The following is a 114,714-nucleotide window of genomic DNA, read 5'->3' as shown; positions in this document are numbered from 1 at the left end:
TGCAGATCCGCAACTGGTACGGGCTGTGGGCGGTCCTGGTGAGCGGCGTGGCGCTCGTCGTCGTGACGCTGTGGGCGCCGGCGCAGCTGCAGACCGTGGTCGCGGCCGGGCTCACCTGGTTCTTCCTGCTCGGGGCGCCGCGCGCGGTGCTGGAGATGCAGCTGCAGCGTCGGCGCGTGCGGCGCCGCGGTGGCCGCGACGAGTCCGACGCGGGCCTGCTCGCGGGTCTCACGCACGTGCCGGCGATCGTCTGGGTGGGCGCGTTCCTCGTGCTCTGCGGCGCGCTGCTCGTGGTCGGCGGGGCGTGGCTGCTGGCGGCCTGGCCCGTGTCCTGAATCACTCACCCGCCTTGCCACGAAGTGCACCGTGTGCCCCGGTGTGCACCCCTGACCTGTAGGACCATGGCTTCCGGACAGGCGTTCAGGGTCTGCGATAGTGAAGCGGTGAGCACTACACCCGATGTCGAACCACGACCGGGCCGCAACGAATCGCTTTCCCTGCGCCGGGCACTCGCCCTGCTCGACGTCTGTGCGCTGGAGACCGACCCCTCCGGTCTGACAGCCGCGGAGATCGGCCGTCGGCTCGGCGTCCACAAGTCCACCGTGCTGCGCCTGGCCGCACCGCTGCTCGAGACCGAGCTGCTGCGCCGCGACACCACGAGCGGCCGCTTCCGCCTCGGGCCCGGCGCCCTGCGGCTGGGGCACGCCTACCTGTCCACCCTCGAGATCGAGGCCGTCGCGGCGAGCGCGCTCGACGAGCTCGCCCGCACGAGCGGCTGCACCTCGGTCCTCGCCGTCCCCGACGGCCTGCAGGTCCGCATCGCGGGGCACCGCGCGGCCCCCGGCAGCGGCGGGCGCGTCGCGACCCGGGTCCCCGAGAGCGTCCCGCTGCACTGCTCGGCGAGCGGCAAGGCGATCCTGTCGGTCTCCGGTGCCGCGCTGCTCGAGCGGGCCGTCGCAGGTGGGCTGCGGGCCGCCACCTCGCGGTCGATCACGGACCCCGGTGAGCTGCGGGCCGAGCTGCTGCGCACGCGCCGCCGCGGTTTCGCGGTCGACGACCGTGAGCGTGACCCCGACACCCGGGCCGTCGCCGCCCCCGTCCTGGACCACACCGGTGACGTCGTCGGCGCGTTGGCGCTGATCGCGCCCGCTGCGCGGATGCCCGCCGCCGCCGTGCAGGAGCACGCGCGCGCCGTCGTCCTCGCGGCCCGTGCCGTCACCCGCCGGCTCGGGGGTGCGGGCGGACCCCGTGGCGCCGTGGCCGGGACCACTGAGGACCTGCAGGCCCGCAAGGGCGCGTGACTCAGCCCGCGACGACGCACCTGTCGATCGCGCGCGTGAGCGCGTCGTGCTCCGCCTGCGTCACCCACAGGTCGTAGGCCGCCTTCACGACCGTCTGGCGCAGCGCGTACGCGCACCGGTACCCGCTGTTCGGCGGCAGCCAGGTCGCGGCGTCGCCCGCGCCCTTGCTCTGGTTGGCGCTGCCGTCGACGGCCAGGAGGTTGGCCGGGTCGTTGGCGAACAGCCTGCGCTTCTCGTCCGTCCAGCCCTGCGCGCCCTTCTGCCACGCGTCCGCGAGGGCGACGACATGGTCGATCTGGACCTCCGAGGAGCGTTCACCGCGCTCGAACGCGATGCTCTCACCGGTGTAGGGGTCGGCCAGCGTGCCGCGCAGGACGACGCACTCGCCCGTCCCCGGCTTGGCCACGAGGTCGACGAGGTCGCGGCGCAGGACGTCGTTGCGGGTGTCGCAGCCGTTGCGGTCCACGTCGGCCCACGCCTGGCCGAACTCGTCGCGGTCGTACCCCGTGCGCGGCGCGCGGCCCTTGACCGCGAGCGTGTCCAGCGCGGCACGTCCCGCCGCGAGGTCGGCCGCGGTGACGGGGTACTGCGCCGCGGCGCGGGCGTCGAGCACCACCGGCCCACCGAGCCCGGCGGCGAGACCCACGAGGACCAGGAGCACCCAGTGCCAGCGCGTGCGCGTCCGGCCGTGGCGTCGCGGGCTGCGCCGACGCACCCCGACCGAGCGTGCGGACGTCAGGAGGTCGGTCACGGGGGGCAGCGTGCCCTATTCGTCCCCCCTGTCGCCGGACGCCTCGCCGGTGGGCGTGCACGGCGCACCGCGCGAGGGGCTGTGGTCAGGTGGCGCTCAGACGGCGGGAGGGACGGGCGGCGAGGTGCCGGCTGCGGGTGGCCCGCCGCCTGCCGGCACGTCGGCCGGCAGTGCCTCGTGCCCCGGGCGGCCGTGCGTGCGCTCCCGCTCCTTGAGCCGTGCCTCGTACACGTGCCGTCGTCCGGCGACCAGCTCGTCGCGCACCCGGCGCTCCGCGTCGGCGAACGCGCGGTGGTACCCGTCGTCGAAGTCCTCGACGACCTGGAACGTCCACCGGCCCGCCAGCACGTTGCGCCCGACGACGTCCGCGCGCACCCGGTCGGCCAGCTCGCCGTGCCCGGCGGCCTCGAGGTCGTCGAGCGCCTCCTGCAGCTCGAGGTCGGCCCGCCCGATCAGCCGGTGGAACGCGTAGAGCATGCCGCGCGCGTGCTCGGCCACCTCGAAGGCCGCCGTCACCGCGCCCACCGCGGCGACCGTCGCGTCGTCGACGCCGTCGGGTGGCACGTGGCGGTCGTCGGGGCCGTCGTCGGCGGTCCGTCCGGTCGCTTCGTCCATGCGCCCACGATGCCGAGCGAGCACACGGCGCGCACGTCGGGCGTCGCCGTGGCGGAGCGTGCGCACCGGGACGAACGTCCGGTGGACCGGTACCCCGCCGCGCGTCATGCTCACGGAGGCCGATCGCAGGACACGGGAGGGGGAACCATGACGACACCAGACGCACGGCACGGGGACGCACCACGCGGGATCCTGCGACGCAGGTCCGTCGAGGCCTCGATGGCCGTGCTCGACGACCCGGACCGCCAGTTGCGGCGCACGCTCGGTGCCTGGGACCTCGCGGTCATGGGCGTCGCCGTCGCGGTCGGTGCGGGCATCTTCTCCGTCGGCGCCACGGCCGCTGCGAGCTACGCCGGCCCGGCGGTCATCGTCTCGTTCGTCATCGCCTCGATCGTCTGCGCGCTGGCGATCATGTGCTACGCCGAGTTCGCGTCGACGATGCCTGTGGCGGGCTCGGCGTACACGTACTCCTACACGACGATGGGTGAGTTCGTCGCCTGGATCATCGGCTGGGACCTCATCCTCGAGATGCTGCTGGCCAGCGCGGTGATCGCGAAGTTCTGGGGCGTGTACCTGTCGGACGCGTTCATGCTGTTCGGCATCGACGTGCCGGCCGTCCTCACGGTCGGCGGGGTCGACGTCGCGTGGGGCCCCGTCCTCATCGTCGCGGTCTTCACCGTGCTGCTCTCGGTCGGCACGCGGCTGAGCTCGCGCGTCAACAGCGTGTTCACGATCCTCAAGGTCGGCATCACGCTGTTCGTCATCGTCGCCGGGTTCTTCTACGTCAAGGCCGAGAACTGGACGCCGTTCGTGCCGCCGTCGCAGCCCGCGGAGGCGGGGACGTCCTCCCTGGAGCAGCCGCTCACCGGCTTCCTGCTCGGGATGGACCCCAGCATGTACGGCGTCATGGGGATCCTGTCCGGTGCGGCGCTCGTGTTCTTCGCGTTCATCGGCTTCGACGTCGTCGCGACCACGGCCGAGGAGACCAAGGACCCGCAGCGCGCGGTGCCGCGCGGCATCCTCGGCGGGCTCGCGCTGGTGACGGTGCTGTACATCCTCGTGACGGTCGTCGTCACGGGCATGGTCAGCTACACCGAGCTCGCCGCGTCCGACGCGCCGTCGCTCACCACGGCGTTCGTCCTGGTCGGCGCTGACTGGGCCGGTCGGGTGATCTCCGTGGGCATCCTCGTGGGCCTGACGAGCGTGCTGATGGTGCTGCTGCTCGGCCTGACGCGCGTCGTGTTCGCGATGAGCCGCGACGGGCTGCTGCCGCGCGGCATGTCCCGCACGTCCCAGCGCTTCGGCACGCCGCTGTGGCTGCAGGTCGGCGCAGGGGTGGTCGTCGCGCTCATCGCCGGGCTCTCGGAGGTCGAGCTGCTCGAGGAGATGATCAACATCGGCACGCTGTCGGCGTTCGTGCTGGTCAGCTTCGGCATCCCGCTGCTGCGCCGCTCGCGCCCCGACCTGCCCCGCGGCTTCCGGGTGCCGTTCTCGCCCGTCCTGCCGATCATCTCCGGTCTGGCGTGCATCTGGCTGATGCTCAACCTGACGACGCTGACGTGGCTGCGGTTCCTCGTGTGGCTGGCCGTCGGCACCGTCATCTACTTCGGGTACTCCTACCGGCACTCGCTGCTGGGACGTGGGGGGCCTGCGGCATACTGACGCGCACACCCACCGAAGGGACCCACGTCCGTGACCGTCTTCCTCGTCATCGGGGGCATCGGCCTCGTCCTGCTGCTCGCGTCGCTGGTCTTCGGCGACATCTTCGAGGCGTTCGACATCGGTGAGGGCGGGTTCTCCGGCATCGCCGCCGGCGTGGGGGCCGTCGTGTTCGGGGCGAGCGGGGTCATCGCGCAGTCGTCGGGCCTGCCGCTGGTGTGGGCGTACGTCATCGGCGTCGGCTTCGCGGTCGTCGCGTTCCTCGTCTCGCAGGCCGTCGTCAAGCGGCTCGCGGAGACCGAGGACGCGCCGCCGCCGCCGCTCGACGGCGCGTACGGCATGACGACCGCGACCACCGGCCCGTCCGGCGGGGAGGTCCGCCTGGAGGGCGTGCGCGACCTCGAGGCGCGGCTCGCCTGGGCCGAGGAGGAGATCGCCGCGGGCACGCGCGTGGTCGTCGTCACCGTCTCCGGGTCGCGCGTGCAGGTCCGTCCCGTCTGATCCGCACCCGCGGACGGGCACCACCCACGCAGGACCGAGAGGAAGGGGCCCGGCTCAGCCGGGACACCATGGTGGACGACATCCTTCAAGACGGCACGACGATCCTGGCCGTCGGCGCGCTCATCATCGCGTTCGTCGCCGTCATCGCGCTCATCACCAAGCGCATCCGGCGGGTGCCGCCCAACGAGGCACTGGTCATCGTGGGGCGCGGCGCCGGCCGCGGCGCGACCGCCGACGGTGGGCAGCGGGTCGTCGTGGGCGGGCGGGTGTTCGTCTGGCCCGTGCTGCAGCAGGGCTTCCCGATCTCGCTCGAGCAGCGGCAGATCGGCATCACGGTCGAGGGCGTCGACAAGAACCGCATCAAGCTCGCCATCAAGGCGTCCATCAACTTCAAGGTCCGCGGCGACGAGGAGGGCGTGCGGCGTGCCGCCCAGCGCTTCCTCTCGCAGCAGGCGACGCTGAACGACGTCATCAAGGAGTCCCTCGAGGGCTCGCTGCGCGCCATCATCGGCGACATGACGATCGAGCAGATCATCAGCGACCGCAAGTCCCTGCAGGACGCGGTCGTCAGCTCGACCAAGTCGGACCTCGCCGAGCAGGGTCTGCAGGTCGACCTGCTCAACATCTCCGACATCTCGACGCCGGGCTCGGACTACCTGGCCAACCTGGGCCGCGCCGAGGCCGCCCGCGCCCGTCAGGTCGCCGAGGTCAAGGAGGCCGAGGCGCAGCAGGTCTCCGAGTTCGCCAAGATCGTGGCGATGGAGGCGATCGCCGAGCGGCAGCGTGACCTCGCGCTGAAGCAGGCGACCATCAAGGCCGAGACGGACCGCGCGAACGCCGAGGCCAACGCCGCCGGCCAGCTGGCGCGGGCGGAGCAGGACAAGCTCGTCGCCCTGCAGGAGCGTGACGCGCTGGCCGAGAAGGCCAAGGTCACCGAGGAGCAGCTCGACATCGACATCCGCAAGCCGGCCGAGGCGTCCGCGTACGCCGCGGTCCAGCAGGCCAACGCCGAGCGTGACGCCGCCAACGCGGCCGCCGAGGCCGACGCGTACCGCCGCATGAAGGTCGCCGAGGCCAACAAGATCGCGACGGTCCAGGACGCGGAGGCCGCCGCCGAGGCGACGATCCGTGCGGGCAACGCCGAGCGGGACCGTCAGCTGGCCGAGGCCAAGGCGCTCGAGGCGCTGGGTCTGGCGCGTGCCGCCGCGGCGAAGGCCGAGGGCCTGGCGGCCGCCGAGGCGACGCGCGCCCAGGCGGAGGCCCTGCGCGAGCAGGGCCAGGCGGTCCTCGCGCAGCAGGTCATCGCGCTGCTGCCGGAGATCGTCCGGGCCGCGGCCGAGCCGATCGGCAGCATCGACCAGCTCACGGTCGTCTCGACCGACGGGGCGTCGGCGATCACGAAGACCGTCGGCCAGGTCCTCGGGGAGGGCCAGGAGGTCATCAAGTCCCTCACGGGGCTCGACCTCAACGACCTCATCGGGAGCATCGCCGGCAGGGCGGTCGACGGCAACGCGGTGACGAACCACCGCAGCTGACGCGCCGCCGGCCGACCGGCAGGCGAGCCCGCACGACCACGACGTGCCCGGCCCCCACCAGGGGACCGGGCACGTCGCGTGTCGGTCTCAGCCCTCGACGGGCGTGAGCACGAAGACGGGGATCTCGCGGTCCGTCCTCGTCTGGTACTCGTCGTACGCGGGCCACGTCGCGACGGCCCGCTGCCACCAGGCGGCGCGCTCGTCACCCGTGACCAGGCGCGCGTCGTAGTCCTTCTTCACGGCGCCGTCCTGCAGCTCGACGCGCGGGTTCGCCACGAGGTTGTGGAACCACGTGGGGTGCTCCGGCGCACCGCCCTTGGACGCGACGACCGCGTACTCGCCGTCGTGCTCGACGCGCATGAGGGGGGTCTTGCGCAGCTTGCCGCTCTTCGCGCCGAGCGTGGTCAGGACGATGACGGGGCGACCCTCGAGGGTCGTGCCCTGCGTGCCGCCGGACGACTCGTAGAGCTCGGCCTGCTGACGGGACCAGTCGCTGGGGCTCGGGGCGTACTCACCGGTGAGAGGCATGCACTGCACAACCCGGCCGGCGGCCCCGTCATTCCGGCGCGGGCACGGCGGGCCGGGCCCGGCGCACGAGCCACGTCGTGACGACGCCGCGGCGCGGCGCGAACAGGTGCACGGCCGCGAAGGCGACGCCCTGCGTCAGCACGATGGTCGCGCCGGAGGCCGTGTCCGCGAAGTAGCTGGTGTACAGCCCGACGACGCCGCACGTGGCGGCCAGGGCCGGGGCGATGACGAGCATCCGGGAGAACCGGTCGGTCAGCAGGTGGGCGGTCGCGCCGGGCACGACGAGCATCGCGACGACCAGCACGACGCCGACCGCCTGCAGCGCGACGACGGCGGTCACGGCGAGCAGACCCAGCAGCAGCGCGCCGAGCCGACGCGGGCTCAGGCCGATCGCGTGCGCGTGCGTGGGGTCGAACGCGTACAGGGTGAGGTCGCGCCACTTGACCAGCAGCACGACGAGGACGAGGGCCCCCAGCAGGCCGACCTGCACGAGCTCGCCGCGCGCGACGCCGAGGAGGTTGCCGAACACGATGTGGTTCAGGTCCGTGTGCGACGGCGTCACCGACACCAGGACCAGCCCGAGTGCGAACAGCGACGTGAACACGATGCCGATCGCGGCGTCCTCCTTGACGCGGCTCGTGTCCCGCACGAACCCGATGAGGACGACCGCCAGCAGACCGAACACCAGGGCACCGAGCGCGAACGGTGCGCCGACGACGTAGGCGAGCACGACGCCGGGCAGCACGGCGTGCGACACGGCGTCGCCCATGAGCGACCAGCCGACGAGCACCAGCCAGCACGAGAGCACGGCGCAGACCACGGACGCGACGAGGATCGTCACGAGCGCGCGCACCATGAAGTCGTACGTGAGCGGCTCGACGAGCAGGTCGACGACGCTCACCGGTTCACCGCCGGGGCCCCGACGCCGAACGCCAGCGCCAGGTTCTCGGGTCGCAGGACCTCCTGCGGCGTGCCGTGCACCAGGACGCGCCGGTGCAGGAGCGCGGCCTCGTCGGCGAGGGCCGGCAGCGCGTGCAGGTCGTGCGTCGAGACGAGGACGGCGGCGCCGTCGGCGGCGAGCTCGCGCAGCAGACGCGCGATCGTCGCCTCCGACGCCTTGTCGACGCCGGCGAACGGCTCGTCGAGCAGCAGCACCGTGGCGCCCTGCGCCAGCCCGCGGGCGACGAACGTGCGCTTGCGCTGGCCACCGGACAGACGGCCGATCTGGCGGTCCGCCAGGTCGCCCAGCCCGACGCGCGCCAGGGCGTCGTCGACGGCCGCGTGGTCCTCGCGCCGGGGCCGACGGGTTGGTCCGAGCCGGCCGTAGCGGCCCGTCATGACGACGTCGCGCACCGACAGCGGGAACGTCGGGTCGACGTCCTCGCTCTGGGGGACGTAGCCGACGGTGCCGCGTCGGCGGGCCGTGTCGGGGTCGGTGCCGTCGACCAGGACGCTGCCCGTCTCGGCGCGCACGACGCCCATGACGGCCTTGAAGAGCGTGGACTTGCCGGACCCGTTGACGCCCACGAGCCCGCACACCCGCCCGTGCGCGACGGTGAGGTCCACGCCGTCGAGCGCGCGCACGTCCCCGTAGCTCACGCGCAGGTCGCGGACCTCGAGCGCCGGGGTCACGACGCGCGACCGGTGAGGCCGTCGACGATCACGCGCACGTCGTGCCGCAGCAGGTCGAGGTAGGTGGGCACGGGGCCGTCCGGCTCGGACAGCGAGTCGACGTAGAGCGTGCCACCCAGGACGGCGTCGGTGGCCTCGGCGACCTGCCGCATGGGGGCGTCGGACACGGTGGACTCGCAGAACACGGCGGGCACGTCGTGCGCGCGCACGTGGTCGATGACGCCGGCGACCTGCCGGGGCGTGGCCTGCTGCTCGGCGTTGACGGGCCAGATGTACCGCTCGGTGAGGCCGGCGTCGCGTGCGAGGTAGGAGAACGCGCCCTCGCAGGTGACCAGCGCGCGCTGCGGCTCGGGGACCGTGGCCAGGGCGTCGAGCAGGTCCTGGTGGACCTCCTGCAGCTCGGCGGCGTAGGCGGCGGCGTTCGCGCGGTAGTCGTCGGCGTGCGCCGGGTCGAGCTCCGCGAAGGCGGCGGCGATGTTGGCGACGTACGTCTGCGCCTCGACCGGGCTCATCCACGCGTGGGGGTTGGGCCGCCCGGCGTAGGCGTCGCCGGTGATGTCGAGGACGTCGACGCCCTGCGAGACGACGACGTGGGGGGCGTCGAGGTCGTCGACGAACTGGGCGAACCACGTCTCGAGGCCCATGCCGTTGTCGAGGACCAGGTCGGCACGGCGGGCGCGGGCGACGTCCCCCGGCGTGGGGTCGTACCCGTGCACCTCGGCGCCCACCTGGGTGATCGACTCCACGCGCAGGTGCTCGCCGGCGACGTTGCCGGCGAGGTCGGCGAGCACCGTGAAGGTCGTCAGGACGACGGGCCGGTCGTCCGCCTCGGCGGCGCCCGGTGCGCAGGCGGCGAGCAGGACCGCGAGGGCGAGGGCGGCCGGCAGCGGCCGCGCGTGGCGTGTGGCGGAGCGGTGGGGCATGGCCGCAACATAGTTTCGGGTATCCGAACTCGCAAGATGGGGGCAGGGAAAAAGCCGCCCGGCCCGCCCGGTGTGCGGGCCGCCGCGCGTCCACCAAGGATGGACCGCATGCCCCTTCCGACACTGCCCACCCACCCGGTCGCCGACCCCGCCGCCGTCGTGCAGGGCGAGCACTACCGGATCACCGTCCTCACCGAGGGCCTGCTGCGCCTGGAGCACTCACCCGACGGCGTGTTCGAGGACCGGCCGTCGACGTTCGCGCTGCACCGCCGCCAGCCGGTCCCCGAGTTCCGGGTCGTCGACCGCGGCACGCACCTCGAGGTCGTGACGCGGCGGCTGCGGCTGACGTACGACAAGGGGCCGTTCACCACCAGCGGGCTGTCCGTCGCGGTGCTGGGCGCGGTGACCAGCTGGCACTCGGTGTGGCGCTACGGGCAGGACGACGACGGCCGCAACCTCGGCGGCACGGCGCGCACCCTCGACGAGGCGGACGGCGCGGTGCCGCTCGAGCCGGGCGTCGCGGGGCGCAACGGCTACGCGGTGATCGACGACTCGACGTCGCTGCTGCTCACCGACGACGGCTGGGTCGCCCCGCGCGACGACGCCCGCACCGACCTGTACGTCTTCGCCTACGGCCACGACCACGCCGAGGCCGTCCGCGCGCTGTACGCCGTGTCGGGTGCGCAGCCGGTCGTCCCGCGCTGGGCGCTCGGCAACTGGTGGAGCCGGTACCACCGCTACACGGCCGACGAGTACCGCGCCCTGCTGACCCGGTTCCGCGCCGCGGGCGTGCCGTTCTCGGTCGCGGTGCTCGACATGGACTGGCACGTCACGGACGTCGACCCGGCGATCGGCAGCGGGTGGACCGGCTACACGTGGGACCGCGACCTGTTCCCCGACCCGGCCGCGTTCCTCGCCGACGTGCACGCGCGCGGGCTGCGCGTGACGCTCAACGTGCACCCCGCGGACGGCGTCGGCCCGCACGAGGAGGCGTACGCGGCGATGTGCGCGGCGCTCGGCCTGGACCCCTCGACGCGCGACCCGATCGCGTTCGACGTCACCGACGAGGCCTTCCTCACCGCGTACCTCGACGTGCTGCACCGCGACCTGGAGGCCGACGGTGTCGACTTCTGGTGGATCGACTGGCAGCAGGGCGCCCACTCGCGCGTCGCGGGCATCGACCCGCTGTGGATGCTCAACCACTTCCACTTCCTCGACAACGCGCGCGACGGGCGCCGCCCGCTGACCTTCTCGCGGTACGCCGGGCCCGGGTCGCACCGGTACCCGGTGGGGTTCTCGGGCGACGCGGTCATCTCGTGGGCGTCGCTGGCGTTCCAGCCCCACTTCACGGCGGCGGCCGCCAACATCGGCTACGGCTGGTGGAGCCACGACGTCGGCGGGCACATGTTCGGCGCCAAGGACGACGAGCTCGCGACCCGGTGGGTGCAGCTCGGCACGTTCTCTCCCGTGCTGCGGCTGCACTCGTCGCACAACCCGTTCCTGACGAAGGAGCCGTGGTCGTACGGGCCGGAGCACGCGGCCGTGCAGACCGACTTCCTGCGGCTGCGGCACCGCCTCGTGCCGTACCTGCACACCATGAACCACCGCGCCGCGCGCGAGGGCGTGCCGCTCGTGACGCCGATGTACCACCGGTGGTCGCGGCACCCGGAGGCGTACCGCGTGCCGGGGCAGCTCGCGTTCGGGTCGCAGCTGCTGGTCGCGCCGGTGACGGCGCCGCGCGACCCCGCGTCGGTGACCGCGGCCGTGCGCGCGTGGCTGCCGGACGGGACGTGGGTCGACGTGCTCACCGGGCTGGTCTACGACGGCGGCCGCGAGGTCGTCCTGCACCGCGACCTGACCTCGGTCCCCGTCCTGGCCCCGGCGGGTGCGCTCGTGCCGCTCGACGCGGCCGACGTGCCCGGCGACGACCCGGTCGAGCCGGAGGCGCTCGAGGTGCTCGTCGTGGTCGGGGCCGACGGCGCGTTCACGCTCGTGGAGGACGACGGCACGGGCGACGGCCTCGACGAGTCGCGCGTCGCCCGCACCCCGCTCGTCTGGGACCAGGCCGCGGGGGTCCTGACGGTCGGGCCGGTCCGCGGTGCGCACGGCTTCCTCCCGGCCACGCGGACGTGGACGGTGACGTTCCTGTCGGTGGCCGACGACGTCCGGCCCGTGGCGACCGTCGAGGGCGGGACGGTCGACCCCGTCGTCGCGCGCGCCGCCGACGGCCGCCTGCGGGTGACGGTGGCCGACGTGCCCGTCGACGCCACGCTGCGCGTCGGGCTGGGTGCGGAGCCCGCGCTGCGGCCCAACGACGTCGCGGGGCGCCTGCACCGGGTCCTGGACGCCGCGCAGGTCGGGTACGAGCTCAAGAGCCGCGTGCTCGACGTGCTGACGTCGCCGCGTCCGCTGCACGTGCGGCTCGCGCACCTCGCGGCCCTCGACGTGCCGCCGGCCCTGCGCGCGGCGGTCGAGGAGGTTGTGCTGGCGCGCGCGGAGGGTGACGGGCGCACGGCGCGCTCGTAGGGTCGCGGTGTGGACGAGTACGCGATGACCGGCTTCCGGGTGCGCGAGCACCGCGTCGAGGTGCCGGTGGACCGGGCGGACCCGCAGCGGTTCGGCACGCTCGAGGTGTTCGCGCGCGAGGTCGTCGACCCCGCGCGCGACGGCGAGGACCTGCCGCTCCTGCTGTTCCTGCAGGGCGGGCCCGGCGGCATGGGGCCGCGCCCGATGCCCGGCGGCGGCTGGTGGGCCACCGCGCTGCGCACGCACCGCGTCGTGCTGCTCGACCAGCGGGGGACGGGTCGCTCGTCGCGCGTCGACGGCGCCGACGTCGCGGCGTTCGACGACGCCCGCACGGCCGCCGACTACCTGGCGTGCTTCCGCGCCGACGCGATCGTCGAGGACGCCGAGCACCTGCGCCGCACCGTGTACGGCGGGCGACGCTGGACGACGCTCGGCCAGTCGTACGGCGGGTTCCTCACGCTGACGTACCTGTCGCGGCACCCCGAGGCGCTCGACGCCTGCTGGGTCACCGGCGGCCTGCCGCCCGTGGGGGCGACCGCCGAGGACGTCTACGCCGCCACCTACCCGCGGCAGGCGGCACGCAACCGCGCGCTGGCCCGCGCGTTCCCCGACGACGTCGACCTGCTGGGCCGCCTCGCGGACCGCGTCGCCGCCGGGGACGTCGTGCTGCCCACGGGCGAGGTGCTGAGCGTCGAGCGGCTGCAGACCCTGGGGATGGATCTCGGGATGAGCACGGGCGCCGACGGCCTGCACTGGCTGCTCGACACCGCGCTCGACCGTCGCGGCGAGCCCGCGCCCGGGTTCCTCGCCCAGGTCGCGACGCGCACCGGGTTCGCGACCAACCCGCTGTACCTGGTGCTGCAGGAGGTCATCTACCACTCCGGCCACCGCGAGCCCGGCTGGGCGGCGGCGGACGAGCACGCCCGGCACCCGCAGTTCGCGACGGACGCCCGGCCGCTGCAGCTCACCGGCGAGGCCGTGTACCCGTGGATGTACCAGCAGGTCGCGGCGCTGCGGCCGTTCGCCGCCGTCGCCGACGAGCTCGCGTCGCGCACCGAGTGGCCCGGGCTGTACGACGTCGACCGGCTCGCCGCCACCGACGTGCCCGTCGCCGCCGTGCAGTACTACGACGACCCGTACGTCGACCTGGACCTGGCGCTGCGCACCGCGGACGGCCTGGGCAACGCGCAGGTGTGGATCACCAACGAGTACCTGCACGACGGCCTGCGCGTCGCGGGGGACACGATCCTGCCGCGGCTGGCGGACCTGACGTCGGGGCGGTGGGCGGTCACCACCCGCTGAACGGGTGAACCCGTGGACGGCGAACCGCGCGATCCGGGCGTCTCCCGGCGCGTCAGGTCAGCAGCGGGTGGATCGCGTACACCAGCCCCACGACGACGCCCAGGACGATCGCCGCACCCGTCCACACCAGCAGCCGGGCGATCCGGCGGGTGCGTCGTTCGTGGTCCTGCGGCTCGTCGCTCGCGCGTCCGGTCACGTCGGGCCTCCCGGGTCGGCGGACGTCCCGGTCCACTGTGCCGCCGCGCCGCGGGACGCGCACCCTCGGGCCGGGTGCAGGCCGGGTTCGGGAGCCGTCGCGGCGGTCAGGCCGCGGGCCGCCCGTCCGCGTGCCGCTCGGCCAGGGCCGCGTCGAGGTCGCGCAGGATCCGCTCGCACTCCTCGACGTCCCAGGGCGTGCCCGCGAGCTCGAACTCGAACAGCACGGGCCGGCCGGACCGCTGCGCGACCTCCCGGGCCGCCTTCTGGTAGTACTGCCCGAAGTTCCGGTTGCCCGACCCCATGACGCCGACGAGCAGCCGCCGGTTGTGGGGCGAGGCCAGGAACCGTCGCACCGCCTCGGGGATCGTGTCGTTCGCGTCGTTGCCGGTCTTGTACGACGGGGTCAGCAGCACCCACGGCCCGTCGACCTCGCTGCGCCGGTGCTCGCGCTCCGCGAGGTTGCGCACCGGGCGGTCGAGCCGCTCGGCGAAGGTGCGGACCAGCCCGCTCGAGGACGAGTAGTAGTAGACGGGCGTGCGGCGCATCCCACCAGCCCACCCCGTCGGGGCGGCGGGCGGCGCGGACGTAGGTCCCGGACACCGGCCGGCGCCCCCCGCGCCTTCGCCCGCGCGAGAGCAGCCGGTCGTCCTGGATCGCTCTCTCACGCGAGGAGGGGAGGGGGTGTACGCCGGACGGGTGAGGCTCTGGACGGCGAAAGGCCTGATCCGGACGTCTCGGGCATCATGGCGGCACCCCTCGTCCGTCTGGAGACCCTCGTGCCTGCTGCCCGATGCCGCCGCCCCGCGCGCGCCGTCCTCGCCGTCGCGCTGGGTCTCGCACTCGTCGCGTGCACCGGCGGTGACCCGTCGCCCGGTCCCGGCACCCCGACGCCGACCGTCGACCCGGGCCCCCAGCCGGACGACGTCGTCGCGACCGCGGTGATCCCCGAGGGCGGCGTGGACCTCGAGGTGCGCGTGCACCCGCTGGTGCGCGCCGGTGAGCACGTGGTCCTGACGCTCGACGTCGTCCCGCTCGAGGAGCTCGACGAGGACGTCCGCATCGGCGGCTTCGACGTGACGTCCTTCATCGCGGAGGGGAAGCCGCCGGCCAACGTCCGTCTCTTCGACCTCGCCGCCGACGTGGCCTACCACGTCGGCGCCGACACCGCGGGGGAGCCCGTCGTCGCACCCGAGCGCTGGCACCGCATCGGGGCGGCCCACGGCACGCGTCTCCAGATGCCCTTCGCCGCACCGGCGCAGGACGTCACGGCGCTGTCCCTGCTGGTGCCCGGCGCCCCGCTGTTCGCCGAGGTGCCGGTCATCGAGGGCGACGTCCCCCCGGCCGCGCACCCGGACGACGTGGTCGCGGCCGCGGACGCCGCCGCGACGGCGGCCGCCCTGGCCTCCGCGAGCCCGTCGGCCACCCCCGACGCGGAGGAGGTCGAGCCGCCCGAGGAGCTCGACCTCGACGCCGTCGTCAGCGCTCCGACGTTCCCGCTGGAGTCGACGAGCGCCGAGCTCCACGGTGCCGTGCGGACCATCGAGTCCACCGAGCGGGTCGAGGTCACGCTCGGGTCCGACGTGCTGTTCGCGTTCGACTCGGCCGACCTGACGCCGGAGTCCGCCCAGGCCGTCGCGCTGGTCGCGCAGCGGCTCGCCGAGCGTGAGAAGGGCACCGTCGACGTCGTCGGCCACACCGACGACCAGGCCGACGACGCGTACAACCGGGACCTGTCCCGGCGACGCGCGCAGGCCGTCGCGGACGCGCTCGCCGCCCACGCCGGCGGTGCCGGGCACCGCATGCGGGTCGACGGCCGCGGGGAGTCCGAGCCGGTCGCGGACAACACGTCGGACGAGGGGCGGGCGCTCAACCGGCGCGTGACGGTGTCGCTCACGTCGAAGGTCGTCACGCGCACCGACGTCACGACGGAGGGTGAGCTCCCCGAGTTCGGGGCGCACGTCGGAACCGCGGGGACGCCGCTGCGCGTGGAGACGGTGGCCCGCACGTGGGAGGTCGACGCGACGGCCCGCCGCGTGCACGGCCACGTGGTCGTCGACCTGACCGTGCACGCCGCGGACGACAAGGACGGACTGGGCTGGGCGGTGGGCTTCCTGCGCGGGTTCGCCTCCCACCGCCCCGGCGACACCGTCACGCCGCACGACATCACCGCCCGCGGCACGGTCCTGCAGGGCGCGTCCCGGCTGTTCCCGCTGGACTACCGCGTCGGGGAGAACGAGACGTGGCCGGACGGCGAGTGGTTCACCGCGTCGGACCTGGACGCCAGCTCGTGGATCGACGGCGGCCAGACCCGGACGTTCTCGTTCGTGTACCCGCGTCTCGACGTCGACACCGTGGTGTTCCAGGCCGGGACGGGCGTCGCGTTCGACGACGACTTCCGCCTCGTCGACATCCCGGTCGCACCCGAGGTCGCCGCGACTGCCACCCCGAGCGCGCCCACGGACGACGCGACCTCCTGAGCGGCGGCCCCGCGCGCCGACTGCCCTCCTGCGGCCCCGGACGGCGCGTGCCATGATCCGATGATGGGCGCAGGGGGACGGCGCACGATCCTGGTGACCGGTGCCGCCGGTCCGGCAGGGCGCGCGCTGGGCGCCCAGCTCGTCGGGCGTGCCCCGGAGCTGCGGGCCGTCGGGGCGGACCTGAACCCCGTGCCCGTCACGGGGTTCGAGACGGTCGAGGCGGTCCCGGCCGCCGGTGACCCGCGCTACGAGCCGGCGATGCTCGACCTGATCGCGCGCGTGAATCCGGACCTGGTGGTCCCGACCGTCTCCGAGGAGCTGCCGCGCATCGCGGTCCTCGGGCGAGCCGCGGGGCTCGGCAGCGCGCTCGTCGGGTCGACGGCCTCGGCGGCGGCGGTCGCGGGGGACAAGCTCCTGACGATGTGGACGCTCGCACGCGCGGACGTCGCGGTCCCGGCGTTCGCCCCGGCCGACGCGTTCGCGTCCGCGGCGGACGCGCTCGCCTGGGCCGGTGGTCCGGTCGTCGTCAAGCCGCGGGTCGCCCGCGGCGGTCGCGGCGTGCACGTGGTCGACCGGCCGGACGACCCGGTGTGGGACAAGGTCGACGCGTCCTGGGTGGTCCAGGTGTTCGCCCCCGCCGTGGAGTACAGCCCGCAGGTGTACCGCTCGCCCGACACGGGGCGCACCGTCGTCGTGGTGCTGCAGAAGGCGGCGCTCGAGCACGGCCGGATCGGCAACGCGACGGCCGTCGAGCGTCTTCCGGACGGGGACGCCCCGGACGTCGCCGCCCTCGCCGCGCGCACGGTCGAGGCCCTGGACCTGGTCGGGCCGGTCGACATGGACGTGCGCCGCCTGGCCGACGGGGTGCCCGTGGTCCTCGAGGTCAACGCCCGGTTCGGGGCCGTGTCGGCGTCGGCGCCGCAGATCCTGGACACGGTCCTCGACGACTGGCCGGGCTGACCCGATGTCCGTGGTCCTCGCGCTGCTGACGTCGCTCGTGGTCGTCGTCGGCGCGTCGCTGCTGGTCGTGGGCCTCATCCGCCTCGCCTTCGTCCCCGCGGCCGTCGTCTTCGAGGTCCGGCAGCGGCGCGCGACGCCCGGGCCGGCCGGCTACGGGCCGCTCTTCACCGAGCCCCCGTCGGTCAGCGTGGTCGTCCCCGCCTACGAGGAGGCGCTGCTCATCGGCAACTGCATCGAGTCGATCCTGCGCAGCGACCACCCCCGGCTCGAGGTCGTGTGCGTCGACGACGGGTCGTCCGACGGCACGTACGCCCGGATGCGCGAGCTGGCCGCCGCGGATCGGCGGGTGCGTGCCCTCCACCAGCAGAACGCCGGCAAGGGAGCCGCGCTCAACACCGGCATCGCGGCCGCGCAGGGCGAGGTCCTCGTGCTGGTGGACGCCGACGGGCTGTTCCGCCCCGACACGCTCACCCGCCTGCTCCGGGGATTCCGCGACGAGCGCGTCGGCGCGGTGTGCGGCAACGACCGGCCCGTCAACCTCGACCGGGTCCTGACCCGGCTGCTCTCGCTCATCAGCCACGTCGGCACCGGTCTGATGCGGCGCGCCCTCGACGTGCTGGGGTGCATGCCCGTGGTGTCGGGCAACGTCGGGGCCTTCCGGCGTGACGTCCTCGAGCAGGTGGGGCCGGTCCGGACCGACACCCTCGGCGAGGACCTCGAGCTGACGTGGCGGGTGCACCGCGCCGGGTACGGCGTGACGTTCGCTCCCGACGCGCTGGTCTTCGCCGAGTCGCCGTCGACCCTGCGCGGCCTGTGGCGCCAGCGCGTGCGGTGGGCCCGCGGGCTGCTGCAGGCGACGGGGCTGCACCGCAGCATGATCGGCAACCCGCGGTACGGGGCCTTCGGGGTGTACCTGCTGTACAACACGCTGGCGCAGGTCGTCGCGCCGTTCCTGCAGGTGCTCGCCGCCCTCGTGCTCGTCGTGCTGGTCCTGGTCGAGGGCACGAGCTGGCTGCCGAGCTCGCTGTGGCAGTGGCTGCTGCTGGTCGGTCTGCCGCTGTCGTGCGTCCTGCTGGTCGTCGCCGTGCTCCTGGACCGGGCTCCTCGGGACCTGCGCTACCTGTGGACCGTCGGGCTGTGGCCCGTCTACTCGGCGCTCATGACCGTCGTCGTGCTCGATGCCGCACGGCTCGAGCTGGGGAACGCGGAGAACAGATGGAACAAGCTGGAACGCAGCGGGACGGTGTCGGTGAGCGGGCTGGTCGAGGATCACGGTCCTGGCTCGTGATCGTCCTCTCCTCGCTCCTGGTCGTGGTCGTGGTCGCGGTCGTCGTGGCCCGCCCCTGGCAGGACGTGCCGCCGCCGCTGCGGGCGCCGTCGTCGTCGCAGCCGCAGTCGCTGCGCTCGGTGAGCGTGGACTTCGGCATCGTGACCGACCCCGCGACGGACTGGGCGGCCCTCGACGCCCACCTCGACGAGGTCGGTGCCACGGGCGTCGACCTCAACGCCGGGCGCGTCGAGTTCACGGCGTTCGACTGGGCCGCGTACCCCGACGCGGCCGCCGAGCCCGGGGCCGACCACATCGCGCGCGCCGCGCGGGCGCTGCGGCTGACGGGCGACGGCAGGCAGCGGGAGATCGGGCTCGTCGTCGACGCGTACGTCCCGGAGTGGATCGTGCAGGACCCGTCGATCGCCGGGAGGTCGGCCGACGGCACGCCGGCGACCTACACGGCGTCGGCCGCGCAGCTCGCCCGGGGCCCGGTGGGCGACCGCCTGGTGGAGTACGTGGCGGCGCTGGGTGAACGCTACGAGCCGAGCCAGATCGCGATCACCGAGCTCTTCCTCGACATCAACTCGTTCGGGGACGACGACCTCGCGCTGTTCCGCGAGATGACCGGTGCGACGGACTGGCCGCGCACCGCCGACGGCCTGCCGGACGACTACGCCGACTCCGTGGCGGCGTGGCGCGCGGACGTCCTGGCCGGGCTCCTGGCGCGCATGCGGTCCGCACTCGACGCGGTGGACGGCGGCCGCGGCGCGGGGATCGTCCTGGCGATGGACGCGCGGGTCGACTTCGACGACCCGGCGAAGGGCTCCCCGGTCTCGGGTCAGCTGTACGACGTCCTGCTGCGCTCCGCCGACCGTCTCGTGCTGTGGGCCTACCTGTTCGGTCAGCGCCCGCCCACCGACATCTCCCGCGTGACCGCCGGCCTCGAGGAGGCCGGGTACGACATGTCCCGCTTCACCGTGTCGGTGGGCATGTGGGCGCCGTTCTCGGTCGACCCGCCGGGGGTGCTCTCCGCCGACGTCCTGACGCAGGCGGTCGAGGAGGCCGCGACGAACGGCGTCACCCACGTCAACGTGACCCCCGCGAGCCTGCTGACGGACGAGGACTGGGCGGCCCTGGCCGCGGTGTGGAACCCGACGTCGCCGAGCTGACGTCCGGGGCCGCGCCGCCCACGGTCCGCTCACCGCCGACGCGCGGCTCGTCACGGTCCCGGCGTCGTCGCCTCCGTGAGGTCGGGCAGCAGCACCTCGACCCGCGTGCCTTTCCCGAGCTCGCTGTCGATCGTGAGCCGTCCGCCGTGCTCGTCGACGATCGCCTGGACCAGGGAGAGCCCCAGGCCGACCCCGCGCACCCGGCGGCGCTTGGTGTCGCGCGTGCGGTAGAAGCGCTCGGTGAGGCGCGACAGCTCGTCGGGCGCGATGCCCGCACCCTCGTCCACCACGCGGATCAGGGCCGTGCGCGCCCCTTCCGGCGCGGTGCCGGGGAGCACCTCGACGACGACCCGGTCGCCCGCGAGGCTGTGCTTCACGGCGTTGCTCACCAGGTTGTCCACGATCTGGGTCAGTCGTTGCGGGTCCGACAGCAGCGGCACGGGCCCGTCCGCCTGGACGTCGACCTGCACGCCGGCGGCGCGCGAGATGGGGGCCTGGCTGGTCACCGCGCCGCGGACGACGTCCCCGACGTCGAGCTCCTGGCCCGACACGGGCGCACCCACGACGACCTGGGCGCTCGCGAGCAGCTCGTCCACCAGCGAGCGCAACCGGTTCGCGTTGCGCTCGACGACGTCCAGGTACCTGCTCTGCTCCTCGTCGAGCACGTGGTCGCCGGACCGGATCAGCTCGAGGTACCCGAGGATCGAGGCGAGCGGCGTGCGCAGCTCGTGGCTGACGAGGCCGATGAACTCGTCCTGCTGACGCTGCTCGTCGCGCCGGGGGGTGACGTCGGTGCCGACGAACAGGTAGCCGGCGGGCAGCGTCGGGCCGGCGTCGTCGAGCCCGGGCCGCAGGGTCGCGACGAGCTCCAGGAAGCGGGTGGTGCCGTCGGGCAGGACGGCCCGCCACTCCTCGACGTGCGTCCCACCCTCCCTCGCCAGGCCGACGAGCCGGCTGAGCGGCACGCCCAGGTGGACGTCCTGCGGGGCACCCGGGCGCAGGTCGTCCACGAGGTCGCCGATCTCGCGGCCGACGAGCTCGTGCACCCCCCGTCCCAGGATGCGCTCGGCGCCGGAGTTGGCGGACAGGACGACCCCGTGGACGTCCGTCGCGATGATGGCCTGCTCGGTGGCGGCCTCGATGATGCTGCTCAGGGTGTCGCGCGACGCGCGCAGCTGCTCGGCGCGCACGTCGAGCGCGTCCCGGGCGCGCTGGAGCTCGAGCGCCTGCACCCGCGAGGCCTGCACGATGCCGTAGGCGCCGACCACCGTCGGGACGACGACGAGGAGCGTGACGACCGCGTGCAGCAGCGGCTGCCTGCGGTCGACGTCGACGATCGCCGGGGCCAGCAGCACGACCGTGCACATCGCGAGCGCGAGCGCCGGTCCCCAGCGCTCGGGCCGCAGCGCGAGCATGCCCATCGGCAGGATCAGCAGGATGTCGAACTCCGCCATCTGCAGGCCCGTGCCGATGTCCAGGAGACCGATCGCGGCCATCTGGGCGAGCGGCATGGTCGCGCGCCAGACGGGTCGCAGGTACCGCCAGGGCACGAAGAGGCCCGCGAGCTGGGCGAGCCCGACGAGGGCCGCCGCGGCGGCCAGCAGGCCGGGACGCTCGGGCGCGACGGTGGACTCGACGACGACCAACGAGACCAGGATGGCGACCGTCGCCGGTGCCTGCCGCAGCGCGACCGCGTCCGGTGCGAGCCAGCCGACAGCGACGCGCTCGAGCAGGGCGCGGGTCACGGGGTCCGTCTCGTCGGTGCCCGACCACGCCGGCCACGTGCGGCGCGCGGCGCCCGTCACTCGCCCGGGCCGTCCTCGCCGGTCTGCGTCCACTCGACGGCCAGGGCGCCGCGCACGTGCGACGCGACCGTCTCGGTGGCGCGGACGGTCTCGAGCGGCTCGACGTCGTCGGCCCTGCTGAACCGTGCCCAGTAGCGCGTCGTCGCGCGGACCATGTCGGGTCGCATGTAGTCGCGGTGGGACTGCGACTCGTAGGCCGCGAGCATCTGGAGCTTGGTGTCCACGAACCCCTCGACGTCGACGAACCGGGTGGGCGCGAAGGCGACGGTCGACGACGGGCTCTGGAAGCACCACACGTTGGGCACCTGGCGTGCCGCGATCTCCACGGCCTCGTGCACCGCGCGGTGGTCCTGGTGGCGGTCGTGCGCGCTGTGCGTGTAGATCCGGTCGGGCTGGACCTCGTCGATGACCCGCTCGATCGCGGTGATGATGCCCTCGGCGGGCACCAGGTGGGTGTCCGGGAAGTCGAGGTGGACGAGGCGGGCGCCCACGACGGCCGCGGCGGCTGCGGCCTCCGCCTGCCGGACGGTCGTGCTGCCGCCCACGGCTCCGCCGGACAGCGTGAGGATCACCAGGTCGTCGCCGGCTGCGCTGTGCGCCGCGAGCGTGGCCCCGGCCCCGATCTCGACGTCGTCGGGGTGGGCCCCCACGGCGAGGATGCGCTGCCGGTGGCCGGCCCGGCGCTCGCGGGCGACCTTCGCGAGCTCGGTGGCCCGCCGCACGACCTCCGCGGACGACACGGGCTTGACGAGGAACTCGTCGGCGGCCTCCCGCAGCGCCTCGATGGCGTGGTCGAACGTCGGGTACGCCGTGACGATCATGACCGTGAGCGCGGGGTCGAGGCGACGCGCCTCGGGGAGGATCTCCAGCCCGGAGCGCCCGGGCAGCTGGATGTCGGTCACGAGCACGTCGAACGTGCTGCGGCTCAGCGCGGACAGCGCGCTCTCCGCGGTGGTCGCGACGACGACGACCATCCCCTCACGCTCGAGCGCGATCCGCAGGAGCTCTGCCGCGTCCGGATCGTCCTCGAGGACGAGTGCGCGGTACCGGTCGTCGGCTGGCATGGTCCCCCCGGGCCTCGACGTGTACGGCCCACTGTAGGAAGCGGCGCGCGGCACCGCCCGGTGAGCGTGGGACCGTGCACCCCGTGCCCGTCCGGTGCCCGCTCCGCCGTCTCAAGTCGTGGGATGTCGTGACATCTCGGGCGTGATCGTTCACCGTGGGGCGAGACGTCGTCCGGGCATCCCGCGGGCGGCGTCGCCCCACGGCCGACCAGCCGCGGGTCCCGCGACGAAGGGACACCACAGTGACAGCTCGACGCACCACCACGCTCGCCGGAGCGCTCGCCGTGCTCGTGCTCGGGACGAGCGCTCTGCTCGCACCGCCCGCCACGGCCCACGGGCCGGGCGGGAAGCCAGGTCCGGGGCGCGGACCGGGGCACACCATCAACGCCGAGAGGTTCGCCCGCCAGGTCACGACGCGTGGCGTGTGGCGTCACCTCGAGGAGTTCCAGCGCATCGCGGACCGGAACGACGGCAACCGCGCCGCGCTCACCGCGGGGTACGAGGCGAGCGCGCGGTACGTCGAGCGCACGCTGCAGCGCGCCGGGTACACGACCACGCGTGACCCGTTCACCTTCGGCCTCGAGGTGGTCGACGCCGCGAGCCTGACGCTCGGCACCGGCGAGACGTACGTGGTCGACCAGATGCAGTACGCACCGAACTCGCCCGAGGGCGGCGTCACGGCGCCGGGCTCGACGCCGACCGACACCACCGGCTGCACGGCGGAGTCGTGGGCCGGGGTCGAGGTGGCCGGGACGATCGCGGTCGTGAGCCGCGGGGTGTGCGCGTTCGGCGAGAAGGCGGTGGTGGCCGAGGCTGCCGGCGCGGTCGGCGTCGTCGTCTACAACAACGTCGAGGAGATGCTCAACGGGACGCTCGGCGAGGGGACCGTCGTGACCGTGCCCGTCGCGGGCATGGGCCAGGCCGACGGGCTCGCCGTGGTCGAGGCGGTGGCGGCGGGTGTGCCGATCACCCTCGACACCCGGTTCCACACCGAGGAGAACGAGAGCTTCAACGTCATCGCCGAGACGCGCGCGGGTCGTGACGACAACGTCGTCATGCTCGGTGCGCACCTCGACGGCGTCGAGGAGGGCCCGGGGATCAACGACAACGGCAGCGGCTCAGCCGTGCTGCTGGAGGTCGCCGTGCAGCTCGCGAAGCAGAAGAAGCTCAACAACACCGTGCGGTTCGCGTGGTGGGGCGCCGAGGAGCTCGGGCTCATCGGCTCCACGGAGTACGTCGAGGAGCTCGCGGGCCAGGAGGGTGAGCTGGACCGCATCGCGACGTACCTGAACTTCGACATGGTGGGGTCGCCCAACTACATCATCGGCGTGTACGACGCCGACCAGTCCACGTACGAGGCCCCGGTCGAGGTGCCGGAGGGCTCGGCCGAGACCGAGGCCGTCCTGACGGGGTGGTTCGACCGCACGGGCCAGCCGTGGGTCGACACGGAGTTCTCGGGCCGGTCCGACTACCAGGCGTTCATCGCGAACGGCGTCCCGGCCTCGGGCCTGTTCACCGGCGCCGACGACATCAAGACCGAGGAGGAGGTCGCGCTGTTCGGCGGCACGGCGGGTATCCGTCACGACCCGAACTACCACACGGCCGGAGACGACCTGGCGAACGTGAGCCGGGAGGCGATCCGCATCATGGCGCCCGCGGTCGCGTTCGCGACGGCCAGCCTCGCGACCGACACGTCGGCGATCAACGGGGTGTCGGGCCCCGGGGACCAGGGGCACCACCACGGGCCGTGGAAGCCCGGCAAGGGCAAGGGGCACCGGCACGGTCAGGAGCACGGCACGTTGCAGCGGGCGTCCTGACGACGTCGGCGTAGCGCCTCCAGGCGCGGATGACCGGTGGCCCGGTGCCCTTCGGGGGCCGGGCCACCGCCGTCCGGTGACCCTCGGGGGAGCGTCCCGGCGCGGCGGGTGACGTGGTGCGTCGTCCTTGGCGTGGCCGCCCAGCCCCGCAGGAGACGAGCGACATCTTGCTCCTCCACCCGGGTCTTGCCAACCCCTGACGTGACCTTTTCTTGACCCTTGGACACCGGGAGGTCAAGACGGGGGTCGGGGGCGGCTGTCGAATCGCCCCTTTTGTGATGAAGATGTGAAGATTCTCACCCGCGCGAGACATGACGGACGGTCACGGAGCAGTATCCGAGGAGGCCGCCCAGCCTCGCGCCCAACCCGGCGCACCGCCATCCGCTGACGCCGTCATCCGCCGATGCGGGGGAACGGGTCGAGCGAGAACGCGACCTCGACCGGCACGTCGAAGAACGCCGCGATGCGCAGCGCGAGGTGCAGCGACGGGCTGTACTCGCCCCGCTCCAGGTAGCCGACCGTCTGGTAGTGCACGCCCAGCGCCTCCGCGAGCTCGCGCCGGCTGACCCCCCGCTCGGCTCGCAGCACCGCGATGCGGTTGTGGACGGACTCGCCGCCCTGCGGACGTCGCCGCTCCTCGTCCGCCACGTCAGCCGCGGACCAGCGCCTGCAGGCGCTCCGCGAGAGCGCTCGCGGTCTGCCGCGCGGTGGACCGACGCAGCACCACCGGCGCGACGGCCAGCCCGACGACCGCCCACGCGAGCAGCACGAGCGCCGCGATCTCGGGGTGCCACGCGCCGGCGAGCTCGAGGCCCTCGGCACCCGCGGGCAGGGTCGTGGCCCGCAGCCCGTGCGCGAGCCAGTAGAGCGGGAACGCCTGCACCGGTCCGGCCGCCCAGGGCGGGATGGTCTGGGGGCCGAAGACCCCGGAGAGGAACGCCAGCGCGACCACGGGTGCCATGACGAAGAGCATGACGCGCGTGGGACGTCCGGCGAGGGCGCCGCCCACGATGCCGATCGGCAGCGTCGCGAGGGTTCCCAGGAGCAGCCAGCCGACGACGGCGACCCAGCCGCCCGGCCCCTGGTGCATGGGGTCGCCCAGCAGGAACGGCCACGGGGCCAGGACGAGCACGAGCATGGGGACGGCGCCGAGCACCTGCCCGACGACCATCCCGACGGTGTACGTCGTGGTCCCGCGGGGCGTGGTGCGCAGCCGCAGCACCGTGCCCTCCTCGACCTCGGTGGACAGCGCGAACGCGGGCCCCATCACCATGCCGAACAGGATGGTCGCGGCCAGGATCCCGGGCAGCGCGAGGTCGGGCAGCGTGAGGCCGCCGCTGCCGGGGATCACCGAGTCCCGCTGGGTGACCAGGTAGACGAGGATCCCGACGCCGATGACGACGTTCCACCCGATGTCCTCGGGGCTGCGCAGCATGTGCCGGAACTCGGTGAGGCCGCGGCGCAGACCGAGGCGGGCCGCCCAGGCGAGCGGCGGCCGTGCGGCGTCGTCGGGCGTGCTCATCGTGCGGCCTCCATCTCGGCGCGGGCGTCGGTCTCGTGACGGCGGACGATCTCGAGGTAGGCGTCCTCGAGGCTGGCGCGCACGACCTCCAGGTCGTCGACGTCGCCGGTCGCCAGCAGGTCGCGCGTGAACGCGACGGGGTCGTGCGTGCTGTGCACGTGGCGCATCCCGTCGGCGGTCCAGCGGACCTCCGACGGCCCGGCGACCTCGCGCGCGACGGCCTCGGGGCTACCGGTAGCCACGATGTGCCCACCCGCGAGCAGGAGGATGCGGTCGGCGACGGTCTCGGCCTCGGCGAGGTCGTGCGTCGTGAGCAGCACCACCGTGCCGTCGCGGTCGACCACCTCGTGGACCAGCTCGTGGAACTCGCGGCGCGCGGCCGGGTCCAGGCCCGCGGTCGGTTCGTCGAGGACGAGGAGGTCGGGCCGGCCGACGAGCCCGACGGCGACGTCGAACCGACGTCGCTGACCACCGGACAGGGTGGACATGCGCTGGTGGGCCGCGTCGGTGAGCCCGACGCGCGCGAGGAGGTCGTCGACGTCGCGCGGACGCGGCGTCCCGGGCGTCGAGTAGGGCCGGTAGGCGTCGCCGAGCTGTCCGAGCAGCTCGCGGACGCGCCAGCGACGGTGGTCGCGCCACGACTGCAGGACGACGCCGATCCGGGCCCGCCACGCGTCGTCACCGCGCTCCGGGTCCACGCCCAGCACCCGGACGTCGCCCGCGTCGCGGCGGCGGAAGCCCTCGACGATCTCGACGGTCGTCGTCTTCCCGGCGCCGTTGGGCCCCAGCAGGGCGACGACCTCGCCGGGTGCGACGTCGAACGCGACACCGTCGAGGACGGTGCGCTCGCCGTACGCCATGCGGAGCCCGTCGACGTGCACTGCGGCGTTCTCGGACGCGTCCATATAGCAGGTGTACTACATCACGTTGCAGTCCCGCTATGGTTACGGGCGATTTCGCCCGGTCTCAGGGGAGGGGCGAGCTGATCACCCACCGGTGGCCGAAGGGGTCGACGAGCCACCCTCGCCGCTCGTCGCCCTGGTCCCCGGGCTCCCGGTCGGCGGTCGCGCCCGCGGTCACGGCCCGGACGTACGTCGCGTCGACGTCCGCCACGGCCAGCGCGACCGCCGCCGTCGCGTGCCCCACGCTGCTCGGCGCCCACGCGCCGTACTCGTGCGCTCGTCGGACAGGTAGAGAGGCGCCCCGTCGATCGTGAGCATCGCGAACCCGATGCGACCGTCCTCCTCGTGCCGCTCCCCGGTCTCGATCGCACCGAACGCCGCCGCGTAGAACTCGAGCGCCGCGCGGCCGTCGTGGACGGTCAGGTAGGGCGTGATCGTCGTCATCAGGCGTCCTCAACCCTGGCCCGGACCCGCGACGTTGACCATCCAGCCCACGCCGAACCTGTCGGTGCACATGCCGAACTCGTCGCCCCACGGCGCGACCTCCATCGGGACACCCGGGGTGCCGCCCTCCGAGAGCCGCGCGAACACCGTCCGCAGCGCCGCGGCGTCCTGGGCGTCGCCGAACAGCGCGACGGACGCCGACGACTCCTCGGGCACCGGCATGCCCGCCGGCGTGTCCGAGGCCATGAGGACGCCGCCGCCCGCGGGCAGCTCCAGCTGCGAGTGCATGATCTTGCCTCCGTCGGCGGGGTCGTCCGCCATGCCGAACTCCTCGAACGTGCTGAACGTCGGCTGCGCCCCGAAGACCTCGGCGTAGAACTCCATGGCCGCGCGGGCCTCGTCACGGAAGTTGAGGTACGGGCTGATGCGTGCGGTCATGGCTCCTCCTGGGGCCTGCTGCGGCTGTCAGGACGTACCGACCGATCGCGCCGCGCAGGCTCATCGGGCAGTCGGCGTCCCGCGACCAGAGTGAGCGTGACGTGCGCAGGTGCCGGACGCGCAGTGGTGCACGGGCGAGGTGTCGACGCAGGTCCCTGTCGCCTGGGGGTGATAGGACGGAGCCATGACCACACCACCTCCCGGCGGCGACACCCCGGCCGCCACACCTTTCCACGACCTCGACGCCTACATCGCGCTGCCACGGCTGTCCGGCCTGGTGCTGTCGCCCGACGGCACGCGCCTCGTCACGGCCGTGCAGACCCTCGACCGCAAGCGCACCGCGTACGTCACGGCGCTGTGGGAGGTCGACCCCACCGGTGAGCGCCCGGCGCGCCGCCTGACGCGGTCGGCCAAGAGCGAGGCGTCGGCGGCGTTCACGCCCGCAGGCGACCTGCTCTTCACGAGCGCCCGCCCCGACCCCGACGCGCAGGAGCCCGACGACGAGCCGGCGCCCGCGCTGTGGCTGCTCCCGGCCGACGGGGCCGAGGCCCGCGTCGTCGCGGACCGCGGCGCCGGTGTCGGGGGAGTCCAGGTCGCGACCGACGCGCCCACGGTCCTCGTCGTGTCCGACGTCCTGCCGTCGGCGAGCGACCCGGCGGACGACGACCGCCGCCGCAAGGAGCGCAAGGACGCCAAGGTCTCCGCGATCCTGCACACCGGCTACCCGGTGCGGTACTGGGACCACGACCTGGGTCCCGGCTCGCCGCACCTGTTCGTCGCCCCGGTCTCCGCCGACGTCGCGGCGCCCCGTGCCGGTGAGCGGGACCCGCGACTCGACCTGGCGGACGTCACGCCCGACGCGCGGATCGAGCTGGTCGAGCAGTCGCCGGCGCTCAGCCCGGACGGCCGCACCGTCGTCGCGCCGTGGAACCGGGCGGGCGCGCGCGGCGAGCTGCGCACCTACCTGGTCGCGATCGACGTCGCGAGCGGTGAGCGCCGGGTCCTCGTCGACGACGAGGCCGCGGACATCGGCCACCCGGTCGTCTCGCCCGACGGGCAGTGGGTCGCCTACGCGCGCGAGACGCTGTCGACGCCGCACGTCGCGCCCGCCGTCGAGCTGTGGGTCGTGCCGCTGGCCGGCGGCGAGCCGCAGCGCCTCGCCACCGGGTGGGACCGCTGGCCGACCAGCCCGGTGTGGCTGCCCACGTCCGACGCCCTGCTGGTCGTCGCCGACGACGACGGCCGCGCCCCGGTGTTCCACGTGGAACTGAACGGCACCACCGTCACGCGGGTGACCAGCGACGACGCGGCGTTCTCCGACGTGCGGGTCAGCCCCGACGGGCGGACCGCGTACGCGCTGCGCGCGTCGTACGAGGCGCCGGCGCACCCGGTCCGGATCGACCTCGCGGCCGCGCTCGCAGGGGGACCCGTCGCAGCCGAGCCGCTGCCGTCCCCGGCCGCCGACGTCCCGCTGCCCGGCCGGCTGGAGGAGGTCGTCACGACGGCCCCCGACGGCACCCGCGTGCGCGCCTGGCTGGCGCTGCCCGACGGCGCCGGGCCGGACGCCAAGGCACCGCTGCTGCTGTGGATCCACGGCGGTCCGCTCGGGTCCTGGAACGCGTGGTCCTGGCGCTGGAACCCGTGGCTGCTGGTCGCGCAGGGCTACGCCGTCCTGCTGCCCGACCCTGCGCTGTCGACCGGTTACGGGCAGGAGTTCGTCCAGCGCGGCTGGGGTGCGTGGGGCGCCGCGCCCTACACGGACCTCCTGGCCGCGACCGACGCCGCGCTCGAGCGCGACGACGTGGACCCCGAGCGCACGGCTGCGATGGGCGGGTCGTTCGGTGGCTACATGGCCAACTGGGTCGCCGGGCACACGGACCGGTTCCGCGCGATCGTCACGCACGCGAGCCTGTGGGCCCTCGACCAGTTCGGTCCCACGACGGATGCGTCGTACTACTGGCAGCGCGAGATGACGCCCGAGATGGCGCTGGAGAACTCGCCGCACCGGTTCGTCGGCGACATCGTCACGCCGATGCTCGTGATCCACGGGGACAAGGACTACCGCGTGCCGATCGGCGAGGGCCTGCGCCTGTGGTACGAGCTGCTGTCCGCCTCCGGCCTGCCCGCCGACGAGCACGGCCGCAGCCCGCACCGGTTCCTCTACTACCCGGACGAGAACCACTGGGTGCTCCAGCCGCAGCACGCGAAGGTCTGGTACGGCGCGGTCGAGGCGTTCCTCGCCGAGCACGTCCTGGGCCGCACGGGCGACGACGCGGTCCCGTACCCGGAGGTCCTGGGCTGACACCTGCTCTCACGTGCGACGGCCGGCCCCCGATCGGGGGCCGGCCGTGGCACGTCACGGTCCCGCGGGACCTCAGAGGTCGGCCGGGTCCACCAGGAAGTCGGCCTCGTCGGCCACCTCGCCGCCGGTCACCGCCTGCAGCGCCTTGGTCACCGTCGCGATGAGCGGGGCGGACCGGCTGCGGGCGACGCGGTGCTCGAACGACGGCCGCTCCTGCTCGATCTGCTCGATCTCGAACGGCTCCCAGCGCACGCGGTACGCCACGACGCCGGCCTTGGTCCAGGGCAGGTCCTCCATGAGCGGCGGCAGCTGCTCGCAGGCGGCGACCTCGACAGCCAGCATGCCGTCGACGCCCAGGTCGACGAGCACCCCGAAGGCCTCGGCGGGCGGTGGGTCGGCGAGCATGAGCGCGTCGTACGCGTCGGCCTCCGCCATGAGCCGCCGCCGGTCGTCGGGGTCCAGGACGCCGTGCTCCTCGAGCGCCGCGCGCAGACCGGAGCCACCGGACTCGGGAGCGCCGCCCATCGCGCCGCGCGACCCGCGCCCCGCCAGGACGGTCGGGCCCTGCCATGTGCCCGGGGTCGCGACGGAGAGGTACGCGCGCGGCTGGACGCGCTGGACGACGGCGAGCACCTGCTCGGGCTCCAGCCACCGGTCCGTCAGGACGGTGAGGTCGGTGGCGGCGTCGGGGTCGGGCGTCAGGACGACACCGGTCTGCGTGCGCACGGCGCCACCGAGCCGTCGCGCAGCGGCGACGAGCCACTGCAGCACCCGCCCCTCCTCCCGGACGGGCAGGCCGTCGGGGAACGCGCGCTTGAACCCGTCGCGGTCGCCGCCCGGCCAGGGCTTCTCACCGCGCTCGCGCGGTGCCTCGAGCACCCAGACCATCACGGTCGTGGCGGGCAGGCCGAGGGCGAGCGCGTCGTGCCCGCCGACGCTGTACGGACCGGCGAGCGACGAGAGCCGCGCGAGCCGCAGCACGCGGGACGGCCGCGGCGTGCGGCGCGCGACGGAGCGCATGCCGAACGCCGCGGTCACCGCGGGCAGCATGCCCGTGCGGGTCGGGGTCTCCGGTGCGCGGGCGTCCTCCCACCGCACGCTGCGGAACCGGCTGGCGGCGAGCACCTCGATCTCCTCGGGCTCGACGCCCTCGGGGAGCGCGAGCAGGTGCCGCTCGGCCAGCATCGGGTCGTCGACCACGAGCGGCGGGTGCGTGGCCATCAGACGTCCGTCCGGTGGAACCCCTGCCAGGACCGCGACGCGGTCGGCCCGCGCTGACCCTGGTACCGCGAGCCGTACGCCGCGGACCCGTAGGGGTTCTCGGTGGGTGACGTCAGCCGGAAGAAGCAGAGCTGGCCGATCTTCATGCCGGGCCACAGCAGGATCGGCAGCGTCGCCATGTTCGACAGCTCGAGCGTCACGTGCCCCGTGAAGCCCGGGTCGATGAACCCTGCGGTCGAGTGCGTCAGCAGCCCGAGCCGGCCGAGCGACGACTTGCCCTCGAGGCGCGCGGCGACGTCGTCCGGGAGCGTGACCTGCTCGTACGTCGAGCCGAGCACGAACTCGCCCGGGTGGAGCACGAAGGGTTCGCCGCGTTCGACCTCGACCAGGCGCGTGAGGTCGGGCTGCTCGGCGGCCGGGTCGATGAACGGGTACTTGTGGTTGTCGAACAGCCGAAAGTACCGGTCGAGGCGCACGTCGACGCTCGACGGCTGGACCATGGCGGGTTCGTACGGGTCGAGCGCCACCCTGCCGGACTCGAGCTCGGCACGGATGTCGCGGTCGGAGAGCAGCACGGTGACACCGTAGTGCCGAACCGGGGGGAATCGGCCCGCGCAAGGGCACCGGGCACACCTTCCTCACACGGACGGCGGGTGCGCGGGGCGGCGGCGACGGGTGCTCCCGTGCGACTTATCCGCCTGTGAAAGGTCACGGGCCGTTCCGGGGGTCTCGGCCTTCGGGATATGCTGTGCCCGCTCACACTGTGGGAGCGCTCTCGCCGCGGTCCGGCGAGGCGCTTCGACGGCGCGGGCACGCGGCTCCGTCCGCGATGTAGTTCCGTAGGACGACCAGGCACCTGAGCAGGGTCGCTGGCACCTGGCGTGCACCTCACGGTGACGCCTCGGTCGTCGGCCGTGCGACGAGGCACGAGAGGCATGCGATGCGGTTCGGCCACTTCGACGACGAGGCGCGCGAGTACGTCGTCACGACGCCCCACACCCCCTACCCGTGGATCAACTACCTCGGGTCGGAGCGGTTCTTCTCACTGCTCTCGCACCAGGCCGGTGGGTACTCGTTCTACCGGGACGCCAAGATGCGGCGCCTCACGCGGTACCGCTACAACAACATCCCCGCCGACACCGGCGGCCGGTACCTGTACGTCAACGACGGCGGCGACGTGTGGACCCCGTCGTGGCTGCCCGTCAAGGCGGACCTCGACCACTTCGAGGCGCGGCACGGTCTGGGCTACTCCCGCATCACGGGTGAGCGCGGCGGCCTGCGGGTCGCGACGACGTTCTTCGTGCCGCTGGGCGAGGACGCCGAGGTGCAGCGGGTCGCCGTCACCAACACGTCCGACGCCGAGAAGACGGTCACCCTCTTCTCCTTCGTCGAGTTCTGCCTGTGGAACGCGCAGGACGACCAGACGAACTACCAGCGCAACCTCTCGATCGGCGAGGTCGAGGTCGAGCAGGACGGCCCGCACGGGTCCGCGATCTTCCACAAGACCGAGTACCGCGAGCGCCGCGACCACTACGCGGTGTTCGGCGTGAACACCCGCGCGGACGGCTTCGACACCGACCGCGACACGTTCGTCGGCGCGTACAACTCCCTGGGCGAGGCGGCCGTGCCGCGTGCCGGGGTCTCGGCCGACTCGGTCGCGTCGGGCTGGTACCCGATCGGCTCGCACTCGGTCCGCGTGACCCTCGCGCCGGGCGAGACGCGCGACCTCGTGTACGTCCTGGGCTACCTGGAGAACGCGCAGGACGAGAAGTGGGCCGACGACGCCCACCAGGTCGTCAACAAGGAGAAGGCGCACGCGCTGCTGGGACGCTTCGCGACGGCCGAGCAGGCCGACGCCGCGGTCGAGGCGCTCCAGACCTACTGGACCGAGCTGCTCTCGACGTACTCGGTGCGGTCGGACGACGAGAAGCTCGACCGGATGGTCAACATCTGGAACCAGTACCAGTGCATGGTCACGTTCAACATGTCGCGCTCGGCGTCGTACTTCGAGACGGGCATCGGCCGTGGCATGGGCTTCCGCGACTCCAACCAGGACCTGCTGGGCTTCGTGCACCTGGTCCCCGAGCGCGCGCGCGAGCGGATCATCGACATCGCGTCCACACAGTTCGAGGACGGGTCGGCGTACCACCAGTACCAGCCGCTGACGAAGCGCGGGAACAACGACATCGGCTCGGGCTTCAACGACGACCCGCTGTGGCTCATCGCCGGCGTCGCGGGCTACGTCAAGGAGACCGGGGACTTCTCGATCCTCGACGAGCCCGTGCCGTTCGACAACGAGCCCGGCTCCGAGGTGCCGCTGTTCGAGCACCTCACGCGGTCGTTCGACTTCACGGTCAACAACCGCGGGCCCCACGGGCTGCCGCTCATCGGTCGCGCCGACTGGAACGACTGCCTCAACCTCAACTGCTTCTCGACCGAGCCGGGCGAGTCGTTCCAGACCACCGAGAACCAGGCCGGCGGGCACGCCGAGTCGGTGTTCATCGCGGCGCAGTTCGTCCTCTACGGCGAGCAGTACGCCGAGCTGGCGGAGCGCCGCGGCCTCACCGAGGTCGCCTCGCAGGCCCGCAAGGTCGTCGGCGAGGTCCGCGAGGCCGTGATGGAGCACGCGTGGGACGGCCGCTGGTTCCTGCGGGCGTACGACTTCTACGGCAACCCCGTCGGCACCGACGCCAAGCCCGAGGGCAAGATCTGGATCGAGCCGCAGGGCTTCGCCGTCATGGCCGGTATCGGTGTGGGTGAGGGGCCCGACGACGTCGAGGCGCCCGCGATCCAGGCGCTCGACGCGGTCGACGAGATGCTCGGCACCCCGCACGGCCTGGTGCTGCAGTACCCGGCGTACACCACGTACCAGATCGAGCTCGGCGAGGTCTCCACGTACCCGCCCGGGTACAAGGAGAACGGTGGCATCTTCTGCCACAACAACCCGTGGGTGATCATCGCCGAGACCGTCGTCGGCCGCGGTGACAAGGCGTTCGACTACTACAAGCGCATCACCCCGGCGTACCGCGAGGACATCAGCGACGTCCACAAGCTCGAGCCGTACGTCTACGCGCAGATGATCGCCGGCAAGCAGGCGCCGCGTGCGGGCGAGGCGAAGAACTCGTGGCTCACCGGCACGGCGGCGTGGAACTTCGTCGCCGTCTCGCAGTACCTGCTGGGTGTCCGGCCCGACTACGACGGCCTGGTGGTCGACCCGCAGATCGGTCCGGACGTCCCGTCGTTCACCGTCACGCGCGTGGCGCGGGGCGCGACGTACGAGATCACGGTCACCAACTCGGGTGCCCGTGGCTCGCGCGGTGCGCTCGTCGTCGACGGGACCCCTGTCGAGGGCAACCACGTGCCGTACGCCCCCGCGGGCAGCACCGTCCGCGTCGAGGTCACGCTCTGACCGGGGCCGCTGCGCGCCCGGCGCCGACAGCAGGGGGCTGCCGCCGATGACGATCACCGCACAGATCACCGAGCCCGCGCCCACCCCGGTCACCACGACCGGGGTGGCGCCTCCGGGCGCCGTCACGCTGCGCAACGACCGCTGGGAGCTCGACGTGCTGCCCGGCACGGGCGCCGCGCTCGGCGGGGGGCGGATCCGCACGGCCGACGGCGTGTGGCGTGATCTGCTGCGCCCGACCCGGCGGGCGTCGTCGGGGAACCCGGAGAAGTGCGCGAGCTTCCCGATGGTGCCGTGGTCCAACCGCATCCGTGACGGCGTGCTGCCGTTCGCGGGGCGACGCTGGCAGCTGCAGCGCAACGCCGCCGACGGCACGGCGATCCACGGTGCCGTGCGGTACGCCCACTGGGACGTCGTCGAGCAGTCGGCGACCGCCGTGACTCTGGCGGTGGACACGGCCGAGCAGATCGGCATCAACTTCCCGTGGCAGTTCGGCGCGACCGTGCGGTACGCGGTCGACGGTGACGACCTCGTCGTGACGACGTCGGTGCGCAACACCGACGTCGAGCCGTTCCCCGCGGGGTTCGGCCACCACCCGTACCTCAGCCGCGCGCTGCTGCCCGTCGGTGCGCCCGTCCGCGAGTACCCGCCGACCGCCGGCCCGCTCCTGCACGTCCCGGCCGAGGCGGGGTACCGGCTGTCCGGTGCGATCCCCGACGGCCCCGCCGGCCCGGTGCCGCCGCGCGCGGACTTCCGGTCGCGACGTCCGCTGGGCTCGGGGTTCGTCGACGACGTGCTGACCGCGCTCGACCCGACCGAGCCGGTGCGCGTCGAGTACGCCGACGAGGGCGTCACCGTCGACCTGACCGTCGACCCGGTGTACCGGCACCTGGTCCTGTACGCCCCGCGCCGCCGCTGCTACTTCGCGCTCGAGCCCGCCACCAACGTCAACGACGGCTTCACGCTGCACGACCAGGGCGTCCCGGGGACGGGCGTGTTCGTGCTGGATCCCGGCCAGGAGCGCTCAGGCACCTTCCGCCTCTCCGTCACGGTCTGACCGAGCCGCCCACCCCGCAGGTGGTGAGAGTGCGATCCGGCCACCCCCGCAGGTGGTGAGAGTGCAATCCAGCCACCCCCCAGGTGGTGAGAGTGCGATCCGGCCACCCCCGCAGGTGGTGTGACCACGGCGACCACCGTCATCAGCGGGTCGCGAGAACCAGGCCGCTCGCCGCGAGCATGCACACGATCTCCTCTGCGAACGCACCGCTCGTCACGGTGACCAGCTGCGGCTGGTCGTCGAGCTCGAGCAGCAGGGACGCACCCGTTTACGCGAACGCGAACGTGTAGCCCGGCGGCGCGATGGGGTCGCGACCGATGCGCATGCCGCGCGTCGTGAGCGTCCGCCACGATGCCGACGGGCCCGAGCAGCGTCCTGACTAGGGCCGTCGTGGTCCGCAGCGGCACCCCGTGGGCCAGGTAGGGGGGTGGTGCTGGATTGCTCTCTCACGACCTGGGGGGTGACTGGATTGCTCTCTCACGACCTGGGGGGGGTGGCTGGATTGCTCTCTCACGACCTGGGGGGGGGTGGCTGGATTGCACTCTCACGGCCCTGGGGGGTGCTGGATTGCACTCTCACGAGCTGGTGAGAGAGCGATCCAGCGTCGCGGTGGGTCAGGGGCCTCGGGCGGGTCTGGCGTGGCGATGGCCGTCTCGTCGGGGACGACGTCGAGGGTCGCGGTGCGGAACGGCTCACCGGTGAGGACGCCGCCGTCGGAGGTGACGGCGACGCGGGCGACGTGCCGCTCAGTCCAGGTCGAGCACCATCCGATGGCCCCACTCGAACGTCTCGTCGCGCCGGAACCCGAGGTGCTCGTAGAACGCGACCGCCCGCGTGTTGCGTCCGTCGACGCCCAGGTGCACGCCGGGCACCCCCCGCGATCGCAGCGCGTCCGCCACGCCCTCGATGAGCCGGCGGCCCCACCCCTGGCCCTGGAGCCGCGGCAGCAGGTCGATGTGCAGGTGCGCGGGCGCCGACGCGGGCACGGGCGCGGGCGCCGGGTCGTGGACGAGCGCGCGCAGGACGTGGTCCTCCGTCCCGTCACGCGGGTCGACGAGCCGCGGGTAGCGCGCCCGCAGCACCGGCCACCACGCCCGCTCGCACCACGCCGTGAAGGCCTCGGTGTCGGCCGTCGCGACGACGTACCCGCCCACGCCCTGGTCGTCGACGACCACGGACGTCAGCCCCGGGTCTGCCACCGGGTACGGCCCGCAGTACACGTGGCCCAGCAGGTCCGGGTCCCGGTACAGCGGCGTGGCGTCCTGGCCCGCCGCGCCCGTGAGCAGGCAGACGCGGTACATGCCGGGCAGGTCCGACGGGTGGAACGGGCGCATCGACGCGGTCACCGGCCTGACCCTGCCACCACGGGCCCGCGGGGGCCAGAGCCGGCGCGACGGCGTCACGTCCGGGGTTGAAGGACCACGCCGGGTACCGGGTAGGATCGTTGGCGCAGGGCTCGCGAGAGCGCCGCGCGGGTGTAGTTCAGTGGTAGAACTTCAGCTTCCCAAGCTGATAGCGCGAGTTCGATTCTCGTCACCCGCTCCATCGTTTCCGCAGTTCACGACGCGACGCACACCGGGCTCCCCGGGGCCGTCGCCCGGTCCGTCCGAGGCTGCCTTCCCGGCGCTGGAGTTCACTCCTGCGAGCCGGCTCCCGCCAGAGCGAGCAGGGCGGCCGGGTTGTCGATCGTCAGGCGGTCGACGACCTCGTTCCCGACCCGCCGGGCGAGCCGCGGCAGGAAGCGGGCCGGCAGGTACTCCAGGCCCGGGAGGCCGCCGTACGCGCGGTAGCGGCTGCGGCGCGCGACGTCGCCGCCGAGCACGACCCGGGACGCGTCGCCCGCGGCGAGCGTCGCCTCGAGGCAGTCGAGGATCGCCGCGTCCGGGGCCTCGCGGTGCCGGGCCATCCCGTCGTAGCCGAGGTACGCGCCGGCGTGGGTGAGCTCTGCGTGCAGCCCGGGGTCGAGGTTGCGGTCCACGTGCGCGAGTACCACGCGGTCCGCGGGCAGGCCCTCGCGCGCCAGCGCGGCGAGCACCTCCCACGCGGCCGACCCGTGCTCGAGGTGGACCATGACGGCGACCCCGGTCGTGCTCGCCGCCTCGGCGACGGCGGCGAGCACGCGCCGCTCGAACGCCGAGATCCGCCAGTACCCGATCCCCGCCTTGAGGATGCCCGCCCGGACGGGCTCGCCCGACGGGCCCACGGCGACGTCCCCGCGGTCGGCGGTGTCGCGCGCCGGTAGGCCGTGACGCACGTCCGCCGTGAAGCGCTCGACGAGGTCGGCGGTGCCGCTGGCGCGCAGCCAGTGGTCGGCCGCGTAGTGCTCCTCGCGGTGTGCACCGCTCGCGTGCACGACGGCGAGCCGCGTGCGCGCGCTGATCCGGGCGACGGCCGCGGGGTCGCGGCCCAGGCCGGTCGGCGTCGCCTCGACCATCGCGCCCATCCCGGCCGCGACGAGGAGCGCCGCCTCGTCCCCGCTCGCCGCCTCGTCATCGAGCTCGTCCCCCCTGAGCAGTGGGGAGACCTGGAAGAGGTGCTCGTGGTAGTCGCACCGGCCGAGCGACTCCGTCGGCCTGTCGCCGAGCACCGTTCGCACGGTGGGGCTCCCAGGCGGGGGCAGGGCGGCCGCGGCGGCGCGTGTGTTGGCCATAGATGTAGTAGTACCACCAGAAAGCGCGCTCTGCGACGCGCCAGGGCGCGTCGTGCCGCGTGAACTTGCGTTCACAGCGGAGCCATGTTGTAGCCTTACGACATCGCTCAGCGGAGAGGGAGACATGACAACCGACCTGGCGTGGCCGATCGCCCTGACCATCGGAGTCGACGGCGTGATGGCCGGCGCGACCGGCGCGTACGACAAGTTCCTGGGCGACCTCGACGGGGTGTACCTGGACGACGGCGCCTTCGCCGAGGCGGTCGCGGCGCAGGGCCCCGACCGCCTCGCCTACCACGTCGACGAGCACCGGTACGGGTCGGCCCCGGGGGCGCTCATCGTCGGGACGAGCACGCTGCTGCCGGGTCGCGTCGGAGACGAGTTCGCGATGACGCGCGGCCACCTGCACGCGCGCGCCGACCGTGCCGAGCTCTACCACTGCCTCAGCGGCCGCGGCGTCATGCTCATGGACACCGTCGACGGGCGCAGCCAGGCGGTCCCCATGACCCCCGGCGTCGCCGTGCACGTGCCGGGGCACTGGGTGCACCGGACGGTCAACGTGGGCGACGAGCCGTTCGTCACGCTCTTCTGCTACGCCGCCGACGCCGGCCAGGACTACGACCTGATCTCCGACGCGGGAGGCATGTCCCAGCTCGTCGTGACCGACGGCGCTGACGGCTGGATCACCCGCGCGAACCCCCGCCACACCGGCTACGGGAGCGCGGCGTGAACGCGGCGTCGTCGGTCGTCCTGCCGGCGCCCGCGCGGGTCCCCACCCTCTACTTCATCGGCGTGACCACCGGGAAGTCGTCCATCCAGACGGTCTTCCCGCGCTGGGCGGCCGAGCTCGGTCTCGGCGACGTGCGGCTCCAGGGCATCGACCTGCCTCTGCACGCCCCGCGTGAGAGCTACCGCCGGGTCGTGGAGTTCATCGCCGGCGACCCGCTCAGCGTCGGCGCCCTCGTCACGACGCACAAGATCGACCTCTACGCCGCGTGCGTCGACCTGTTCGACGAGGTCGACGAGCTCGCCCGGCTCATGGGCGAGACGAGCTGCCTGTCCAAGCGCGACGGCAGGCTCGTCTGCCACGCCAAGGACCCGATCTCCTCCGGCCTCGCGATCGACGCGTTCCTGCCGGCCGGTTACTGGCAGGAGACGGGTGCCGAGGTCTTCCTCATGGGCGCCGGCGGCTCCGCCATCGCCATCAGCTGGTTCCTCAGCCGGCCCCACCGCGGCGCCGACCGCCCGTCCCGCATCGTCGTGTCCAACCGCAGCACGGCCCGGCTCGAGCACGTCCGCGCCGTCCACGCCGAGCTGGGCACCGACGTGCCGGTCGAGCTCGTCCACGCCCCCCAGCCGACCGACAACGACGACGTCCTCGCGGGCCTCGCGGCCGGGTCGCTCGTCGTCAACGCGACGGGCCTCGGCAAGGACGGACCGGGCTCGCCGCTGACCGACGCGGCCCGGTTCCCCGACGGCGCCGTCGCCTGGGACCTCAACTACCGCGGCGACCTCGTCTTCCTCGACCAGGCCCGGCGCGCGGGCGTCCGGGTCGAGGACGGGTGGGTGTACTTCCTCCACGGCTGGACGCAGGTGATCGCCGAGGTCTTCGCGCTCGACATGCCGACGTCGGGCCCCCGCTTCGACGCCCTCGGCGAGATCGCGGCGGGGAACCGGCGATGAGCACCGCCCGGCGTGTCCTCGTGACGCCGCGGTCCCTGACCGCGGCGGGTCTGGCCGACGTCCCCGAGCTCGAGCCGCTGCGCGAGCGCGGCTACGAGCTCGTCGGCCCGCAGCCGGGACGCATGCCGACCGCCGAGGACCTCCGGGACCTCCTCCCGGGCTGCGTCGGGTGGCTCGCAGGCGTCGAGCCGATCACCGCCGAGCTCCTCGCGCACGCCCCGGACCTGCGCGTCATCAGCCGCAACGGCGCCGGGACGGACGCGATCGACCTCGACGCCGCGGCGCGCGCCGGCGTGGCCGTGGTGCGCGCTGTCGGCGCCAACGCCCAGGGCGTCGCCGAGCTCGTGCTGGCCCTGACCATGAGCGCGCTGCGGCACGTCGTCGTCACGTCGACGGTGCTGCGCGGCGGGCGGTGGGAGCGCCCGCAGGGGGCTGAGCTCACCGAGCGCCGCGTCGGACTCGTGGGCCTGGGCGAGGTGGGGCGGCGCGCGGCCGCCATGTTCGGCGCCCTCGGCGTCCCCGTCGTGGCGTACGACCCCTACGTCACCGGGGGCGAGGTCCCGGTCGTGCCGCTCGACGAGCTGCTGCGCACGTGCGACGTCGTCAGCCTCAGCTGCCCGCCACCCGCCGGGGGGCGTCCTCTCCTCGGGGCGGACGAGGTCGCCACGATGGTGCCGGGGACGGTCCTGGTCAACACCGCCCGGTCCGCGCTCGTCGACGACGACGCCATCCTCGCCGCCCTCGAGGAGGGCCGGCTGAGCGCGTACGCCGTCGACGCCTTCGACACCGAGCCGCCCGCTCCGTCGCCGCTCCTTGCACACCGGCGCGTGATCGCGACGCCTCATCTCGGCGGGTACACCGGGCCCAGCGTGCGCCGTGCCACCACTATGGCAGTCACCAACCTCGTCGGTGCCCTGGAGGAATGATGACCGTGACCGCCGATGATGCTGCCCCCCTGATGGAGCGCCTGCTCCACGCCGACGAGCGGCTGCGCCCGTCGGAGCGCAAGGTCGCCGCCGTGGTCCTCGAGGACCCCGCCGCGGCCGTCCACCTGAGCATGGCGACGCTCGCCGCCCGGGCGGGCGTGAGCGAACCGACCGTCATGCGCTTCTGCACCGGCCTCGGGTTCGAGGGGTTCCACTCCTTCCGCATCGCGCTCGCCGAGGCACTCGCGATCGGCCTGCCGGTGACGCACTCGGCGATCAGCCCGGACGACGCCGTCGAGGCCATCGCGATCAAGATCTTCGACCACACCGTCAGCAGCCTCGACCGCGCCCGGCGCTCGCTCGACACCGCTGCCGTCGCGGCCGCCGTCGAGCACCTCCTCGCGGCCGAGGAGGTCCTGTTCGTCGGGCTCGGCGCGTCCGGGATCATCGCCCAGGACGCACTGCAGCAGTCCATGCTGCTCGGCGTCGCGTGCAGCGCCCCCATCGACCTGCACCAGCAGTTCATGGCCGCGTCCATGCTGCGGCCGGGCAGCGTCGTCGTCGCCATCTCCAACACCGGCCGCTCGCGGTCGATCATCGACATCGCGGCGCAGGGCAAGAGCAAGGGCGCGACGGTCATCGCCGTGGTCGGCGCGCCGAGCCCGCTCCTGGAGCTCAGCGACGTCGGAGTGGTCCTGCGCACGTTCGAGGACACCGACATCTACACGCCGACCGTCAGCCGGCTGGCGGGGCTCGTCCTCATCGACATCCTCGCGACGGCCGTGGCGGTACGCCGCGGGCCGGAGCACCTCCAGCGGCTCCAGGAGATGAAGGAGGCGCTGTCGACGTTCCGAGGGAGCGCCGCGCCCGACGACCCGCACGTGTCCACCGAGGTGGCCGATGAGGCGGACTGACGCCGTCCTCGGGATCGACCTCGGCACGAGCGTCGTCAAGGCGGGGGTCTACACGGCCGACGGCGTCGAGCGCGCCGCGGGGTCCTGCCCCGTCACGCTGCGCCGGCTCGGCGGGGGCCACGTCGAGCAGGACCTGGACGAGTTCTACGCCGCAGCAGCCGCCGCCACGCGCGCGGCGCTCGCGGACTCGGGGTTCGACCCCGCCCGCATCGGCGCGGTCGCCGTCGCCGGTCAGATGGCCGGGGTCGGCCTGGTCGACGCGGACCACCGGCCGCTCGCGCCGTTCGACTCGTGGCTGGACTCGCGCTGCGGGCCGGTCGTCGACGAGCTCGCGGCGCGGCACGGCGAGCGGATCGCCGCCACGTCCGGCTGCGCCCCCACGCTGAGCATCGGCCCGAAGATGCTGTGGTGGCAGCGGACCCACCCGGCGCTCTGCGCCGAGGCCGCCTCCTTCGTCACCGCCGCCGGTTACGTCGCCGGGCGGGCCGCCGGCCTCGCGGGCCACGAGGCGTTCATCGACCACTCGCACCTGCACTTCACCGCGGTGGCCGACGTCGGCGCCGGCACGTGGGACGACGCGCTCGTCGCGGACCTGGGGCTCGACCCGCGGCTCCTGCCCCGCATCACCCAGAGCACCGACGTCGTCGGCGTCCTCACCGCCGAGGCCGCCGACGACTTCGGGTTACCGCCCGGGGTGCCCGTCGCCGCCGGGTGCGGCGACACCGCCGCCGGGGCGCTCGGCGCGGGCGTCACCGAGCCGGAGCACGCGTTCGACGTCGCCGGGACGGCCGCGGTCTTCGGCGTGTGCCTTCCCGCGTTCGCCCCCGACACGGGCGGCGCGCTGCTGACGATGCGCGCGGCCCTGCCGGGCCGGTGGTACTCCCTCGCCTACGTCGGCGGCGCCGGCCAGGTCCTGGAGTGGGTCGGCCGTGAGGTGCTCGGGAGCGCCACGATGGACTCCGGCGCCTACGACGACCTCGCAGCCGTGGCCGCCTCGGTCCCGCCCGGCAGCGACGGCGTCGTGCTCGTGCCGCACTTCTCGGGCCGGATCGCGCCCGTCGCCCCCGCGACCCGCGGCGCGGTCGTCGGCCTCGGCACCGAGCACCACCGTGGCCACCTCGCGCGCGCCGTCCTCGAGGGCATCGCCTTCGAGTACCGCGGCTACGCCGACGCCGCCCGGGCCGCGGTGCCCGGGCTGACGCTGCGGTCGGTGACCGGCTCGGGCGGCGGTAGCCGCAGCGCCGTGTGGAACCGCATCAAGGCGAACGTGCTCGGTGTGGCGTACGCCCCGGTGCGGGGGATCGAGGCGGGCACCCGCGGTGCGGCGATCGTCGGGCTCGTCGCGCTGGGCCACGACGTCCCGCCGCTGGACGCGTCGGCCGTCGGCGAGGTCGAGCTGCCGGACCCGGCGAGCACGGCGGCGTACGAGGCCGCGTACGAGGGCTACCGCTGGTGGACGGAGCGCCTGGTCCAGGGCTACCGCCTGCGCGCGGAGGACATCAGCGAACGACGAGGTGGGGAGGACGCGTGAGCGTCAGCAAGCGGATCTGCATGGTGGGGGCCGGACGGGTGGGCCGGCTCCACACCCGCAGCATCATGGAGCGGCTCGGCCACCGGGCCCGGGTCACGGCGATCGTGGACCCGAGCCGCGAGGTCGCCGAGGAGCTGGCGCGTGACTACGGCGTCGAGGTCGTCTGCTCCTCGCTGGAGGAGGCGCTCGAGCGGGGCGTGTACGACGGCGTCGTCATCACCACTCCGACGTTCACCCACCACGCGCTCGCCCTGACCGCGCTCGCGGCCGGGCTGCACGTCCACCTCGAGAAGCCGATGGCGATGAACGTCGTGGAGTGCCGGGAGATCACCGCGGCGGCCGAGCGCGCCGGGGTGGCACTGCAGCTCGGCTACATGCGGCGCTTCGACCGCAACTTCGTCGACGCGGCCGAGCTGCTGCGCAGCGGCGAGATCGGCGACCCGATGATCATCAAGTCGCTCACGCACGGCCCGGGGCTGCCGCCCGCGTGGGCGAACGACATCCGGACGTCCAACGGCATGCTCGCCGAGGTCAACAGCCACGACCTCGACACCATCAGCTGGTTCGCGGCGTCCGAGCCCGTGGAGATCCACGCCACCGTCGCGAACCACAAGGGTGCCGACCGCGGCGTGACGAGCGAGCACTTCTACGACACCCTGCTCGCGACGGTGACGTTCGAGTCCGGGGCGCTCGCGAGCGTCGCGGGCGTCTGCCCTGCCGACTACGGCTACGACGCGCGCGTCGAGGTCACGTGCACGGGCGGCATGGTGCAGGTCGGCGACACGGGTCCGGGCGGGCTGTCCGTCCTCCCGGCCGGGAACCACCAGCACTCCCGTCCCGTCTTCCGGTCCTGGCGGGACCGGTTCGCCGACGCCTACGTCGAGGAGATGCTCGCGCTGCTGGACGTCATGGACGGCGCGCCCGTGCGGGTGGGCGCCGCCGACGGCACGCGCGCCGTCGCGCTCGTCCTCGCCGGGACCCTGTCGATCCTCGACGGCCGGCCGGTGCGCGTGGCCGAGGTGACGGGCCCCGACTTCGTGCCGTCGTGGCAGGCCGCGGCGGCGGGGGCGCGGTCATGAGGGCCGTCGTGTACCGGGGCCCGCACGACCTGGTCGTCGAGGAGCGGGCCGAGGCGCCTCTGGCGGCGGGGGAGGTCCGCGTCGCCGTCGAGAGCGTCGGCGTCTGCGGGACCGACGTGCGCATCGTCAAGGGCGAGCACTCCGCCTACGCCGGAGTGGTGGGGCGCGTGCCCGGCCACGAGGTCGTCGGCCGCGTCGCGGAGATCGCCCCCGCGACCGACGCGGGCTGCGCGGTGGGCGACCTCGTCTTCGTCGCGCCGAATCTCGGCTGCGGCGAGTGCGCCTTCTGCGCCACGGGCGACGAGAACCTGTGCCCCGCGACCGACGGCATCGGGATCACGCTCGACGGCGGCTTCGCCGAGTCGCTCGTCGTGCCCGCCCGCGCGGTCGCCGCCGGCAACCTCATCCGCCTCGCGGAGGGCAGCAGCCCTGACGCGGCGGTCCTCATCGAGCCCCTCGCGTGCGTGCTGCGCGGGCAGGACAAGGTGGGCGTCCGGGAGGGTGACACCGTGCTCGTCGCGGGCGGCGGGCCGGTCGGCCTGCTGCACGTCGCGCTCGCCGTCAGCCGCGGGGCGCGCCTCGTGATCTGCTCCGAGCCCTCGCCCGAGCGCCGCGCGGCCGCGCGCCGGGCCGGCGCTGCCGTCGTCGTGGACCCGACGGCCGAGGACCTGCACGCCGCGGTGGCGCACGCGCTCGGCGGCCGCGGGCCGGACGTCGTCGTCACGGCCGCGCCGGTCCATGCCCTGCAGCGGCAGGCGCTCGAGATCGCCGCCGTCGGCGGGCGCGTGCTGCTGTTCGGTGGCCTGCCGAAGAGCCGCCCGACCGTGGAGATGGACACCAACCTCATCCACTACAAGGAGCTCGTCGTCGCCGGGACGACGGCGTCCAACCTCACCGACTGCCGGCGCGCCGCCGAGCTCGTGAGCGGGGGTGCCGTGGACCTGGACTGGATGGTCTCCCACGTCTGCGCCCTGGAGGACGCCGACCGCGCGGTCGCGCAGGTCCAGGACGCGTCCGCCCTCAAGGTCATCCTCAAGCCACGTCCGGAGAGGTCCTCCTCATGATCAGCAAGCCTGTCCTGCTCCCGGTGCACCTCGACCCCGAGCCGGCCGAGGCCTTCACCGTCCAGCTCGGGCACCTGCGCCGGCTGACGGAGCATCTCGTCGACTGGGCCCCGCCCGCGCACATCGACCGACCCGTGCCGGAGGGGATCAGCGCTGTCGTCGTGCCCGACCTCAATGGGCGGGCCTACCGGATGGTCGACTCGTTCCGCCGCATCACCGTGCCGATCCTGCTCATCACCTCGGAGTTCGGCACCGTCTCGATGTGGGACTGGGAGATCCGGGACCACCTGCGCCGGCGCGGGGTCACGACCGTGGCCCCGACGTCGCTGCAGGAGTGCGAGGACGTGTGCCGTGCGCTGGCGACGGCCAAGGTGCTCGCGAGCTCGACGATGCTCGCCTACCAGGACGACCTGGGTGCGGGCATGCAGCCCGACATCTTCAAGCGGTTCTACTGGTGGGAGGACGAGTGCGTCCGCGACATGGAGCGCCAGTTCGGCGTGAAGGTCGAGCGGCGCAGCTACCGCGAGCTCGTGGCCCGCGCGAACGCCGTGCCGGACGCGCGGGTCCAGGAGACCCGACGCCGGATCGCCGGCAGCGTGCCCATGGCCGGGCTGAGCCCGTGCGCGCAGTCCGACGCCCTGCGGCTCTACCTCGCGCTGAGCGACGAGGTGGACGAGACGGGTGACGTCGTCGCCACCGGGATCAACTGCCTCAACGAGTCGGCGACATCGACGACGACGCCGTGCCTCGCCTTCGACCTGCTGTTCGAGGAGCGCGGCCTGCTGTGGGGCTGCGAGGCGGACCTGACCTCGATGCTCACGGAGACGATCGTGCACCGGTCGCTGGGCGTGCCGGTCATGATGACCAACCTCTACCCGTTCCTCATGGGCCGGGCTGCGCTCGAGCACGAGGGCATCCCGTACTTCCCCGAGGTCGAGGGCAGGCCCGAGGACCACGTGCTCGTGGCGCACTGCGGCTACTTCGGCGAGGTGCCGCAGTCGTGCGCCTCGGAGTGGGCCTGCCGCCCGCCCGTGCTCGCGATCGTCGACGAGAACGCGCACGCCATCGACGCGCGGCTGCCCGAGGGCCCGACGACGCTCGTGAAGATCGCGAGCGACATGCGGACCCTCACGGTCGCCTCTGCCGAGCTCACCGGCTACGTCCAGTACGAGAACTCCGACTGCCTCAACGGCGGCGTGCTGCGCGTCGAGGACGGCTACCGGTTCGTGGAGTCGATCCCGTCCCACCACACGGTGCTCGCCACGGGCGACCTGGCCCGCCGCACCGAGCTCGTGGCCGGGGTCATGGGCCTCGCCGTCGAGCACATCTAGACCCGGGCCGCCCTCCCCGGCGGCGCCCCTCCGGGAACGTGAGGTGGCACCGTCCGCCGTCCTGCGAGACGGCGTGCGGTGCTCAGATGATCCAATTTTAGAAAGTAATGTAAGAACTTGCCAGGTGTTTGGTGCGGATGTAGTCTCACTACCAAGGCAGGTCGGCGGGCGAAGGTGCGCGCCGGAGCAGTCGGTCTGACGAGGCGGTCGGACCTGGATCTCGAAGTACCCACCACAACGATGTGACGGAAGGAACGACCAGTGGCTACGTCCAGGTACACGAAGGCCGCGGCGGCCGCCGCGGTGATGACGCTTTGCCTCGCCGCGTGCAGCGGCGGCGGAGACGCGCAGGAGGAGGGTGGGGCGGCAGCCGTCGAGGCCGCCGAGTCCGGGACGGTGACGTGGTGGGGCTGGACTCCTGACACCCCCGTCGCGGAGCGGTACATCGAGGAGTTCAACAAGGAGTACCCCGACATCGAGGTCACCTACCGGAACTTCGAGAACGTCGACTTCCGCACCACGCTCGCGCCGGCGCTCGACTCCGGTGAGGGCCCCGACATCTTCAACCTCTCGCCCGCCGGCGGCTCGCCCGACACGTGGGGCGGCTACGCGCTCGACCTCGAGCCCATCGCGCAGGACGTCCTGGGCGACGACTACGAGTCGGCGTTCGGCGGCGGCTACCTCGACCAGCTCCGCGACTCCGAGGGCCGCCTGGTCTCCATGCCGCTCGGCGGCATGGCGGCGGGCTTCCTCTGGTACAACGCGGACATCTTCGAGGAGGCCGGGGCCGAGGTCCCGACCGACTACGACTCCTGGGTGAAGGCCTGCGAGGACATCGCGGCCATCGGCAAGGGCTGCTTCACGATGGGTGCCGGCGGGTCGGACACGTTCCCGTCGGAGATGTACCACTCGATCGCGAACTCGGTGGACCCGGAGTGGTTCATCAAGGCCGCCACGGGTCAGGCCAAGTGGGACGACCCGCAGGGCATCGAGGTCCTCCAGATCATCAGTGACATGCGCGACGACGGCATCATCGCCTCCAACGTGCTCGACTCGACCCAGTACCCGCTCGCCAACGAGGAGTTCATGCGCGGCGATGCCGCCATGGTCCAGATGGGCTTCTGGTACACCCAGTACGCCGGCGCCGAGTCCTGCGTCGCCGCGATGGAGGCTGCGGCCGTCAGCAACCCGGAGTGCTTCGTGCAGCTCCCGGCGCCGTTCCCGGACGTCGCGGGCAAGGGCAACGGCTCCGTGTACTTCGGTGAGGTCGACTACGGCCTGGCGATCAACGCGGACTCCCCGAACATCGCCGCGGCCAAGACCTTCCTCACGTGGATGACGATGACCAAGACCGGCCAGCAGAACGTCGTCAACGCGATCGACCTGCTGCCCGCCCTCCAGGGCGTCACCCCCGACTGGGACGCCATCGAGCTCGTCGACAACGAGGTGCAGCGCCCCGCGATCGAGCAGCTCATGAAGGACAGCACCGAGACGACGCAGTCGCGGCAGTGGCAGACGACCGAGTCCGCGCTCGACGCGATCATCCTGGCGATCCAGCAGGTCCTCGACCCGACCGTGGACCGGTCGCTGGAGGACATCGCCGCCGACATGGAGGCGACCGCCGAGGACAGCACGGTCGGCGTCGAGGACTGACGGCAGAGCACCCGAGCGAGGCGAGAGGTTTCACGATGGTCACGACCACGGGCCCGGTCACCGTCGGTTCCGAAGGCGCTCCTCGGGCACCGCGGCGGGGCGGGAGGCGCGCACGCGCCCCCCGCCTCGTCCCGGGCGGCCTGCGGTGGATCCTTCCGGGCTTCATCCTGTCCGTCGGGCTGATCTACTACAGCATCATCTACTCCGGCTACCTGTCGTTCTTCGACTGGGGCGGCGGTCGGCGGCCGATGATCCCGGCGGGTTTCGACAACTACGTCGAGGCGTTCTCCGACCCGGTGTTCTGGACGGCGCTGCGCAACACGCTGGTGTACTTCGTCGTCGTGTTCACGGTCCAGGTCGTCGGCGCGGTGCTCTTCGCCGCGGTGATGCACTCGAAGATCTTCCTGGCCAACGTCTACAAGGTCATCGTCGTCACGCCGGTGTTCGTCGCCCCGGCCGTCCTCGCCCCGGCCCACATCGAGGTGTGGCAGACGAACGGGACGGTCAACGCGATCCTGGACGCGCTCGGCCTGGACTCCCTCATGCAGGGCTGGCTCGGGCAGTCGACGACGTCGTTGCTCGTCATCATCCTCGTCGGCTGCTGGGGCTCGATCGGGTTCGGCTTCATCCTCTACTACGCGGGAATGGCCCAGATCGAACCCGAGATGGTCGAGGCGGCGCGGATCGACGGCGCCGGCAACATCCGGCTGCTGTTCTCGGTCGTCCTGCCGAACCTCAAGGGGACGACGGTCTCGCTCGCCATCCTCAACTTCATCACCGCGCTGAAGCTGTTCGACAGCGTCTGGCTGATCACGCAGGGCGGGCCGTCGCACTCGTCGGAGTTCCTCGGGACGATGATCTACGCCGAGACGGCGGGATCCTCCCGCAACCTCGGATACGCCGCGGCGTTGTCCGTCATCCTCCTGGTCATCGCGGTGACGGTGTCGGTCGTCATCCAGCTGCGCAGCCGCGAGCGCACGCCCGTCGTTGGGAAGAAGGCCCCCCGTGTTTGAGACCCGCACGCTGCGGTCGAGGCTGACCCTGCAGCTCCTCGTCACGATCGCGGTCATCCCGTTCCTCATCCCGTTGTACGCGATGGTCTCGCGCTCGTTCTCCGGGGCGGGGTGGGGGAACTACACCGCTGTCCTGTCGGTCCCGGGATTCGCGCGGTTCTTCATGAACTCGGCGATCGTGGCCGGCGGCTCGATGGTGATCATCTACCTGGCGACCCTCATGGCCGCGTTCGGCTTCTCGAAGCTGCACGTGCGGAACAAGGAGGTCTACTTCTGGATGATGATGGTGGCGCTCACGCTGCCCGAGGTGGTCCTCATCGCCCCGCTGTACGCGACGGCGGTCAACCTCGGACTGCTGGGCACCTTCTGGTCCGTGATCCTGCCGATCGCGGCGCTGCAGATCCCCTTCACGGTGCTCATCGCCCGCGGATTCGTCGACGGCATCCCGGACTCGCTGTTCGAGGCCGCGCGTCTCGACGGCGCGAACACGTGGCGGATGTTCTGGCACATCCTCGTGCCGCTCGCCCGCCCGATCGCCGTGGCGCTCGTCGTCCTCGTGCTCATCCACGCCTGGAACGCCTACCTGCTGCCCAAGGTCTTCCTCATCGACGAGGGCATGGGTGTGGTGACGATGCTGCCGGAGTTCTTCCGCCGTCAGTACAACGACGACACCCCGAAGATTCTGGCCGCTGCCGTCGTCACGGCGCTGCCGACGATCATCGCGTATATATCTCTGCAGAAGCACTTCGAACGCGGCATGGCCGCGGGTGCCATCAAGTAACGTTCGGCCCCGCCGCCCCACGGGGGGCGGCGGGCCGGGCGGTCCGAGCGGGACGGTGGAGGAGCGCAGATGAGGGAGACGACGTGAGTGCCGTGGGCCTCGCCGTTCCGGCGCGCATCTCGGAGGACCATTTCGTGACCGCGCTGGTGGGAGCGCTCGCAGGCCGGCTCATCGAGGAGGGCACCTCGCTCATGACGCGCGTCGTGCGCGACGACGAGGCGGAGGAGCGGCTCTACCGACACTGGGCCAGCATCGGCGGGATCTCCGGGGTCGCGCTCCTGGGGGTGCGGACGGACGACCCGCGCCTGCCCGTACTGGCGGAGCTGGGCCTGCCCGTGGCGGCGGTCGCCGACGCGAGCCACGGCGACGGCTTCCCCGCCGTCGTCGTCGATGTCGAGGGGTCGGTCGCGGCGCTGCGGACCTTCCTCGCCGGCCGCGCCCAGCGCCGGACGGTCTACGTCGTCGCCGAGGACGACCGCGACGACGCCCCCTGGCACGCGGTCGTCGAGGACGCGGCGGTGCTCGAGGACGGCGAGGTGGACGACTCGTTCGAGGTCGTCCACGCCGGTCGGGGCGGCGAGGCGGTCGTCACGGCGGCCACGGCTGCCCTCGCCGCGGGCCCGGCGACGCTGGTGTTCCACAGCGACGTCCACGCGGCGGCGGCGCTCGCCGCGTTCCGCGAGCGCGGCCTGCGCGTCCCGGAGGACGTGGCCATCGTGTCCTGGACGTACTCGACGCTGTGCCAGAGCACGACGCCGTCGATCACCGCGCTCAACCGCCGCGGCGTGGAGATCGGTGCCATGCTCGGCGACCGCATGCTCGGCGCGCTGGCGGGGGACCGGACGACGCAGGACCGGGCGCCGGCGCCGTTCGTCGTCCTCGGGGAGACGACATGAGGGCGGTGCGATCGCTGGGTCCGTCCGCCGCGCGGACGCGCAGCGCGATCCTCGACATGGTGCGCTCGAGCGGCACGGTGAGCCGGATCGAGCTCGCGGAGATGTCCGGCCTGACGGCGGCCTCCATCACCCGGTTCGTCAAGTCGCTCCTCGACGACCGGCTTCTCGTGGAGACCGGCTACGGCGACCCGACCGGGGGCAAGCGGCGCAGCCTGCTCGAGCTCAACCCGCGGGCGCGCTACGCGGTGGGCCTCTCGCTCGACGTCGCCCGCCTCAGCTACGTGGTCGTGGACCTCGGGGGCGACGTCGTCGGCCAGCTCGTCTCCCCGGGGATCGGCCAGTCCACCCCGAGCGTCACGGTCCCGCGCATCGCCGACGAGCTCGAGATGCTCTTCCGCCAGGTCGACCTGCCCGTCGAGGACATCGTCGGCGTCGGGGTGGCGGGCGCGGGCCTGGACCTCGGGACCGGCGTCGACGGCTGGTCGGCGACGACCGACGAGTGGGACTCCTTCGCCGTCCAGGAGGCGCTGCAGAAGCGGTTGGGCCTGCCGGTCGTCCGGGACAACGACGCTGCGTGCGCCGCCCTCGGGCAGTACTGGACCGGCCGGATCCCGGCGACGCAGGACTTCGCGACGCTCTACATGTCGCTGGGGTTCGGGATGGGGCTGATGGTCGGCGGCGGCGTGAGCCGAGGGGCCTCCTCGAACGTGGGGGAGCTCGGGCACATGGTCGTCGACATCGACGGGCCCGAGTGCTGGTGCGGGTCCCGCGGCTGCCTGGAGATGCTCGCCGCCCCCCGCGCGGTCGTGCGGCGCGCGCTCGCGTCCCCGGGGCTCGCCGCCGAGCTCGGTCTGTCCGGGGACGAGGCGCACGTCCGGCAGGACTTCGACGCCGTCGCGCGCGCGGCCGCGGAGGGACGTGAGCGCCCGCGTGAGCTCGTCGAGGACTCGGCGCGCTACGTCGCGGCGGCAGTGCTGTCCGTCGTCAACCTGCTCGACCTCGACCTGCTCTACCTCGCCGGACCAGGGTTCGTCGACGCCGGCGCCATCTACGTCCGCCACATCCGGGAGCGCGTCGCGCAGGTCGCCCGCACCCGCGCGATCCACCCGGTGACGGTCGAGCTGTCCACGCCCGGGGCCGACGCCGCCGCCTCCGGGGCGGCGACCCTGGCGCTCCAGCACGTGCTCATGCCGCACGCCCGCGTACGCCGGGAACCGGCCCGCTCCTAGCACCGCCCCGTGTCGCACGGCACCACCACCGTCGTCATTAATATCTAAATTAAGTATCGTTAGTAATCGCCGCGCGACGTCGCGCGGCCGTGTCAGAGAGGACCACGCCGTGGCCATCCGATCCATCCTGATCAACGTCACCGACGTCCGCCGCTCGGTGGACTTCTACAGGCGCCACCTGGGCGTCGAGGTGCTCGAGCAGTCCGACGAGGCGGCCGTCCTCGACGCCGTCACCGCGACGCTGCGCCTCGAGCGGCTCGACCCCGCGCGCGCCGAGGAGTCGACCTTCGTGTCGGACGACCTGCAGCGCGGGTTCCGCCACATCGGCTTCAAGGTCGCCGACATCGACGCCCGCGCCGCCGCGCTCCGCGAGGCGGACGTGCCGTTCCACCTCGAGCCGCTGAACGCCGAGGGCGACGTCCGGCTCACCTTCTTCTACGACCCCGACGGCACGATGGTCGAGCTGGTCGAGGGCCCGCTGCAGTACCACGAGGTCTACGACCGCGAGCTGGTCGACGCCGACTGGGCTCTCGGCACGCCGTCGCGCCCGCGCTTCGACCACGTCGGGGAGACGGTCGCCGACCTCGGCGTCACCCAGGAGTACTACGGCGCGCTCGGGTACCGTCTCATGGCCGGGATCCACCAGCCGGGTGACTCCCGGGGCTTCGAGATCGCCTTCCTGCGCGACGGCGACAGCTCGCTCGAGATCTTCACGTTCGAGCGCGGTGAGAAGACGACGCGCGAGCCGCAGCTCGGCGGCCCGGGCTTCGCCGCCGTCGTGCTCGACGGCGACGCCGCCCCCGTGGGCGCCACGCCCGTCGGCACCGCCTTCGGCACCGCGCTCGTCGCCGACCCCGACGGCCTCGTCCACGGGGTGGTGCAGGCGTGAGCGCCCCGGTCATGAACCCGCTGGGCTCGACCGGGCTGACGGTCAGCCACGTCACGCTCGGGGGCGGCCCGCTCGGCAGCATGCCCGAGAACTTCGGCTACGAGGTGGCCGAGCGGGACGCCGTCGACCTGGTGGCGGCGGTCCTCGACAGCCCCATCCGCACCATCGACACGTCCAACGGTTACTCGGGCGGTCGCAGCGAGGAGCGGATCGGGCGCGCGATCGCCGAGTACGGCGGCCTGCCCGACGACGTCGTCGTCATCACCAAGGTGGACCCGCGCGGCTCGGACTACAGCGGGGACCGCGTGCGCGCCTCGCTCGCCGAGAGCCGCGAGCGGCTCGGCATCGACCCGCTGCCGCTCGTGCACCTGCACGACCCGGAGTTCCACGACTTCGACGCCATGACGGCGCCGGGCGGCGCGGTGCACGCGCTCGTGACGGCGCGCGAGCGCGGCGAGGTCGGGCACATCGGGCTCGCCGGCGGCGACGTGCGGCAGATGGCCCGCTACGTCGAGCTGGGCGTGTTCGAGGTGCTCCTCGTGCACAACCGTTGGACGCTCGTGGACCGCAGCGCGGGGGACCTCATCGCCCGCGCGCAGGAGCGCGGCATGGCCGTGGTCAACGCCGCGGTGCTCGGGGGCGGCATCCTCGCCGACCCGACGGGCACGAACACCACCTACGGGTACCGGCCGGCACGCCCCGCGACGCTCGCCGCCGTCGCCGCGCTGCGGGACCTGTGCCGGGAGTTCGGCACCGACCTCGCGACGGCGGCCATCCGGTTCTCCACGCGTGACCCGCGCGTGGCGACCACCATCGTCGGGATCAGCAAGCGCCACCGGATCGCCTCCACGCTCGCGGCGGCGTCGGCCGACCTGCCCGAGGAGTTCTGGGCTCGGGTGGAGGAGCTCGTGCCCTCTCCCGAGAACTGGCTCGACGCCGACGACCCCAGCAACGCCTGAGCCGACGTTCCGACCACCGAAGAGACCGAGGAAAGCCATGCCGCTCGTCCGTGTCGACCTGCACGACCACCATGCCGACCTGCGCCCCGCGATGAGCGAGGCCATCCACAGCGCCCTCGTCGAGGGCTGGGGGATGCCGGCGGACGACCTGTTCCACGTCTTCCGGCTGCATGCGCCGGGCGACCTGTTCTTCAGCCGGACGTACCCCGACGCCGATCGGAGCGACGTCGTCATCATCCAGATCCTCGCGTACAACGGGTACACCCCCGAGGCGAAGCAGCGCGGCGCCGCGCTCGTGGTCGACCGCCTCGCGGCCCTCGGCATCCCGCGCGACCACGTCCTCATCGCGATCACCGAGAACGGCGACGGCGACTGGCTCGCGCCCGCCAAGGAGGCGTGAGCGTGCGCCACCCGGTGCCCTTGACGGGGTTCATCCAGGTCGCTGTCGTCGTCGAGGACATCGAGGCGGCGCTCGACGCCTGGTGCGAGCTGCTCGACCTGCCCCGGCCGGAGGTCCGCGAGACCGGCCCGACGCCAAACCCGAACGAGACCTACCGCGGCCAGACCGCGGCCTACGGGCTCAAGCTGGCCGTCCTCGACTGCCCGGAGCGGGGCTTCGTCATCGAGCTCCACGAGCCCGACGCGAACCCGTCGACGTTCCGGGAGTTCCTCGACCGGCACGGCAACGGCGTGCACCACCTGGGCTTCCAGGTCGGCGAGGCGCGCGACGCCGTCGTCGGCGAGCTGGAGGCCACGGGTCACGCCCTGCGGACCGTCGGCGTCTACGACGACGGCAGCTGGACCATCGTCGACACCGAGGACGTGCTCGGCGTCAACCTCAACATCAAGCCGCACGCCTGACCACCCAGGCGCACAGACCACCCACCGCAAGCGAAGGACGTGTGACCACCGTGACCGCCGACCGCAGCCGCTTCCCCCAGGACTTCGCCTGGGGCACCGCCACCGCCTCCTACCAGGTCGAGGGGGCGACCGACGTCGACGGGCGGGGGCCGAGCATCTGGGACACCTTCAGCCGGGTGCCCGGGGCGATCGCCGACGGGCGGACCGGGGACCTGGCCGACGACCACTACCGGCGCTTCCGTGAGGACGTCGCGATGCTGGCGGACCTCGGCACGAACGCCTACCGGTTCTCGATCGCGTGGCCGCGCATCCAGGCGGACGGCACGGGCCCGGCCAACCCCGCCGGCCTGCGGTTCTACCGCGAGCTCAGCGAGGCGCTGCTCGAGCGCGGCATCACCCCGTGGGTCACGCTCTACCACTGGGACCTGCCGCAGGCGCTCGAGGACCGCGGCGGCTGGCTCGAGCGCGACACCGCCCAGCGGTTCGGCGAGTACGCGAGCCTCGTGGTCGACGAGCTGGGCGACGTCATCGACCACTGGGCGACGCTCAACGAGCCGTGGTGCTCGGCCTTCCTCGGGTACGCCGGCGGCGTGCACGCGCCGGGCCGGCGGGTCGGGTCGCAGGCGGCCCGCGCGGCCCACCACCTGCTGCTCGGTCACGGGCTCGGGATGCAGGCGATCCGGGCCGCGCGCCCGGAGGCGACGGCCGGTGTCGTGCTCAACCTGTACTCGGTGCGCGCGGCGAGCGAGAGCGCGGCCGACCAGGACGCGGCACGCCGGGTCGACGGCCTGCAGAACCGCTTCTTCCTCGAGCCCCTGCTGGGGGACGGGTACCCGGCGGACGTGCTCGAGGACCTCGGCGAGACCGAGTGGTTCGCGCAGAACGAGGCCGACGCCGAGCTCATCGCGGCGCCGATCGACTTCCTCGGCATCAACTACTACAGCCGCCACGTCGTCGCGGCCCCGCCGCTCGGCGTCGCGCTCCCCGGGGCCGCCGCGGGCCTCGCGTGGCCCGGCAGCGAGAGCGTGCAGATGGTCGACACCGGTGCGCCGCGCACGCAGATGGGCTGGCCGATCCACCCCGAGGGCATGGTCGACGTGCTCGAGATGGCGCACCGTCGCCGGCCCGAGCTGCCGCTGTACATCACGGAGAACGGCTCGGCGTACCCCGACGAGGTCGTCGACGGCGAGATCGAGGACGAGGGGCGGCGGCGCTACCTCGAGCAGCACGTCCTCGCGTGCTCGGCGGCGCTGCAGCAGGGGCTGCCCCTCAAGGGCTACTTCGCCTGGACGTCCATGGACAACTTCGAGTGGGCCTGGGGCTACTCACGGCGGTTCGGGCTCGTCCACGTCGACTACGAGACCCAGAAGCGGACCGTGAAGCGCAGCGGCAAGTGGTTCGCCCGCTTCCTCGGCGGCGCGGCCGGCGACGCCTGACCGTCCCGCACCACCTGCACCACCTGCACCACCTGCACGACCCGGACACCCTCCACCTCCCCGCCCGACCGAACCGGAGACGACCATGCCCCCTCGCGCCCTGCGCGCCGGCCAGCGAGCCGAGCTGCACGTGATCGACGTCGTCACCGGGGAGGACCGGCTGGTGCACGAGTCCTCGAGCCTGCTGTTCGAGGCGCCCAACTGGTCGCCGGACGGGCGGTGGCTCGTCGTCAACGGCGGCGGGCGGCTGTTCCGGCTGCCGGCCGACGGCGGGGAGCTGGAGGAGGTGCCGCTCGGTGACGTGCCGGAGATCAACAACGACCACGTGCTCAGCCCCGACGGCGCGACGGTCTACGTGTCGGCCGAGGACGGCCACCTGTACGCGGTGCCGTTCGAGGGTGGCGGCGCGCCGCGGCGCGTCTCCAACGACCGCGGGGCGTTCCGCCACTACCTGCACGGCATCTCGCCCGACGGTGCGACGCTCGCCTACATCGGCCTGGTCCAGCACGCCGACGGCACCGCCACGACGAACGTCTGGACCATCCCGGCCGCGGGCGGCCCGGACGTCCAGCTCACCGACGACGAGTTCCCCGACGACGGCGCCGAGTTCAGCCCTGACGGTCGGTGGGTCCTGTTCAACTCCGAGCGGGCACGGACCGAGCCGGGCCACGCGCAGCTGTTCCGGATGCGCACGGACGGCTCGTCGGTCGAGCAGCTCACGTTCGACGAGCGGGTCAACTGGTTCCCGCACGTCTCCCCGGACGGGAGCCGGCTCGCCTACATCAGCTTCCCGCGGGGGACGCTCGGGCACCCGGCCGACCTCGACGTCGTCCTGCGTCTCCTCGAGCCCTACGACGCCGACGGCGCGCCGGGGACCGTGCGGGACCTGGTCGTGCTCTTCGGGGGCCAGGGGACGATCAACGTCCCGAGCTGGGCCTCGGACAGCCGCCGGCTGGCCTACGTCGCCTACCCGATGTCCTGAGACCGCGCCGCCGGCGACACCCCGACCCTCCTGCCCGACAGACAGCGAGAAGCCGCGCAGTCAGCACGTGATCCTTCGAGCGGACCTCTCACAGGACCCTCGGACGGCCGGCTCGAGACCTCGGCCGCCCTCGCCGCCCAGGTCTCGAACCGCACAAGGCCAGGTCACGGCGCGGCCACGCGGGGGCCTTCCCGGACACGGAAGGCCATCGTTCGCGTCACGAGCCGGCAACTCCCACCCCGCGCCACGGGCCTCGGCCCTAGCGTCGGCGCCCACACGACGGGCGACGACGAGACGGGGCAGCGATGAGGACGAACCACGGTAGGACGACCGGGCTGGCCGGCGCTGCGCTCGTCGTCGCGGTGGCCCTGGGCGGCTGCAGCGCGGGCGACGGCTACTCGGACGCGAGCGGCGTCTCCGAGCCGGGCTACGACGTGGCCGTGCCCCCGGACCCGGAGCCGGGACCCTCGGTGCCCGCACCCGGCTTCGAGATGACCGACCCCGGGCAGGACGCCCTGTCGACGTTCGCGCTCGACATCGACACCGGCTCGTACACGCGGTTCCGCGACGCCGTCTCCCAGGGCATGGCGGTCGACCCGCGCGAGGTCCGCACCGAGGAGTTCGTCAACTACTTCGACCAGGACTACCGCACCCCGGAGAGTGGCCTGGGGGTCAGCATCGACGCCACGACGCTGCCGTTCCGACCCGAGCACCGGCTCGTGCGCGTGGGCATCAGCAGCACTCCGACGTCGAGCGCGTCCCGCGTCGACGCGGACCTCGCGCTCGTCGTCGACTGCTCGGGCTCGATGGGCGACGCCGGCAAGATGGGGACGACCAAGGCGGCGCTGCGCACGCTGGTGTCCGCGCTGCGGCCCACCGACCGGGTGGCCATGGTCTGCTACTCCACCGAGGCCGACCTGGTCCTGGAGCCCACCCGGGTGTCGGAGCGCGAGAGCGTCCTGGCGGCCGTCGAGGAGCTGACGCCCCAGGAGTCGACGAACGCGGCCGCCGGCCTCGCGCTCGGCTACGACGTCGCCATGTCGATGCGCACCGAGGGTCGGATGACGCGCGTGGTGCTCATCAGCGACGGGGTCGCGAACGTCGGCGAGACCGACCCCGACGGGATCCTGGCGCGCATCAGCACCGAGGCGAAGTCGGGGATCAACCTCATCTCGGTCGGCGTGGGCATCACGACCTACGACGACCACCTGCTCGAGCAGCTGGCGGACCAGGGCGACGGGTGGCACGTCTACATCGACGGCGAGGCCGAGGCCGAGCGGGTGTTCGCCACCGGCCTCACCGGCTCGCTCGTCGTGGCCGCGAAGGACGCGAAGGCGCAGGTCCAGTTCGACCCGGCCCGGGTCTCCGGCTACCGGCTGCTGGGGTACGAGAACCGGGCGGTCGCCGACGCGGACTTCCGCAACGACGCCATCGACGGCGGCGAGGTCTTCGCGGGCCACGCGACCACCGCGCTGTACGAGGTCGCGGTCCGCGAGGGTCGGTCGGCGGAGCCGTTCGTCACGGCGACGGTGCGCTACCTCGACGCCGGCGGCGAGGCGGTCGAGCGCTCGGCGAGCCTGGCCGGGTCCGGGGGCGACACGTCACTGCGCGAGGCGTCACCGCGCCTCCAGCAGGACCTCGTCGTCGCGCTGCTGACGGACCGTCTGCTCGGGGGGCCGTGGTCGGACGTCGTGAGCGGCGCCGACCTGCGCGCCCAGGCCCAGGGGCTGCTCCGGGTCCTCGACGGCGACGCCGACGTGGCCCAGCTCGTCGAGCTGGTCGACCAGGTGACCGGCTGAGCGGGCCACCGAGGCGACCGATTCGTCCCATCACCTGGACGGTCTGTGAAGATCCTGTGACGACGGGACCGCGACGTGTCACCCGGCCGGCCCAGCGGGACGGCGTCACAGAGGGTGGCCCGACTGTGTCGGGCCAGGTCACGAGACTTTCGCGCCGTCTCGTGCGGCCCCCGGGCGGCCGGACGCGCGATGCTACGTTGACGACGGCCCAGGGGGAGATCGACGCCGGCACGTGTCGTGCCCCCCGCACCGCCGCGCCGGGTCGTGGTCGCGTCGCGCTTCGCGCGTCGTCCGGTGCGCGGGTACTCGTGCGTCGGCCCGGCTGCGTCCGGTGCGCCGACCCGAGGAGCACCTGTGACCAGCTCGACACCCGTCCGCCGCCGCCGCACGATCGTCGTGGCCGTCGCCGCGGCAGCCCTGCTCGCCGCAGCGGGCTGCACGTCCACCGCCAGCGCGGGCAGCAGCGCCGAGCCCGCCGAGGTCACCACCTACGCCGGTGGGCAGACGACCTTCGAGGAGTCGTTCGCGTACGACAACGGCCTGGTCGTCGAGGTCGGGAAGCCGTCCGCCTTCGTCCCCTCGCAGTCCGCCGACGGCGTCGAGGGTGTCGACGGCAAGCCCGTGAAGGTCCGCGTCTACATCGTCAACGGCACCAGCCGCGACTACGTCCCCAACACCCTCGAGGTCACCGTCGTGTCCGACGGTGAGGACGCCGCGCAGATCCTCGACCCCGCCTCGCGCATCGAGCTCACCGGCCCGGGCCTGTCCCTGGCTCCCGGGGACGTCGCGGCGTTCGACCTCGCGTTCGTCGTGCAGGACCCGGCCGACGTCACGGTGACGCTCATCCCGTCGATCGCGGGCTACGAGCCGCTGGTCTTCACCGCGGCCTGACCTCCACCCGGCGCCTGCGCAGGCGCGCACCACGCAGGGGCGGCACCGGCAGCGGTGCCGCCCCTGCGTGCCTGTGAGCGCGGAGACGGCCTCACCGAGCACGGCGGCGCCCACCATCCCCGGCGGCTGGTGAGAGGGTGATGTGAGTCCCGACGGCCGAAGCGTTTAAGGCGTTGTTTCGGAGATACCGGGCGCTACTTTCGGCCCGTCGACGACGCACGCGGAGCGTCTCGGCCCCCTCCGACCGTCACGGGATGCACAGCCATGCCTGCCGCGACTCGCCCGGAGGGCCCGTCATGACAGCGCGCCGGACCGCCCGGCAGCGCCGTCGCCGCCGAGCCAGGGAGACGACGCGTGACCACCGAACGTCCGGACGCCAGGGGTGCCCGACCTCGCACGCTGAACGCCGTCCCCACCCCCCGCTCCGGGGTGCCGACCGTCGGGTTCGGCATCTCGGCCATCGCGACGCCGCCCCCGGCAGCCACGTCCCTCGCCGACGAGCCCGAGGGACGCAGTCGCGCCGTGCTCGTCGCGGGCGCCCTGCTCGCCGTCGTCGCCGTGGCCGCGGCGCTCGTCGCCTTCCGGATCATCGTGCCCTCCACCCCCACGGCCAGCGCCGGGGAGGGCGCCGCCGACCGGACCACCACCGAGATCCGCGAGCAGCCCGGAACGGTCGTGCGCTACGGAGACCCGCACTCCTACGGCGACGGCCTCGAGGTCGCCGTGAACGCGCCGCAGAGGTACACGCCCAGCGACAACGCGACCGGCGTCGACGCGGGCGTCCCCGTCAGGATGCAGGTCGTCGTCACCAACCGCACCGACGGGGACTTCCGCCCCAACACGCTGCAGGTCAGCGCGACGTCGGGCGGCCACGCGGCCCCCGCGGTCTGGGACCCCGACCAGGGGATCGCCCTGACAGGCCCGGACATCACGGTCCCCTCCGGCGCGAGCATCCACTTCAACGTCGCCTTCGCGGTGGCCGACCCCGGCGACGTGGTCCTCGAGGTCACGCCCGCGCTGTTCGGCTACGGCGCCGTGGTCGTGCAGCCGTCCTGACGACGAACGACAGCGGGTGCCGGGCGTGACGCCCGGCACCCGCTGTCGTCATCCCCGCGTGATGATCACGCGACGCGACGACGCCACGCGACGAGCGCGGCACCGAGCAGCAGCCAGACGACGGCGAGCGTCGCGACCGGCAGGGTGCCGTCCGTCCCCGTCGCGGCCAGGCCGGCCGCGCGGACGAGCGCGCTGTCGCCGATCCGCACGAGCCGGCCGGCGGCGTCGACCGCGAAGGTCAGCTCGGCGGAGACGGCGACGCCGTCGAGCCCGACGCCCGCGGCGACGAGCCGGTGGTCGCCGGCCTCGAGACCGGTGGGCAGGACGACCGTCGCGCTCGCGGTGCCGTCGGCGCCCACCGTCACGCGGGCCAGCTCACGCGGGGTCGAGTAGACCGTGACGACGAGCTCGGACCCGGGGAGCATGCCGACCACCCGGACGGTGGCCGACGCGCCGGCCGCCAGTGCGCCGAGCCCGGCGTCGAGCTGCAGCGAGGCCGACGTGCCGGTCCCCATGACGCGGATCGTCGTCGAGGCCGTGGCCGGCAGCGTGTGCGCGTCCCCGGCCTGCTCGGCCGTGATCGTGCACTCGCCCGACGCGATGGTGCGCAGGGCGCCGTCGACGACGACGCAGGCGCCCTCGCCCACGAGCGTGACCGGCAGGCCGAGCGACGACGAGGCGGTGAGCGCGACGGGGCCGACAGCGAACAGCAGGTCGGCGATCGGCGCGAGCGTGACCACCTGCGGACGACGCCCGACCTCGGTGGTCAGCGTGACGGGCGTGGCCGCGGCGACGTCGTCCGTCCCCGCCTGCGTGGCGGTCACGGTGCACGGGCCCACGTCGGTCGCGGTGAGGTCGCCGTCGGTCAGGACGCACGCGCCGGACGCCGTGAGGTCCACGGGCAGGTCGAGCGAGGACGACACGACGACCGGCGCCGTCTCGTCGTACACCAGCGCCGGGAGCTCGAGGGAGATGCTCTGCGGCTGCTGCGCGACGGTCACCGTGCGCACCGCGGTCGCGGGGTGGATCTCGGTGGTGCCGGCCTGGGCGGCGGTGACGGTGCAGTCGCCGGCGGCCACGACCGTCAGGGTCGTCCCGTCGACGGTGCAGGCGCCGGTGCCGGTGAAGGTCAGCGCGCCGCCGGAGGTGGCGGTGCCCGTCACGGTGACCGGCACGTCGCCGTACGTCAGGGAGCCGATGGGGTCGAGGGTGACGGTCTGTGCCGCACGGTCGACGACGAGCGACCCGCTCGCCGCGGCCGCGGTGCGGTCGTCCGCCGCCGGCAGGTTCACCGACACGGGCCAGGTGCCCGCGGGCGCCTCGAGGCCAACGATCCCTGCGGTCCCGTCCTCGACGGCGACGCTGCGGGTCGCGTCGCCGATGGAGAAGGTCGCCGTGCCGGTGACCGGGACGCCGTCGGAGCGGGTGAACGTCGCTACGACGTCGAACGGCTCACCGCTCACCAGGGACACGGGAACGGTCGACAGCGTCACGTCCGTGGTCGCGCGCGGGGTGGCGGACACCGGCGTGCTGCCCTGACCTGCCCCGAGGGAGTTCCGGCCGACGATCGTGAGGTCGTACGCGGTGCCGTTGGTCAGGCCCGTGATCGTCGTCGACGTGCTGGCGGCGCCTGTGGTGCCGCAGAGCGCTGCCGCGGCACCCGACGCCGCGCAGTAGACGTCCCACCCCGCGACGATCGACTGCGGTGCCGTCCACGTGACGTCCACCTGACGGTCGCCGGGTGTCACCACGACGTCGGTCGGCGCCGAGGGGACGGCGGCGGGGCGGATCGTCACTGTGCCGGCGCCCGTGTATCCGCTGGCCAGCCCCGCGAACGCGAACCGGTAGGCCGTGCCCGCGGTGAGGCCCACGGTCAGGCTCGCGTTCGGGTAACCGGCACCGTCGTCGTCGGTGCCGACGAACCGGCCGTCCGCCGTCCAGACCTCGAGCGCGTTGTCGAAGGCGCTGCCGAGCGTGATCACCACGGAGGTGGTGGCGGGCGCGACGAACTCGTACCACCGGCCGTTGGAGTAGTACGGCGGTGGACCGGTCCCCGTGCCACCACCCACCGTGGTGAGGCCGACGTTCGAGGCGTCGAAGGTCCCGTCGAGGACGTCCAGCGGCAGCGGCAGCGGGCTCGAGAACGAGCTGCCGTCAGCGGTCGGGGCGTCACCGACGGGCTCGCCCTGCGCGGGCGTCAGCCCGACCAGCAGGAACGCCGCGGCGAGCAGCGTCGTCAGGGCGCGGCGCGCGTGGGGCCGCGCCGCTCGGGGACGTGGCGGGGAGGCGTGAGGGGACGTCGGGCGCACAGGGGACTCCAGGTGGGGGGAGGACGGTCGGTCGGCGCTGCCCCCGCCTGGCCGTCATCGTGGCCGTGCCGGTCCGGGACGTTGGTCCCTGCTCGGCGCGGGCGTGCGGTGCACCACGGTGGGCCACGAAACGACCGTTCCGGGTGACGAGTCACGGGTGACGGGCGTGGCGAACGGGCGACGGGCCCGGGTGCCGCTGGCCGACACCGCTGGTCAGCCGGGGCGCGGTGACGGTCCGGTGCGTCAGACTGCCGGGGTGACCGACCTGCTCTCGTCGCCGCGCCCGCTGGGCGACGGGACGATCGCGCACCGGCCGGACTGGACGTGGCTCCCGGCCGGGGCCGTGCCGACCGACGACGACCTGGTGCGCGCCGCGCGCCAGGCCGAGCAGCTGCTCGCCGAGCACGGCGTCACGTACGGCGCCGACCACACGGACGGCGACCAGCAGTGGCGCCTCGACCCGCAGCCCGTCGTCGTCGACGAGCCCGAGTGGGCCCGCCTCGACGCCGCGCTCGTCCAGCGCGCCGAGCTGCTCGACGCCGTCCTGCACGACCTGTACGGCGCGCGCCGCCTGCTCGACGACCGGATCCTGCCGCCGACGACCGTCCTGGCGCACCCCGGGTTCCTGCGGGCCGTCGACGGCCTGCGCCTGCCGGGCGGGCGCGAGCTCGTCCTCACGGCGACCGACCTCGTGCGGGACGCGTCGGGCGGCTGGTGCGTCGTCGCGGACCGCACGCAGGCGCCGTCGGGCGCCGGGTACGCGATGGAGGATCGGCGCGTCACCGCGCAGGTCCTGGCCCCCGTGTACCGCCAGGCGTCGATCGCGCGGCTCGGGCCGTTCTTCCACGCCCTGCGCAAGGCCCTGCGCGAGGTCGCGCCGCCCACCGCGGGCGAGGACCCGCGCGCGGTGCTGCTGTCCCCCGGCCCGGGCAGCGAGACGGCGTTCGACCAGGCGTACCTCGCCTCGATGCTCGGCCTGCCGCTCGTCGAGGGCAGCGACCTGGTGGTCCGCGCGGGGCGCCTGTACCTGCAGGGCATCGACGGCCTCGAGCCCGTGGACGTGGTGCTGCGGCGTGTCGACGGCGAGTGGTGCGACCCGCTGGACCTGCGCGCCGGGTCACGGCTGGGGGTCCCCGGGCTGGTCCACGCCGTCCGGCAGGGGTCGGTGAGCGTCGTCAACCCGCTCGGGGCGTCCGTGCTGGAGAACCCCGCGCTGCTCGGCTACCTGCCGCGCCTCGCGCGGGTTGTGCTCGACCAGGACCTCACGCTCGCGTCCGTGCCCACGTGGTGGTGCGGCGAGGAGCGGGCCCTGCGGCACGTCCTCGCGCGTCTCGACCACCTCGTGCTCAAGCCCGTCGTCCACGGGCCCCGCAGCACGACGGTGCTCGGGTGGCGGCTGACGGCCGCGGAGCGCGAGCAGCTCGCGGCGCGGATCGCGGCCGAACCGTGGCGGTGGGTCGGGCAGGAGCACGTGGGGCCGAGCGCCGAGTCGCCGGACGCCGCCGTGGGGGTGGCGACGGACCGGCCGGGCGTCTCCGGCGTCGGACCCGCCGACCTCGGGCCGCGTGCCGCGGTCATGCGGACGTTCGCCGTCGCGCACGCGGGCTCCTACACCGTCATGGCCGGGGGCCTGGCGCGCGTCGCCGACGACCACGTCGTGTCGTCATCGGCCGCCGGCGCGCACGCCAAGGACGTGTGGGTGCTCACGTCGCAGCCGACGGCGGCCGTCGGGGCGCTGCGGGAGGACGTCGACGCGGGAGTCGGACGCACCGTCGCCTACGGCATCTCGCCCCGCGCGGCCGAGAACCTGTACTGGATGGGCCGGTACGCCGAGCGCGCCGAGGACGGGGTCCGCATGCTGCGGGCCGTCGCCGACCGCTGGGACGACTACCACCGGACGCCCGACACCGCGGGTGGTCAGGCGCTCGCGGTGCTGCTGCAGACCCTGACGCCCGGGGCCCTGCCCGACGGCGGTCAGGCGGCGGCCGCCCGGTCCGACGTGGAGCACGTCGGCCCCCGCGTGCCGGCCCTGCGCGACATGCTGCTGGACCACCGGACGCCGGGGTCGGTGGCGCGGGCCGTCCGCCGCCTGGGGTCCGCAGCCGCGACGGTGCGCGACCAGCTGTCCACCGACACGTTCGGGCCCCTCGCGCGCATCGAGCGCACCCTGCGCGACGAGCGCACCCGGGTCCGGGCGCGGCAGCACAGCGGCGACGTCCTCGACGTCGGACCGGTGCCGCCGGGCTCGGTGACCGCCGGCCTGCGCCCGACGCTCGACCGGGTCCTGGAGAGCCTGCTCGCGATCTCCGGCATCGCCGCGGAGGGGCTGACGCGGGACGTCGGCTGGCACCTGCTCGACGCGGGCCGCCGCCTGGAGCGCGCGCAGCGCCTCGTCGCCCTGCTGCGGGCGACCCTGGTCGAGCACAGGTCCGCCGAGGTGGAGGACCTGCTGCTGGAGTCGGCACTGCTGGCCACCGAGTCCGCGATCACCTACCGCCGCCGCCACCAGTCCCGCACGGACGTCGCCAGCGTCCTGGACCTGCTCGTCCACGACCGCACCAACCCGCGCTCCCTCGCATTCGCGCTGGACCGGCTGCTGGTCGACCTGGAGTCGGTCCCGGCGCCGCGCTCCGCTGCGCAGCGCGACCACCTGCTGAACGGCGTCGCGGGCCTCGTGGCCGAGCTCGACACGGTCGTCGTCGGCAACGAGGTGTCCGACGACGGGCGGCGCGTGCGGCTCGCCGACGCGCTGGAGTCCATGCTGTGGCGGCTGCGCGAGGCGTCGGACGAGATCGAGCGCGCGCACTTCGTGCGGCCCGCGCCCAGCCGGGCCCTCGACGACCTGTGGGGGTCCGGCTACGGCGAGCCGGACGACGGGGGTGCGCGATGACCGGCCGGGCCTACGACCTGGTGCACCGCACCACCTACGAGTACGCGCAGCCGGTCACCGACTCCTACGGGCGCACGACGCTGACGCCGCGGGACCTGCCCGACCAGCGCGTGCTGGCGGCGTCCCTGACGATCGACCCCGAGCCGGCGGACACGGGCCGGCACGTCGACTGGTTCGGCAACACCACGACCTACTTCGGGGTGACGCGGCCGCACACGCGGCTGGTCGTGACGGCGCGCTCCACGCTGGAGGTCAGCCGGGTGGCCCCGGCCCGCGCGGACCTGCCGGACACGGGCTGGCGGGCCGTGGCGCGGGGTGTCACCGCCGCGGACCTGGGGGTCCTGCGGACGGACGCCGCGGGCGTCGTCGCCCTGCGGGAGGCGGTGCTGCCGTCGGCGCACGTCACGTTCGTCGACGAGGTGCGCCGGTGGGCGGCGCCGTCGTTCGTCGACGAGCGTCCGCTGGCCGACGTCGTGACCGACCTGGTGCACCGGATCCGCACGGAGCTGACGTACCGGTCCGGGTCGACCACGGTGCACACGACCCAGGCACAGCTGCTCGCGCAGGGTGCCGGCGTGTGCCAGGACTTCGCGCACCTCATGATCGCGGCGCTGCGGCTGCACGGCGTGCCCGCCCGGTACGCGTCGGGGTACATCGAGACGCGGCCGCTGCCGGGGCGTCCCAAGCTGCGCGGCGCCGACGCGTCGCACGCCTGGGTGTCGGTGTGGCTCCCGGGGCACGGCTGGCTCGACGCTGACCCCACCAACGACCAGCTCGTCGACGACCGGTACGTCGTGCTCGGCTGGGGGCGGGACTACCACGACGTGCCGCCGTTGCGCGGGGTCATCTTCACGGAGGGCGGCGGTGCGACACCGCGCGTCGAGGTCGACCTGGTGCCGGCCGGCTCGGAGCCGTTCGTCTGACCGCTCGGAGCCCGGGGTGCTGCCGGCGCAGGCTCAGCGTGGCCGCGCCCGGGCGTCGACCTCCTCGTGCGGGACGACGAACCCGCCTGCGTCGACAACCGTGCCGCCGACCGTGCGCCACAGGGTCGCCACGACGCGCGCGATGCTCGGTGCGACGCGCTGGCGCGCGATGACATGCAGCGGGGAGGGCTGCGGGACCTCGAGCTCGAGCGGGTCCGGCGGGTGCCACGTCACGTGGTAGCCCCAGGGCCCGTGCTCGCGCCAGTCCAGCGTGGACAGCACGACCGGCACCTCGCGCGAGCGGGCGCAGCGCACCTCGACCTGGCCGTCGTACTCGTACGTCGCGACCAGCGCGAAGCCCTCGGGGGCCCCACCGGCGGGCGGCGCGGGCGGGGCCAGCCGGCTGCCGGACAGGGCGGGCCGCACCAGGGGGAGCGCGTCGTCGGGACGCAGCGGCACGGCGGACCACAGCGTGAGGTCGACGACCGCGGCCGGGTCGGGGACGAGCGCGCGGTCCCGCGGGGCGGGCAGGATGCCGCCGCCGGTGCGCCGCGCGACGGCCGTCGCCCAGCCCGTGACCAGGCCCGGCGACACCGTCGCACCGGCGACGGGCGCGGCGGGCAGCCCGTACAGGTCGCTGTCCTGCGCGGGCAGGGCGAGCGCTCGCGCGTCGGCCGCGTCCACGACGTACGGCCCGACGACCTCCACGACGCCGTCCAGGCTCAGCACGCCCGCCGGGTCCGGCGGGGCGACCGCGATACCCCGGAACCGGGCGCCGGTCATGGGACGCGCGGCCGCGGCCTGCGCCGCCGTCGCCGGCTCGCGTGACCACGCGGCCGTCGGGAACCAGGCGCGGGCGAGCGGGAGGAGCGGGGTGCCGCGTGGGACGGCCAGCACGTGGCTGCCGTCGAGCGCGGCGGGGGCCGCCGACGGTCCGGTCATGGCCGGAACGTACACAGCGTTTGCTGCGCGCATGTTTCGGGGTCGGGCGCTGTCCGCCGGTCCCCGGCGCGCCGCGCAGGGCGCGCCGGGGACCTGTCCGAGGGGTGGACACGCGGGGTGCGCCGGAGGTCAGCCCCGGATGTCGTGCAGGTGGTGGACGACGTCGTGCAGGAAGTACTGACCGAGCGTGCGGACGGTGAACACCGAGCCGTTGCTGCGACGCCCGGTGCGGTCCCACTGCCCGGGCGCGACGGCGTCGAAGCGGTCGGCGGTCGCAGCGGCCGCGAGCGCCAGCTCGTCGGCGACGACGGCGGGGTCCTGCAGGTCGTACCGCTCGGTCAGGGCCGTGGCGTCCTGGTCCCAGTTGGCGAACAGGGGGTCGTCCTGCTCGACCATGAGCCGGACGCGCTCGTCGAAGACGCGCATGACGTCCCGCACGTGGGCGCCGTACTCGAGCGTCGACCACACGTGCGGCTCCGGGCGCTCGCGGACGTCGGGGCGGTGCAGCGCCGCGACCCAGCGGGGGACGAGGTCGCGCACGGTGCCACCGATGCCCCGGGGGTCGACGTCCGAGGCGGCGAACCCGCACTCGGGGCAGCGGGCCTCGAGGACCCACGTCCAGTCCTTGCCGTCCGGCTCGATGGCGGGCGCAGGCCGGGGGTCGGTGTCCACGGCGCCACGCTAGCGGGCGTGACCGTGCGGGGGAACCGGGCGCCGGGCGCGTGGCCCGTGCGGCACGAGGAGCGGTGGCCGGGCGACGCGCCCCCTCCCGCGCGCCGCCCGACCGGGCACCCAGGGCGACGGACTCCCACGAGAGGCGTCGCCGTCGATGCCACCGGTGCCGACGGTAGTCCGCGGACCGTTGCACGACCGTTGCACGACGGGATCGGTCGTCGGGCCGCCGCGGAGGTCAGCGCAGGGTGCGGTCGAGCTGGGCGAGCCGCGTGTGTGCGCGCAGGTGGGCGGCCGATCCGATGGGTGCGACGCGCGCGAGGGTCTGCCACGCCTGCCAGTCGTCGGCACCCTGGTCGCTCGCGGTCCAGCGGGCCACGAGCTCCGGGTCTCCGGATGCCAGCGCGGCGGCCCGGACCTCGTCCTGCACGGTCGCCCGCACGCGGGCCACCCCCGGGGCGGCCGAGCGCGGCAGCACCGACCCGGCGTACGCGTTGAGCGCACCGGCGACGTCACCGACGGCGAGCGCCCCGCGCACGGTGTCGACGTCGGTCTGCAGCGGCGCCGTGAGCCGGTACGGCCGCGACTCGGACAGCAGCGGCCCGACGAGCCGCCGCAGGCGGGAGATCTCGGCACGGACGGTGACCTCGGACAGCTCGGACTCCGAGAGCAGGACCGCGAGCTCGTCGCCGCGCAGCCCGGCCGGGTGCTCCGCGAGGAGCAGGAGGATCTCGGCGTGGCGGCAGGTCAGGCGGCGTCGGCCGGCCGGTGTGTGCAGCGTGCCGCCGTGGGTGCCGAGCACGGAGAGCCGTGCCGCGGGCGGGCTGTCGACCGTGGAGGTGATGGTCGCCTCGATCGCGGCGACGGTCGCGCGGACCAGCGCGAGGGCCATCCACGACGCGGCGTCGTCGCGGCCCGTGACGTCGAGGACCCCCAGCAGCCGCCCGTGGGGGTCGTGGACCGGCACGGCAGCGCAGTTCCACGGGTGCACGACACGCGCCCAGTGCTCGGTGCCCATCACCTGCAGCGGGCGCCGCGTCGCGAGCGCCGTGCCGAGCGCGTTGGTGCCGACGGCGTCCTCGCGCCAGGCGGCGCCCTCGACGAAGCCGACGTCGTCGAGCGGACGTCGCAGGTCGTGGTCGCCGTCGACCCACAGCAGCCGGCCGGCCTCGTCGCTGAGGGCCGCGACCCACCCCGCCTGCGGCTCGACCAGCAGCCGGCGGACGATGGGCACGGCGCCGGACAGCGGGTGCGAGCTGCGCAGCGCCGCCAGGTCCGAGCCGCCGATGTCGACCGGCGGCGTCGGCAGCTCGGGGTCGACGCCCACGCGCCGGCTGCGCCGCCACGAGTCGGCCACGATGGGCCGCACCTGGCGGCCGGGGTCGTCCCCGGAGATGACGAAGCGCTCGTGTGCTGCGCGCACGAGCGCCGTCGGCCACGCCCCGGACTCGTCGGCGCGCCAGTCGCCCGGCCGGGAGGCCGGGATGGGGCCGGGCACGCTGGCGACGCGGGCGACGCCTGCTGAGGCCCCGTCCTGCGCCGCGTGGGCGTGTCGGCTCATGCGTTCGTACTTCCGTCGTGAGGGCGTACAGGATCCGTCGTCGTATTGTAGGCGAAAGCGACGAACCCACCGTGATTAATGTCACACTTCTCATCACCGCGGGCGACCGGGCGCCCGGGTTTCCTGACATCCTGTGCAAAGATGTCAGCATGCCAAAGATCATCGGGGCGTCGTTGCACGAGCACCGCGAGCAGACCCGCCGCCGTCTGTTCGACGCCCTGGCCACGCTCATGAACGAGCGGGGCTTCGATGTGATCACCCTCGCCGACATCGCCGCCGCCGCGGGCGTCGGGCGCACCGCCGTGTACAACCACTTCTCCGACAAGGAGTCGCTGCTCCTCGGATTCATCACGCACGAGACGGACGAGTACGCGGCCCGGCTCCAGGCGTCGCTCGACGACATCGACGACCCGGTCGAGCAGCTGCGCGCGTACGTCCGCGCGCAGGCCTCGCTCACGAGCGTCTACCACGTCGCCCCGGGCCCCGAGCTGCGCACGGTGCTCTCGCGCGGCGCCCAGCGGCGGATCCGCGAGCACGTGGGTGTCGTGGAGCAGGTCCTGCGCCGCATCCTCGACGCCGGCATCGCCTCGGGTGCGTTCCCGCAGCAGGACCTCGCCACCACGGTCCCCCTCGTCAACGCCTGCCTCACCGGTCGGGGACTGCCCGACGACGGCGCGGACCGCGAGCACGCGATCGAGCAGACCGAGGCGTTCGTGCTGCGCGCCGTCGGTGCACGGGTCCCGGTGACGGCCTGAGCACGCAGGGCGGCCGGCCCGGTCCGGCCCGCGGCAGTGGTGACCGCCGCGCCGTGTCGAGCAGGGCGTGGCGCGACCGTCAGACCGGCCGTCGGGCGGGGGCCCGCGACGGGCAGCGCCGGTCGGCGCCCGCACGCGTCCCGTCCACGCCGGTCGAGCTGACCTACCTCCCTGGCCTCCGCGACGTCCTCGCCGACGAGGTCGCGCAGCTGCTGCCGGACGCCCGGGGCGTGCGCGACGTGCCCGGCCGCGACGACGCGCTCACGCTCACGCTCCCCGGGCCGCTCGCCGCGGTCACCGCTCTGCGCACCGCCGTCGCCGCGTGGGTCGTGGTGCACCTGGACGTGCCGCGGCCCAAGTCGTTCGCCAGCCCGGAGCACATGGGCCGGATCGTCGACGCGGCGTACGCCTCGTTGCGCGTCGGCGGCTCCTCGACGTTCCGGTTCGAGGCGGCCGGTGCCGACTCCGCGGTGTTCACGCGGCTCGCCGGCATGCTGCACGAGGCGACGGGCCTGCAGCACGACCCCGACGCGGGCGACCTCGTCATCCGGGTGCGACGCGGCACGCGGACCGCCGGGGCGCGGGACGACGCGGGTCGCGGGAGTCGCCGCGGACCGGCGCCCGGCGACGTCGACCCGGGCTGGGACGTGCTCGTGCGCGTGGGGCCGCGCCCGCTGTCGGCGCGCACGTGGCGCGTCGCGGACTTCCCCGGCGCGGCGAACGCGACGATCGCCGCGGCCGTCGCCCGGCTGGCGGGCCTGCGAGCCGACGATCGCGTGCTCAACCTCATGGGGGGGTCGGGCACGCTGCTCGTCGAGCGCCTGCTCGCGGCGCCCGCAGCCGCAGCGGTCGGCGTCGACCTCGACGCGTCCGCGCTCGACGCCGCCCGGGCCAACCTCGAGGCCGCACGGCTGCTCGCCCGCCCTCCGCGGCCCGTGCTGCTGCGGGCGGACGCGACGGACGCCGACGCGCTGCGGGCCGCGGTCACCGAGCCGCTGGGCGGGCTCGCGGACGTCGTGCTCGCCGACCCGCCGTGGGGCACGCTGCACGGCTCGCACGCCGACGCGCCGCGGCTGCACGCCGGTCTGCTGCGCGCAGCGCACGCCGTGAGCGCCCCGGGTGCGCGGCTCGTCGTGCTGACGCACGAGGTGAAGGTGATGGAGCGCGTCCTGCGGGCCGCGTCGGACCAGTGGGAGCAGCGGTCCGTGACCCGCGTGTACGCCAAGGGCCACCACCCGCGGATCCACGTCCTCGACCGCCGCTGAGGGGGGTCGCGGGGGTCACCCGGGCGTTCGTCGGTCACGGCGGCGCCCGGGACGGACGTCCCTGCTGAAACGGTTAGCACCCTCGCGCGCCAGATGCCCAGGCCGCACGGTGGGTCACGCCTTCGTGCTCACCGTCGCCCGTCGATCGCATCGATGCGACCGACGGGCGTGCGCGGACGGGAGCCGTTCGTCACCGACCCCCAGGAGACCTGCATGTCCACACGCACCAGCAGTCGGCTGGGCCGCCTCGCCAGGCTCGCCCTCGCCATCCCGCTTGCGCTCGCGGCCACCGGCCTCGTCGCCACCTCGGCGTCCGCCCACGGGTCCGTCACCGACCCGCCGTCCCGCAACTACGGCTGCTGGGAGCGCGAGGGCGGCACCCACCAGGACCCCGCCATGGCTCAGCGTGACCCCATGTGCTGGCAGGCGTTCCAGGCCAACCCCAACACCATGTGGAACTGGAACGGCCTGTACCGGGAGAACGTCGGCGGACGTCACGAGGCCGTGATCCCCAACGGCCAGCTCTGCTCCGGCGGCAGGACGCAGAACGGCCTGTACGCCTCGCTCGACACCCCCGGCCCGTGGACCATGAAGACGGTCCCCTCGTCGTTCAAGCTGACGCTCACCGACGGCGCCAAGCACGGCGCCGACTACATGCGGATCTACGTCTCCAAGGCCGGGTTCGACCCGACCACCGAGGCGCTCGGGTGGGACGACATCGACCTCGTCAAGGAGACCGGCCGCTACGGCACCACGGGCCTGTACGAGACCGACGTGAACCTCTCGGGCCGCTCGGGCCGCGCCGTCCTGTTCACCATCTGGCAGGCCAGCCACCTCGACCAGCCGTACTACATCTGCTCGGACATCAACATCAACGGCACGGCGCCCACCCCGACGCCGGGACCGACGACGCCGGCGCCCACGACGCCTGCACCGACCACTCCCGCGCCCACGACGCCTGCGCCCACGACGCCTGCGCCCACGACGCCGGCGCCGACCACCCCGGGCCCGCAGCCCGGCAACGGTGCCTGCAGCGCGACGGTGAAGGCCACCAACACGTGGGGCGGCGGCTGGCAGGGTGAGGTCGTCGTCACGGCCGGTTCCAGCGCGATCAACGGCTGGAAGGTCTCCGTCGGCGGCGCGACCATCACGCAGGCGTGGAGCGGCTCGTACAGCGGCGGCACGCTGACCAACGCGGAATGGAACGGCAAGCTCGGTGCCGGTGCCAGCACCACGGCCGGCTTCATCGCCTCGGGCACGCCCGGGTCGCTGACGGCCACCTGCACGGCGTCCTGACGCACCCCCTGACCCGTCGGCCCCCGCCGGCGGTGCACGACCCCCGTGGGGGCACGACCCACGGGTAGCACGGCTCGACGGCCGGGCACAGCCACCCCTTCGGCTGTGCCCGGCCGTCAGCGCGTCCCCCTGTGCGGACCCTGCGCCGAGCGCGGGGGACAGCACCCGAGCGCGGGCGAAACGACACCCGCGCTCGGCGTCCTTCCACCGCGTTCGACGAGACGTTCCCAGCTGGTGGCCCGCGCGGGGGAGCATGCGGCGCGTCGGAGAGAATGTGCCGCGTGACGTCTACCGCCGCCCCGCGCCTGCCCCGTGTCCGCGCGTCCGAGCTGGTCGGACGCGGCTGGCTCAACACCGGGGGCAAGGACGTGACCCTCGCCGACCTGCGCGGGAAGGTCGTCGTCCTGGACTTCTGGACCTTCTGCTGCATCAACTGCCTGCACGTCCTGGACGAGCTGCGGGAGATCGAGGAGCGGCACCGCGACGTCCTGGTCATCGTCGGCGTGCACTCGCCCAAGTTCGTCCACGAGGCGGACCCGGTGGCGCTCGCTGCGGCCGTCGAGCGCTACGAGGTGCACCACCCGGTGCTCGACGACCCGGACCTGGTGACGTGGCAGGCGTTCACCGCGCGCGCCTGGCCGACGCTCGTCGTCATCGACCCCGAGGGGTACGTCGTCGCGCAGATGGCGGGCGAGGGGCACGCGCACGCGGTCGAGACGCTGGTGAACGAGCTCGTCGCCGAGCATGAGGCCAAGGGCACGCTGCACCGCGGCGACGGCCCGTACGTCGCCCCGACGCCGCAGCCGACGACCCTGCGGTTCCCCGCCAAGGCGGTCGAGCTGCCGGGTGGCACGTTCCTCGTCGCCGACGCCGGGCACCACGCGCTCACCGAGGTGGCGGCCGACGGCGAGACGCTCGTGCGGCGCATCGGGTCGGGCGAGCGCGGGCTGGTCGACGGGGGTCCGGACGAGGCCCGGTTCAGCGAGCCGAACGGCCTGTGCCTCGTGCCGGACGACCTGCGCGAGCGCCTCGGGTACGACGTGCTCGTCGCCGACACGGTCAACCACGCGCTGCGCGGTGTGCGCCTGGCCGACGGGCACGTCACGACCGTCGCGGGCACGGGCGAGCAGTACATGGTCGGCGCCGTGGACAACGTCACCCCGGCCGCGGGCGGCACGTCGAGCCCCGTCGAGGCCGGCGTCGGCGACCGGTGGCCGGCGCGGCAGGTCAAGCTGTCCTCGCCCTGGGACGTCGCGTGGTCGCCGCAGCTCGCCGCGTTCGTCGTCGCCATGGCGGGCAACCACACGCTGTGGACGTTCGACGCTGAGCAGGGCTCGGTCACCCACCTCGCGGGGACCATGAACGAGGGCCTCGTGGACGGTGGACCGGAGCAGTCGTGGTTCGCGCAGCCGTCGGGGCTGTCGGTCGACGCCGCCGGGCAGGTCTGGCTGGCCGACGCCGAGACCTCGGCCCTGCGTCGGCTCGACCCGGCCGACGCGCACGTGCACAGCGTCGCGGGGACGGGCCTCTTCGACTTCGGCCACCGCGACGGGGCAGCGGACCAGGCCCTGTTCCAGCACCCGCTGGGCGTCGCGGCGCTGCCTGACGGCTCGGTGCTCGTCGCCGACACCTACAACGGTGCGCTGCGCCGCTGGGTCCCGGGGGACGACGGCGGCACGGTCTCGACGCTCGCGACGGACCTCGCCGAGCCCAGCGGGCTCGTCCTGCCGGCGGGCGACGCCGACCACGTGCTGGTCGTCGAGTCCGCCGCGCACCGGCTCACCCGCGTGCCGCTGCCGGCCGGCGCGGGCACCCAGGTCGACGGCGGTGCGCACCGCACGCAGCGGCCCGTCACCGAGATCGGTGCCGACGTCGCGCTCGAGGTCGTGTTCCACCCGGCGGCCGGGCAGAAGCTCGACGACCGGTGGGGCCCGTCGACGTCGCTGCAGGTGTCGGCCACGCCGCCCGGGCTGATCCTCGACGGTGCGGGTGACGACGTCGCGCTCACCCGCACGCTGCGGCTGGACCCGAGCGTCGGCGAGGGCGTCCTGCACGTGACCGCCCGCGCCGCGAGCTGCGACGCCGACCCGGCGATCGAGCACCCGGCCTGCCACCTGGCCGCCCAGGACTGGGGTGTCCCGGTGCGCGTCGTGGCCGACGCCCCGGCGGTGCTCGTCCTGCCGCTGCACGGCTGACGGCGTCAGGGCGCGCGAGGGCGTGAGGGGTCGCGCTTCGGCGGGACGTGCTCAGGGCGTCCCGACGTCGAGGACCGCGATCGCGACCAGCGCGCTCAGGGCCGTCTGCACCTGACGGCCCGTCGAGGCCGCCGCGGCCACGGCGATCTCCACGACCCACTCGTCGCGCTCGACCGTGAGCAGCCGCGTCTCGGAGACGTCGGCCGGGCTGCCGCCGCGGGCGACCGTCGTGAACGTCTCGGACCCGGGCATGCGCTCGCGGACCGCCCACGAGTCGCCACCGAGCGTCTCGGTCGCCGCGGCGGCGAACGCGCACAGCCGCGGCACGACCGCGGGCGCGGCTGCACCGATCGCGACGGCACCGCTCGCCGTGAGTCGCTCGACGGCCTGCAGCGGGTCGGCGATCGGCGGGGTGGTGCGCGCGCGGGCGCGGGCCCGGCGCCGCTTCGCCTGGTACTGGGCCTGGTCGGCACGGCGGAACAGGTGCCGGGCCTCCACCGACCCCATGACGGCGGTCGACGCGATGCCGTAGGAGATCGCGGCGCCGTGCGGCAGCGGGAACTTGGCGACCGTCGTCGCCATCGTCGTCGCGACGACCTCCCGCGGCTGGTCGGTCGTGACCAGGCAGAACTCGTCGCCGCCGATGCGGGCCGCCGTGGCGCCCGGGATGGCGTCGGCCGCGCGGCGCAGGACGTCCGCGACCGCGCGCAGCAGGTCGTCACCGGCGTCGTGGCCCAGCTCGTCGTTGACGCGCTTGAGGCCGTCGACGTCGCACATCACGACGCACGTCTCGCGGCCCGACGCCAGCGCGACCTCCGCGGCCTGGTCGGCGGTCCGCCGGTTCGCCAGGCCCGTGAGGGGGTCGTCCGCGATGATGTGCCGCATCTGCTGCTCGAGGTCGACGCGCGCGATGGCACCGGCGGCGAGCGCGGCGAGCACCTCGGCCGTCGCGACGTCGTCGGCGTGGAACAGCGGGGCGTCGAAGTCGCGCACCACGGTGATCTGGCCCCACACCGCGTCGTTGACGACGACGGGCGACGTCAGCGCGGAGGCCGCCCCGACCTCACGCAGCAGCTCGACCTCGACGCGGTCGCCCGCGGACGTGTCGCCGGGGCGCACGGACCGGCCCTGGGCGTCGAACGCGTGCGCGACCCAGCTCTCGCGGTTGCGCAGCAGCGCGCGCAGGGCGGGACGCTCGTCCGCGCGGTACGTGGTGCTGAGGAACTGGTGCCAGCGGGGGTCGTTGCTCGGCGGCTCGAGGTGCACGACCCGGCACGTCTCCTGCGTGATCCGGGCCACCGCGCACGCGTCGGCGCCGAGGACGTCGACCGCCGTCTGGGCCGCCGCGGCGACCACCTCCTCGACGTGCCGGCAGGCGTCGAACCGGTGCGCCGCGACCGCGAGTCCGCGCACGCCACCGAGGTCCGCAGCCGAGAGACCACCTCGGTGCGCACCCTTGGCGGTCGTGCCCCTGCGCGTCACGCTGCCCATCATCGGGCCTCGACCCCCGATCCGCCGAGTGCGGGAAGTGAGAGGTCCGTGAGATCACTCGTCCGCGTGGCGCCGCGACCGCCTCCCGTGCGGGGCGTCCCAGGTGCTGGAAACGTTTAGCCGGGTTGTTCGGACCTGGCGCGGTCCCCACCCTGGGGCCACACCGCACCAGCTGGTGCCCTGCCCCCTGCGGCCCGACGGCCGCTCGCGCGAGAGGGAACCCCCGCATGCCCCGACCGAGATCCACCCGCCGCACGCTGGGCGGTGTCGCCGCCACAGCGCTGGTCGCGACCGCCCTCATCGCCATCCCCACCGCAGCGCAGGCGCACGGCGGCCTCACCAACCCGCCCACCCGCACGTGGGTCTGCTACCAGGACGGCCTGGCAGGCGGCCAGGCCGCCGGCGAGGCCGGCAACATGCGGCCGACCAACGCGGCCTGCCAGAACGCCTTCGCCGACAACAGCTACGGGTTCTACAACTGGTTCGGCGACCTGCTCGGCACCATCAACGGCCGCCACGAGACCATCCCGGACGGCAAGCTCTGCGGCCCGGACTCCAAGTTCGCCGCCTTCAACACGCCGTCGTCCGCGTGGCCGACCACCAAGGTCACCCCCGGTCAGACGATGACGTTCGAGTACGCCGCGGTCGCGCGTCACCCCGGGTACTTCACGACGTGGATCACGAAGGACGGCTGGAACCAGAACGAGCCGATCGGCTGGGACGACCTCGAGGCCGCGCCGTTCGACCGCGTCCTCGACCCGCCGCTGCGCGAGGGCGGCGTCGCCGGGCCCGAGTACTGGTGGAACGTGAAGCTGCCGTCGAACAAGAGCGGCAAGCACATCCTGTTCAACATCTGGGAGCGCACGGACAGCCCCGAGGCGTTCTACAACTGCGTGGACGTGGACTTCGGTGGTGGCGGCGGCGTGACGCCGACCCCGACGCCGACGGTCACGCCGACGCCGACGCCGACGGTCACCCCGACGCCGACCCCGACCCCGACGCCGTCGGTCACGCCGACGCAGACGCCGACGCCCACCCCGACGCCGACCCCGACGCAGACCGTGCCGGACGACTCGGTGTGCGAGGTCGAGGTCGACACGTCGAGCTCGTGGCCCGGCGGGTTCCAGGGCAACGTCACCGTGTTCAACGCGACGATGGAGCCCGTGAACGGCTGGGAGGTCAGCTGGAAGTTCGCCAACGGCGAGCAGGTCCAGCAGTCATGGAGCGCGGTCGCGACCCAGTCGGGCTCGACCGTCACCGTGAAGAACGCGGCGTGGAACCCCACGATCGCGCACCACAACGCCGTGACGTTCGGCTTCATCGGCGCGGGCACGCCGAAGCAGGTGACGGACGCGACCCTCAACGGCCAGCCCTGCGTCATCCGCTGACCCGCTGACCCGCGACATCGCAGCGCAGAAGCGCCCGCACCCGTTCGAGGGTGTGGGCGCTTCTGTCGTCGGGAGGGCGTCAGGGCTGCGCGACGAGAAGCATGGCCTTGGTGGAGGTTCCGGTCCCGGTGACGCGCACCTCGGCCGACGTGCGGTCCTCGAGGGCGAACGCCGGGGCGACGGCCGGGTCCGCGCCGGTGGCGCACGGGACCGTGACGGTCTCGAACGCCGAGGACTCCAGTGTCACGTCGCCGCTGCCACCGCACACGAGCACGACCGCGTACGCGGCCGGCTCGAGCGTGAGGGACAGGACCGCCGTGGACCCGCCGTCGGCGCACGACACCGTGACGGCGTGCTCGGGCTGCGGCAGAGAGGCGCACGCGCCGTCGTACCCGGCGCCGTTGCGGCCTGCCAGGTCCGACGCGCCGAGCGACTCCAGGGTCGGCCCGTCATCGGTCGAGCACCCGGTCGCCAGCAGCGCCACGGCGAGCGCCACCGCGGCGCGTCCTCTCAGCCGTCCCACGTGGGGTAGCCGATCTCGGTGACGCAGTCGGTTCCGTCCGTCCTGACGAGCAAGTCCGTGGCGGCCGCGATCATGTCGTGCATCGACGCGTCCTCGGCCAGGTCCACGTCGTTGCGGTCGAGGCACTCGCGCAGCAGCGGGGACAGGGCGGCGTCCCTGCGCTCGTTGTAGGCGACGGCATCCGGGCTCATCGCCTGCCAGAACGACTCCACCTGGCTGCTGTGCCGGCGGTTGCAGTCCTCGAGCAGGGCGCGTCCCGCCTCGGTGTCCAGGTTCGTGGCGCTGTTCGTGCCGCCGACCTCGAATTCGAGGATGGTCACCCCGTTGTACGGACGGGCCCCCTTGACGTCGACCTGGAAGCCCTGCGTCCGCATGCACTCGAACGAGCGGTTCATCGCGGCCTCGTACTCGGCGTACGTCACCTCGCCGTCAGTGAGCGCCGCCACCTGCGCCTCGTCCGCGCCGGCAGCGTGGGCCTCCGCCGCGAAGGCCGCTGCCGGGTCCGTGTCGGCCGGCACGGGCGACCCCTCGTCCGGGGAACACCCGGCCAGGAGCGCCGTAGCCGCGAGGACGACGGCCACCGGCCGGCGGGAGACCACTCGGTCCATCGTCAGGAGCCGGAGTACGTGGACGAGCTCAGCTCGCGAGCCGTGCCCGCCGCCACCCGGCACCCGGCAGCCGACCCGGCGGAAGCGGTGCCGACGAGCACCGTCGTCCCGAGCAGGACGGCAGCCGACGTCGACGCGAGGACATGGCGAATACGCATGTGCGGTCAGTCCTTCTGACAACCCGCGGCGTCCGCACCGTCGCGGAAACCCCCTGACCGCGAGTGGTCACGGGCGAACCTAGCGGTCGCCCCACGCCTCGACAAGCCTGCGGCAGACCATTGCGGGAGCGTGCGCACCGCCACTAACCTGCACCGTCGCCAGCACCGTGACAACAGTCACGGCAGGCCGACGCCGTCAGGAGCAAGGGGGCGAGATGGCGGGTGACGGACGTGCGCGGGCGCCGCGCACGGGCGCCGCGGTGACCTGGGTGGTCCTCACAGGTCTCCTCGTCGTGCCGCTCCTCGGCCTCGGGGGATGGTGGGCGGTCGCTCGCGCCGAGAACCCCACGCGGTCTGCCGCAGACGTCGACGCCGTCGTCGTGCCCGTCACGCACGAGGACGTCCGGGCGCGTGCGACCGTCAGCCTCACCGTGGGTGACGTCCCCGGACGCGAGGTCACCGGCACGGTGACCGGGACGGTCACAGCCGCGCCGGTTGCGGGGTCCACGTACGACACGGGTGACGAGCTGCTGCGGGTCGACGACCGCCCGGTGCGCGCGATGGTGTCCGGCGCGCCGTTGTGGCGCGCTCTGGGTCCCGGCGACGTGGGCGCCGACGTCCGGCGGCTGCAGGAGATGCTCGCCACCCTCGGCTATCTCACGGCGGCGCCGGACGGCCGGTACGGCGAGCGCACCGCGCGCGCGGTCGCGGCGTTCAACCGCGACGGGGGCCGTGGCCCCAGCGTGCGCGAGATGGACCCCGCGTCCGTCGTCTGGATCGGCCCCGAGCCGCTCGTCGTCGCCGAGGTGCTGGTCGCCGTGGGGGGCGTCGTCGGGCCGGGGGTCCCTGTCGTGCGCGGTCCGGCGCGCCCCGACGTCGTCGAGGTCACCGAACCGCCCGGCGGGGTCGACGGCGCCGGCGCCTTCGGGGGCGCGGCACACGTCGTCGTCGGGGACGTCGAGGTGCCGTACGTGCCGGGTTCGGGGGCGATCACGTCGCCCGAGGACGCGCAGGCCGTCCGCACCGCCCTCGCTCCGGCGACCGAGGGCACCGCGCAGGTCGTCGCGGCGGAGGCGTCGCGCGTCGCGCTCGTCCCCGCGTCGGCGCTGGTCAACGGCGCCGACGGCACGGTGTGCGTCTACGCCGGGCTCGGGGCCGAGCCCACTGTCGTCACGCCGCTCGGTGGTGGCGTCGGCAGCGCTCAGCTGCCCGCCGACCTCCCGCTGGGCGAGGTGCTGGCGAACCCGGGTCGGGTCGTGCCGGACCGGCCGTGCGCCTCGTAGCCGACCAGGTCGTCGTCCGCTATCCCCGCACCGACCGCGACGTGCTCGCCGGCGCGAGCCTCACCGTGGACGCCGGCGAGTCCGTCGCCGTGCTCGGGCCCTCGGGTTCGGGGAAGTCGACCATGCTCTCGGTCCTGGGCGGGCTCGTGCGTCCCGCGGTGGGCGCGGCGTACGTGGACGCGGCTCCCCCCGCCCCGCGCCTGCGGGACGTGACCTCATGGGTGCTCCAGACGACCAACGCGCTGCCGGAGCGCTCGGCGTTGGACAACGTGGCTCTCGCCGCGCTGACCCGGGGCGTGTCGCGTCCCGCGGCGCACGCCGAGGCCCGTGAACGCCTCGCGCAGGTCGGTCTGGCCGCGCGTGCCGACGATCCCGCGCGCGTCCTGTCCGGCGGTGAGCTGCAGCGCGTCGTCATCGCGCGCGCGCTGGCGGGCGGCCGGCCCTTCGTCCTGGCGGACGAGCCGACCGGGCAGCTCGACCACGCCACCTCGATGGTGGTGCTCGACGCGCTGCTCGAGGGAGCAGCGGGGGCGTCCGGCACCGGCGTCGTCGTCGTGACCCACGATCCCGAGGTGGCCGCACGGTGCACCCGCACCGTCCGTATCGAGGACGGGAAGGTGCTGGCGTCGTGACCGCGCCGCCGCACCAGTCCGCCGGGCGTTGGCGCACGTCCGCGTCGTTGAGCGAGGGCGTGGCGAACATCAGGTCGTCCGTGCTGGGCCCGATCCTCGTCGCGGTGACCGTCCTGGTCGTCGGGGTGTCGCTGGTGGTGGACGTCCGCACCGCCGGCGAGATCGTCGCCGCCGAGACGGCGTACCTGGACGCCGGTGGCGACCTGCTGGTGGCGCGAGGCCAGGACGGGGCCACGGTGGACGCCGCCCGCTGCCACGCGCTGTCCTCCGTGGCGGGCGTGCGCGCCGCGGCGGGTGTGACGACGGTGCCGGCGGCCGCGGTCCTGGTGGGGCGGCCGGAGAGCGCCCAGGCCGTCGTCCGCGCGACGCCGGGCGTGCTGGACATCCTGGGGGTCGACGCCTGGGGGCCGCGCGACGTGGTGGCGTCCCAGGCCGTCGCGGAGCGGTGGCAGTGGCAGGCGGGCACGCGCCTGCAGTTCGAGGCGACAGGCGCGACGGCCATGGGCGCGCCGACCGGCGTGCTGCAGGTCGCCGCCGTCGCCGACCTCGCCCTGCTTGGGGATGCGGCGTCGACGGCGGTCCTGCTGGTGCAGGAGCCGACCGGTGAGGTCGACGAGTGCTGGGTGCGCGTCGCGCCGCAGCACCGCGACGACGTGCGTGCGGCGTTGCCGGCGGTGCTGGGAGAGACCCGGGAGTCCGCGATCCACGTTGCCGACCGGTTGCCGCCCGGTGCGCTCGCGCAGGACCCGGCGGCGACGTACGACGCCCGGCCGACGCGTTGGGCACCCGTGGCGGCGGGCGTGGTCGTCGGCCTGCTGTGGGGCGTCGTCACGTGGACACGGCGCGGACGCGCGGCGCTCTACGCCGCGGTCGGCGTGCCGTGGGCCGGAGGGGTGCTCATCCGGTGGACCGAGGGCGCCCTCGTCGTCGCCGTGGGCTGCGTGTGGGCTGCCGCCCTCGCGGCGGGTGTCGGCGTCGTGGTGCTCGACGTCCCGGGCGTCGTGGTGCTGCCGCTGGTGGTGCGTGGCGCTGCGGGCGGGCTCGCGGCGGCGCTCGTCGTGGTCGCGGCGGTCGGGCTGGGGCAGCCGGCGACCTTGGCCGCGCTGAAGGACCGCTGACCGGCGCCTCCGCGGCGCCAGCAGGTGTCCGCAGGACGGCGCGCCTGCGGTGTCAGGCCTGCGCGGTGATGGGGCCCGACGTGCGCACGTGCACGTTCACGCCCCGCACGCTCGTCGGGACGTCGGCGCGCCGGGCGCGGACCGCGTCGTCCTGGACCCGCACGAGCACGCCGTAGCCGTCGTCGTCGGGAGCGATCCCGATGGCGGTCACGCCGGCACGTCCCGCCAGGGCGGTCTTCAGCTCGTCCTTGGCTCTGCGTGCCTCGTCGAGATCGGCCACTGCGCACCTCCCGCGTCACCGGGGACCCGCGCGGTGCTCGCGTCAGGCGAGCAGCGTCGCGTCGAGCGCCCCGAGGACGGCATCGATGGGGTTGACGTACGTCAGCCCACGGCCATTGTCCCCCCCGACCTCCGACCCGGCAAAGAGCAGTCCCAGGGCCACGCCGTCCTCGCGGTAGACGAGCGACCCGGAGTCGCCGCCGCGGGAGAACGGAGCGGTGCTGGTCCCCTCGATCTCCACCTGGTCGTCGAACCGCAGGTTGCCGAGCTCCTCGCCGTAGCCCACGACGACGTCGTCCAGCTCGATCGCGGTGACACGGCCCGTCGTGACCGCCGTCGTGCGCCCGACCTTGCCGACGAGCTCGCCACCCAGGGCCCGGGCCGTCGTGGTGACGCGGCCGACCGGGTACGTCGCGTCGACGTCCTGGTCGTCCAGCAGGGCGAGCGCCGCATCGACCCGCGCCGTCCGGCCGGACTCGAGCGGGACGAAGCCGGCGAGCGTGCCGACCCGGTCCGCGGGGGCCTGCCCGCCGTCGGCCGGGCCGGGCTGCAGGATGTCGTCGCCGCGACGTCCCGCCGGGGAGCCGACCAGCACGTGGTAGTTCGACAGCGCGTGCAGCACGCCGTCCACCAGCACGAACGCGCCGAGCGTGCCCGCGGACACGTCGACGTGCGCGATGGACACGCCGGGCCGCAGCGGGCGCACCCGGCCCGTCTCACCCAGCGCCTGGGCGGTGACCACCGGGGGACGCGGCCCCGGGACCGCTGCGCCCTCCGTGCCGACGTCCGTCCCGGAGGTGGAGCCACCGGTGAGGGGACGGATGCGGCCCGTGCGGCGCAGGTCGACGACCTTGCCGACCTCCCCGATCTGCGCGGCGACCTGGCGGGCGATCGAGCGCACCTCCGGCAGGCCGAGGCGGTAGCGCAGCGCGATGCCGTAGCTCCCGTCGGGGCACGGCGCGAGCCCCACGGACAGCGGGACGACACCCGCCGTCGTCGTGGACGGCCGCAGCACGGCCTCGGAGAGCGTGCGTGCCACCTCCAGTGCGTGGGCCTTGGCCTTGCGTGCCTCGTCCTGGTCCATGCGTCCCCCTTCGTCGTCGCCCCCTGGCGCCGCGCGCGGTGCTCTGCGCGCGGGCGCCCATTGTGTCCGTCCCGTCCGACATGTGCCGGTCGTGCCCGGGGTGCGGACGCCGGTCGGCACCGCGGCGGACACGACGACGCCCCGCGCCGGTGGTCCGGTGCGGGGCGCCGAGCGCGTGCGAGCGAGGCGTCAGGCCGTCGGGGGGAGCGGCGGCTCCTCGCGGTGCTCGATCACCTGGCGGTGCGTGGTGTTGGTGCGCTGGGCGTTGAGCGCGATCGCGAGGATCAGACCCAGGACACCGGCGCCCATGCAGATGTAGCCGATGACCGTCAGGTCGATGCCCTCGAGCCGGTCGGAGATGCCGAACGAGAGGATCGCCCCGATCACCAGGAGTGCGATGCCGGTACCGATACCCATGTCGCTCCTTCGTCGTGCGTCGGTGGGGGCCACAGCGGCCCACCTGGTTGGCGAGTCTGGTGCCGGTGGGCGGGTCCCGCACCTCGAACGCCCGCTCGACCCGGACGGGCGTCCGGCAGTCGCGGCCCGTGACGGCACCCGTCGGGCCGCTCGAGATGCCGGTGCCACCGCACCCCGGTAGACACCTCCTATGGGTGTGATCGCGCGTTCTGCCGTGCTCGGCCTCGCTGCGGGGGGCCGGTCGTCGGTCGCCCTGGCCGTCCCCGTCCATGCCGCGACGCTCGGCCGCACAGGCCCGGCGGCGCGTGCGGTGCGCCGGCTCACCACCCTCGCGGTCGTGGGTGAGTGCGTCGTCGACAAGCTGCCCGCCACCCCGAGCCGGCTCGTGGCGCCGCAGATCGCCGGTCGGCTCGTCGCCGGTGCGACAGGTGCCGCCGCGCTCGCGGTGGTCGACGGCCGTCGCCTCCCTGCGGTCGTCGTCGCGGCGCTCGCCGGGGGAGTCGGCGCGTTCGCCGGCTCCGTCGCCGGGGCGTCGTGGCGGCAGTGGGCCGCGGACCAGGGGCCGGACGCGCTGCGGCCCGACGTGCGCGCCGCGCTCGTCGAGGACGTCGTCGTGCTGGTCACGGCGAGGGCGCTCGCGCGCTGACCGCGGCCCTACGGTGGGCCCATGACCTGGCAGACCGTGACCTCGCGCGTCGCGTACGAGAACCCCTGGATCACGCTGCGCGAGGACGACGTCGTCGCGCCCGACGGGCGGCCCGCCGTCTACGGCGTCGTCGAGCTGCGCCCGTCCGTCTTCGTCGTCGCGTTGACGGACGACGACGAGGTGGTGCTCGTGACGACCGACCGGTACACCACCGGGCCCGGCTCCGTCGAGGTCCCCGCCGGTGGCACCGACGGCCAGGACCCGCTGGTCGCCGCGCGCCGCGAGCTGGCGGAGGAGACCGGCCTGACCGCCCGGGAGTGGACGCCCGTGGGGGAGATCGACGCGCTCAACGGTGTCGCGCGCGCCGTGGAGCACGTGTTCGTCGCCCGCGGCCTGTCACCGGTCACGGACGCCGCCGGGACCGCCCAGGAGCAGGCCGCCGAGGGCATCACCGCGGTGCGCACCGTCCCGTTCGCCGACGTCCTCGCGATGGTCCGCACGGGCGAGATCCGCGACGGTGAGACCGTCGCGGCGCTCGCGCTCGCGGCGCTGCACCTGGGGCGCCTGGCCTGAGGGCCGGGTGCAGCACCGCGCCCCCGCTCGAGACGCCGCCCGGGAGCGTCACGTCCCGGGCGTGTAGGTGGCCTCCACGAACTCGGCGACGGCGTCGCTGGGGTGTCCGTCGCTCGTCGCGTACAGCCCCAGGTACACCCCGGTGAACCCACCCGCGGTCTGGGTGCTCAGCGCGCGGCCGTCGACGTCGCCGACGTGCTGCCAGGCGCCGTCGTCCGTCCGCGCGTGCGCCGTGTACGTCAGCAGGTCGGCCGTCAGGCGCAGCTCGACCGGGCCGTCGCCGGGCAGCGGCAACCGGCCCGTGCGCTCGCCGACGCCGTCCTGCGTGAGCACGACCTCGACCACGCGCTCGGCGCCGCTGCCACGCAGCACGGCGACCGCGTGGTGCCGGTCGTTCTGTCGCACGGCGACGCCCACCTGCTCGTGCCCGACGAGCCCCGGCGCCTCGACGCGTGCCGTGAGCACGGCGCGGTGGTGCTGCTGTCGCAGGCCGACGAACGCGGGCGTCGTCGGGTCGGCCAGTGTCGCGGGCAGCAGCGGCAGCCGCAGCCGACCGGGCTGCGACGTGTCCGCCGGGTCCGGCGCGGTGCGCAGCCGGTCCCACCGGGCCGCCAGCCCGTCGGTGAAGGTCTCGACGAACGGCGCGTCGGCCGCCGAGCGCACGGTCTGCCCGTCCGGCACGGCGGGGTGCGTGACCTCGGCCGGCACCTGGCCCACCCCGGGGGCGAGCACGGGCCAGCCGTCCTCCCACCGCATGGGCACCAGGAACGTCTCGCGGCCCAGCAGGTGGTGCCCGTCCACGGGGCGCATGCCGAGCGCGAATGCCCACCACGTGCCGTCCGCGGCCTCGACGAGGTCGGCGTGCCCCACGCCGACGACCGGGTGGTCGGCGCCCAGGTGACGGTGCGTCAGCACCGGGTTGTCGACGTGGCCGACGTACGGGCCCGTGACGTGCTCCGCGCGCGCGACCGTCACGGCGTGGTGCTGCTCCGTGCCGCCCTCGGCGACGAGCAGCACGTACCGGCCGTCGACCTTGTACAGGTGCGGCCCCTCGGCCCAGCGGGCCGCCCGCAGCGCGCCGTGCCACAGCACGTGCTCCGGGCCGACGAGCGTGCGCGTGCGCACGTCGAACCGGCGCAGCCAGATGTCCGTCTGCTCGGGGTGCTGCGGGTGCGGGTCGTGCGTGGCCCGGGCGCCGACGTACCAGGCGGACCCGTCGTCGTCGAAGAACAGCGACGGGTCGATGCCCTCCGCGTCCGGCAGCCACGTCGGGTCGCTCCAGCGCCCCGACGGGTCGGTCGCGCTGATCACGAAGTTCCCGCGGCGCGTGCGCCCGTGCATGAGCGTGCAGGTGATCCAGAACGTGCCGTCGTGGTGACGGATCGTCGGGGCGAACAGCCCGCCGGACGCCTTGACGCCGTCGAGGTCCAGCTGCGAGCGCCGGTCGATCGCGTGCCCGACGTGCTCCCACCGCGCCAGGTCGGTGCTGTGGTGCACCGGCAGGCCGGGGAAGTATTCGAACGTGGACGTCACCAGCCAGTGGTCGTCGCCCACGCGGCAGACCGACGGGTCCGGGTGGAACCCGGGCAGCACCGGGTTGCGGACGGTGCCGCTCATGCGACGTCCTCGACGCGCACGGCGCTGCGCAGCGCCCGGTCGCGGCCCGGCCGGCGGACCGGACCGACGAGCTCGACCTGCGCGTGCAGGACGTCGCCCTCGCTGGAGCCGCCGACCTGCACCCCGATGGTCCCGGGGTCGACGACGCGCACCAGGTCCAGACCGGTGTACGACGTGAGGTCCGCGGGGACGGTGAACGTGACGCGGCGGGCGGTGCCCGGCTCGAGCGCGACACGCACGTACCCGGCGAGCTGCTTGACGGGCCGAGCGACGTCCGCGACGGGGTCGGACAGGTACAGCTGGACGACCTCCGTGCCGGGCCGCTCGCCCGTGCACCTCACGGTGACGGCGACCTCGAACTCGCCGTCGGTGGGCACCGGGCCCGTGCTGACGGTCAGGTCCTGGTAGCGGAACGAGGTGTACGACAGCCCGTGCCCGAACGGGAACGCCGGGCCCGGGTCGAGGTTGCTGATGCGGTCCAGCCGGCGCGTGAGGGCGGGGCCGAGGTACGTCTGCGGCCCGCCGCCGGGTAGGCGCGGCACCTGCACGGGCAGCTTGCCGCTGGGCGTGACGCGCCCGCTCAGGACACCGGCGAGCGCGGCCGCTCCCTCCTCGCCCGGCATGAACGCCTGCACGACGGCCGCCGCGCGGTCCACGTAGGCGCCGAGCGCGTACGGGCGTCCGGAGACGACCACGAGGACGACGGGCGTGCCGGTCGCCAGGACCGCCTCGACCAGGTCGTGCTGGATCCCCGGCAGTCGCAGGTCGGCCGCGTCGCAGCCCTCGCCCGAGGTGCCGCGGCCGAACATGCCGGCCCGGTCGCCCACGGTCACGACGCAGACGTCGGCGCCGGCCGCGGCTCTCACGGCGGCGTCGATGCCGCTGCGGTCGTCACCGACGACGTCGCACCCGCGCTCGTGCACGACCTCGGCGCCGTCGAGCTCCGCCCGTAGGGCGTCGAGCAGCGACGGCACGTCGACGCCCAGGCCCAGCTCGGGGTGCCGCGGCAGCACGTGGATGGGGTAGGAGTAGCAGCCGAGCAGCACGCCGGGGTCGGCAGCCGAGGGGCCGACGACGGCGACCTTGCGGGCGGCGAGCGGCAGCACGGCGCCGGGGTTGGCGAGGAGCACGATCGACTCCTCGGCGAGGCGGCGGGCCAGCTCGCGGTTGGCGGGGCTGTCGAGGTCGACCGGCGCGTCGGTGCGCGGTGCGTCGTCGGGTGCGTCGAGCAGCCCGAGCTCGGCCTTCTGCCGCAGGACGCGCCGCACGGCGCGGTCGACGTCGGCCTCGTCGACCCGGCCGTCGCGCACGAGCGGTGCGAGCTCGCCGAAGCACATGGCGTTGGGCAGCTCGACGTCGAGGCCCGCGCGCAGCGCCCGGGCGCCGGCCTGCGCGGCGTCGGCCGCGACACCGTGGGCGGTCGCCAGGAAGGCGATCGCCCAGTAGTCCGAGACGACGGTGCCCTCGAAGCCCCACTGGTCGCGCAGCACACCGGTGAGCAGCGCGGACGACGCGGCGACGGGCTCGCCGTCGATGTCGGAGTACGAGTTCATGACGGACCGTGCCCCGCCCTCACGCACCGCCATCTCGAACGGCGGCAGCAGCACGTCGGCGACCTCGCGCGGACCGGCGGACACCGGCGCGTGGTTGCGGCCGGCGCGCGACGCGGAGTACCCGACGAAGTGCTTGAGCGTCGCGACGACACCCTGCTCCTCCATGCCGCGCACGTACGCGGTGGCGATCGTGGCCACGGCGTAGGGGTCCTCGCCGATGGTCTCCTCGACGCGCCCCCACCGGTAGTCCCGCACCACGTCGAGCACGGGGCCGAGCCCCTGGTGGACACCGAGAGCGCGCAGGTCCCGCCCGATCGCCGTGCCGACCTCGTGGACCAGGTCGGGGTCGAACGACGCACCCCACGCGAGCGGCGTCGGGTACACGGTCGCGCCGTACGACGTCACACCGGTGAGGCACTCCTCGTGCGCGATCGCGGGCAGCCGCAGGCGGTGCCGGCCGATCAGCTCACGCTGGGTGCGGGCGAGCTTCTCGCGGCCCTCGGCGGCAGCGACGGGCTCGGTCCCGAGCACCCGGGTGAGGTGGCCGAGACCGTGCCGGGCGGCCGTCGCGAAGTCCGGCCGGCGGGCGCCGAACGTGTCCTGCATGGGGGCGACGACCTCACCCGCGCCGCGGCGGTCGAACCAGTGGCTGCCGAGCTGTGCCAGCTTCTCCTCGAGCGTCATCTCGGCGAGCAGCAGCTCGACGCGCTCGGTCACGGGCAGCTGCTGGTCCTGCCACGGGGCCGGAGCGGCGTGCGGGGTGGTGCGGGCGGTGGTGGTGCTCACCGGTGTCCTTCCAGTGCGGCCGGCCGAGGCGACGGCGGGGCGGTCGAGTCACGGACCACGAGGGACGTGGCGAGCTCGATGTGGTGCGAGTCGGGCACGCGGCCCTCGTCCAGGGCCAGCACGGTCCGCAGCGCGGCGCGGCCGATGTCCTGCAACGGCTGGTGCACGCAGGTCAGCGGCGGGTTGGTCCAGGCCGCGACGTAGGTGTCGTCGTAGCCGACGACCGACAGGTCGCGGGGGACCGCGAGGCCGAGCCGGCGCGCCGCCTCCAGGACGCCGAGCGCCTGCGCGTCGCTGCTGGCGAGCATGGCCGTCGGTGGGTCGTCGAGCTGCAGCACCGCGTGGGCGGCGTCGCGTGCCGCGTCGTGATCGAAGGCGACGTGCCGCACGAGGGCCTGGTCCACGATCACGCCGGCGCGCTGGCAGGCCGACCGGAAGCCGTCGACGCGTGCGAGGGCGCTGATGGACGCCTCGGGGCCACCGATCATCGCGATGCGCGTGTGGCCGAGCTCGAGCAGGTGCTCGGTGGCGGTGCGGCCACCGGTCCAGTTGGTCGAGCCGATCGAGACGAGCTCGGGGGTCGTCAGGTCCAGCGGGTCGATGACGACGACGGGCAGCCTGGCGCGGGCGATGTTCTCGTAGGTGGTCTCGGTGACCTGGGCGGTCACGACGATCGCGCCGGTGCGGTGCGCCGACGTGAGGCGGCGGGTCCAGCTCGACGGCGGCTCGGGCCGGTCGCCCCCACCGCGCCGCACCCGCGACACGGTGACGTCGACGTCGGCCTCCTCGGCGGCGAGCGTGACGCCGCGCAGCACCTCCATCGCGTACGGGCTGTCGAGCTTGTCGACCATGAACTCGACCGTGCGGCGCGCGTCCGCGCGGCGGGCGCCCGGGCTGCGGTAGCCCAGGTCGGCGACGGCCTCCTCGACGCGCCTGCGGGTCGCGGGCGCGACCTCGCTGTGCCCGTTGAGGACCTTCGACGCGGTCGCGATGGACACGCCGGCCTGCTCGGCGACGGCGGTCAGCGTCGGACGTCGGTGTGGTCCAGGCATCGGGGCCCCCTTCATGTTGCTGCGACGCTAGCGGCATCCCACCGAAAACTTCAAGGGACCATCTGGGCGGTGCCTGACGGTGAAAAGCCCAAAATCTGGGGCGTTGACATTGCTCACCGCCGAAAACTACGGTGCACGTGCACGCCAGAGTTACGAAAAGTTTTCAAGGACGAGAACCGGAGGCTCAACGATGAGATGGACCACTGTGCGCCGCTTGCGCGCGACCGCAGCGATCGTCGGCGGGGCGCTCGTGCTCGCCGCCTGCGGCTCCGGCGCGACGCCTCAGCTCGGGGCTGACAGCGACCCCACCTCGGCCGGCGGCAGCGGGGAGGCCGCCATCGTCTGGGGGCTCGAGGGTGGGCAGTCCGCGTCGTACGAGGCGGCGGTCGAGCGCTGGAACGCCGCGCACCCCGACCAGCCGATCGAGCTGCAGATGTTCGGCAACCAGGGCTACCAGGACAAGCTGCGGATCGCGCTCGGCGCGGGCCAGGGCCCGGCACTGCTGTTCAACTGGGGCGGCGCCGCGCTCAAGACCTACGTCGACGAGGGGTACATCGAGCCCATCGAGGACCCTGAGATCACCGACCGCTACCTGCCGGCCGTGCTCGACACGGTGACGTTCGACGGCAAGGTCTACGGCGCGGCGATCAACAACATCCAGCCCGTCGTGGTGCTCTACAACGACGCGGTCTTCCGGCAGGTCGGCGCGGAGCCGCCCACCACGTGGGACGAGCTCCTCGACCTCGTGCCCGTCTTCAAGGCCGAGGGGATCGCGCCCCTGTCCCTCGCCGGGCAGTCGAAGTGGCCGCAGCTGCCGTACCTCGGCTACCTCGTCGACCGCATCGGTGGACCCGACGTCTTCGACGCCGTCATCGCGAACGAGCCCGACGCGTGGTCCGACCCGGCCGTCGCCCAGGCGCTCACCGAGATCCAGGAGCTGGTGCGTGCCGGCGGCTTCGTCCCCGACTACGCGTCCATCGCCTACGAGACCGGCGCGGCCGACGCGCTGCTCTACACCGGACGCGCGGCGATGATGGTCGTGCTGTCGCAGGCCTACTCCAACGTGAAGAACGCCGCGCCCGAGTTCGTCGAGTCCGGCGACCTCAAGGCCGTGCCGTTCCCCGCGTACGACGGCGGAGCGGGCGACCCGGCGAACCTCGTCGGCAACCCGTCCAACTTCTGGTCCGTCAACGCCGGGGCCAGCGACGAGCACAAGGCCACCGTGCTGGCGTTCCTCGCCGAGCAGGTCATGAACGACGAGTACATCGGCGAGATCCTCGACCGGTCGGCCGTCCCGGGCGTCGCCACCGCGCGCGACCAGATCGCCGAGCGGGACGACACCTTCGCCGACCTCGTCGTCGGCCTCACCGAGGCGGCCCCCCACTTCCAGCTGTCGTGGGACCAGGCGATCAACCCGTCGCAGGCCGAGCAGCTGACCACGCAGCTCGACCGCATCTTCCTCCTGGAGACCACGCCGGAGGAGTTCGTGACGACGATGAACGCGACGCTGGACACGAAGTGACCACGTCCGCGACGACCCTCCCCGGGGGCGGCACCGCCGCCCCCGGGGGCGGGGCGGGCCCCGTCCAGGCGGCCCGCCGGCAGCGACAGCCCGTCTCGGCGTGGCTGCTGGCCCCCGCCCTCGTGCTCTTCGGTGGCTTCGCGATCGTGCCGCTCATCGGTGCGGTGGCGCTCTCGCTGACATCGTGGAACGGTCTGGGCACACCCTCGTGGCTCGGCCTGGAGAACTGGCGGTTCGTCCTCGGCGACCACGTCACGTGGCTCACCCTGGGGATCACCGTGAAGGTCATGCTCGGCACGTGGGCGGTGCAGACGCCGCTGAGCCTGCTGCTGGGCGTGTACCTCGCGCCGCGCGGCCGCTGGCGCGCGTGGATGGGCCTGGTCTACTTCGTCGCGCTCCTGATGTCGTCGTCCGCGGTCGCCCTGGTCTTCAAGAACCTGCTGGACCCGAACTTCGGCCTCGCCGGCCCCTCCGGCCCCGGCTTCCTGCGGCACGCGTGGCTCGGCGACCCCAACACGGTGCTCCTCGCGGTCATCCTCATCATCGCCTGGCACTTCGTGCCGCTGCACACGCTGCTCTACCAGGCGGGGGCACGCCAGATCCCCGGGTCGCTGTACGAGGCCGCCCAGCTGGACGGCGCCGGCACCGTGCGCCGGTTCTTCTCGATCACCCTGCCGCAGCTGCGCTACACGATCGTCACGTCCTCGACGCTCATGCTCGTCGGGTCGCTGACGTACTTCGACCTCGTGTTCGTGCTCACGGCCGGTGGCCCCGGCTACGCGACGCGGCTGCTGCCGCTGCACATGTACCTCACCGGCTTCAACGCCACCGAGATGGGCCGCGCCAGCGCGATCGCGACGATCCTCGCGGTCTTCGGGCTGTGCCTCTCGCTCGGGCTCACGCGGCTGTCCGGGTTCAACAAGATGCAGAGCCAGCAGGAGGGTCTGTGATGTCCACGACCGAGGCACTGCGCCCCGCCACCACCGCCGAGGCGTCCACGACCCCGCGCCGGCGGGCCGACCGGCGCCGTCCCAACATCCCCGGCGGGATCGGCTCGCTGCTGTGGTTCGCCGTCGTCGCGGTGCCCTTGTACTGGGTGTTCGTCACCAGCCTGCGGACCCAGCAGCACTTCTTCACCGACCACCCGCTCGGTCTGCCGACCGTGCCGACCCTGGACAACTACCGTCAGGTGATCGACGCGGGGTTCGACCGCTACCTGGTCAACTCGGTCGTCGTGAGCGTCGGCTCCGTGGCCCTCACGATCGTGGTGTCGCTGCTCGCCGCGTACACGATCACGCGCAACCAGTCCGGGTTCGTCACCCGGACGTTCTCGCTCTTCCTGCTGGGGCTGGCCATCCCGCTGCAGGCCGCGATCGTCCCGATCTTCTACATGATCACCAAGATGGGGCTGTACGACACGCTGCTGGCGCTCGTGCTGCCCTCCGCCGCGTTCGCCGTGCCGATCACCGTGATCATCCTGGTGAACTTCCTGCGCGACATCCCGCGTGAGCTGTTCGAGTCGATGCGGGTCGACGGGGCGAGCGAGTGGCAGGTCCTCACCCGGCTCGTGCTGCCGTTGAGCCGCCCCGCGATCGCGACCGTCGCCATCTACGACGGCCTCAACGTGTGGAACGGCTTCCTGTTCCCGCTCGTTCTGACGCAGAGCCCGCAGCAGCGTGTGCTGCCGCTCGCGCTGTGGGCGTTCCAGGGCGAGCTGACGATCAACGTCCCGGCCGTCATGGCCGCCGTCGTCCTGTCGGCCCTGCCGATCTTCCTGCTGTACGTCATCGGACGCCGCCAGCTCGTCGCCGGCCTCACCGCCGGCTTCGGCAAGTGACGACCGCCGTCCCGACCACCGAAGAAGGGCCCGTCATGAGCACCACCGACCGTCACCCCACCAGCGAGCAGTGGCCCATCGCGGCCGCGATGCTCCCGTTCCCCGCGTCCCAGGACGCGCCGGTGGACACCTGGGTCGACCACCTCGCGGAGGTGGCGTTCGAGGGGTTCACCGAGGTCGACCTCACGGACTCCTGGATCCGACCGGGTGACCTGACGCCGGCGCGCATCGAGGAGCTCCGGGACGCCCTGGTCACCGTCGGGCTGGACCCCGTCGCGCTGTCGGCGATCCGCCGCTCGGTGATCGACCCCGAGACCGGCGACGACAACCTCGCCTACTCGCACCGCACGATCGACGCGGCGGCCGCGCTCGGCACGAAGATCGTCAGCGTCGGGCTGCACCGCCCGCTGCTGCCCGCGCAGCGCGAGGCGTTCTGGTTCTGGACCGAGGAGGGCCCGGTCGACGCGACCGACGCCGACACCTGGGCGCTCGCGGTGACGCGGTTGCGCGAGCTGGGGCGGCACGCGGCCGAGGTCGGCGTCGAGCTGTCCCTCGAGATGTACGAGGACACCCTGCTCGGCACCGCCGAGTCCTCGGTCCGGCTGGTCCACGACATCGGCGAGGACAACGTCGGCCTCAACCCCGACCTGGGCAACCTCGTGCGCCTGCACCGGCCGATCGAGGACTTCCAGGCCGCCGTCGAGGCGTGCCTGCCGGTGTCGAACTACTGGCACGTCAAGAACTACTTCCGCGACGAGGACCGCGCCGCGGGCACCTACGTCGCCATGCCCGCCCCGATGGAGATGGGCTCGGTCAGCTACCGCAAGGCCATCCGCACGGCCGTCGAGGTCGGGTTCACCGGACCGTTCTGCGTCGAGCACTACGGCGGCGACGGGCTGTCGGTCTCCGCGCGCAACGCGCGGTACATCCGCCGGATGCTCGCGGTGGCCACCGGCGAGGCGCGGGAGGCCGTCCTGCGCGCCGCGGCGGTGTCGCGATGAGCGCCCGCGTCGCCGTCCTGGGGCTCGGCGCCATGGGCCTGCCCATGGCGACCGCGCTCGCGCGGATCTTCGACGTCGTCGCGTTCGACATCGCCGCCGAGCGCGTCGCGCTCGCGGTCGAGGCCGGTGCCACGGGGGTCGGCACGGTGGTCGAGGCGTGCCTCGGGACGGACGTCGTGGTCGTGGGAGTGCGCGACGGGGCCCAGCTCGACGCGCTGGTGCTCGGCGACGGCGGCGTCGCCGACTCGCTGCCCACGGGTGCGGTGGTCGTCGTGACCTCGACCGTCGGCGAGGCGGCCGTGCGTGCCGTCGCCGAGGCCCTGGCGGCGCGTGGCATCCGCTGCGTCGACGCGCCCGTCTCCGGCGGCCCCGTGCGCGCCGGCACCGGTGACCTGCTCATCATGGTCGGCGCGGACGACGAGGCGCTCGCCGCCGCCCGCCCGGTGCTCGACGCCCTGTCGTCGTCCCTCACGGTCGTCGGCGGCATCGGCGCAGGTCAGCAGCTCAAGACCGTCAACCAGCTGCTGTGCGGCATCCACACCGCGGCGGCGTCCGAGGCGCTCGCGCTCGCCCACCGCCTGGGCCTGGACCTCGACGCGTGCATCGAGGTGCTGTCGCAGGGCGCGGCCGCGTCGTTCATGTTCGCCGACCGCGGCCCACGCATCGCCGCGCAGCTGCGCGGCGAGACCCCGCCGCTGCGCTCGCGCCTCGACGTCATCGGCAAGGACATGGGCATCGTGGGTGACCTGGCCCGGCAGCTGAAGGTCGCGACGCCCGTGGCCGCCGCCGCGGAGCAGCTGTACCGGACCGTGGCCGCCGCGGGCCTCGACGCGTCCGACGACTCGGTGGTCGCGACGATGCTCGCGAAGGAGCCGGCGTGGTGAGGCCCCTGGCCGACGACCCGGCCCGGTTCGTCGAGGACGCGGTCGAGGGGTTCGTCGACCTGTACGCGGACCAGGTGCGGCGCGTGCCGGGCGGCGTCGTCCGGGCCGTGCCGGCGCCGCGGTCGCAGGTCGCGGTCGTCGTGGGCGGCGGCTCGGGGCACTACCCCGCCTTCTACGGGGTGGTCGGCCCGGGGTACGCGCACGGCGCGGTGGTGGGCAACGTGTTCACGTCGCCGTCGACCGCCGACGTGGTGTCCGTGGGTGCCGCGGCCGCCGGTGACGCGGGCGTCGTGCTGCTGACCGGCAACTACGCGGGCGACGTCATGAACTTCACGCTCGGTCGTGACGCGCTGCGCGAGCGGGGCATCGCGTGCGAGTACCTCGTCGTCACCGACGACGTCGCGTCCGCGCCCGTCGAGGAGGTGCACCGCCGCCGCGGCATCGCGGGGGACCACGTCGTGTTCAAGGTCGCCGGCGCCGCGGCTGCGGAGGGGGCGTCGTTCGACGAGGTCGTCGCCGCCGCCAGGCACGCCAACGACCGCACCCGCACGCTGGGCGTCGCGTTCGACGGCTGCACGCTGCCGGGTGCCGAGGAGCCGCTGTTCACCGTGCCCGACGGGACGGTCGGGCTGGGCGTCGGCATCCACGGCGAGCCGGGCATCGGCGAGGTGCCGGCGTGCACCGCGACCGAGCTCGCGGGGCTGCTGGTCGAGCGGCTCCTGAGCGAGAAGCCCGCCGACGCGGGTCCGCGCGTGGGCGTCGTGCTCAACGGGCTGGGTCGCACCAAGTACGAGGAGCTGTTCGTCCTCTGGCGTGCCGTGCGCCCGCTGCTCGACGCCGCGGGGCTGCAGGCCGTGCAGCCGGACGTCGGTGAGCTCGTCACGAGCCTCGACATGTCGGGGTGCTCGCTGACGCTCGTGTGGCTCGACGACGACCTCGAGCGGTGGTGGTGCGCCCCGGCGCACACGCCGGCGTACCGGCGCGGTCAGGTGGGCGCGGTCGCTGCGCCTGTCACGGAGGCGCCTGGCACCAAGGCGGCCGACGCGGCGCAGCCGTCGGGCTCCACGTCGGCGGGCTCGTCGGACGGCGACGCCACCGGCAGCGCCGCGCGCGTCGTCGACGCGACCGACGCCTCCGAGGCGCCCGTCGTCGTGGCCGCCCTCGCCCAGGTCCACGCGGTCCTGACGGACCTGGAGACCGAGCTGGGACGGCTCGACGCCGTCGCGGGCGACGGCGACCACGGCCGCGGCATGCTGCGGGGGTCCACGGCCGCCGCTGCGGCCGCTGCCGCGGCAGCCGACGCCGGTCACGGCGCGGTCGCGTGCCTGCGGGACGCGGGCCGCGCCTGGGCCGACCAGGCCGGTGGCACGTCCGGCGTGCTGTGGGGTGCGGGCATCGGAGCGGTCGCGCACGCCCTGGCCGCGCGTCCTGTCGGGGACCCCTCGACGCGGGCCGCCACGGCGGTTCGAGCGGGCGTCGCCGCCGTCGTCGCGCTGGGCGGGGCCCAGCCGGGCGACAAGACCATGGTCGACGCGGCCGAGCCGTTCGCGGCAGCGCTCGAGCAGGCGGCGGCTGCCGGGCAGGCGCCCGCGGCGGCGTGGGACACCGCGCTGGAGGCGGCGCGCACGGCGGCGCAGGCGACCGCGGACCTGCGTCCGCGGCTGGGGCGCGCACGTCCGCTCGCCGAGCGCAGCGTCGGCACGCCCGACCCCGGTGCCGTGTCGTTCGCGGCGATCGCCGCGGCGGTCCGGTCTACCGTCGTACCCGAGGGAGAGGAGAGGTCATGAGCGTCGCGAGGATCGTGGTCGGTGCCGACGAGGCCGGCCTGACGTACAAGGACGCCCTGGCCGACCTGCTGCGGGCCGACCCGCGCGTGGAGGTCGTCGAGGACGTCGGCGTGCACGCCGGTGACGACACCGCGTACCCGCACGTCGCCGTCGCGGCCGCACGCAAGGTCGCCGAGGGCGGCGCGGACCGCGCGCTGCTCGTGTGCGGGACGGGGCTGGGCATGGCGATCGCCGCCAACAAGGTGCCCGGCGTGCGTGCCGTGACCGCGCACGACACGTTCTCGGTGCAGCGCTCGGTGCTGTCGAACGACGCGCAGGTGCTGTGCCTGGGTCAGCGCGTCATCGGCCTGGAGGTCGCCAAGACGCTGGTCCGGGAGTGGCTCGACCACGAGTTCGACACCACCTCGGCGTCGGCCGCCAAGGTCGACGCGATCCGCGGGTACGAGGTCGACGGGAGCTGCTGAGCCGCCTGCGGTGACGTCGGCCACCGTCCGCCCGGCGTGCGCTGCGCGCGTGCGAGCATGGTGGCGGGCCCGACGTCAGCGCGGGCTCCCGGACGAGGGGCGCCGTACCCGGAGAGCGACAAGACGGCAGCCACCGGAGGTCATCCGTGTCCGCAACGTCGCTCGCCTGGGTCGTGCTCGTCGTGTCCGGGATGTTCGAGGCCGTCTGGGCCACCGCGCTGGGCCGGTCCGAGGGCTTCACCCGGCTCGGGCCCACCGTCGTCTTCGGTCTCGCGCTGCTCGTCTCCATGGGCGGCCTGGCCTACGCGATGCGTGAGCTGCCCACCGGCACGTCGTACGCCGTGTGGGTGGGCATCGGCGCGTCGATGACCGTCGCCTTCGCGATGGCGACCGGCGCCGAGACCGCGAGCCTGGTCAAGATCCTGCTGATCCTCGGGATCGTCGCCTGCGTGGTGGGGCTCAAGCTCGTCCACTGAGCACGTCCCCCGCATGCGCATCGCCCCGGTGCCCCGCTCGCCGTGCCGGTGGTCCGGCCTCGCGCGACGATGGCCGGGACGGTCGCTCGGGAGCGACGGACGACCGGTCGTGAGCGACGGGCGGGTGGTGCCGTGGACGCAGGAGCGGTCGCGCACGACGACGTCCGGCGGTGCGGCGCCCGATGAGCGGGCGGCTGCCGGACGCGGCCGTGCGTGTCCCCGTCGCGCTCATGCGGTGGGACGCGCTGGCGTTCCTGCACTGGCCGTACCCGCCCGAGGCCGTCGCCGCGCACCTGCCCCCGGGCCTGGTGCCGCAGGTGCTCGACGGCGCCGCCTGGGTGGCGGTCACGCCGTTCGTCATGCGGGACCCGCGGGTGCCGGGGCTGCCCGCGCCACCGGCGTGGTCCCGCTTCGTCGAGGTCAACGTGCGTACCTACGTGGAGCACCCGGCGAGCGGCACCGACGGCCTGTGGTTCCTGCGGCTGCTGTGCACGCGGCCCGCCGTCGTCGCGGGCCTGCGGGCGGCCGGCGTGCCGTACCGCCTGGCCTCGGGATGCGTCGAGGACGGCGGCGAGGCGACGCGCTACCGCGCGCGGGGCCGCGCCGGCGGGACGCTCGACCTGCGTCTGGTGCCCGGCGCGCGCACGGCCCCGGACCCGTGGCTCACGTCGGTCACCGGCCGCTGGAACGCGTACGGGCGCCGCGCGGGCCGGCTGTGGCGGGTGCCGGTCGCGCACGCCCCCTGGCCGCTGCACACCGCGACCGTCGAGCACCTCGACACCGACCTGCTGGAGGTCTGCGGCCTGCCCCGGCCGGACGGACCGCCGCACGTCACGTGGTCGCCCGGCGTGGACGTCCGGGTGGGCGCGCCTCGCCTGCTCGCGCGCGGCGCCGGTCAGTCCTGGGCGAGCAGCCAGTCGCGCAGCGGCCCGATCTCGTAGACCTGCTGGAACGCGGGCCGGGCGTCGACGCCGGTCGTGGCGGTCGGGGTCGGGGCGCCCTCGATCGTCACGAGGTACGCGTCGTCGTCGCCGGTGAGCAGCTCGGTCGCGGCCTGGGCCAGACGGTCCGACGGCCAGGTCGCGTCCCACGACGCCGTCCCGTAGGTCTCGTCGGCCGCGTCCAGCGCCGACCGGATCTGGTCCTGCGCCGCGTCGTCGCCGTCCGTCGCGACGGACGCGAAGGTCTGCTGGGCGAGCCCGCCGGCGTCCGGGGTGCCGCCCTGGCCGCCGACCAGCAGCTCGGCGGCGAACAGCTCCGGCTCCTGGGCCGCGAGCTGCAGGACCGTCGCGGCGCCCAGTCCCTGCCCGGTGGCGTAGGTGCGCTCCTTGTCGACCTGGAGGTCCTCCTGCACCGCCCGGACGAGCCGCGCCGTGAGGTCGACGTAGTCGGTCGTGCCGCGGCCCTCGAGGTCGGCGACGACGAGGTCCGGGTACTGCGGGACGACGACGATCAGCGGCTGCTGGGCCTGCACCTGCGGGCTCGCCCATATCAGTGCGCCGTACTGCGTGGACGGGGCGGGCACCGCGTCACCCACGCGCGTCGAGTCGGAGACGAAGAGCACCATCGGGTACGACTGCTCGGAGTCGAACCCCTCGGGCAGGAACAGGTTGTAACCGACGGGCAGGTCCGCCTCGGGCTCGTCGAACGAGCGTTCCTCGAACAGGGGCAGCACGTCGCGCTGCAGGGTCTCCAGCGACGGGCTCGCGGCCGCGGGGCTGGTACCGCTCGCGGCCGGGGGACTCGCGCTCGGCGCGCTCGCCGACATCGTCTCCTCCGGCGTGCCCGTGGTGCACGCACCGGCGACCAGCGTCACCGCGCCCAGCAGGCACGCAGCGGTGCCCGCCCTGATCCTCGTCGCCCCCATCTGTCGACGGTACGTCCGGGCCTGAGGACGCGCGCGGCGGTCGCGCGCGTCGTCAGAGGGCCGCGGTCGCGGGCGCGAGCTGCGTGCGGTACAGGTCCGCGTACAGCCCGCCGCGTGCCCGCAGTACGTCGGCCTCAAGCTCGCCCACAGACCCGCATTCCCCAGACCCGTGAGAGGGCAATCCAGTTGTCCGGTGTGGCGATGGAGCAATCCAGCTCACTGCTGGGGAGCGGTGAGCTGGATTGCTCTCTCACGACCCCGTGGGGTGTGACTGGATTGCTCTCTCGCGACCCCGTGGGGTGTGACTGGATTGCTCTCTCGCGGGCGGGCGGGCGGGTGGGTCAGGCGGGGGTGGGGGCGGGCGCGAACTGCGTGCGGTACAGGTCCGCGTACAGCCCGCCGCGCGCGAGCAGCTCGGTGTGCGTGCCGGTGTCGGCGACGCGTCCGTCCTCGACGACCACGATGAGGTCGGCCTGGCGCACGGTCGACAGCCGGTGCGCGATGACCAGCGAGGTCCGCCCGACGAGCGCCTCGTCGAGCGCGGCCTGCACGGCCGCCTCCGACTCGGAGTCCAGGTGGGCCGTGGCCTCGTCGAGCACGACGACGTCGGGGGCCTTGAGCAGCAGCCGCGCGATGGCGAGGCGCTGGCGCTCGCCGCCGGACAGGCGGTAGCCGCGGTCCCCGACGACGGTGTCGATGCCGTCCGGCAGGGACGCGACCAGGTCCCACACGTGCGCGCCGCGCAGGGCGCGCTCGATGTCGTCGTCGGTGGCGTCGGGGCGCGCGAAGCGCAGGTTGCCCGCGATGCTGTCGTGGAAGAGGTGCGCCTCCTGGCTGACGATGCCCACGGTGTCGCGCAGGGACGCGGCGGTGACGTCGCGCAGGTCCTGCCCCGCGATGCGCACGGCGCCGCGCGTCGGGTCGTACATGCGCGTGACGAGCTGGGAGATCGTCGTCTTGCCGGCCCCGGAGGGCCCGACGAGCGCGACCATCGACCCGGCGGGCACGCTGAACGTGACGTCGTGCAGGGTGTCGGCGACGGGGTCGCGGCTCAGCGTCGCCACCGACTCCAGCGACGCCAGCGACACCTCGCCGGCCGACGGGTAGCGGAAGCCGACGTGGTCGAGCTCGAGGGTCGCGCCGTTCTTGGCCACGGCCACGCGCAGGTCGCTGGCGTCGGGCTTCTCGGCGACGGACGGCTCCAGGTCGAGGACCTCGAGCACGCGCTCGAACGACACGAGGGCCGTCATGACGTCGACCTGCACGTTCGACATGGCCGTCAGCGGCCCGTAGAGGCGGCCGAGGTACGCGGCGAGCGCGACGACGACACCGACGGTGAGCTCGCCGCGGATCGCGAGCAGGCCGCCGACACCGTAGACGACGGCCGTGGCGATCGCCGCGACGGTGGTCAGGCCGATGCGGAACCACGTCGAGTACAGGGCGCGCTTGACGCCGATGTCCCGCACGCGGCCGGTCTGCTCGGCGTACGCGGCGGACTCGCGGGCCGGGTCGCCGAAGACCTTGACGAGGTGCGCGCCGGCGACGTTGAACCGCTCGGTCATGGTCTGCGACGCCTCGGCGCCCAGCTCGTAGGACTCGCGCGTGATGCCGGCGATCTTGCGCCCGAACCAGCGGGCGGGCAGGACGAACACGGGGACCAGCACGAGCGAGAGCAGCGTGAGCTGCCACGACATCGACAGCATCGCGGCGAGCACGAAGACGATGGTCAGCGAGTTGCTGACGACGTTGGACAGCGTGGCGGTGAACGCCTGCTGCGCGCCCAGCACGTCGCCGTTGAGGCGCTGGACGAGCGCGCCGGTCTTGGCGCGGCTGAAGAACGCGAGCGGCATGCGCTGCACGTGGTCGAACACGGCGGTGCGCAGGTCGTGGATGAGGCCCTCGCCGATGCGGGCGGACACCCAGCGCTCGGCGACGCCGAGCCCGGCGGAGATGATCGCCAGGGCGGCGACGATGACGGCGATGGTGACGACCGTGCGGGTGTCACCGCGCGAGATGCCGTCGTCGATGAGCCGCTGGAACAGCCAGGGCGTGAGCGCGCCGGCGGCGGCGCCGAGCGCGATGAGGACGAGGAACACCGCGAGCTGGGCGCGGTACGGGTGGGCGAAGGCGAGGATGCGGCGCAGGGTGCCGGGGGCCAGTCGCTGACGGGCGACGTCGCGGTCCTGGGCGAAGCCGCGCATCCCGCGACCTGCGGGGAGGGGTCCGGGGTGGGTCAAGGGGACCTCCAGAGGGTCGGAGGGCGCGGGTCGAGCCGCGCAACATGCTGAGGTTACCTCACGATGAGCAATATTCACCTCCGGGTTATTCCCCGGTAGCCTCGGACGCGTGGAGCAGCGGACGGACGACGTGACCGACGCCTCGCGCGACGCTGCGCCGTCCGGCCCCGGGTCCGATCCTCCTCCCTCCACGGTGGGCCACGGCGACCGCCCGCGCGAGCCCCGTGAGCCGGCCCGACGTCCCCAGCCCTCCGAGGAGCTGCTCGAGCTCCTGCACGACGTCCTGCGCGCCGTGCGCCGCGACGCCGCCGATCGGCTCGGCCAGGACATCACGCCGGGTCAGCTGCGGCTCCTGCGGACGCTCGACCGGCTCGGGCGGCCGCAGCGGCTGGGAGAGCTCGCCGCCGTCCTCGACGTCGCGCCACGCTCGGTGACGTCCAAGGTCGACCACGCCGAGGCCGACGGCTGGATCCGGCGGGTCCCCGACCCGCGCGACCGGCGCGCGACTCTGGTCGAGCTCACCGACGAAGGCCACGACCTGCTGGATCGGGTCTCGGCGCAGCGCCACGAGGGCGTGCGCGCGCGGCTCGAGGTGCTGGACGGTGACGAGCAGCGGACGCTGCTGGACCTGCTGCGGAGGGTGGCGCTCGGGTCCGACGACGGGTGAGGTGATGCCGTCGTGTGGCACGGTCGTGACATGGGTGACGTCCAGCGGCCGCAGCTCGTGGCCACCTCGGTGAGCATCGGTACGCCGCGTCCGCACGATGCCGCCCGGTTCTGGGCGCGTCTGCTCGGCTACCGGGTGACCGCCGACGACCGGCCCGATCCGGCGGACCCGTCGGACCGTGGGTGGGCGCAGGTCGCACCCGAGGCGGGGCGGCCCGGCTTCGTCCTGAACCTCGAGCACGAGCGCGCGTACCGGCCACCCGTGTGGCCAGCGCGTCCCGGTGAGCAGGTCGCCACGCAGCACATCGACGTCCACGTCCCCGACGGCGACCTCGACGCGGCCGTCGCGTGGGCACTGGACTGCGGCGCCCGGCTGGCGGACGACCAGCCTCAGACCGACGTCCGCGTCCTCTTCTCCCCGGACGGCCACCCGTTCTGCCTGTTCCTCTGACGGCCACCGATCTCCAGGTGCCGAACTCGTCCTTCGGCGGCGACTGACCGGCCAGAAGCCGCCCAAGGACGAGTTCGGCGGGGTTCGGGTGGTCGGGAGGCCGCCGAACGTCGAGGTCGGGCGGCGAGGTCGGGGGGTCGGGGTCAGGTCGGGGGCGGGGCTGTCATGGCGATCGTGCCGACCACCGTGGCCGTCCCGACCAGGACGTTCGCGGCGTCCCACACCCGGTCCATCACCCGGTCCGGGTCGTAGCCCAGCGCCGTCAGGGAGCCGACGACGAGCGCGGCGCCCGTCCCGTACGCCGCGTAGGCGGTCAAGGGCGCGACCAGCAGGCGTTCGCGCCACGAGCCCGTCGTGCCCAGGAGCGGGACCGCGAAGTTGCCGCCGCTGCTCCAGAGGTCGTTGAGGACGGGCGCCCGACGCCACCAGCGCGGGGGCCGGGGCTCCCACGGCCACAGCAGCGGGACGCCGCCGCCCGTCAGCATGTCGCCCGCGACGTGCACGGCCGCGCCCAGGCCGACCGCGACGGGCAGCCAGTCCCACTCCGTGGGTGCGGCCACCGTGATGAACCCCGCCAGCGCCAGTGCGAGCGCCCACGCGTCGAACCGGCGCCGCGCGAGACGCAGGGCACGCGCCGCGAACGCCACCAGCAGCAGCGACATGGTCCCGGCCCCGACCGCCAGGTCCCCGAGCGCGTCCGTGGCGACGGTCACCTGCCCGGCCGCCCACGCGATCCCGGTGAGCACGGCGATCCCCAGCACCGAGTGCGTGCCGTTGCGGTGCCCGCCCGCGAGGCGCCCGACCAGGTCGCACACCCACTCGGAGACCGGCGGCAGGGAGTGCGCGATCGTCGCGTCGTGGTGGTCGGCGTCCGGTGCCAGCGCGGCGCCCGCGCACACGAGCGCGCCCGTGACGATCCCGAGCGACGAGACGGGGTACCAGCCGAGCGTGTACGGCGCGTTCGAGGCCACCGCCACCCACGCCGCCGCCCCGCACAGGGCGTGGTGCGCGCCCTTCACCGGGCGGCCCGGACGGTCGCGCACGCCTGACGGAGGGTCGCGTGCGCCCGGCGGGTGAGGGGGTGGCGCTCGGCCAGGGGCAAGGCGGGAACTCCTGTGCAGGTCAGCGGTGCGGGGCGCGTCCACCTCAGCCGTTCGGGTGACGCGCGTCAAACGCCCGGTGTGTCCGGTCCGGGCGTGTCGAGCGGCCCGTGACACGCTTCGTCGACGGGTGCCCTCCGGCAGCCGACCGGGGTCCCCTCCGGCACCGCCGGCAGACGAGGAGCGCCCCATGGCCTGGAGCACCAGCGAGCTCGCCCACCTGGCGGGGACCACCGTGAACACGATCCGGCACTACCACCGGCTCGGCCTGCTCGACGAGCCCGACCGTCGGTACAACGGGTACAAGAAGTACGGCGTGCCGCACCTGGTGCGCCTGCTGCGGATCCGGCGTCTCGCCGAGCTGGGCGTGCCGCTCTCCGAGGTCGACGGGGTGGCCGACAGCCCGGGCACGGCGGACAGGCTGCGGGAGGTGGACGCCGACCTCGCCGCGAAGATCGAGCAGCTGCAGCAGGCGCGGGCCGAGATCGCCGCGATCCTGAGCAACGCCGCGCCACCCGACGTGCCTGCGGGGTTCGCGTCCGTCGCGGAGCACCTCACGGAGGTCGACCGGTCGATCATCCACATCTACTCCAAGCTCTACGACGCCGACGCGATGGCCGACCTGCGCGACATGGTCGCCGAGGACGCCGAGGTCGGCGACGACGGCAAGGAGCTCGAGGCGCTGCCCCCCGACGCGGACGAGGCGACGCGCCAGCGCCTCGCCGAGCAGATCGCGCGGGGCATCGCGCGCAACCTCGTCGACTACCCGTGGCTCAGCGATCCTGCGGGGCACCTGGCGACGAGCGGGCGCGTCGTGCAGGAGACGTTCATCGAGGCCGTGACGGAGCTGTACAACCCGGCGCAGCGTGACGTGCTGACACGCGCCGCCCTGCTCGGGTTCCAGATCGCGCAGGAGGTCCTGGCGGCCCGCGAGGACGCCGACGGGACGGGGTCGCCACCGACCCCTTGACCCTGTTCCGAGAACACGGTGTCTCCTCGGGTCGTGATCGAGAACCGCTCGATCCACGACTCGCAAGGAGACGACATCATGACCCCGTTGCAGGAGCTCATCGTCAGGTTCCAGGAGCTCGTGGCCCAGGTGCCCGAGATCTTCCAGCCCTTCATCGTCATGCTCGCCGGCGCCATCCCGTTCGTCGAGGGGGAGCTCGGCGCGATGGTAGGGCTCGTCGGCGGACTGAACCCCGTCGTCGCGGGCGTCGCCGCCGCCACCGGCAACTTCCTGTCCGTCGCACTCGTGGTGGCGTTCACCGCACGGGCCCGCACGGCCGTCGTCCACCGGGCGCGTGTGAAGGCGACCGTCGGCGGCCCCGCCACCCCGGACGTCCACGCGGTCGACGGGTTCGCCGACCCGGAGCCCGCCCAGCCGCTGTCGAAGGGGCGCCAACGCGTCGTCACGTGGCTCAACCGCTTCGGCGTCCCCGGGGCGAGCATCCTCGGCCCGCTCGCGATCCCGACGCAGTTCACCGCGGCGATCCTCGTCGCCAGCGGAAGCCCTCGTCGTTGGGTCCTGCTCTGGCAGGCCGTGGCCGTCGCGCTGTGGACGACCGTCACCACGGTGTCGGTCTGGCTCGCGCTCACCCACGTCGTGGGGGTCTGACGACATGAGACCCCGGATCGACACCTCGCAGCGATGTCGCCGTCGCGGCCCTCGTGGCCGCGGCGGCACCCGCACACCCGACACCGGCATCGAGGAGGAGACATGGCACACAAGACCGCGACGGTGCAGCCCGGCGACGGGCGCGCGCTGACGCCCTACCGCACCTGGCAGCTGCTCACCCGCTCCCTGTTCCACCTGCACCTGACGGACGTGGGCGGCGCACCGCGCACCTGGTCCGTCGACGTCCGCCACGGCGGTGACGAGGACGGCGAGGTGCGGGCAGCCCTCTACCTCGACGGTCTGCACCACGCCGCGGCGACGCTCCCGGCGTCGTTCCCCGTGCCGGGAGGCACGATCGAGGTAGCGGCCAGCGGGTACGGGCTGCGGCGCATCCACCACGTCGGCCCCGACGGGTCGGCCCGGCAGCTCGTGCCGGACCCCGCCTCGGGCGAGGGGCGGCGTGCCCGCCTCGACCGCACCCACCCGGCGCTGAGCCGCTCGCTGGCGCTCGCGTCGGCGGCGGTGCTGCTCGTCGCGCTCCTGCTGGGCGCCCCGCAGGTCGTCGAGCAGCTCACCCAGATCCCGCCGGTGGCGCAGACCGTCGGCGCGTGGGTCAGCCCCGTCCGGCTGCCGGATGCGGTGAACATCGCGCTCGTGGCCGCCACGATCGCCGCGAGCACCGAGCGCGCGCTGCGGCTGCGCTACAGCCGGGTCCTCGACGGCGGCTTCTTCGGCGGCGGCGAGTAGCGACCCGGCAACGTCGGCGCCCGGGCCCCGTCCGGGGCCCCGAGGCAGCCCGCCGCACTCACGCGCCCTGCGCGGCCCGCCTGACGAGGGCGAGATCGGCACGCGACGGCCGGCGGAACGCCCCGCCCTCGGCGACGTGCTCGTCGCCGTGCTTCTCCAGGTGGCGCGCGAAGAGCGGGCACACGGGCACGACGGTCAGGTGCTCCCGCACGCTGTCCGCCAGCGCCTCGCGCAGCAGCAGACCGGCCAGGCCACGTCCCTCGAACCGGGCGTCGACCTCGGTGTGGAAGAAGACGCGCTCGTGGGCGTCGGGGACGTCGAGGAAGTCGGCTCTGCCGACGCGTTCGCCGGCCACGCTCACGGTGTAGGCGCTGACCGGTTCCGCGCGCTCGAGCGCGACCGTCACAGGGGCGCCGGTGCGGTCCACGAGCTCTCGCGTCATCTGTCTGTCCCTTCGAGGGGGCGGTCCTGGGGTCGGTCCAGGATCAGGGTCGGTCGGTGAGCGGGACCGCGGCGGCACCGGCGGTCAGCCTACGGAGCTCGGCCGCCTCGACGTCGGAGCCGAACGCGGGGGTCCCGGGCTCGAGCCGCGCGCCCGTCGCGAGGTCGCCGATCACCACCGGGTCGAACCCGAGGGCGTCGACCAGCTCCGCCACCGCCGCGACGTCCTGCGGCACGTCACCCGCGATCGCGATCGCCTTGCGGCCGGGACGACCTGCGGGCCGCGCCTCGTCCTCGAGGTCGTGGTAGCCCATGTGGTTCAGTGCCTTGACGACGCGCGCTCCGGGCAGGGACCGCTGCACCAGCTTGCTCGACGAGAGACCGGCCGGCACGACCGTGTCGCGCGGTCCGTCGACCTCCCACCAGTGGTTCATCGCGTCCACGACGAGCCTGCCGCGCAGCGCGTCCACCGGGAGCTCGCGCAGCCTGCCGAGAGGCAGGGCCAGGACCACGAGGTCCGCTGCCTGCGCGACCTCGGTCGGCCAGGCGGCGGTCGCGCCCGGGGTGAGCACCTCGGTGGTCAGCGCGATCCGCGCGGGATCGCCCGAGCCGGCGACGAGCACGCGGTAACCGGCGGCGACGGCCAGGCGCGCCACGACCGTCCCGAGCTTGCCCGCACCGAGGATCCCGACCGTGGTCGCCGCGGTCACCGGGCCGCGCCCACGGCGACGGGCTGCTCGGCGAGCAGCTCACGGACGCGTGGGATCACCTGCGTGCCGTACAGCTCGACCGACCGCAGCCGCGCGGACGCCGAGACCGTGCCGGCGGCGGAGTAGATCATGTCGAACCGGCCGACGTCGAGGACCCGGATCGCGTGCGCGATCTTCGCCGCGACCGTCTCGACCGAGCCGACGTACAGCGAGCCGTGCGCCACCTCGGCGTCGAACTCGCGCTGCTGCAGCGGCGGCCAGCCGCGCAGCGCGCCGATCCGGTCGCGCGTCTCCCGGTACCCCGGGTAGAACAGCTCGCGCGCCTCCTCGTCGGTGGCGGCGACGAAGCCGGGGGAGTGCACGCCGACCGGCTCGGGCGTCGTGCCGAGCTGCTGGTGAGCGCGCCGGTACAGGTCCACGTACGGGGCGAACCGGTCGGGTGCGCCGCCGATGACGGCCAGCATGAGCCGGAACCCGTACTGGGCGGTCCGGAGCACGGACTGCGGCGTCCCGCCGACGCCCACCCACGTGCTCAGGCGCCCGGACTCGGTCTTGGGGTAGACGTCGGCGTCGTGCAGCGCGGCGCGCGTGGTGCCCTGCCACGTCACCGGGGTCTCGTCGAGGAGCCGGTGGAACAGGTGGATCTTCTCCTCGAAGAGGACCTCGTAGTCCTTCAGGTCGTACCCGAACAGCGGGAACGACTCGGTGAACGAGCCCCGGCCGAGGATCACCTCGGCCCGGCCGTCCGACAGCGCGTCGACGGTGGCGAAGCGCTGGAACACCCGCACGGGGTCGTCCGAGGACAGCACCGTGACGCCGGACGCGAGCCGGATGCGCTCGGTCGCGGTCGCGATGCCCGCGAGCACGGTCTCGGGGCTGGAGATCGCGTACTCCGGGCGGTGGTGCTCGCCCAGGGCGACCACGTCGATGCCGACCTGGTCGGCGAGGACCGCCTCCGCCACGGTCGCGCGGATCGCCTGCGCGTGCGAGACGACCTCCCCGCGGTCGTCGCGGGGACGGTCGCCGAAGCTGTCGATGCCGAACTCGATCCGGTCTGCGTCCATGGTGCTCGGCTCCTTCGAGAGTCCTCGTCCTGCCGTGGCCACCGTGAGCCGGGCGGGGGACCTGCCCCCGCCCGGTGGTTTCCGCGGCAACTGTTGACGGCTCAACTCCGAAGGGTCGCCATCTCTTCCACCGGCCTCGCGACCGGCGGAGCAACCCGTGCCCCGGCCACCGACGCCTCGCCGGGCGTCCGCGCCTTCGGCGGTCGAGTACCGCGCTGGGCGGGGTGGGGCGGCACGGACCCTGCTCGGTCGGCGGTAACGCACGCGTCCCTGCCGGACACGTGGGTGGTGACACAATCCCTGCCCACGGAGGGAGGCCCGTGAGCCCGTCACCCCCGACGGACGACGCCGCACGTCGCGCCCGGTTCACCGACCTGTTCGACCGCACGCACGGCGCGCTGCTCGCGTACGCGGTGCGCCGCGTCGCCGACCCGTCGGACGCCGCTGACGTCGTCGCGGAGACGTTCGTCGTCGCGTGGCGCCGGCTCGACGACGTGCCGCACGACGACGCCGCACGTCCGTGGCTGTTCGGTGTCGCGCGTCGCGTGCTGGCGAACCACTACCGCGGCGAGCGTCGACGGCTCGCGCTCGCGGACCGGTTGCGTGAGCAGGTGGTCGAGGTCGTCCCGCCGCACGAGCCCGCCGACCCGACGCTGCTGCGCGCGATGGACGCCCTGCCGCCCGACGACCGCGAGCTGCTGCGCCTGGTCGCCTGGGAGGAGCTCGCGCGCGACGAGATCGCGCTCGTGCTGGGCGTCCCGCGTGCCACCGTCCGCGTGCGGCTGCACCGGGCCCGCCGTCGCCTGCTGGCGCTCCTCGCGGCTCAGGAGGAACCCGGTCAGCGCATCGTCCTGCAACGCGACGTCCACCCCGGACACGTCAGGAGTGGATGGGCGAACGCCCGTCCCGGAACCGAGGAGGCGAGATGAACGAGGACCTGATGCGACGTCTGCGGGCGGCGGACCCGGCTCGGGGCGTCTCGGCGCTCCCGGCGTCCGACGACGCGATGCGGGAGGCGATCATGACGGACGTCACGACGGAGGAGCGACCCACGGCCGTGCGACGCAGGACGGTGCGGCGTGGGGTCCTGGCCGGCGTGCTGGCGACGGTGCTGGTCGGCGGCGGCGCGGCCTACGCCGGGTTCCGTGAGCTCTGGTACGTCGGCGGTGGTGGGCACGAGGGCGTGACCTGCATGGCGCGGTGGGGTGCGCCGGAGGCGGAGACCTCGGGCGGGCCGTGGATCACCGGCGACGCGCTCGCGGACTGCGACCGCTACCAGGAGCTCAGCGGGCTGCCCGCCATCGACGACCCGGTGGCGTTCCGCATCGAGGGCGACCCGACTCTGCTGTACGTCGCACCCCGTGCCGAGATGCCGCAGGACGCGACGGTCGTCGACACGGACCCCCGGGCGCTCGCGCTGCGCGAGCTCGACTCGAGCATGGCGGACTGGGTCGACGGAGCCCGCGCGACGTGCCTCGACGAGGCGGGCGCGCTCGCCTGGGCGTCGGCGGAGCTGGACCGGCTGGGTCTCGACGACTGGACGGTGCGGACCGACGAGCGTCTGGAGGGCCAGCAGCAGGAGGCCTGCGCGAGCGTCGCCCTGGCCTACGACGAGGCCGCCGCACCCGAGCCGGGCACCGGCGACCCGGCGACCGTCGAGCCGACCCCGGAGTCGACGGCCACGCCGTACGTCGTGGTGCCCCGGACCCTCGCCGTCACGCCGTACTCGGCCGTGGACATCGACAGCCAGGACATGGACCCGTGGGTGTTCGAGCTCCGCGACACGCTGCGCTCGCAGATCGCGGACGCCTGCGTCGACCTGGGCACGGCGGAGCGCATCGCCGCCGAGGCCGTCGGGGAGCAGCACCAGTGGCCCGTCGTCGTCATCGAGGACCCGATGGCCGACTGCACACGCGTCGACCTGACCGGCGGCGGCTCGATCCAGATCTCCCTGCGCGGTCCCCGCGCCTGATCCCACCACCGAGCGCGGTACTCGCCCGCCGAGCGCGGGGGAAACGAGTACCGCGCTCGGCGGTGGACTGCCGCGCTCGCGGGGTGGGGGCGAGCGGGGGGCCCGGGTGAGCCGGCCGGGCTACCGTCGAGTGGGACCCCCACGGAAGGACCACCGGCGATGGCGCTGTTGACCTGTCACTTCTTCTCCGAGGCGCTCGGCGTGAGCACGGCCGTGACCGTGCTGCTGCCCGAGTCGGCCCGGGGCCAGATCGGCATGGGCGGGGTGGAGACGGCCGGGCCGCCGCCCGTGCTCTACCTGCTGCACGGGCTGAGCGACGACGAGACGATCTGGCTGCGGCGCACGTCGATCGAGCGCTACGTCGCCGAGCGGGGCATCGCGGTGGTGATGCCGCGCGTGGGCCGGTCGTTCTATGCGGACGAGGCCCACGGCAGCGCCTACTGGACGTTCCTCTCCGAGGAGCTCCCGCGGGCCGTCCAGCACTTCTTCCGCGTGTCCGACCGGCGGGAGGACACGTTCGTCGCGGGCCTGTCGATGGGTGGGTACGGGGCGTTCAAGTGGGCGCTGCGCCAGCCCTGGCGGTTCGCGGCGGCTGCCAGCCTGTCCGGGGCGCTGGTCGTCGGCGGGGACCGTGCTCGGTACCTGCGGGACGAGCTGATGCCCCACGTGTGGGGTGGCGCGGACCCGGCCGGCACGGACGACGACCTGCTGGCGCTGCTGGACCGGGCGGACCCGGCGGCGGTGCCCGCGCTGTACGCGACGTGCGGCGCGCAGGACGACCTCGTCGACACGCAGCACGCGTTCGTCGAGCGGGCGGCGTCGCGCGGTGTCGCGGTCGACGCGCACGTGCACCCGGGCGGGCACGACTGGGCGTACTGGGACGAGCACGTCCAGCGCGTCCTCGACTGGCTACCGATGCGCGGCTGAGCTGGTCGCGCCGCGCGCTCCGGGGATGGTCGGCCATCTCGACGTCCCGACTCTCCGGCGCATCAGGCGGGGGTCCAGCACCTCCGCGCGGACAGATCTGTGGACCATCACCGCGAGAGGCACAACCTTCGTGGCCTTGGCCACTAGTCGCTAGTGTGCCCCCATGACGACGAGGCGCGCGGTGGCGCTGTACGCCCGGATCTCTCAGGACCGTAGCGGCGACGAGGCTGGGGTGACGCGGCAGCTGCGCGACTGTCGCGCGGAGGCTGAGCGGCGGGGGTGGGTGGTGGCCGAGGAGTACGTGGACGGGTTCACCCGTTCAGCGGCTGCCGCGGGACCGTTCGTCCTCGCCCGCAGAGCGGGCTGCGGGCGCTGCGTCCCTTGCCCTCGAACCCTTTTGGTCGCCTCCCGAGTTACGTTGCTACTTCAAGTGAAGGAGGCGCCTGCGGCGCCGAGTGCGCTGCGGAGGTCCTAGTCCAGGAGCAGCGGAATGACGACACCGCCCACCCAGGCGAGCACGGCAATGATGACGCCTATAACGCGGGCGCCCCTAGCGGAATTCCCAGGTTCGGTCAGTTCGAACGCGGGAAGCGCCTTACGTATCAGGGACGTCAGGCCATAGCCGATTATCACCGATAAGCCTATAACCATGACCAATGCAGCGACGCGCTGGTCGCCGGCCCACCTAGCGGCATCTCCGATATTGAACACTGCGAAATTAATCGAAACAGCCACCGGGACTGCTAACAAGCCGGCTCCCCACCCCTCGCGCAACCGCCAGTACCAAGGGCGACCGCTCGCGAGAATTGGACGCAACTCCGCTTCAACGAGGACCACCCACGAGCTATCAGGCGCAGAAGCCGCTACCCAGCAGCCAAGGTTTCGCTTGAATCGAACCTCGAGTGAATAGTTGCTTGCGTACGTGCCGCCCAACGAGATCGTTAACGCCACGACATCCGCAACGTCAACCTCTTTCATGACTTCGTCTGGGTCGCCGGAGAACGTTCGTTCTAGTTGCTTCTCAGTTGCCTGCATACTGACCAGAACGCTCTCACGTGAGAACTCTAGGGACTCGGCGTCGGACAATTCGAATGCTTCACGCATCCGGTTATCGTCAGCAATATAGCTGTGCTTGCTCGCGAACTCCTTCCGACGCTCATCTCTGGTTTCGGCGTGGCGACGTTCGATGTCGTCAAGCGCGCGATCCTGGAGACTCCTCACGGCCTTTAGGAGTTTCGCTAATTTCGCCGTATCGCCCGCCCAGGTAAAGTACGCGAACTTGGTGCTTGCCTTAGTCTGCAATGCGGGCGCCGCCGTCATGATCGCAACCTACCGGACCAAGGTGCCTGTGCGTTCGTAGTCCGTCGCGAGGCCGAACGTGTCGCTCCTGATTGGTACGCCGTGGGACCTGCACGCTCGCCCGCCCTCCATCTGGCGACACCCGGTGGGGGTTCCTTGGCGTCTTGTCGCCTTGGCCATGACGGTGCCGCGGCCGAGTGTGTGCTGCCTCGCTAGGGGTTTGTGACGCCTGCGTAGGCCAACAGTCCAAGGAGGCCCGCCATCGCGAGTGCGCTCATGGCGGTGACGCGCCACCCCATCATCTTGGTCTCCAGTTCCCTCACGTGGCGTGCTAAGTACTCCGCTTGGGCGTTGGCTCCACTCGCGTCATCGGTAAGGCGTTCGCACTGCTCCACGAGCCACTCGACCCGTTCACGCGTAGCTCCCAGTTCCAGCCAGAGCACAGGGCCGTCCGGGTCTGCAGGTGGACCATCGCTGCGGTCACGCGGATCAAGAGGTTCGGGTCGCGTCGCGTCGGGGATCATCTGTGGACCATCGACGCTGGCGCGCCTCAACTTGAACATGGTGGGTTTGCAGCTGGTGGCCTTAGCGATCCGGGTGAGGTGGTATGGCGGTTCCTCCCCTCCCGGCCCGTGGGCGGCTAGCCTTTCGCCATGATCCGGGTCGACGAGCACCAGCGT

General features: G+C 73.8%; 106 protein-coding genes, 1 tRNA gene, 1 pseudogene and 1 riboswitch (1 of these 109 only partly in view). Of the genes and pseudogenes, 67 read left to right on the top strand and 41 right to left on the bottom strand.

What is annotated here, in order from left to right; translation table 11 throughout:
• A protein-coding gene (locus IR158_RS09510) for a M50 family metallopeptidase (RefSeq protein WP_291812379.1) crosses the window boundary here: on the top strand, positions 1-335 show its 3' end. 457 nt of this gene lie to the left of the window's left edge; the window shows 335 of its 792 coding nt (coding positions 458-792); the start codon falls outside the window, past its left edge; it ends in the stop codon at positions 333-335.
• Positions 336-443: 108 nt separating this feature from the next.
• Entirely contained in the window at positions 444-1,301 is an 858-nt protein-coding gene (locus IR158_RS09505; RefSeq protein ID WP_291812377.1) for an IclR family transcriptional regulator, read from the top strand.
• A 1-nt stretch (position 1,302) separates the two neighbouring features.
• On the opposite strand, the gene IR158_RS09500 is transcribed toward IR158_RS09505, so the two are convergent.
• Both IR158_RS09500 and IR158_RS09495 read right to left on the bottom strand, forming a co-directional pair.
• Complete coding sequence (locus tag IR158_RS09500; RefSeq protein ID WP_366928428.1) at positions 1,303-2,052, bottom strand: HNH endonuclease family protein; 750 nt, start codon at positions 2,050-2,052, stop codon at positions 1,303-1,305.
• A gap of 96 nt (positions 2,053-2,148) precedes the next feature.
• Positions 2,149-2,667 (bottom strand): hypothetical protein, encoded by a 519-nt coding sequence (locus IR158_RS09495; protein WP_291812375.1) that lies wholly within the window; start codon positions 2,665-2,667, stop codon positions 2,149-2,151.
• Positions 2,668-2,814: 147 nt separating this feature from the next.
• On the opposite strand from IR158_RS09495, the gene IR158_RS09490 reads away from it, so the two are divergent.
• From IR158_RS09490 to IR158_RS09480, 3 genes are all read left to right on the top strand, one after another.
• On the top strand, positions 2,815-4,329 hold the full coding sequence (locus IR158_RS09490; protein ID WP_291812373.1) for an amino acid permease: 1,515 nt from the start codon (positions 2,815-2,817) through the stop codon (positions 4,327-4,329).
• Between the two features lie 30 nt (positions 4,330-4,359).
• The gene (locus tag IR158_RS09485) at positions 4,360-4,827 is read left to right on the top strand and encodes an NfeD family protein (protein ID WP_291812371.1); all 468 of its coding nucleotides are present in this window, start codon (positions 4,360-4,362) and stop codon (positions 4,825-4,827) included.
• Positions 4,828-4,895: 68 nt separating this feature from the next.
• Positions 4,896-6,362 carry a flotillin family protein gene (locus tag IR158_RS09480; RefSeq protein ID WP_291812369.1) on the top strand — a complete coding sequence of 489 codons (1,467 nt, stop codon included), beginning with the start codon at positions 4,896-4,898 and terminating at the stop codon, positions 6,360-6,362.
• A gap of 87 nt (positions 6,363-6,449) precedes the next feature.
• Here the strand turns inward: IR158_RS09480 and IR158_RS09475 are convergent, their stop codons facing one another.
• Genes IR158_RS09475 through IR158_RS09460 form a run of 4 tightly spaced genes read right to left on the bottom strand, consistent with a single transcriptional unit; the run spans position 6,450 to position 9,445 of the window.
• Complete coding sequence (locus tag IR158_RS09475) at positions 6,450-6,890, bottom strand: nitroreductase family deazaflavin-dependent oxidoreductase (RefSeq protein WP_291812367.1); 441 nt, start codon at positions 6,888-6,890, stop codon at positions 6,450-6,452.
• 28 nt (positions 6,891-6,918) lie between these two features.
• Complete coding sequence (locus IR158_RS09470) at positions 6,919-7,791, bottom strand: metal ABC transporter permease (protein ID WP_291812365.1); 873 nt, start codon at positions 7,789-7,791, stop codon at positions 6,919-6,921.
• On the bottom strand, positions 7,788-8,522 hold the full coding sequence (locus IR158_RS09465) for a metal ABC transporter ATP-binding protein (protein WP_291812363.1): 735 nt from the start codon (positions 8,520-8,522) through the stop codon (positions 7,788-7,790). Before IR158_RS09465 ends, IR158_RS09470 begins: the two co-directional genes overlap by 4 nt.
• Positions 8,519-9,445: a metal ABC transporter substrate-binding protein gene (locus tag IR158_RS09460; protein WP_291812361.1), complete on the bottom strand. Its 927-nt coding sequence runs from the start codon at positions 9,443-9,445 to the stop codon at positions 8,519-8,521. Before IR158_RS09460 ends, IR158_RS09465 begins: the two co-directional genes overlap by 4 nt.
• Positions 9,446-9,553: 108 nt before the next feature.
• On the opposite strand from IR158_RS09460, the gene IR158_RS09455 reads away from it, so the two are divergent.
• Both IR158_RS09455 and IR158_RS09450 read left to right on the top strand, forming a co-directional pair.
• Positions 9,554-11,971, top strand: coding sequence for a TIM-barrel domain-containing protein (locus IR158_RS09455; protein WP_291812359.1), 2,418 nt, complete (start codon positions 9,554-9,556; stop codon positions 11,969-11,971).
• Between the two features lie 9 nt (positions 11,972-11,980).
• The gene (locus IR158_RS09450) at positions 11,981-13,273 is read left to right on the top strand and encodes an alpha/beta fold hydrolase (protein ID WP_366928427.1); all 1,293 of its coding nucleotides are present in this window, start codon (positions 11,981-11,983) and stop codon (positions 13,271-13,273) included.
• A gap of 52 nt (positions 13,274-13,325) precedes the next feature.
• On the opposite strand, the gene IR158_RS09445 is transcribed toward IR158_RS09450, so the two are convergent.
• Both IR158_RS09445 and nrdI read right to left on the bottom strand, forming a co-directional pair.
• On the bottom strand, positions 13,326-13,469 hold the full coding sequence (locus IR158_RS09445) for a hypothetical protein (RefSeq protein ID WP_227581028.1): 144 nt from the start codon (positions 13,467-13,469) through the stop codon (positions 13,326-13,328).
• Positions 13,470-13,575: 106 nt separating this feature from the next.
• Complete coding sequence (nrdI, locus tag IR158_RS09440) at positions 13,576-14,016, bottom strand: class Ib ribonucleoside-diphosphate reductase assembly flavoprotein NrdI (protein WP_291812358.1); 441 nt, start codon at positions 14,014-14,016, stop codon at positions 13,576-13,578.
• A 231-nt stretch (positions 14,017-14,247) separates the two neighbouring features.
• Here nrdI and IR158_RS09435 point away from each other — a divergent pair, with 231 nt between their 5' ends.
• The 4 genes from IR158_RS09435 (at position 14,248) to IR158_RS09420 (ending at position 19,347) form a co-directional block, all read left to right on the top strand.
• The gene (locus IR158_RS09435; protein WP_291812356.1) at positions 14,248-15,948 is read left to right on the top strand and encodes an OmpA family protein; all 1,701 of its coding nucleotides are present in this window, start codon (positions 14,248-14,250) and stop codon (positions 15,946-15,948) included.
• Between the two features lie 63 nt (positions 15,949-16,011).
• The gene (locus IR158_RS09430) at positions 16,012-16,908 is read left to right on the top strand and encodes an ATP-grasp domain-containing protein (protein WP_291812354.1); all 897 of its coding nucleotides are present in this window, start codon (positions 16,012-16,014) and stop codon (positions 16,906-16,908) included.
• Positions 16,909-16,912: 4 nt separating this feature from the next.
• Positions 16,913-18,196 carry a glycosyltransferase family 2 protein gene (locus IR158_RS09425; RefSeq protein ID WP_291812352.1) on the top strand — a complete coding sequence of 428 codons (1,284 nt, stop codon included), beginning with the start codon at positions 16,913-16,915 and terminating at the stop codon, positions 18,194-18,196.
• Positions 18,193-19,347: a hypothetical protein gene (locus IR158_RS09420; RefSeq protein WP_291812351.1), complete on the top strand. Its 1,155-nt coding sequence runs from the start codon at positions 18,193-18,195 to the stop codon at positions 19,345-19,347. The genes IR158_RS09425 and IR158_RS09420 overlap by 4 nt, the downstream gene beginning before the upstream one ends.
• Positions 19,348-19,397: 50 nt before the next feature.
• Here IR158_RS09420 and IR158_RS09415 read toward each other — a convergent pair whose 3' ends face one another.
• On the bottom strand, positions 19,398-21,152 hold the full coding sequence (locus IR158_RS09415; protein WP_291812350.1) for an ATP-binding protein: 1,755 nt from the start codon (positions 21,150-21,152) through the stop codon (positions 19,398-19,400).
• Entirely contained in the window at positions 21,149-22,216 is a 1,068-nt protein-coding gene (locus tag IR158_RS09410) for a PIG-L family deacetylase (protein WP_291812349.1), read from the bottom strand. Before IR158_RS09410 ends, IR158_RS09415 begins: the two co-directional genes overlap by 4 nt.
• Before the next feature lie 242 nt (positions 22,217-22,458).
• On the opposite strand from IR158_RS09410, the gene IR158_RS09405 reads away from it, so the two are divergent.
• Positions 22,459-24,033 carry a M20/M25/M40 family metallo-hydrolase gene (locus IR158_RS09405; RefSeq protein ID WP_291812346.1) on the top strand — a complete coding sequence of 525 codons (1,575 nt, stop codon included), beginning with the start codon at positions 22,459-22,461 and terminating at the stop codon, positions 24,031-24,033.
• A gap of 393 nt (positions 24,034-24,426) precedes the next feature.
• Here the strand turns inward: IR158_RS09405 and IR158_RS09400 are convergent, their stop codons facing one another.
• The 5 genes from IR158_RS09400 to IR158_RS09380 form a co-directional block, all read right to left on the bottom strand.
• Positions 24,427-24,681, bottom strand: coding sequence for a helix-turn-helix transcriptional regulator (locus IR158_RS09400; protein ID WP_291812345.1), 255 nt, complete (start codon positions 24,679-24,681; stop codon positions 24,427-24,429).
• Between the two features lies 1 nt (position 24,682).
• Positions 24,683-25,555 carry an ABC transporter permease gene (locus tag IR158_RS09395; protein WP_291812344.1) on the bottom strand — a complete coding sequence of 291 codons (873 nt, stop codon included), beginning with the start codon at positions 25,553-25,555 and terminating at the stop codon, positions 24,683-24,685.
• Positions 25,552-26,460 carry an ABC transporter ATP-binding protein gene (locus tag IR158_RS09390; RefSeq protein WP_291812343.1) on the bottom strand — a complete coding sequence of 303 codons (909 nt, stop codon included), beginning with the start codon at positions 26,458-26,460 and terminating at the stop codon, positions 25,552-25,554. Before IR158_RS09390 ends, IR158_RS09395 begins: the two co-directional genes overlap by 4 nt.
• Before the next feature lie 61 nt (positions 26,461-26,521).
• Entirely contained in the window at positions 26,522-26,971 is a 450-nt protein-coding gene (locus tag IR158_RS19345; RefSeq protein ID WP_366928439.1) for a VOC family protein, read from the bottom strand.
• Positions 26,911-27,339, bottom strand: a complete 429-nt coding sequence (locus IR158_RS09380; protein WP_291812340.1) for a VOC family protein — start codon at positions 27,337-27,339, stop codon at positions 26,911-26,913. The genes IR158_RS19345 and IR158_RS09380 overlap by 61 nt, the downstream gene beginning before the upstream one ends.
• Positions 27,340-27,523: 184 nt before the next feature.
• Here IR158_RS09380 and IR158_RS09375 point away from each other — a divergent pair, with 184 nt between their 5' ends.
• A complete protein-coding gene (locus IR158_RS09375; protein ID WP_291812338.1) occupies positions 27,524-29,641 on the top strand; it encodes an alpha/beta fold hydrolase in 2,118 nt (705 codons plus the stop codon).
• 72 nt (positions 29,642-29,713) lie between these two features.
• On the opposite strand, the gene IR158_RS09370 is transcribed toward IR158_RS09375, so the two are convergent.
• A complete protein-coding gene (locus IR158_RS09370) occupies positions 29,714-30,862 on the bottom strand; it encodes a hypothetical protein (RefSeq protein ID WP_291812337.1) in 1,149 nt (382 codons plus the stop codon).
• Positions 30,862-31,437: a dCTP deaminase gene (dcd, locus tag IR158_RS09365; RefSeq protein ID WP_227577079.1), complete on the bottom strand. Its 576-nt coding sequence runs from the start codon at positions 31,435-31,437 to the stop codon at positions 30,862-30,864. The genes IR158_RS09370 and dcd overlap by 1 nt, the downstream gene beginning before the upstream one ends.
• Positions 31,438-31,802: 365 nt before the next feature.
• Between dcd and IR158_RS09360 the strand changes: the two genes are divergently transcribed.
• On the top strand, positions 31,803-34,271 hold the full coding sequence (locus tag IR158_RS09360) for a glycosyl transferase (protein ID WP_291812336.1): 2,469 nt from the start codon (positions 31,803-31,805) through the stop codon (positions 34,269-34,271).
• Positions 34,272-34,317: 46 nt separating this feature from the next.
• Positions 34,318-35,325: an aldose epimerase gene (locus IR158_RS09355; RefSeq protein ID WP_291812335.1), complete on the top strand. Its 1,008-nt coding sequence runs from the start codon at positions 34,318-34,320 to the stop codon at positions 35,323-35,325.
• Positions 35,326-36,071: 746 nt separating this feature from the next.
• Here the strand turns inward: IR158_RS09355 and IR158_RS09350 are convergent.
• A complete protein-coding gene (locus IR158_RS09350; RefSeq protein WP_291812333.1) occupies positions 36,072-36,671 on the bottom strand; it encodes a GNAT family N-acetyltransferase in 600 nt (199 codons plus the stop codon).
• Between the two features lie 125 nt (positions 36,672-36,796).
• Between IR158_RS09350 and IR158_RS09345 the strand changes: the two genes are divergently transcribed.
• Positions 36,797-36,870, top strand: a tRNA-Gly gene (locus IR158_RS09345).
• 88 nt (positions 36,871-36,958) lie between these two features.
• On the opposite strand, the gene IR158_RS09340 is transcribed toward IR158_RS09345, so the two are convergent.
• Positions 36,959-37,912 (bottom strand): aryldialkylphosphatase, encoded by a 954-nt coding sequence (locus IR158_RS09340; protein WP_291812331.1) that lies wholly within the window; start codon positions 37,910-37,912, stop codon positions 36,959-36,961.
• A 187-nt stretch (positions 37,913-38,099) separates the two neighbouring features.
• Between IR158_RS09340 and IR158_RS09335 the strand changes: the two genes are divergently transcribed.
• The 22 genes from IR158_RS09335 (at position 38,100) to IR158_RS09230 (ending at position 60,948) form a co-directional block, all read left to right on the top strand.
• A complete protein-coding gene (locus IR158_RS09335) occupies positions 38,100-38,705 on the top strand; it encodes a glucose-6-phosphate isomerase family protein (RefSeq protein WP_291812329.1) in 606 nt (201 codons plus the stop codon).
• Positions 38,702-39,658, top strand: a complete 957-nt coding sequence (locus IR158_RS09330; RefSeq protein ID WP_291812328.1) for a shikimate dehydrogenase — start codon at positions 38,702-38,704, stop codon at positions 39,656-39,658. Before IR158_RS09335 ends, IR158_RS09330 begins: the two co-directional genes overlap by 4 nt.
• Complete coding sequence (locus IR158_RS09325) at positions 39,655-40,584, top strand: NAD(P)-dependent oxidoreductase (RefSeq protein WP_291812327.1); 930 nt, start codon at positions 39,655-39,657, stop codon at positions 40,582-40,584. Before IR158_RS09330 ends, IR158_RS09325 begins: the two co-directional genes overlap by 4 nt.
• Positions 40,585-40,616: 32 nt before the next feature.
• A complete protein-coding gene (locus IR158_RS09320; RefSeq protein WP_291812326.1) occupies positions 40,617-41,498 on the top strand; it encodes an SIS domain-containing protein in 882 nt (293 codons plus the stop codon).
• On the top strand, positions 41,485-43,029 hold the full coding sequence (locus IR158_RS09315) for an FGGY family carbohydrate kinase (protein ID WP_291812324.1): 1,545 nt from the start codon (positions 41,485-41,487) through the stop codon (positions 43,027-43,029). Before IR158_RS09320 ends, IR158_RS09315 begins: the two co-directional genes overlap by 14 nt.
• Complete coding sequence (locus tag IR158_RS09310; protein WP_291812322.1) at positions 43,026-44,108, top strand: Gfo/Idh/MocA family oxidoreductase; 1,083 nt, start codon at positions 43,026-43,028, stop codon at positions 44,106-44,108. Before IR158_RS09315 ends, IR158_RS09310 begins: the two co-directional genes overlap by 4 nt.
• A complete protein-coding gene (locus IR158_RS09305) occupies positions 44,105-45,172 on the top strand; it encodes an alcohol dehydrogenase catalytic domain-containing protein (RefSeq protein WP_291812320.1) in 1,068 nt (355 codons plus the stop codon). The genes IR158_RS09310 and IR158_RS09305 overlap by 4 nt, the downstream gene beginning before the upstream one ends.
• Positions 45,169-46,503, top strand: coding sequence for a hypothetical protein (locus IR158_RS09300; protein ID WP_291812319.1), 1,335 nt, complete (start codon positions 45,169-45,171; stop codon positions 46,501-46,503). Before IR158_RS09305 ends, IR158_RS09300 begins: the two co-directional genes overlap by 4 nt.
• Before the next feature lie 261 nt (positions 46,504-46,764).
• Positions 46,765-48,156 carry an extracellular solute-binding protein gene (locus IR158_RS09295; protein WP_291812318.1) on the top strand — a complete coding sequence of 464 codons (1,392 nt, stop codon included), beginning with the start codon at positions 46,765-46,767 and terminating at the stop codon, positions 48,154-48,156.
• A 35-nt stretch (positions 48,157-48,191) separates the two neighbouring features.
• Positions 48,192-49,169 (top strand): sugar ABC transporter permease, encoded by a 978-nt coding sequence (locus IR158_RS09290; protein ID WP_227577094.1) that lies wholly within the window; start codon positions 48,192-48,194, stop codon positions 49,167-49,169.
• Positions 49,162-49,950 carry a carbohydrate ABC transporter permease gene (locus IR158_RS09285; RefSeq protein WP_291812315.1) on the top strand — a complete coding sequence of 263 codons (789 nt, stop codon included), beginning with the start codon at positions 49,162-49,164 and terminating at the stop codon, positions 49,948-49,950. Before IR158_RS09290 ends, IR158_RS09285 begins: the two co-directional genes overlap by 8 nt.
• Before the next feature lie 134 nt (positions 49,951-50,084).
• On the top strand, positions 50,085-50,846 hold the full coding sequence (locus tag IR158_RS09280; RefSeq protein WP_291812312.1) for a substrate-binding domain-containing protein: 762 nt from the start codon (positions 50,085-50,087) through the stop codon (positions 50,844-50,846).
• Positions 50,843-52,075 (top strand): ROK family transcriptional regulator, encoded by a 1,233-nt coding sequence (locus IR158_RS09275; RefSeq protein ID WP_291812309.1) that lies wholly within the window; start codon positions 50,843-50,845, stop codon positions 52,073-52,075. The genes IR158_RS09280 and IR158_RS09275 overlap by 4 nt, the downstream gene beginning before the upstream one ends.
• A gap of 109 nt (positions 52,076-52,184) precedes the next feature.
• On the top strand, positions 52,185-52,964 hold the full coding sequence (locus IR158_RS09270; RefSeq protein ID WP_291812308.1) for a VOC family protein: 780 nt from the start codon (positions 52,185-52,187) through the stop codon (positions 52,962-52,964).
• A complete protein-coding gene (locus tag IR158_RS09265; protein ID WP_366928426.1) occupies positions 52,961-53,923 on the top strand; it encodes an aldo/keto reductase in 963 nt (320 codons plus the stop codon). The genes IR158_RS09270 and IR158_RS09265 overlap by 4 nt, the downstream gene beginning before the upstream one ends.
• Positions 53,924-53,960: 37 nt before the next feature.
• Positions 53,961-54,323: a tautomerase family protein gene (locus IR158_RS09260; protein ID WP_291812307.1), complete on the top strand. Its 363-nt coding sequence runs from the start codon at positions 53,961-53,963 to the stop codon at positions 54,321-54,323.
• Positions 54,320-54,784, top strand: a complete 465-nt coding sequence (locus tag IR158_RS09255) for a VOC family protein (RefSeq protein WP_291812305.1) — start codon at positions 54,320-54,322, stop codon at positions 54,782-54,784. The genes IR158_RS09260 and IR158_RS09255 overlap by 4 nt, the downstream gene beginning before the upstream one ends.
• Before the next feature lie 41 nt (positions 54,785-54,825).
• A complete protein-coding gene (locus IR158_RS09250) occupies positions 54,826-56,220 on the top strand; it encodes a GH1 family beta-glucosidase (RefSeq protein WP_291812303.1) in 1,395 nt (464 codons plus the stop codon).
• A gap of 85 nt (positions 56,221-56,305) precedes the next feature.
• A complete protein-coding gene (locus tag IR158_RS09245; protein ID WP_291812301.1) occupies positions 56,306-57,202 on the top strand; it encodes a biopolymer transporter Tol in 897 nt (298 codons plus the stop codon).
• A 305-nt stretch (positions 57,203-57,507) separates the two neighbouring features.
• Positions 57,508-59,001 carry a von Willebrand factor type A domain-containing protein gene (locus IR158_RS09240; protein ID WP_291812300.1) on the top strand — a complete coding sequence of 498 codons (1,494 nt, stop codon included), beginning with the start codon at positions 57,508-57,510 and terminating at the stop codon, positions 58,999-59,001.
• 354 nt (positions 59,002-59,355) lie between these two features.
• On the top strand, positions 59,356-59,892 hold the full coding sequence (locus IR158_RS09235) for a hypothetical protein (RefSeq protein WP_291812298.1): 537 nt from the start codon (positions 59,356-59,358) through the stop codon (positions 59,890-59,892).
• Positions 59,893-60,246: 354 nt separating this feature from the next.
• A complete protein-coding gene (locus IR158_RS09230; RefSeq protein ID WP_291812296.1) occupies positions 60,247-60,948 on the top strand; it encodes a hypothetical protein in 702 nt (233 codons plus the stop codon).
• Positions 60,949-61,013: 65 nt separating this feature from the next.
• On the opposite strand, the gene IR158_RS09225 is transcribed toward IR158_RS09230, so the two are convergent.
• Positions 61,014-63,257 (bottom strand): fibronectin type III domain-containing protein, encoded by a 2,244-nt coding sequence (locus IR158_RS09225; RefSeq protein WP_291812294.1) that lies wholly within the window; start codon positions 63,255-63,257, stop codon positions 61,014-61,016.
• 256 nt (positions 63,258-63,513) lie between these two features.
• Between IR158_RS09225 and IR158_RS09220 the strand changes: the two genes are divergently transcribed.
• Positions 63,514-66,147: a circularly permuted type 2 ATP-grasp protein gene (locus IR158_RS09220; protein WP_291812291.1), complete on the top strand. Its 2,634-nt coding sequence runs from the start codon at positions 63,514-63,516 to the stop codon at positions 66,145-66,147.
• The gene (locus IR158_RS09215) at positions 66,144-67,070 is read left to right on the top strand and encodes a transglutaminase family protein (RefSeq protein ID WP_291812290.1); all 927 of its coding nucleotides are present in this window, start codon (positions 66,144-66,146) and stop codon (positions 67,068-67,070) included. Before IR158_RS09220 ends, IR158_RS09215 begins: the two co-directional genes overlap by 4 nt.
• Before the next feature lie 33 nt (positions 67,071-67,103).
• On the opposite strand, the gene IR158_RS09210 is transcribed toward IR158_RS09215, so the two are convergent.
• The 3 genes from IR158_RS09210 to IR158_RS09200 form a co-directional block, all read right to left on the bottom strand.
• Positions 67,104-68,012, bottom strand: a complete 909-nt coding sequence (locus IR158_RS09210) for a hypothetical protein (RefSeq protein WP_291812288.1) — start codon at positions 68,010-68,012, stop codon at positions 67,104-67,106.
• A gap of 129 nt (positions 68,013-68,141) precedes the next feature.
• Positions 68,142-68,684: a DinB family protein gene (locus IR158_RS09205; protein WP_291812286.1), complete on the bottom strand. Its 543-nt coding sequence runs from the start codon at positions 68,682-68,684 to the stop codon at positions 68,142-68,144.
• 238 nt (positions 68,685-68,922) lie between these two features.
• Positions 68,923-70,245, bottom strand: a complete 1,323-nt coding sequence (locus tag IR158_RS09200) for a GAF domain-containing protein (RefSeq protein WP_291812284.1) — start codon at positions 70,243-70,245, stop codon at positions 68,923-68,925.
• A gap of 149 nt (positions 70,246-70,394) precedes the next feature.
• Here IR158_RS09200 and IR158_RS09195 point away from each other — a divergent pair, with 149 nt between their 5' ends.
• The 4 genes from IR158_RS09195 to IR158_RS09180 all read left to right on the top strand — a co-directional run bounded on the left by IR158_RS09195 (position 70,395) and on the right by IR158_RS09180 (position 75,756).
• Entirely contained in the window at positions 70,395-71,000 is a 606-nt protein-coding gene (locus tag IR158_RS09195; RefSeq protein WP_291812283.1) for a TetR/AcrR family transcriptional regulator, read from the top strand.
• Between the two features lie 53 nt (positions 71,001-71,053).
• Positions 71,054-72,265 carry an RNA methyltransferase gene (locus IR158_RS09190; protein ID WP_291812282.1) on the top strand — a complete coding sequence of 404 codons (1,212 nt, stop codon included), beginning with the start codon at positions 71,054-71,056 and terminating at the stop codon, positions 72,263-72,265.
• A 213-nt stretch (positions 72,266-72,478) separates the two neighbouring features.
• Entirely contained in the window at positions 72,479-73,561 is a 1,083-nt protein-coding gene (locus tag IR158_RS09185; RefSeq protein ID WP_291812281.1) for a lytic polysaccharide monooxygenase, read from the top strand.
• Between the two features lie 281 nt (positions 73,562-73,842).
• Positions 73,843-75,756: an NHL domain-containing thioredoxin family protein gene (locus IR158_RS09180; protein ID WP_291812280.1), complete on the top strand. Its 1,914-nt coding sequence runs from the start codon at positions 73,843-73,845 to the stop codon at positions 75,754-75,756.
• A 51-nt stretch (positions 75,757-75,807) separates the two neighbouring features.
• On the opposite strand, the gene IR158_RS09175 is transcribed toward IR158_RS09180, so the two are convergent.
• Positions 75,808-77,247 (bottom strand): diguanylate cyclase, encoded by a 1,440-nt coding sequence (locus tag IR158_RS09175; RefSeq protein WP_291813336.1) that lies wholly within the window; start codon positions 77,245-77,247, stop codon positions 75,808-75,810.
• Between the two features lie 227 nt (positions 77,248-77,474).
• On the opposite strand from IR158_RS09175, the gene IR158_RS09170 reads away from it, so the two are divergent.
• Positions 77,475-78,635 carry a lytic polysaccharide monooxygenase gene (locus IR158_RS09170; RefSeq protein ID WP_291812279.1) on the top strand — a complete coding sequence of 387 codons (1,161 nt, stop codon included), beginning with the start codon at positions 77,475-77,477 and terminating at the stop codon, positions 78,633-78,635.
• A 79-nt stretch (positions 78,636-78,714) separates the two neighbouring features.
• Here the strand turns inward: IR158_RS09170 and IR158_RS09165 are convergent, their stop codons facing one another.
• The 3 genes from IR158_RS09165 to IR158_RS09155 form a co-directional block, all read right to left on the bottom strand.
• Positions 78,715-79,158: a hypothetical protein gene (locus tag IR158_RS09165; RefSeq protein WP_291812278.1), complete on the bottom strand. Its 444-nt coding sequence runs from the start codon at positions 79,156-79,158 to the stop codon at positions 78,715-78,717.
• A complete protein-coding gene (locus tag IR158_RS09160; RefSeq protein ID WP_291812276.1) occupies positions 79,146-79,676 on the bottom strand; it encodes a hypothetical protein in 531 nt (176 codons plus the stop codon). The genes IR158_RS09165 and IR158_RS09160 overlap by 13 nt, the downstream gene beginning before the upstream one ends.
• Before the next feature lie 92 nt (positions 79,677-79,768).
• The gene (locus IR158_RS09155; RefSeq protein WP_291812274.1) at positions 79,769-79,924 is read right to left on the bottom strand and encodes a hypothetical protein; all 156 of its coding nucleotides are present in this window, start codon (positions 79,922-79,924) and stop codon (positions 79,769-79,771) included.
• Between the two features lie 269 nt (positions 79,925-80,193).
• Here IR158_RS09155 and IR158_RS09150 point away from each other — a divergent pair, with 269 nt between their 5' ends.
• Genes IR158_RS09150 through IR158_RS09140 form a run of 3 tightly spaced genes read left to right on the top strand, consistent with a single transcriptional unit; the run spans position 80,194 to position 82,957 of the window.
• Positions 80,194-81,207: a peptidoglycan-binding domain-containing protein gene (locus IR158_RS09150; protein ID WP_291812272.1), complete on the top strand. Its 1,014-nt coding sequence runs from the start codon at positions 80,194-80,196 to the stop codon at positions 81,205-81,207.
• A complete protein-coding gene (locus IR158_RS09145) occupies positions 81,195-81,839 on the top strand; it encodes an ATP-binding cassette domain-containing protein (RefSeq protein ID WP_291812269.1) in 645 nt (214 codons plus the stop codon). The genes IR158_RS09150 and IR158_RS09145 overlap by 13 nt, the downstream gene beginning before the upstream one ends.
• Positions 81,836-82,957 carry a hypothetical protein gene (locus IR158_RS09140; RefSeq protein ID WP_291812267.1) on the top strand — a complete coding sequence of 374 codons (1,122 nt, stop codon included), beginning with the start codon at positions 81,836-81,838 and terminating at the stop codon, positions 82,955-82,957. Before IR158_RS09145 ends, IR158_RS09140 begins: the two co-directional genes overlap by 4 nt.
• Positions 82,958-83,009: 52 nt before the next feature.
• On the opposite strand, the gene IR158_RS09135 is transcribed toward IR158_RS09140, so the two are convergent.
• From IR158_RS09135 to IR158_RS09125, 3 genes are all read right to left on the bottom strand, one after another.
• Positions 83,010-83,237: a hypothetical protein gene (locus tag IR158_RS09135; RefSeq protein ID WP_227577121.1), complete on the bottom strand. Its 228-nt coding sequence runs from the start codon at positions 83,235-83,237 to the stop codon at positions 83,010-83,012.
• 42 nt (positions 83,238-83,279) lie between these two features.
• Positions 83,280-84,320 (bottom strand): hypothetical protein, encoded by a 1,041-nt coding sequence (locus IR158_RS09130; protein WP_291812265.1) that lies wholly within the window; start codon positions 84,318-84,320, stop codon positions 83,280-83,282.
• Positions 84,321-84,509: 189 nt separating this feature from the next.
• Positions 84,510-84,737, bottom strand: coding sequence for a DUF6458 family protein (locus IR158_RS09125; protein ID WP_227577123.1), 228 nt, complete (start codon positions 84,735-84,737; stop codon positions 84,510-84,512).
• A 190-nt stretch (positions 84,738-84,927) separates the two neighbouring features.
• Between IR158_RS09125 and IR158_RS09120 the strand changes: the two genes are divergently transcribed.
• The gene (locus tag IR158_RS09120; protein ID WP_291812260.1) at positions 84,928-85,383 is read left to right on the top strand and encodes a hypothetical protein; all 456 of its coding nucleotides are present in this window, start codon (positions 84,928-84,930) and stop codon (positions 85,381-85,383) included.
• A 21-nt stretch (positions 85,384-85,404) separates the two neighbouring features.
• Positions 85,405-85,956, top strand: a complete 552-nt coding sequence (locus IR158_RS09115; RefSeq protein WP_291812258.1) for an NUDIX hydrolase — start codon at positions 85,405-85,407, stop codon at positions 85,954-85,956.
• A 48-nt stretch (positions 85,957-86,004) separates the two neighbouring features.
• On the opposite strand, the gene IR158_RS09110 is transcribed toward IR158_RS09115, so the two are convergent.
• From IR158_RS09110 to IR158_RS09100, 3 genes are read right to left on the bottom strand one after another with little or no spacing between them, the layout of a single operon-like run.
• Positions 86,005-87,573 (bottom strand): glycoside hydrolase family 43 protein, encoded by a 1,569-nt coding sequence (locus IR158_RS09110; RefSeq protein ID WP_291812256.1) that lies wholly within the window; start codon positions 87,571-87,573, stop codon positions 86,005-86,007.
• On the bottom strand, positions 87,570-89,912 hold the full coding sequence (locus IR158_RS09105; RefSeq protein ID WP_291812254.1) for a glycoside hydrolase family 3 N-terminal domain-containing protein: 2,343 nt from the start codon (positions 89,910-89,912) through the stop codon (positions 87,570-87,572). The genes IR158_RS09110 and IR158_RS09105 overlap by 4 nt, the downstream gene beginning before the upstream one ends.
• Complete coding sequence (locus IR158_RS09100; RefSeq protein WP_291812252.1) at positions 89,909-90,964, bottom strand: LacI family DNA-binding transcriptional regulator; 1,056 nt, start codon at positions 90,962-90,964, stop codon at positions 89,909-89,911. Before IR158_RS09100 ends, IR158_RS09105 begins: the two co-directional genes overlap by 4 nt.
• Before the next feature lie 190 nt (positions 90,965-91,154).
• Between IR158_RS09100 and IR158_RS09095 the strand changes: the two genes are divergently transcribed.
• The 9 genes from IR158_RS09095 (at position 91,155) to IR158_RS09055 (ending at position 99,876) form a co-directional block, all read left to right on the top strand.
• Positions 91,155-92,486, top strand: a complete 1,332-nt coding sequence (locus IR158_RS09095; RefSeq protein WP_291812250.1) for an extracellular solute-binding protein — start codon at positions 91,155-91,157, stop codon at positions 92,484-92,486.
• Positions 92,483-93,436: a carbohydrate ABC transporter permease gene (locus IR158_RS09090; protein ID WP_291812249.1), complete on the top strand. Its 954-nt coding sequence runs from the start codon at positions 92,483-92,485 to the stop codon at positions 93,434-93,436. The genes IR158_RS09095 and IR158_RS09090 overlap by 4 nt, the downstream gene beginning before the upstream one ends.
• Complete coding sequence (locus tag IR158_RS09085; protein ID WP_291812247.1) at positions 93,433-94,323, top strand: carbohydrate ABC transporter permease; 891 nt, start codon at positions 93,433-93,435, stop codon at positions 94,321-94,323. Before IR158_RS09090 ends, IR158_RS09085 begins: the two co-directional genes overlap by 4 nt.
• 35 nt (positions 94,324-94,358) lie before the next feature.
• Positions 94,359-95,324, top strand: a complete 966-nt coding sequence (locus tag IR158_RS09080; RefSeq protein ID WP_291812245.1) for a sugar phosphate isomerase/epimerase — start codon at positions 94,359-94,361, stop codon at positions 95,322-95,324.
• Complete coding sequence (locus tag IR158_RS09075; RefSeq protein ID WP_291812243.1) at positions 95,321-96,208, top strand: NAD(P)-dependent oxidoreductase; 888 nt, start codon at positions 95,321-95,323, stop codon at positions 96,206-96,208. Before IR158_RS09080 ends, IR158_RS09075 begins: the two co-directional genes overlap by 4 nt.
• The gene (locus IR158_RS09070; RefSeq protein ID WP_366928425.1) at positions 96,202-97,995 is read left to right on the top strand and encodes a dihydroxyacetone kinase family protein; all 1,794 of its coding nucleotides are present in this window, start codon (positions 96,202-96,204) and stop codon (positions 97,993-97,995) included. The genes IR158_RS09075 and IR158_RS09070 overlap by 7 nt, the downstream gene beginning before the upstream one ends.
• Positions 97,992-98,459 carry a ribose-5-phosphate isomerase gene (locus IR158_RS09065; protein WP_291812241.1) on the top strand — a complete coding sequence of 156 codons (468 nt, stop codon included), beginning with the start codon at positions 97,992-97,994 and terminating at the stop codon, positions 98,457-98,459. The genes IR158_RS09070 and IR158_RS09065 overlap by 4 nt, the downstream gene beginning before the upstream one ends.
• 62 nt (positions 98,460-98,521) lie before the next feature.
• Positions 98,522-98,593: riboswitch (guanidine-III (ykkC-III) riboswitch) on the top strand.
• Between the two features lie 12 nt (positions 98,594-98,605).
• Positions 98,606-98,935, top strand: a complete 330-nt coding sequence (locus IR158_RS09060; RefSeq protein ID WP_291812239.1) for an SMR family transporter — start codon at positions 98,606-98,608, stop codon at positions 98,933-98,935.
• 182 nt (positions 98,936-99,117) lie between these two features.
• Positions 99,118-99,876, top strand: a complete 759-nt coding sequence (locus IR158_RS09055) for a DUF2071 domain-containing protein (RefSeq protein ID WP_291812238.1) — start codon at positions 99,118-99,120, stop codon at positions 99,874-99,876.
• On the opposite strand, the gene IR158_RS09050 is transcribed toward IR158_RS09055, so the two are convergent.
• Together IR158_RS09050 and IR158_RS09045 are read right to left on the bottom strand one after the other, a co-directional pair.
• The gene (locus IR158_RS09050) at positions 99,831-100,802 is read right to left on the bottom strand and encodes a hypothetical protein (protein ID WP_291812237.1); all 972 of its coding nucleotides are present in this window, start codon (positions 100,800-100,802) and stop codon (positions 99,831-99,833) included. The two genes, IR158_RS09055 and IR158_RS09050, sit on opposite strands and share 46 nt — an antisense overlap.
• Before the next feature lie 341 nt (positions 100,803-101,143).
• Complete coding sequence (locus tag IR158_RS09045) at positions 101,144-103,003, bottom strand: ABC transporter ATP-binding protein (protein WP_291812235.1); 1,860 nt, start codon at positions 103,001-103,003, stop codon at positions 101,144-101,146.
• 145 nt (positions 103,004-103,148) lie between these two features.
• Between IR158_RS09045 and IR158_RS09040 the strand changes: the two genes are divergently transcribed.
• Together IR158_RS09040 and IR158_RS09035 are read left to right on the top strand one after the other, a co-directional pair.
• On the top strand, positions 103,149-103,706 hold the full coding sequence (locus IR158_RS09040; protein ID WP_291812233.1) for a MarR family winged helix-turn-helix transcriptional regulator: 558 nt from the start codon (positions 103,149-103,151) through the stop codon (positions 103,704-103,706).
• Between the two features lie 30 nt (positions 103,707-103,736).
• Positions 103,737-104,156, top strand: a complete 420-nt coding sequence (locus IR158_RS09035; RefSeq protein WP_291812232.1) for a VOC family protein — start codon at positions 103,737-103,739, stop codon at positions 104,154-104,156.
• A gap of 143 nt (positions 104,157-104,299) precedes the next feature.
• Here IR158_RS09035 and IR158_RS09030 read toward each other — a convergent pair whose 3' ends face one another.
• Positions 104,300-105,199 (bottom strand): metal-dependent hydrolase, encoded by a 900-nt coding sequence (locus tag IR158_RS09030; RefSeq protein ID WP_291812231.1) that lies wholly within the window; start codon positions 105,197-105,199, stop codon positions 104,300-104,302.
• A gap of 247 nt (positions 105,200-105,446) precedes the next feature.
• On the opposite strand from IR158_RS09030, the gene IR158_RS09025 reads away from it, so the two are divergent.
• The 3 genes from IR158_RS09025 to IR158_RS09015 all read left to right on the top strand — a co-directional run bounded on the left by IR158_RS09025 (position 105,447) and on the right by IR158_RS09015 (position 107,621).
• Positions 105,447-106,226 carry a MerR family transcriptional regulator gene (locus IR158_RS09025; RefSeq protein ID WP_291812228.1) on the top strand — a complete coding sequence of 260 codons (780 nt, stop codon included), beginning with the start codon at positions 105,447-105,449 and terminating at the stop codon, positions 106,224-106,226.
• Between the two features lie 78 nt (positions 106,227-106,304).
• Complete coding sequence (locus tag IR158_RS09020; protein WP_291812227.1) at positions 106,305-106,874, top strand: small multidrug efflux protein; 570 nt, start codon at positions 106,305-106,307, stop codon at positions 106,872-106,874.
• 102 nt (positions 106,875-106,976) lie between these two features.
• Positions 106,977-107,621, top strand: coding sequence for a hypothetical protein (locus IR158_RS09015; protein ID WP_291812225.1), 645 nt, complete (start codon positions 106,977-106,979; stop codon positions 107,619-107,621).
• A 58-nt stretch (positions 107,622-107,679) separates the two neighbouring features.
• Here the strand turns inward: IR158_RS09015 and IR158_RS09010 are convergent, their stop codons facing one another.
• The 3 genes from IR158_RS09010 to IR158_RS09000 are packed head-to-tail and all read right to left on the bottom strand — an operon-like array spanning position 107,680 to position 109,836.
• Positions 107,680-108,063: a GNAT family N-acetyltransferase gene (locus IR158_RS09010; RefSeq protein WP_291812223.1), complete on the bottom strand. Its 384-nt coding sequence runs from the start codon at positions 108,061-108,063 to the stop codon at positions 107,680-107,682.
• A gap of 43 nt (positions 108,064-108,106) precedes the next feature.
• Complete coding sequence (locus IR158_RS09005) at positions 108,107-108,772, bottom strand: NAD(P)-binding domain-containing protein (protein ID WP_291812221.1); 666 nt, start codon at positions 108,770-108,772, stop codon at positions 108,107-108,109.
• Positions 108,769-109,836: an LLM class flavin-dependent oxidoreductase gene (locus tag IR158_RS09000; RefSeq protein WP_291812220.1), complete on the bottom strand. Its 1,068-nt coding sequence runs from the start codon at positions 109,834-109,836 to the stop codon at positions 108,769-108,771. The genes IR158_RS09005 and IR158_RS09000 overlap by 4 nt, the downstream gene beginning before the upstream one ends.
• A 320-nt stretch (positions 109,837-110,156) precedes the next feature.
• Between IR158_RS09000 and IR158_RS08995 the strand changes: the two genes are divergently transcribed.
• The 3 genes from IR158_RS08995 to IR158_RS08985 all read left to right on the top strand — a co-directional run bounded on the left by IR158_RS08995 (position 110,157) and on the right by IR158_RS08985 (position 112,735).
• Complete coding sequence (locus IR158_RS08995) at positions 110,157-110,765, top strand: sigma-70 family RNA polymerase sigma factor (RefSeq protein ID WP_291812218.1); 609 nt, start codon at positions 110,157-110,159, stop codon at positions 110,763-110,765.
• Positions 110,762-111,808 (top strand): hypothetical protein, encoded by a 1,047-nt coding sequence (locus IR158_RS08990; RefSeq protein ID WP_291812216.1) that lies wholly within the window; start codon positions 110,762-110,764, stop codon positions 111,806-111,808. The genes IR158_RS08995 and IR158_RS08990 overlap by 4 nt, the downstream gene beginning before the upstream one ends.
• A 159-nt stretch (positions 111,809-111,967) precedes the next feature.
• A complete protein-coding gene (locus tag IR158_RS08985) occupies positions 111,968-112,735 on the top strand; it encodes an alpha/beta hydrolase-fold protein (RefSeq protein WP_291812215.1) in 768 nt (255 codons plus the stop codon).
• 471 nt (positions 112,736-113,206) lie between these two features.
• Here the strand turns inward: IR158_RS08985 and IR158_RS08980 are convergent, their stop codons facing one another.
• Together IR158_RS08980 and IR158_RS08975 are read right to left on the bottom strand one after the other, a co-directional pair.
• On the bottom strand, positions 113,207-114,055 hold the full coding sequence (locus tag IR158_RS08980) for a hypothetical protein (protein ID WP_291812213.1): 849 nt from the start codon (positions 114,053-114,055) through the stop codon (positions 113,207-113,209).
• 191 nt (positions 114,056-114,246) lie between these two features.
• Positions 114,247-114,714, bottom strand: a pseudogene (locus IR158_RS08975) (hypothetical protein); the annotation flags it as partial.

This window comes from Cellulomonas sp., from assembly GCF_015234515.1.
In the GTDB taxonomy this organism is placed as follows: Bacteria; Actinomycetota; Actinomycetes; order Actinomycetales; family Cellulomonadaceae; genus Cellulomonas.
This window is presented reverse-complemented; position numbering and strand designations above follow the sequence as displayed.

Excerpts from the sequence above, each read along its gene's own strand:
- IR158_RS09035 (WP_291812232.1), top strand. The coding sequence starts at position 103,737 with ATGGGTGACGTCCAGCGGCCGCAGCTCGTGGCCACCTCGGTGAGCATC.
- IR158_RS09490 (WP_291812373.1), top strand. The coding sequence starts at position 2,815 with ATGACGACACCAGACGCACGGCACGGGGACGCACCACGCGGGATCCTG.
- IR158_RS09370 (WP_291812337.1), bottom strand. The coding sequence starts at position 30,862 with ATGGCCACGCACCCGCCGCTCGTGGTCGACGACCCGATGCTGGCCGAG.
- IR158_RS09020 (WP_291812227.1), top strand. The coding sequence starts at position 106,305 with ATGACCCCGTTGCAGGAGCTCATCGTCAGGTTCCAGGAGCTCGTGGCC.
- IR158_RS09240 (WP_291812300.1), top strand. The coding sequence starts at position 57,508 with ATGAGGACGAACCACGGTAGGACGACCGGGCTGGCCGGCGCTGCGCTC.
- IR158_RS09460 (WP_291812361.1), bottom strand. The coding sequence starts at position 9,445 with ATGCCCCACCGCTCCGCCACACGCCACGCGCGGCCGCTGCCGGCCGCC.
- IR158_RS09185 (WP_291812281.1), top strand. The coding sequence starts at position 72,479 with ATGTCCACACGCACCAGCAGTCGGCTGGGCCGCCTCGCCAGGCTCGCC.
- IR158_RS09335 (WP_291812329.1), top strand. The coding sequence starts at position 38,100 with ATGACAACCGACCTGGCGTGGCCGATCGCCCTGACCATCGGAGTCGAC.
- IR158_RS08990 (WP_291812216.1), top strand. The coding sequence starts at position 110,762 with ATGAACGAGGACCTGATGCGACGTCTGCGGGCGGCGGACCCGGCTCGG.
- IR158_RS09215 (WP_291812290.1), top strand. The coding sequence starts at position 66,144 with ATGACCGGCCGGGCCTACGACCTGGTGCACCGCACCACCTACGAGTAC.
- IR158_RS09390 (WP_291812343.1), bottom strand. The coding sequence starts at position 26,460 with ATGGACGCGTCCGAGAACGCCGCAGTGCACGTCGACGGGCTCCGCATG.
- IR158_RS09195 (WP_291812283.1), top strand. The coding sequence starts at position 70,395 with ATGCCAAAGATCATCGGGGCGTCGTTGCACGAGCACCGCGAGCAGACC.
- IR158_RS09055 (WP_291812238.1), top strand. The coding sequence starts at position 99,118 with ATGAGCGGGCGGCTGCCGGACGCGGCCGTGCGTGTCCCCGTCGCGCTC.
- IR158_RS09290 (WP_227577094.1), top strand. The coding sequence starts at position 48,192 with ATGGTCACGACCACGGGCCCGGTCACCGTCGGTTCCGAAGGCGCTCCT.
- IR158_RS09170 (WP_291812279.1), top strand. The coding sequence starts at position 77,475 with ATGCCCCGACCGAGATCCACCCGCCGCACGCTGGGCGGTGTCGCCGCC.
- IR158_RS09065 (WP_291812241.1), top strand. The coding sequence starts at position 97,992 with ATGAGCGTCGCGAGGATCGTGGTCGGTGCCGACGAGGCCGGCCTGACG.
- nrdI (WP_291812358.1), bottom strand. The coding sequence starts at position 14,016 with ATGCGCCGCACGCCCGTCTACTACTACTCGTCCTCGAGCGGGCTGGTC.
- IR158_RS09125 (WP_227577123.1), bottom strand. The coding sequence starts at position 84,737 with ATGGGTATCGGTACCGGCATCGCACTCCTGGTGATCGGGGCGATCCTC.
- IR158_RS09245 (WP_291812301.1), top strand. The coding sequence starts at position 56,306 with ATGCCCCCTCGCGCCCTGCGCGCCGGCCAGCGAGCCGAGCTGCACGTG.
- IR158_RS09200 (WP_291812284.1), bottom strand. The coding sequence starts at position 70,245 with ATGAGCCGACACGCCCACGCGGCGCAGGACGGGGCCTCAGCAGGCGTC.
- IR158_RS09110 (WP_291812256.1), bottom strand. The coding sequence starts at position 87,573 with ATGAGCGGCACCGTCCGCAACCCGGTGCTGCCCGGGTTCCACCCGGAC.
- IR158_RS09080 (WP_291812245.1), top strand. The coding sequence starts at position 94,359 with ATGAGCACCACCGACCGTCACCCCACCAGCGAGCAGTGGCCCATCGCG.
- IR158_RS09425 (WP_291812352.1), top strand. The coding sequence starts at position 16,913 with ATGTCCGTGGTCCTCGCGCTGCTGACGTCGCTCGTGGTCGTCGTCGGC.
- IR158_RS09495 (WP_291812375.1), bottom strand. The coding sequence starts at position 2,667 with ATGGACGAAGCGACCGGACGGACCGCCGACGACGGCCCCGACGACCGC.
- IR158_RS09155 (WP_291812274.1), bottom strand. The coding sequence starts at position 79,924 with ATGCGTATTCGCCATGTCCTCGCGTCGACGTCGGCTGCCGTCCTGCTC.
- IR158_RS09395 (WP_291812344.1), bottom strand. The coding sequence starts at position 25,555 with ATGAGCACGCCCGACGACGCCGCACGGCCGCCGCTCGCCTGGGCGGCC.
- IR158_RS09130 (WP_291812265.1), bottom strand. The coding sequence starts at position 84,320 with ATGGACCAGGACGAGGCACGCAAGGCCAAGGCCCACGCACTGGAGGTG.
- IR158_RS09095 (WP_291812250.1), top strand. The coding sequence starts at position 91,155 with ATGAGATGGACCACTGTGCGCCGCTTGCGCGCGACCGCAGCGATCGTC.
- IR158_RS09045 (WP_291812235.1), bottom strand. The coding sequence starts at position 103,003 with ATGCGCGGCTTCGCCCAGGACCGCGACGTCGCCCGTCAGCGACTGGCC.
- IR158_RS09100 (WP_291812252.1), bottom strand. The coding sequence starts at position 90,964 with ATGCCTGGACCACACCGACGTCCGACGCTGACCGCCGTCGCCGAGCAG.
- IR158_RS09315 (WP_291812324.1), top strand. The coding sequence starts at position 41,485 with ATGAGGCGGACTGACGCCGTCCTCGGGATCGACCTCGGCACGAGCGTC.
- IR158_RS09300 (WP_291812319.1), top strand. The coding sequence starts at position 45,169 with ATGATCAGCAAGCCTGTCCTGCTCCCGGTGCACCTCGACCCCGAGCCG.
- IR158_RS09375 (WP_291812338.1), top strand. The coding sequence starts at position 27,524 with ATGACCACACCACCTCCCGGCGGCGACACCCCGGCCGCCACACCTTTC.
- IR158_RS09355 (WP_291812335.1), top strand. The coding sequence starts at position 34,318 with ATGACGATCACCGCACAGATCACCGAGCCCGCGCCCACCCCGGTCACC.
- IR158_RS09210 (WP_291812288.1), bottom strand. The coding sequence starts at position 68,012 with ATGACCGGACCGTCGGCGGCCCCCGCCGCGCTCGACGGCAGCCACGTG.
- IR158_RS09320 (WP_291812326.1), top strand. The coding sequence starts at position 40,617 with ATGGAGCGCCTGCTCCACGCCGACGAGCGGCTGCGCCCGTCGGAGCGC.
- IR158_RS09455 (WP_291812359.1), top strand. The coding sequence starts at position 9,554 with ATGCCCCTTCCGACACTGCCCACCCACCCGGTCGCCGACCCCGCCGCC.
- IR158_RS08980 (WP_291812213.1), bottom strand. The coding sequence starts at position 114,055 with ATGACGGCGGCGCCCGCATTGCAGACTAAGGCAAGCACCAAGTTCGCG.
- IR158_RS09260 (WP_291812307.1), top strand. The coding sequence starts at position 53,961 with ATGCCGCTCGTCCGTGTCGACCTGCACGACCACCATGCCGACCTGCGC.
- IR158_RS09000 (WP_291812220.1), bottom strand. The coding sequence starts at position 109,836 with ATGGACGCAGACCGGATCGAGTTCGGCATCGACAGCTTCGGCGACCGT.
- IR158_RS09410 (WP_291812349.1), bottom strand. The coding sequence starts at position 22,216 with ATGCCAGCCGACGACCGGTACCGCGCACTCGTCCTCGAGGACGATCCG.
- IR158_RS09175 (WP_291813336.1), bottom strand. The coding sequence starts at position 77,247 with ATGGGCAGCGTGACGCGCAGGGGCACGACCGCCAAGGGTGCGCACCGA.
- IR158_RS09325 (WP_291812327.1), top strand. The coding sequence starts at position 39,655 with ATGAGCACCGCCCGGCGTGTCCTCGTGACGCCGCGGTCCCTGACCGCG.
- IR158_RS09120 (WP_291812260.1), top strand. The coding sequence starts at position 84,928 with ATGGGTGTGATCGCGCGTTCTGCCGTGCTCGGCCTCGCTGCGGGGGGC.
- IR158_RS09010 (WP_291812223.1), bottom strand. The coding sequence starts at position 108,063 with ATGACGCGAGAGCTCGTGGACCGCACCGGCGCCCCTGTGACGGTCGCG.
- IR158_RS09050 (WP_291812237.1), bottom strand. The coding sequence starts at position 100,802 with ATGGGGGCGACGAGGATCAGGGCGGGCACCGCTGCGTGCCTGCTGGGC.
- IR158_RS09115 (WP_291812258.1), top strand. The coding sequence starts at position 85,405 with ATGACCTGGCAGACCGTGACCTCGCGCGTCGCGTACGAGAACCCCTGG.
- IR158_RS09475 (WP_291812367.1), bottom strand. The coding sequence starts at position 6,890 with ATGCCTCTCACCGGTGAGTACGCCCCGAGCCCCAGCGACTGGTCCCGT.
- IR158_RS08985 (WP_291812215.1), top strand. The coding sequence starts at position 111,968 with ATGGCGCTGTTGACCTGTCACTTCTTCTCCGAGGCGCTCGGCGTGAGC.
- IR158_RS09015 (WP_291812225.1), top strand. The coding sequence starts at position 106,977 with ATGGCACACAAGACCGCGACGGTGCAGCCCGGCGACGGGCGCGCGCTG.
- IR158_RS09430 (WP_291812354.1), top strand. The coding sequence starts at position 16,012 with ATGGGCGCAGGGGGACGGCGCACGATCCTGGTGACCGGTGCCGCCGGT.
- IR158_RS09025 (WP_291812228.1), top strand. The coding sequence starts at position 105,447 with ATGGCCTGGAGCACCAGCGAGCTCGCCCACCTGGCGGGGACCACCGTG.
- IR158_RS09360 (WP_291812336.1), top strand. The coding sequence starts at position 31,803 with ATGCGGTTCGGCCACTTCGACGACGAGGCGCGCGAGTACGTCGTCACG.
- IR158_RS09275 (WP_291812309.1), top strand. The coding sequence starts at position 50,843 with ATGAGGGCGGTGCGATCGCTGGGTCCGTCCGCCGCGCGGACGCGCAGC.
- IR158_RS09075 (WP_291812243.1), top strand. The coding sequence starts at position 95,321 with ATGAGCGCCCGCGTCGCCGTCCTGGGGCTCGGCGCCATGGGCCTGCCC.
- IR158_RS09380 (WP_291812340.1), bottom strand. The coding sequence starts at position 27,339 with ATGACCGCACGCATCAGCCCGTACCTCAACTTCCGTGACGAGGCCCGC.
- IR158_RS09305 (WP_291812320.1), top strand. The coding sequence starts at position 44,105 with ATGAGGGCCGTCGTGTACCGGGGCCCGCACGACCTGGTCGTCGAGGAG.
- IR158_RS09480 (WP_291812369.1), top strand. The coding sequence starts at position 4,896 with ATGGTGGACGACATCCTTCAAGACGGCACGACGATCCTGGCCGTCGGC.